Source organism: Kitasatospora sp. NPDC057940 (assembly GCF_042887425.1).
GTDB lineage: Bacteria > Actinomycetota > Actinomycetes > Streptomycetales > Streptomycetaceae > Kitasatospora.
Map to the genome: position 1 here is coordinate 202309 of NZ_JBHVPH010000002.1, position 115343 is coordinate 317651.

A 115343-nucleotide genomic window follows, 5' to 3' on the forward strand; every position below is an offset into this window, starting at 1 on the left:
CTCCGACGCGGTTTGAGATAAACCGCCGTAGCCGCCCCGGGCCTACGGCTGGGGGTGGGGGGCCGGCCTCCGCCCCGCCCCCACCACTGCCATCGCCGCATCGTCCGAGGCACACCCGCGCCGTTCTGCCGCCGGCGAAAAACCGGCCCGGGCGGGCTCGACGCTCACTACAGTCCGGTCCCATGACGACGGTTACCACGCGCACGGTCGAGTACCCGGCCGACGGCCTCACGATGATCGGGCACCTCGCGCTCCCGGCCGGCACCGGCCGCCGACCCGCGGTCCTGGTCGGGCCCGAGGGGCCGGGGCTGAACGACTTCCAGCGCCGCCGGGCCGATGCCCTCGCCGAACTCGGCTACGTGGCAATGGCCTTCGACATCAACGGCGGGCGCTGGTTCACCGACCCGCAGGAGATGCTGGCGCGCATCACTCCCCTGCTCTCCGACCCCGACCGGATGCGGGGCATCGGCCACGCGGCGCTCGACGTGCTGCGCGCCGAACCGCGGACCGACCCCGACCGGATCGCCGCCATCGGCTACGGCACCGGCGGCGCGATCGCACTGGAACTCGGGCGCGACGGCGTCGACCTACGCGCGATCGGAACGGTCAACGCCCTGACCACGGGACGACCGGGCGAGGCCGCGCGCATCCGCTGCCCGGTGTGGGCCGGGGTCGGATCGGAGGACCCGATCATGCCGCCCGCGCAACGGGACGCGTTCGCCGCCGAGATGCAGGCCGCGGGCGTCGACTGGCGCCTCATGGTCTACGGCGGCGCCCTGCACGCCTTCCACCACCCGACGGTCGGCCACGCCGTGCTCCCCGGCGTCGGCCACCACCCCCTGCACGCTCAGCGCGCCTGGCACGACATCGTCGGCCTGCTCACCGAGTGCCTGCCCGTAGCGGAGTGACCCGGTCTACGGACCCGACCTGCCCGGCGAGTCAGGCAAGTCAGGCGAGTCAGGCGAGTCAGGCGTTGGGTTCTGCGATCTGACGCACCATGTGATCGCCCTCGAACCAGCGGCTCAACAGCTGGTGGACCGGGTCCGCGCTCCCCGCCTGGTCTCCACGGCCCCAGCCCCAGCCGGCTCCCTGGGCGGGCGGCGTGCCGCCGGTCATCGCGGCCAAGCGGATCAACGCCGTCTCGGTGGCGCTCGCCTCCTCCTTCCCGAGGGCCCACATGAACACCTGCGGATCCGCGGCGGCCGCCAGGACCGGGGAAAGCCCGCAGCCGGCCGAGTACCACAAGGTGTTTCCACGGCGCCGCGCGTTCCGGAACTGCTCGGTCCACGTCCTCTCGTCTCTCGTTCGCCTGGCCACGTTGCCCGACTTGCCGATGTACAGCACCGGATGACCGACTGACCCCGCGTCCACCCAGGCATAGATGCCCGATCCGGTCACCTCTGCCGGGCTCTCCGGCCCGATCGCCGCACGTATCGTGCCGATGTCCATGTACCCCTCCCAGGTCTCACGAAGGACGCCGACTGTACTGATCGGCCCCGGCACACTGACAGCCGGGGCCGACCGACACCCCCTGGCCGACCTGCCCCGGCCGCGCCGGGAACCTCGGCGGGGCCCCACTGTTGCCGGCACCCACGACCGTGACCCGCACGAACTCGACTCGACTCGACCCGACTCGACCGACTCGACTCGACCGACTCGACCGGCTCGGCGGTTCGAGTCAGCTGGCCCGGAGCAGGGTGCGCAGCTCGGCGGTGTCGATGATGTGCGCCCGCGAGGGAAGGACCTTCTGGAGCAGGACGTCGTGGACTTCGGTGTCCGGGTCGGCGACGCCGTCGGACAGAACGTAGAGGTGGTAGTCGCGGTCGGCCGCGTCGAGGACGGTGGACAGGACGACGCCGCTGGTACTGATACCGGAGACGACCAGCGTGGTGATGCCGCGCTCGCGCAGCTGCTGGTCGAGGTCGGTGGTGGACATGCCGCCGTAGCGGGTCTTGCGCACGGCGAGGTCGCCGTCCCGGGGGGCCAGGCGCTCGTGGACGGCCGTGGCAGGGTCCTCGTGGTGCATGACGCGGTGTCGGGCCAGCGGGGCGAAGGACTTGTTGGTGGCCGGGATCGCGTCCCAGTCGGCCTCGGTGAAGCCGACGCGTACGTAGGCGATGGTGCCGCCGCTGGTGCGGACGTCGGCGATCGCCGCTTCCACGCGGTCGAGCAGGGCATCCCGGCCCCCGTTCTCGGGCAGAACGGCCAGGATCGCGGGCTGGCAGTCCAGGACGAGCAGAGCGGTGTGCGCCGGGTCAAGCGCGGGGGCAGGTGCAGGGGCAGTACTCACGCGAGTGTTCTCCTTGCTTGGCGGCACCCGGTCGGCGTGGGGACACGATTCGGCGCGCCGACGACACACCCCTTCGCACAACCGATCAGCGATCGAAAGCATCAAAGCGCGCCTCATCCTCGGGGATCAAACAACCAGAGGACCGCCAAGCCACAACCACCAGTTGTACCTATAGAGTGCCGCCATGGACCTCGACACCGTTCGGACCTTCGTCGCAGCCGCCGACGCTGGGCAGTTCCAGGAGGCCGCCGCCGAGCTGGCCGTCACCCAGCAGGCCGTCTCCAAGCGCATCGCCGCGCTGGAGCGCAACCTCGGCGTGCGGCTGTTCACCCGCACCGCGCGCGGGGCCGAGCTCACCATCGACGGGCAGGCCTTCCTGCCCCACGCGCGCGAGCTGCTGCGCGCCGCCGAGCGCGCGGTCGAGTCCGTGCGCCCCGGCAGCCGTCCGCTGCGCGTCGACGTGATCAACCTTCGCGGCTCGGCGTCGGGCCTGATGCGCGGCTTCCACCGCGCGCACCCCGAGATCGATCTCGACGTGATGATGCTGTTCGAGATCGAGACGGCCGTCAACGCCATCCGCTCCGGTGCGATCGACGCGTCCTTCCGCGCCGTCGTCGCGCCCGGCCGGCCCCTTCCCGAGGACATCGAGTCCGTCCGGGTGGTCGACGAACCGCTCCAGCTCCTCACCGGTCCCGCCCACGCACTGGCGGGCGCCCGGTCGGTGACCGTCGCCCAGCTCGCCGGGCACCGGATCTGGATGCCCGGCATCGTCCCCGGTACCGAGTGGGGCGCCTACTACGACGACCTCGTCGCCGAGTTCGGCCTCACCATCGAGGCGACCGGCCCCAACTTCGGCTCCGACGCGCTCCTCGACACCATCGCCGACACCCCGGCCCTGGCCACCTTCATGGGCGAGCACACCCGCCTCGTCTGGCCCGCCGACCACGGCCTGCGCCGCATCCCGGTGACCGACCCGACGCCCGTCTACCCCCACTCACTCCTCTGGCACCGCGACAACCCCCACCCGGCCCTGGCCACCCTCCGCGCCCACCTCGCCGCCACCACGACCGGCCACGACGCCTCCGGCACCTGGACACCGGACTGGGTCCTTCCACGCTGAACGCCACCGCGCCGGCGATCACCGTGACCGGATCGACGGGCGGCGGCTCTGGTCCCGGCCCGGTGCCCTGGGAAAGGTCTGCTCACCCCACCAGAGGTCGAACTCCAGCAGACCCAGGCGGCGGCCGCAAACCACGAATCCAGCGCCGAAGTCGGTCCCCACGTGCAACGTCGGGCGGTGCGGTGGCCGCTCGGGAGCGGGCACCGCACCGCCCGACGGCGGGGGCCGTGAACCGTGGGCCGCAGGTCAGCGCACGGTGACGGTGAACACGGGGGAGGCGACGTCTCCGCTGACGATGCGCAGCTCGTTCAGGCCCTTGATGCCGAGCTTCACGCCGAGCGAGTAGGAGCCGTTGTGGTTGGTGGGGACGGAGGCCGGCAGGGAGACCCACTTGCCGTGCTGCTTCTGCTGCAGGGTCACCTTGGTGCCCGCCTTGAGGCCGGTGGTGGTGCCGTTGACCCGGAACAGCTGCCAGGCCTGGACGGACGTGACGGACGGCTTGGCGGTGATGCTGGCCTGCGCGGCGGCCTGCTGCGCCGCGGCCTGCTGCGTGGTGGAGGTGGGGTAGGCGGCCGGGGCGGCCGCCATGGCGGCGGTGCCCGCCAGCCCGAGGGAGAGCACGGCGACGCTGGTCACGGCGGCCAGGCGCAGGGAGTTCCGCTTGGAGACGATCACGGGTGCCCCTTTCAAGGGGAGGTGATTGCTCGGCCCGAAGAGCACGGTCGGTGCGATTCGGGCTCTGTCATCTGTAGGGACGTCGCGCTCCACGCTTCGGTTGTGAGCGGATCGTCACTGCCTTGTAACAGTCGGCGACGTCTCGGAGTTCCCAACACCCAAGCACGCGAGCGGAATTGGCACTTCCTTTTCTACGGACGCGGCAGTCGGACCCGACGGTCTCCCGACGCCCCCCTCGACGGCAGGCGAGGGCACAGCGCCTCCGGACCGGGTGCGTTCGGGGCCTGCGGATGCGTCGGCCGCCGGAGTCGACCGCAGGGCCCACTCCCCCAATCCCGCCCCTACGAGTCCGGACGGCAGCAGCTCCGACGGCGTGTCGGGCACGAGTTCGGGGCCGGCCACCAACGCGGCCTGCCGGGCCGGAGCCACCACCGCGTCGTCGATGCCCGGGTCCGTGGCGAAAGCGCCGGTGCCGTCTCCTGTCCGGCCGCAATTCGGTAGCGGACCGAACGGTGCTTCCGGCAGGCTCGCGTGCATGGTCTCGGTGTTGCAGAACGTGGCGATCGACTGTGCGGATGCCTACGGGCTGGCTCGGTTCTGGAGTGAGGTGCTCGGCCATCCGCTGCACCCGGAGGACGGCCCGGGTGATCCGGAGACTGCGGTGATACTGCCGGAGGGCCAGATGCTGTACTTCCACCAGGTGCCGGAACCGAAGACGATCAAGAACAGGGTCCACCTGTGCCTGCGTCCGGAGACCACCCGCGAGGCAGAGGTCGAGCGGCTGCTGAACCTCGGGGCCACCCTCGTCGACGACCGCCGGGAACCCGATGGTGCCGGCTGGGCCGTCCTCGCGGACCCTGAGGGCAATGAATTCTGTGTTCTCCGCAGCGCGGCCGACCGCGCGGCGATGTCCTCCTGCGACTCCTCCGCGCAACGGCCCGCCGCTCCGCAGTAGCCGGCCACAGCCGTTCGTTGACGGCCGGACGACGCGGTGGTCCCGGCCGTCCTCACGTCCGGTTCAGCGCAGCGTGGCGGCGAACGGTCGGACGGCTTCCAGCACGTGGCGGCGGAGCCACCGGGACGCGGGATCGTCGTCGAGTCGGCGGTGCCAGCGCAGTTCGATGTCGGCCGCGGGCATTTCCAGCGGCACCTTGTGCCACCGGAGGGGCACCTGTCGCTCGACGAGGTGCTCCGCCACCACCCGGGGGCCGAGGCAGATGACGTCTCCCTCCAGCGCCATCAGGGCTGCCACGGCGAAGGACGGCACCACGGCGACGACGCGGCGGGAGCGGCCCAGGCGGTGCAGGGCCTCGTCCAGCGGCCCGTGCGCGAGGCCTCGGCGGGAGGCGGAGATGTGCGGGTGGGCGCACAGGTCGTCCACCGTCAGCCGCGCGGCCTGGCCCAGATCGGAGTGTGCCGCCACCACGGCGACGAAGTGGTCGGAGAACAGCGTTCGCGCGCGCACGTCCGGAGGGGGCGGGTCGGCGACGCCGATGTCGAGGTCGAGCGAGCCGTCGCGCAGCCGATCGGGTTCCTTGGAGTCCTGGGCGACGAACCGCAGGCGGACCTCGGGTGCCTCGGCGGCGATCCGGTGGGTGAGGCGGGGTGCGAGGACGGGGCTGAGTCCGTCGTTGACCCGGATGGCGAAGGTGCGCCGCCACGATCGCGGGTCGCTTCCCGCGGCATCCACCCGGAGTTCGGCCGCGGCCTCCAGCAGCGCCTTGACCCTGGCGGCCGACCGCTGGGCGAACGGGGTGGGTACGAGGCCCCGGCCGGCGCGCACCAGGATCTGGTCGTTCATCGCCCGTCGCAGCCGGCCCAGGGCCCTGCTGGTGGCCGGGATGGACAGGTGAAGGCGCGTCGCGGCCGCGGACACGCTGCCGGTGTCCATCAACGCGTCGAACACGCGCAAGAGGTTGAGGTCCAACTGGTCGGCCACGGACGCCCCCTTCGTTTGCGTCTGACGCAAACTCCCTGTGCAAATCATGCATTAGACATCGCGTCAGGAGAGTTCGAGACTGACGTCGTGGCCACCACACCCTCCGTCCCACCCCCGAGGAGCTGCAGCCATGACGAACGACAGGCACCCTGAGAACCGGACGCCGTCCCCTACCGAAGTCCCCTCATTCACCGAAGCCACCGAGACCGTCGAAATCGCCGTAGTCGGCTGCGGGCCGGTCGGCATGACGCTCGCGGCCCTGCTGGGCAGGGCCGGGCACTCGGTCGTGGCGCTCGAACGCTACCCCGGCCTGTACGGCCTCCCGCGGGCCGCCAGCTTCGACGGCGAGATCATGCGCGCGTTCCAAGGGCTCGGACTCGTCGACGAACTGGCGCCCACCCTGCGGACGCAGGACGCGTACGAGTGGCGCAACGGAGCGGGCGACCTCCTCATCCGACAGGTGTTCCGCAACGTCGGCGCCAGCGGTTGGGCCGACCTCTACAAGTTCCACCAGCCCGACCTGGAGGCGGCGTTGCACTCGTTGTGCACCTCGCTGCCGAACGTCGACCTCCGTTTCGGCACGACGGTCACCGGCCTGTCCCAGGACCGTGACCAGGTCACCCTGAACACGTCGGACGGTGCGACTCTCGCGGCGCGCTACGTGATCGGCTGCGACGGCGGGAACAGCTTCGTGCGGAACGCCCTCGGCGTCGAGCAGGACGACCTCGGCTTCTCCGAACCCTGGCTGGTCTGCGACTTCACCCTTCGCCGCCCCGCGGCCGACCTGAGACTGCCGTCGATGCTGCAGATCGGCGATCCCGAGGGACCGACCACCGTCATCACCACCGGTGACGAACGCCAGCGGTTCTGCTTCCTGCTCGACGATGACGACGACTTCGGGCGGGAGCGTGCGGCGGACGCCGTGTGGTCCCGCGTGGGTCGCTACCTGTCCCGCGACGACGCCGACATCGCCCGTACCGCCACCTACACCTTCCAGTCGCTGGTCGCGAGGCGCTGGCGGGACGGCCGGGTCCTGCTCGCGGGCGACGCCGCACACCAGATGCCGCCGTTCCTGGGGCAAGGGCTCTGCTCGGGGGTACGGGATGCACTCAACATCGCCTTCAAGCTGGATCTCGTGCTGCGCGGAGTCCGGGGCGCCGAGGTGCTCGACACCTACCAGAGCGAGCGGGAGCCGCACGTGCGCGGCGTGACGGCCACGAGCATGGAACTCGGCCGCCAGCACACCCTGCGGGACCCGGTGCTCGCCCGCGAGCGCGACCGCACGCTGATGGCCCACCGACGCGCGCTCCGGGAGCCGGACCGGATCCGGCTGCCCGACCTCGGCCCCGGCCTGTTCGCCTCCGGCGGAGGCCAGCTGTCCGTCCAGGGCCGGGTGAGCGACGGCCGGCGGACGGGCCTGCTCGACGACGTCGTCGGCGGAGGCTTCCGGCTGCTGGTCGCCGAACAGGCCCTCCCCCGGCTGAACCAGGCCCAGCTCAGCGACCTGGGCGTCACGGTCGTCGGCTTCGGCCCCACCGCCACAGGCGCCTCCGCAGGAGCCGCCGGAGCCGTCGTCGCCGACCCGGACGGCACCCACCGTCGCTGGCTGTCCGACCTCGGCGCCACCGCTGCCGCCGTGCGCCCCGACAACTACGTCTACGCGGCCGGGCCGGACGCGGACGCGGTGACGAACCAGCTACTGGCCCTCCTCACCCCCGGCACCTGAGCCCGGAACCGACTCAGCCGACTCAGCCGACTCAGCCGACTCAGCCGACCCCCAACGCCGTGCTCCGCGCCCGGAACCGCGCCCACGCCCACGAACCCGCGCCCACCAGCAGGGCCGCCCCCAGCGCGTACACCGGCAGCCAACGCGTCGTCGTCGCCGCCAGGCAGACGTCGACGGCCTGGCGGCTCTGCTCCCGCTGCACGTACGCCAACGCGTCACCGGCATTCCCGGCCAGGTCCCCCAGCGTGGCCTGCGTCCGCAGGACCTCGTAGCGGCCGGCCTCGACGCACCCGGTCCGCGTCCCCGGCATGGGTAACAGCCAGTCCCAACGCTGAAGGGCCGGAGCCAGCGCCAGCGCCACGCACAGCCCCACGACCAGCGAGTACGCCACCAGGCTCCGCCCGTAGGCCGCCCGCCGACCCGGCGCCGGCAGCGGCGTACGGCCGAAGGACAGGACCACCGCGAGCAGCGTCACCCCGAGATAGGTGGAGAACCACTGCCATGACCCCTGCGCGAGCGAGAACGCCAGCACCACGCCGAGCGCCGTCCCCAGCACACCGGCATCACCGGCCGTCCGTCCCGCGCCCGCGCCCATCGACACGGGGCTGCGGTCACCTCCAGGGCTGCGCCCACTCACAGGCTCTCCTCGTCCGCCAACGGGGCACCAGCCTCCCGCCGGCACCCGGCACCACGGCTTGTCACCACACCGCTGGGCCCTCGGACGCCACCCGCCCGGCCCAGCCCGGGCCTCCGGACGGGTCAGTCACCGCTCCCAGTAGTCGACGTCGGGCAGCCGTATCCAACTGTCGGCGGGGCCGGTGACGGCGCGGGCATCGGTGGGGCGCAGGCCCGCGAAGGCACAGGCCTGGGCGACGGCGTGGTGGTGGTAGAGGTAGCCGGTCAGGACCTCGTCCGGGGTGTGGTTCGGGAGGGGGCCACCACCGGGGTGGAGGTCCCAGGCTTCGACGGTGCCGTCACGGACGATGCTGCCCTGGTTGCCGCTCTTGGGGTTGGCGTACAGGCCGTAGCCGACCGTGCCGGCGGTCAGCCGGGCCATCACGCCCAGGGTGGACGGCGTGTAGCCCCAGGGCTGGGTGACGATGCATCCGCCGGGAACGGTCGTGACACCGGCGATGAGCAGGCCCTCGTCCATGTCGTACTCGTTCGGGTCGTCGAGGAAGTCCTCCATGAACTCCTCGTCCAACGGAGTGGCGTCCAGTCGGCGGACCGCTTCGGCGGCGTCGATGGCGGCGATGCAGGCGAGGCCGGTGCCCTCGTAGGGGAAACGGCCCAGGGCCTGGACGAGTTGCCGTCCGTGCCGGACGGTGGCCTGTTCGGTCGCTGTCAGACCGGCTTGTCCGTCCGGCGCGGGGAACAGGTCGGGGACCGGCCCGGCCAGGGCGATGCGGCCGGGAGACCAGCCGCCGAGCTGGGGCCGCCACGGGTCGGCGCCTGCGGCCGCGAGGGCCCGGGCGTTGTCCGGCCGGTTCTGCATGACGGCCTCCCACAGGGCCGTCGTCCCGTTCTCCAGCGCGTCGACGTCCGACACCCGGCGCGTCAGTTCGGCCACCACCTCGGGCGAGCCGAACCCCGCGGCCTGGTGCAGGGGGCGGAGCCCCCCGCCCCACAGGTCCGGATCGGCTCCCGCGTCGAGCCGCGCGCGGATGTCGTCGTGGTCCCGCCAGCTGTTCCAGGTCACACCGTCCCAGCCCGTCATCGCGGCCCCCGTTCGTTCGTCGTCAGCGCGGCTCTCCGTGAGCGCCACCCGTCCACACACGATTGCATGCCGGTCTGACAGTCGCTGTCCGGTGCCTTCGGTAGCTGCCGGGGCCGCGCCCTCGGTGAACACCACTCGTCACCGCACAGCGCCGCGGGGCTCCCCCGACCGAACGGTCGTCGACCGGGGTCAGCGGTACCAGGTGCGGACGGCGGCCGCCGTCTCGCGGACGTCCGCGTCCCCGGCGCGGATGCGGGCGGCCAGGTCGGCGGCCTGCTTGGGCTCCGCGGTGACGATGACCCCGGAGGCGCTGAGGTAGGAGGCGGCCACGACAGCGGCGAAGTGCTCGTTGGCGAACTCCAGGGCCGGGACGCGGATCAGCTGGTGCATGAGGGCCGCGGCCCGCTGGTGCACCTCGCCGTACACCGGCACGTCCATGACCTCGTCGAGGTGGCGGGCGACCGCGGCGGCGAGGGTGCCGTAGTCGGTGACGTCCGGATCGGCGGGCAGGAACTGGTGGGCGATGTCAAGCAGCCACGCCCGGTCTATCTGGAGGATCACGCGGCGTCCGCCGCGGCGCCGCGGGTGCTCTGCGGGTAGGGCCCGAACTCGGCCTCGAACGCGGGTGCCCAGGTCGGCGCGAAGTGCGCCGCAGCTGTCAGGAACCGTTCGCGCCGCTCGTCGGCCTCTTCGGCCAGCACCTTGCGGGCATAGTCCGTCAGGCTGAGCCCGGCGGCCTCCGCCCGCTGCTCCAGCGCTTCGTGCACGGCGTCGTCCAGTCGCACGTTCAGCTGCTTCATACCGGCGAATCGTAGTTCGCCGTACAGCTCGCTACAAGCCAGAAGACGGCGTGTCGGGCAACACGGACCACCCCGGCGGACTCCGGTACGGCCTGAGCTACGAACTCGGCCGCCGGCCGGCGGAGCGTCGGACCCGTTGCTTGCTCGACCAAGTCGGAGTCTCGGTCGCTTGGGTCGCTTCAGTAGCTGCCCTGCCGAGGCATGTCCTGGGTCGCTGCGGCCCTCCGCCGGCTCAGGCCCCCAGCGACCGAACCGGATCCGGTGCCACGAACAGGCCCTACGTACCGGGACAACAGGGCAACAGCACTGTCCTCGGAGGGCAGGGGCGACCGAAGCGACTCAGCGACTGAGTCCTGGAAGTGTTCAGGCACTGAGCGCTCCTGCGGACATAATCCCAGGTCACAGCATCGAAGCGACTCTCCAGGCCCTGCGGCGGAGCTACTGAAGCGACCCAAGCGACCCAAGTCGGGGACTTCCACGAGAACCTGGTCCGGCGACACGCCGGGGAAGAGTGCCCGAGAGACTCAGTCGCTTTCAGTCGCTGAGGTTCAGTCGCTGGGAAGAATCCCAGGTCAGGGCAGGTTCACCCACCCCGTCAGCGACCGAAGCGACTCAAGGTCAGGTATATGAAGACATTCCCCTGTGCGTGTGCGCGTTATAGACCCGGGCTACAGTCGCTTCAGTCGCTGTTTGCTGTTAAAACTGGCTTTGACCTGCGAAAATGCCGGAAGACCGAAACCAGCGACTGAACAGGGTCGGTCGCTGGCCCGGTTTTCGGTAGCTGAGTTTCGCCGCAGACTCCGGCAGTTCGCGTCCCCACGTCCTCGCTCGGATAGTCTGTGTGAGCTATCTTCTGGACTTCGGTCGCTTCAGTCGCTGATCCGGCGCCCACCAGTGCCCTGACCTGGCTATTTGCCCTCAGCGACTGAACGAGCGACTCAAGTCCGAGCAGCTACCAACCATGGGGAGAGGGACCAGCGTGACGGCGCCTAAGGCCGTGGGGAGCGACCGAGCGTTTCGCCAGCCGGATGCGCTGGCCGTTGCGCGCTGGTGCGCCGTCCAGGGTTGGCCCGTCCACCCGCTCGCACCAGGTCGCAAGACCCCGCCCGCCAACTGCCAGCCCTGCCAGGAGCCGGCCCACAGTCCCGCCGACTGCCCGTGCCCTGCGGCCGGTCGCTGGTGCCACGGCTTCCACGCGGCCACTCTCGACCAGGACGTCCTCACCGCTTGGTGGCGCGTCAATCCGGACTTCGGTACCGGGGTCGCCTGTGGCCCTGCGGGTCTCGTCGTCATCGATGTCGACAGCCACCCCAGCACCGTCCCTGCGCGGGACCGGATCCTCCCCGGGATCCCGATCCACGAGAACGTCAACCTCGACGGCCTGGAGAACGGGTACCACACCCTCGCTCTGCTCGCGGCCCTGCGCCAGGCTCCTGATCCTGCGACGGACACGGAAACCCTGCGCGTGCGCACCCCCTCCGGTGGCCTGCACATCTGGTACCAGGAGGACGCTCCCCGCAGGTTCGCCTGCTCCACGGGCTCCTCCAACGGTCGGGCCCTGGCCTGGCAGGTCGACGTGCGCGCCCACGGCGGCTACATCGTGGCCCCCGGCACCGTGACCACCGCCGGTACCTACACCGCGCTCCCCGGGGCGAGGACCCCCGCGCCCCTGCCCCAGTGGCTCAGCGACGAACTCGTCCGCACCGGCCACCTCAAGGACCAGCCCAGCACCCCGAGCCCCTCCCAGCCGTCCGTCCCCGACCGCGGCCGTGCGGCCGTCGTCGCGGCAGGCGGCGGCAAGCGCGGGGCCGAGCGAGTCCTCGACACCGTCCTCCATGACGTCACCGACTGTGCCACTACCCCCGAGGGCGCCGGTTTCACCGGCAAACTCAACCGCGCCGCCTACACGATGGGAGGCCTGGTCTCCGCCGGTCACCTGACCCACACCGCCGCCGAGCGGCTCCTGCTGGACGCGGCCCACACCGCCCGCCCCAGCCAGGACAGGCAAAGCTCCGCCGTCATCCGCTCCGGCCTCGCCGCCGGCGCCCGACAGCCCCTGCACGTCGGGAAGGCACGCGGATGAACGACAGCACCCGCAAGAGGACGGTCTTCGATCCCGTGGCCACGGCCCAGCAGATCCTGGAGTACCCGCCGGTCCCCGGCCCAGCCTCCCCACCCCCCTGGCACGGCACCCCCGTCCAGGAAAGCCTTCTCGACACCCCGTCCGCCGAACCCGCGCCGGCCCCCGAGCCTGTTCAGGAGACCAAGCAGGCCCCGGCGGGTCCGGAGGCGAGCGCGCATGGTCTCCTGCCCGACTCGCTGTCCGACCGGGGCAACGCCAAGCTCTTCGTCCACCTCTACGGAGGCGACTACCGCCACGTCCCCGGCCTCGGCTGGTACCGCTGGTCGGCGCACCGCTGGCAGCTCGACGAGGACGACACCGTCCTGTGGGCCGCCGGCGAGATGGCCGAGAGCATCGCCACCCACGACTCCCGCGGCGTCTACACCAACACCGATCTGCGTCGGCACCGCCGCCGGGCCCTCTCCACCTCGGGCATGAACGCCATGCTCGCCCAGGCGAAGTCCGCCCCGGGCATGGTCCTCAACGCCGCCCTCCTGGACGCCGACGCCTACGCCCTGTGCACCCCCGGCGGCGTGGTCGACCTGCGCACCGGCGCCATCGTCCCGCCCGACCCGAAGGTCCACCACCACTCCCGCTCCACCACCCTGGCCCCCGCCCGGATGCGGACCCCGCGCTGGGACCGCTTCCTCACCGACACCTTCGGCGACGACAAGGAAGGCCGGCAGACCCGCGACTTCCTGCACCTGCTGCTCGGCTACTCGATCAGCGGCGACGTCGGCGCCCAGGTCATGCCGTTCCTCTACGGCCAGGGCAAGAACGGCAAGAGCGTCCTGCTGGACGTCATGATCCAACTGCTCGGCGACTACGCGGACGCCGCCCCACCCGGCTTCCTGATGGCCAAGACCTTCGACGGGCACCCCACCGACCTCGCCGAACTCCACGGCCGACGCATCATCGTCTGCTCCGAGCTCAAGCCCGGCGACCGCTTCGACGAGGCCCGGGTGAAGCTCCTCACCGGCGGCGACAAGATCAAGGCCCGCCGGATGCGCCAGGACTTCTTCTCCTTCGAACCGACCCACAAGCTCTGGCTGCTCGGCAACCACCGCCCCGAGGTCGGCACCGGCGGCTTCGCCTTCTGGCGCCGCATGCGCCTGATCCCGTTCGAACGGGTCGTCCCCGAGGAACGTAAGATCGACAACCTGGCCCACGTCCTCGTCGCCGAGGAGGGCCCCGGTATCCTCGCCTGGCTCATCGACGGCGCCCGCCGCTACTTCGCCGGCGAGAAGGACCTCGCCGGCCCCCAGCGCGTCCAGGTCGCCACCACCGCCTACGCCGAGACCGAGGACCACGTGGGCCGCTTCCTCAAGGAGGCCTGCATCACAGGCGAGGGCATGCGCGCCGAACAGTCCCAGCTCTTCGGCGCGTACACCCGCTGGTGCGGATTCGAAGGCGCCAATCCCGTATCCGGTCGTGCGTTCGCTGCACGAGTTCGCGAGACACTGGGTATGACCTCCCCCAAGGAGATGGTCCTGTCCAACAGTCGCAAGTACTACCCGGGCATCGGCCTGATCACCGACGACACAGAGGAGCAGAACGCGTGAGCGCGCTGATCGACCCGGCCGAGCTCGCCCACGAAACCGATCTCGTCTGGCTTGAGGACACCACCGACCTCGACTACGTGCGCCAGTCCCTGGACCGCCTCACCACCCGCCGCGGCCGCCCCGCCTACCACCGCGACGGCCGCATGGTCGGCTACGCCATCCTCGGCCCCGACGCCAGGTCCTCCCGGGCCTCCGGCACCTTCCGTCGACGCGTCTTCTGGCTCCTGCCGCACGACCGCGACCAGGACCCCGAGGGCCTCTACTCCACCGGCGCCCCCTCCGAGGCCGTCGACCCGCGCACCGTCGCCCCCGGCGTCAAGGGGTACAAGACCGAGCGCTCCGAGGGCGGACCGGCCTCACCGGCGATGCTCGAACTGGGGATAACGCTTCCGAAGGCGTGACCGTATCGGCGTGGGTGCACTCGCACCCACGCCGTTCTGCTCAGACGACTGCTTTTCGTCCGGCGGTTACGGCTCGGCGTCCGGGCGGCGCTTCTCCTCGAAGAGGGCCGGCTGCCCCGCCAGGAGGCTGTCCAGGAACCGGCCGTGCTGCGGGGGCGTGCGGTCCGGGTGTTCCATGGCCGGGGTGAGAGCCTGTGGAATCTCGGCCTGCGGAACCTCGGTCTTCGGAGCCTCGGTCCGCGGGTCTTCCGCCCGCGGCTTTTCGGCTTGCGGCGTTTGGATCCGTAGGGTTTCGCTCTGGAGGACTCGGGCCCGGAGGACTTGGGTCTGCGGGACCTCGACCTGGCGGACCCGCCCGGCGCCCAGGACGCCGAGCGCCTCGGCGAGGCAGGTCATCGCCTGACCAGTCTCGGCCTCCCGCTCCCCCGGCCTCTCCCCCGCGCCGATCTCGTTCTCCACCTGGGCGCGGCCGCGCGGCGACGTATGTGCCTTCGTGGCTCTCGCTGCCTTCGTACCGCCCCGGCCGGCCATCGCCGCCCCCGTGCGCGACGCGGCGGACTCCTTCCGAAGCCGGTCGACCTCCGTCTCCAGTGCCGCCAGGCGCATCCGCAGGTCGTCGAGCTCGCTCATGCTCCCCCTCGTTCAGGACCGTCCCCGGCCTCCCACGGCCGTTGACGTGCCGCTTCAGCCTAACCGGGCGCTCCCGGGCCGTCGCCCCCGGCTACGGACTTGGCCACGGGCATGCCAGTTCGTTCGACGACCATGCGTTCGCCAAAGGCGACGGCTGGGGATCGGGAGCGGCCGCTGAAACCGCGCGGCCGTTGGGGGCCTCACCGGATTGCGGCTCCGGGCAGTCCGCAGAGGTCGAGCAACTCGTGGAGGTGGTCAGCTGTCAGGTTGGGGTTGGCTGCGGCTCCTTCCGCGTGCTCCGGGTCGTTCAGCAGAGCCGAGAGCAGGTTGAGAGGAAGACGCGGATTGGCTGCCGCGGCTTGACGGACGAGGGGTTCGGGGTCGGCGAGCAGGTGGACGGGCGGCTGGGCCAGGCCGGCGTCGGAGGCGGCCAGGGCGCGGACGTCCGGGTCGTCGTGGTCGAGCAAGTGGTCCAGTCCGGTGCGGGGCAGACGGGGCAGCGTGAGCAGGTAGGGCCGCTGGCGTGGTGCGGCGATGAAGGCGTCGAGAACTCGTGCGGGCGGTGCCAGCGGGTGGTCGAGGATTCGCAGACGCGGCGCACGCTTCGTACCAGGTCGTCCCCGGCTCGACGAACATCTCGCCGACTGCGCCGACGTTCTCGACGGCGTGCCCGTAGACCCGGTCGATGGCGGCGCGCTGCGGCCAGGTCCGCGGCAACGGGTGCAGCAGGGCCCGGGCCCGTACGGCGCTGTCCGGGTCCTGGGCCAGTTCCGCCAGAAGCGGCGGGTCCAGATCAGCTCGGGCAGCCACCTGCTCGCGTACGTTCGGATCGGGGTCGTGGGCGAGGCGGGTGACGATGTCGCCGGGCGTGTGGGGGTTGCGGGCAAGAGACCACAGGTCGCGCCGTTCGGCGAGACACTGCTCGGCCACGGAGTGGGAGACGGCGTAGTTGATGAGCAGAAGGTTGCGAGCATGGCAGTCACGTTCCGGCAGCTTCGCTTCCATCGCCGCTGGGTCCAGGATCCGGCTGTGGTCACGAGCGACCTCCGAGACGGTGGGATCCGGGTCGGCCAGGAGCGCGTCGCGCTGGCCCGGAGTCAGCCACAACCACAGGCTGGTGGCCTGGGCCCGAAGCACGGGGTTCGGGTGGTCGAGCATCCCACGGTGGAACGAGGCAGGGATCTGCCCGGAGAACGCCAGCTCCTGCCGGATCTCGTCCGTGCTGAGCAACTGGTCCCGGCGGTGTTCGTCGCGGGCGGTCAGCAGGATTTCCAGGACGTCGTCGGGCAGCGGCTCGGCCCTGTCCAGACGCGGGCGCGGGCCTGAGGCAAGGCTCGCGCGGACGAAGGCATCGGGGTCGTCGACCAGCTGGCCGCGCTGTTCGGGAGCGGCGTGCCGGTTGCGGGCGAATGCGCGGCGGACCGTCTGCGCGGGGTGTGCGAGCACCGCCTCGACGACCTCGGGGGGAAGAGCGCGTTCCTGACAGAGGGCCGTCCAGGCGGCGCAGCCAGGTTGGCCGCGACGCCTCGCAGCCACGGTTCCGCGAGAAGAGATGAGGACATCGGGACATTGTGGCAGTGGGTACGGCACCGGGTCGACGGGTTCGCCGAACCTGATGGCCAACCGAATCGAAGCCGCCGACCTTGGTCGACCAGTTGCTGTCTCCTGAATTTTCTGCGGAAAATTCGGGGGACAGTGAGCGGGTGGGGCCGACGCGTCATCTGGATCGGGCTGCCGCTCCCCCGCTGGCTCAGCTATCCCCGCTGAATTTTCTGCGGAAAATTCTGCGCGCTAGGACTGGCCGCTGGGGAAGCGGTGGCCCGCTGGCGGACCTTCGGTCGTGCTGCGGCCGCGGTGGATCAGGTCGACTGACACGGCCTGGGGCGGTCGTTCCCGACGTCGGGGGCGAGGCCGGGGCTCGTGGTGAGTCGGGTTCTCTGCGACTCCCCCGCGCTCGTCCCCCGGTTCGGGCCGTGCTGTGCCGTCGCTTGCTACTCGCGCTGGCGGTAAGTCAGCTGAGCAATCGGCGGGCCGTCCCGGTGTCCTTTCTGGGGGCCGTCGAATTTTCTGCGGAAAATTTCGCGGCGTGGTTCAGCACTTCGGCTGTCTGGTCCACGGCGGTCTGAAGGGATCGGCACCCGGCCGGCTGGCCAACGATCCTGCGGGCGGTCCCGGTCACACCGCGCTGGTGCTGGCTCCGGCTGAGGGTTCCAGCATCCGCGTGCGGTTGTGGTGGGGCTCAGCTGTGTGTGGGGGAGCTGTTGGTTTGGCAGGGAGGGAGCGGGATTCTGTCCCGGCCTGGAGGTGGCTGAGCGATTTTCCGCAGAAAATTCTCCATGCCCTGGGCAGCCACGGGGCAGCAGCTTCTGCCGTTTCTTGCGCTGGCGGGGGATGGTCGGCAGGGCAGCTGTGTGCGCTGGCTGGCATCGGACTCATGGATTCGCGCGCTCTGCCGCTGGCGCAGCATGGCGGACACACGCCGTTGGGGGTAGGTCCGGACGGCGTGTGACGTCATCTCGGGGAGCCGGTCAATCCCCCCGAGACGTCCCAGTGCCCCCTCTGAGAGCCCCGAATTTTCTGCGGAAAATTTCGCGACCCGGTTCGAGAACCTAGCTGTCTGGCCCCGGCGATCCGAAGAGAGCGGCACCCGGCCAGCTGGCGAACGACCCTGGGGCGGTCCCGGTCACATCGTGCTGCTGCCTTTCCCGGTGGAGATTCTCAGCATCGGCGTGCGATTGTGGCGGGGCTGAGCTGTCGGAGCTGTCGGTCCGGCGGGGGAGGAAGCGGGATTCTGTCCCGACCTGGACGGGCGCGGTTGAGGATGGATGGGTGTCATCCTGGCAACGCCTGCCGTCGTCGCCTGCCAGAACCAGTGCGATGGACACTTCTATACGCGGTATGGGTCGGCGGGCAATCGCCGCGAAGCGAGCTCGGCGCGGACGATTTTCCGCAGAAAATTCTCCACGCGTAGGGCAGCTGCGGGGCAGCAGCTTCGGCCGCTTTTTGCCCCGGCGGGGGATGGTCGGCAGGGCAGCTGTGTGCGCTGGCTGGCATCGGGCTCATGAATTCGCGCGCGCTCTGCCGCTGGCGCAGCATGCTGGGCGCACGCTGTTGGAGTGGGTCCAGACGGTGTGTGACGTCATCTCGGGGAACCTGTCAGTCCCCCGCGCTGTCCCGCTGTCCTCTCTGAGACCCCCGAATTTTCTGCGGAAAATTTCGTGACGCGGCTCAGCAGTCCAGCCTCCTGGTCCACCGCGATCCGAAGAGAGGGGCACTCGGCCGGCTTGCGAATGACCCTGGGGGTGAGCCCGGGTAGACCGTGTCGGTCCTTTTCGGCGGAGCCGTACCATCGGCCCGCAGTCGTGATGGGGACTCAGTCATGTGTGGGGGAGTCGCTGAGGCGACTGATACAGCCCGAAGTAGATGGCGCGTCTGTGTTGGCAGGCAGGCGATCGTTGCGCAGCGAGCCCCGGACAACGCGTCGCGTCCTCAGGGGAAGCCCAGCCGTTCCCCGGGCTGCCCCAGTGCTCTTCCCGAGATCCGCCGAATTTTCTGCGGAAAATTTCTCAGCGTGGTCCACCGCAGTCCGAAGCGAGTGGCACTCGGCCGGCTGGTGAACGACCCTGCGGCTTGCCCGGCCGGACCGTGTAGGGCGGGCCGGTGGAGCTGCGTCATTGGCCTGCGGTTGCGACGGGAGCTCAGTCGTATGCGGGGGAGTCGCTGAGGCGACTGATCCAGCATGGAGGAAACGGCGCGTCTACCTCGGACTGGATGGGTGTGGCCCACGATGAATGTTCGTCATCGTGGCAGTGTCCATCGGCGTCGCTTACCAGAACCGGTGCCGTATGCGATCCTGCGCTCGGCATGGGCAGCCGGGTAGCCGTCGCGCAGCGAGCTCCCGACAGCACGACTGTGTCCGGAGCCAGGGGATCGCGGATCCGCGATTTTCCGCAGAAAATTCGACGGCGGTCGGGCAGGGGCAAGGCCGCCGTCGGTCTTCGCTTCGGTGGCGGAGAACCGCGTACGCGTCCTGCCACGGCCCGCGCTCTATGGCTCCCGGGCGAACCGCGCCGACCGGTGTAGGTGCGGCATCCGTCGCACCATCCTGGAGGCGATCTACCGGATCCGTAGCCGACAGAAGCTCGGCGCCGGCGACGGTCGTCGCCCAGGTCCGGCGAGGATGACTAGCGCGCTCAAGCAACACCGCGTGCGGCGGCGACGGGGTACGACGAGCTGGCTGTCCGCTACGAGGCAACCGAATTGATCGCAGCCCTGTACGAGTAGCTGCGAAATGCTCCCCGCTGCGATCATGTGGCGGTGAACGATGGACTGCCAGACGGCTGGACGATCGAGCGAGTGCGCTCCGCATCAGGGGATTTTGAAGCCGCCCTGCTCACCCTCGAACGGCTGGTCGTGGTGGAGGAGCATGGTCGCGCGGACTACGTCTCACTCCGACCCGACGTCATCCTGTCCTTCCACGGCCTGTGTCTCGTGCGAGCGGACGACGACTGGTACATGGGCGAGCTCGACTTCGACGGCTCAGTCATCTGCTGGGCCGCGTACGGTCCCGACTTGGGCGAAGCCATCCAGGGGTTGTGACGTATCAGGCGATCAGCTTGATCACTTTCACAACGTGCCTCAGCGGGGGAGAGGACCACCCCCATTCGCCGTGACAGGCGTTCCCCCGCAGGAGGTCGCAGGGGAGTCGAGGTGGCCGGCAGCTCTTGTGTCGCGAGGGTGGGTCGGTCGCTTGCTGGGACCGTGACACAGCGCTCGCGCCGGCCGGAGTCCTGTCTGCCTACCAGTCAGCCGACGGATTTTCCGCAGAAAATTCGAGGGCTTCGATGGGGGAGCAGCATCAGCATCCGGACCAGCCGACTGGCAAGCGCACGCTCACGTGCCACACAGCCACGGCCCGACTCGGGGTTCGGGTTCCGGCTCATTCAAGGGGCCTCCGTAGCACTGACCCATGCCGTCCGGGTTGGCTTGAGCCGAGCTTTTCCGCGACGGCTGGTCAGAGTTCTCGACGGACATCCATCGTGCCCACGGCAACGGCAATGGACGGTGCCAGCAACGGACGGTTCCGGGGACGGCCGATCCGTGGGTTCCGTCGAGGGACGCTGAGTTTTCCGCAGAAAATTCGATGAGCCATCGGCCAAGCGATGCTCTGGACATCCACAGCGGCGTCGAGTGTGCCACCTTCACGATCGAACCAGCAGCTCATATCCGGCCGGACCGATGGCCCGGGAAGTGCTTACCAGGGCAGAACCGCTACCTCCAGATCTCGACCGCACGGTTCGCACCTTGGAGAGGATCCGGCCAGTGGGGCGGTATGCCACAGCTGATGTCGGTCCTCGAACGCATCGGGGTCAAGGGGCCAGGTGCGGTCATCCGCGCACACTCTGTCGCTACCTGAGAAGGCACCAGATTCGAGCACGCCATTCCGGAGGGGCCGGATCAGCGGGCCACCGCCGACAGTGAGGCAGCCGAGGTGGCTGGCCTGCGGGCGTCGACAAGGAGATGTACAAGCGCCGGAACAACGTCGAGCGCGGTCAAATCGACTCGGTGTCCTCGATCCGACTGTGGCCCAGGTGGTGGGCCCGTTCGGTCAGGCTCGTCGTGATGCCGTTCCAATCCGGGCTGTGCAGCCACAGGTTCTGTGCCGTCCTCCCGCATCAGTGCCGGCTCGTCCGGCCGTGACAGAGGTACGGGCCGGTATGCCGCACTCCGTATCTGCACCGGCAGGCAGCCCCGTCAGTCGGCCGCAGGCACAGCGCCCTCAACATGGCGAGGACCGCATCCGCATCGGCGAAGGTCAGCTTCTCGACGAAGTAGTGCTAGTCGTAGTCGCTGAAGCGATGTCTCATGACGGGCTTTCCGACGGCGGCCGCAGCTTCGGCCAGCCTGGGGTTGGCGCCGACGGCCGGTACCTCGCTGCTGCCACGAACCCGGGCCCACCGTGAGGTGGAGGACTGGAGGGGAGGGGGAGCGGGTGAAGGCCCAACTTGCCAAGCTGCCGCAGCGAGCTGCGGTACGCCTGAGATCGAGTTGGCGGCCAGGAGGTGGCGGAGCCGGGAACGAGCTTCCGCCGGAAGGAGGAGCGGGCGAGACGTTCGGCACCCGTCCGGTGTGGGTGTGAGCGTGAGTGGCCTCTTCGAGGCCTCGGGAGCCGGCTCCTCAGCGCTCAGAGGCGATTTGCACGCCGCAGGCCACTTCACGTTCAATGGCCTGAACACAAAAGACATCAGAAGACCTGTTATAAACAAATCTCGGTACGGCCCTGTTTTCGGACGAGGTGGTGGTGGGCATGCCGACCCGCAGCCTTCCGACGGTGGCCGAGCGCGCCGGTATTTAGTTCGTATAAATAAGAGAAGAGGTGGTTCGGACTCGGTGGCCGAGGTGAGCCCCCGTCGACGGTCGAGGCTCGCGATGTGTCGGGTGATCAGCCCGACGAGTCCGGATGTGGGGGAGAGCGCGGGAGGCGGCCCCGGGGAGTGGCGGAGCGCTGGGCGCCTCGGGCGGACGGGAGCCCGGTGCGCGGGGATGACTCTCGCCCGCCGTGATGTCACGGGACTCTGGGATTCGGTGGCCGAGCCCTGGAACCTCATTGACGCCTGGCTGACGAAGAACGCATCAGCCAGCTTGTCCGAGTGTCGCCCGCCCGCATCGCCCGAAGCCGTCGGGCGCACCGAGGAACGGCTCGGGTTCGAGATCCCCGTCGATCTGTGCGAGTCGCTGCTGTGCCATGACGGAGACGACGCCTACCTCGCTGTCTTTCCGTGTGGCTCCCAGCAGCCCACGGAAAGGATCGTCGAGATCCGCACCATGCGGATGAGGATCTGGGACCCCGACGATCCGGACCGGCGAGACGACCCGTGGTGGGGGGGGGCATGGTGGGTCCCGCGCCGGCCGCTACGGCGACGAGCACTGCATCGCCGACCGGGCCCGACCTGTGGCATAACCGCCTGGGGAGGGCTGCCCATGATGACTCGGCCTACTCCGCCGGCTGGCCGAGCCTGGCCACCCGGATCTATGCCGTCGCCCAGGCGATGCTGCACCACGACGACCGCGATCACGTCGAGGCAGCCGAGTCGCCAAGTCGCTTTTTTATCAAGGTAGTTGAGCGATAGATCTCACCGAAGGAGCGGAACTCAGTTGAGCGGCAAGCCCTTTGTGGGAGCCCTACTCGGGCGTCGGGGACGCAGCACCCGAACTGGGCAGGCTGGTCTTCGGTGTTGTCCATTACCTGGTCGAGGAGTCCGGCATGTGGTGTGTCATCGCGACCCGTACGAGGCTTGCCGTGAGGGCCAGTTGCAGCTGTCTGGGCATCGGGCGCGAAATGACCTGGCGACTGCGGTGCCGGGCTGACCGAACTTCGCTGCCTGTGTGGGAAGTTCGGAGCCTGTCGGCTGGAAGTCGCCCACGAAATGGCTCCCGATAGCGGAGGCGGCCTTCGCGAAGCCGTCAACGGCGCAGCGGGTGACGCGAGTGGGGCGCTGCCCGGGGCGGTCACACCTGATGCCGTCGGGGCAGTTCAGCGTGCCGGACCGGGGTGGAGGCCAGAGCGAGGGCCGCGCCCAGACCGGCGACGGCGCCACAGCCGAGGAACACCGGTGCGGCGCCCCAGATGCCGATGGCCGCGCCGACCAGGGGGTAGCACAGGGGCGCGAGACCGACCATGGTGAGCATGACGACGGAGGTGACCCGGCCGAGATAGGCGGGGTCCACCGCGGCCTGGATGAGGGCGCTGTCCAGGGCGCCGGAGACACCCACGCTCAATCCGACAACTGCGGCCAGCACTGCGGCGGTCCACAGGGCCGGGACCAATGCCATGGCGGCCGCCCCCGTGCAGCCCACGAGCAGTGTCGCGGCCAACATCAGGCCCGCGCGCGGCAGCCATCCGACGACGGCGAGCAGCGCGGCGCTGACCGCTGCTCCGGCGCCGAAGGAGCCGACGATCCACCCGTAGCCGGAAGGCCCCCAGCCGCGTTCGGCGTTGAGCAGCACCATGCCGACGTTGAGGGTGCCGGTGAGGCCGAGTTCGCAGACGGCTCCGGCGGCGACGAGCGGGCCGATGAGGCGGTGGCGGCGGATGTAGCGCAGCCCGTCGAGGAGATCGGTGCGCGCGCTGCCGGGTTGTGGAGCGTCCTCGCCGCGTGCTCCGAGGGGACGTATTCGTACCGTCAGCAGGAGCGGCAGGGAGAGGGCGAAGAGCAGTCCGGCGGTGGCGAAGGCGGCGGCCGCACCGCCGAGGCCCATGGCGAGGCCGCCGATCGGCGGGCCCGCGATCTGGCCGAGGCGCATCGACAGGGAGCGCAGGCCGGTGACACGGGCCAGCTGGTCGGGACCGGTGATTCGCGGCGGGAGGGCCCCGACGCCGGGGACGAACAGCGCGTCCACGGCGCCGAAGACGAGCGCCACCGCGACCAGCACCCACAGGGCCGGCGCGGTCAGTGCGATGCCGGCGGCCACCGCGAGGATGAGCAGGCAGCGCAGGGCGTCGCTGCCGAGGATCACCCGGCGGGGGTCGGCCCGGTCGGCCAGCACACCCCCGCCGAGCATGAGTAATGCCCGCGGGAGCGCCCCGGCGGCCATGACGAGGCCAACCTCGGTCGGGCCGCCGGTCTTCTGGGCGGACCAGCCGAGGGCGACGAAGTACACGCTGTCGCCGACGAGCGAGGTGGTGTACGCGGCGAGCCAGCGCAGCACGTTGCCGTCGCGGAAGGCCGGGATGCCGGCGCGTTCGGGCGGGGCTGTCTCGGGCGGGGCTGTCTCGGGTGGTGCTGTCTCCGCAGCGGCCATGACGGGCTCCAGCAGGTCGGGACACATCCGTGTCAGGTGCGGGACGGGAAAGGGCGGGAAGGGACGGGAAGAGGCGGAAGGGGCAGCGACGGGCGTCAGGGGAGGCGGCGTCAGGGGCGGAAGGGGAAGCCGTAGAGGTGCACGGACACGTGCTCGCGGCCCTCGGTGTCGCCGGCTGCCTTGGCGGACTTGCCGCGCTCCCGCCAGCGTCGCCCCAGCGCCTCGAGTTCGCCGTTCAGCTCGGCGAGTTCGGCCGGGGTCAGGTCGAGCATCCACTCGGAGCTGAACGCGGAGTCCGTCCACACCTTGCCCCAGGCGGCGCCCTGGTCCAGGTACGCGCGGTACTGGGAGGCCCGGGTCTCGACGATGCCGCGGGTGACCGCGCCGACTGCGGCGGCCCCCTCGGGCGTGTCCGCGAAGTCCGAGTCCTGAAAGCCCCAGCCCTCCTCGGAGGCCACCTGCCACCACCGCTCGCGGCCGTCCGCACTGCGGCCGCTCGCCTCGGTCACGAAGCCGTGCTCGGCCAGCTTGCGCAGGTGGTAGCTGACCAACGACGGGGCCGCGTCGACCTGTTCGGCGAGCTGGGAGGCGGTCGCGGTGCCTGCGGCGTAGAGCAGCCGGTAGAGCTGCATCCGCAGCGGGTTCGTGAAGGCCTTCAGGCGGGACAGGTCGGTGATCTGGTCGGGTCTGCGCGCGGGTTGCATGCCTCGACCATAGGTCTGAAGGGAAAATTGCGCAATAAAGTTTTCAGATCTCCGGAGGGGTGATGCCGTCAGGGCACAGCTCGCTTCGGGGGCCGTCAGCCGACCATCCAGTCGGCGTGCACAGTTCGGCGATCTCGTAGTGGAAGCGCCGCGCGGGCCGTCGGCTGCGGCACGGGCATGGGGTATCGGCGCAGTTGGGGGAGGGGCCGGGGACGGACCCGGTCAGGCCAGCCAGCGCAGCACGGTCCAGGGGCCGGCGGGCAGGGGGGAGAAGACGAGCGTGGGCACCAGGAGCAGTCCGGCACTCACCCACCAGTAACGGCGGCCCCGTAGGCCGGTCAGCCTGCGGAGCCCGAGGTTGAGCAGCCACCACAGCAGGCCGAAGAACGTCCAGACGACGATGCCGGCCACCACCCACACCATCGGGCCGTCGTTCTCGGTGGGTTCGCGTTGCCCGAGCCCGAGCCAGACCAGTGGGTAGTTGAGGAAGAACACCATCGTGAACATCAGCGGGACCATGGCGGCGAACCCCAGCGCGACGTTGACCAGGACCGGGGCCACCCACGCCGCCCGCCTCGTCCGGGCCTCAGGCGCTGCGCAGGGGTGCATGGTGCTTCTCCAATGCCCGTTAGAGCTCGGTCAGTTCGACGTCGTGCTTGCCGTGCGGTCCGGTCCGTGACCGGGCCGTCGTAGCGTCGGGAAGTCGATGGCGGAGTGGATGGCTGTTGCATTCGTCCTGCGCGCTCGTCAGCCGCGGGTGGGGTTCTCGGGTGCTGCTCGGGTGAGGGTGTCGGCCACCGTGGTGCAGGCGAGCCGGGCTACGGAGCGCAGTTCGGCGTCGGGGGTGCCGGCCCGGCTCAGTACGGCCAGTGACTGGTTGACGGCGACGACGAATACGGCGAGTTCGTCGAGCGTCCGGGGGTCGGCGGAGGAGTCCGCCAGGGCCGTGCGTACCCGTTGGCGCTGTGCGTCGAGCAGGCCGCGCACCTGTGCGTTGTTCGCCTCCTTCAGCGTCGGCGACTGTGCGGCGGACTGGGCGATGAGGCACCCCGAGGGGACCGAAGGGTCGGCGATGCGGTCCAGGACGACGCCGAAGAACGCCTCGACCGCGCGCACCGGATCGCCGGGGTGCGCCGCGAGCGCCTGCTCGTACTGCGTGCCGTAGATCGACGCGTAGCGGTCGAGGCACTGGCCGAACAGGGCGTCCTTGTTGCCGAAGGCGCCGTAGAGGGAGCCGCGGCCCAGGCCGGTGGCCGAACCGAGGGCGTCGAGTGAGGCGTCGGCGTACCCGCGCTGCCAGAACACCTGCATGGCCTGGTCCAGTGCCGCGCTGATGTCGAACTGCTTCCGGCCGGACACGGTGTGCACCTCTTCTGCTTCTCTGCTGTCCCACGTCGTCGCGACGAGCCTACCCGCATCTTGGACCGATCGGTCAGCTCATCTTTGACTGATCAGTCCAAGATGGCTAGCGTGCAGGCAGGCGGTTCCCGGATCCGAAGGCTTGCCGGGGGCCGGCCGCTGGCCGCCGGCCGTCAGGCGCCCAGCCGGACCAGGCGGTTCCCGCCGTCTCGGCGAACCCGTCAACCCTGTGCCTCCGAAGGATGATCATGAATCTGTCGCCGACCCGCCCGCCCACGCCCGAAGGCCGCGGTTCCGTCTCCCAGGTGCCGAACCTCCCGGCCGGCTTCACCGACACGTTCACCAGTCGCTACGTCGACACCGGTGAACTGCGCCTGCACGCCGTCACCGGCGGCGAAGGGCCTGCGCTGCTGCTGGTCTCCGGCTGGCCCCAGACGTGGTACGCCTGGCGCCTCCTGATGCCGGCGCTGGCGCAGGACTTCCGGGTCGTCGCGGTCGACCCGCGCGGCGTCGGACTGTCCGACAAACCCCCGGGCGGGTACGACACCGGCACGCTCGCCCGCGACCTGGTGGCGCTGATGGACGCGCTCGGGCACCGGCGGTTCGCCCTGGTCGGCCACGACGTCGGGATGTGGACCGGTTACGCCCTGGCTGCGGACCACCCTGACCGGCTCGACCGCCTGGCCGTCGCCGAGGCCGCGATCCCGGGGCTGTCGCCCTCACCGCCACTCCTCGGCAGCCGGGAGGCCAACGACCGCCTCTGGCACTTCGCTTTCAACCGCCTCGCCGACGTCAACGAGCAGTTGGTCAGCGGACGCGAACACCTCTACTTCGGCCACCAGTTCGCCACGAAGTCCGCGAAGGCCCTGCCCGACTACGCCGTCCAGCACTACGTCGACACCCTCGCCGCCGACCCGGAAGCCCTGCGGGCCAGCTTCGAGTTCTACCGCGCACTCGACACGACCATCGCTCAGAACCAGGAGCGCAGGACCCGACGGCTGACCCTGCCCGTCCTGGCGATCGGAGGAGCGGAGAACCTGGGCGCCTCGGTCGGCGAGACGATGAAGCTCGCCGCCGACGACGTGCAGGGCCTCGTCCTCCCCGACTGCGGCCACTACCCGGCCGAGGAGGCCCCGCAGGCGGTGCTGGCCGCCCTGACCGCGTTCCTGACCCCGTACCGGGGCGGAGCGGGCGCCTAGGACGCCCTCACGGCCCGCGTCGGCCCCACAAAATCCCGACCTGCGAGGTCGACTCCGGGTACGTGGCCTCCACGATCGGTGCCCAGCTCGTCTCGAACGCCCGTCGGCAGGCGTCGGAAACTGATCGCTGTGACCACTGGGCGTTCTCCCCTGACCGGCCCCCGTGCTTGCGGGGAGGAGCTTCTTTCCGGTCCCGGCGGAGCGGTGCCGCCTTTGCCGTTTCTTGACCAGGGTCCGCGGTGCCGGATAGTGAACTGCGGTGATCTGTTGAACTGTCAGGAAACGGCAGCCCGGTGTTCCAATGCACCGGGGCTGCGTGTGGGCGCACTGCTGTTCGGGGCGGCCGGAGAAGGTGAATGCGTCCCGGCAGCGGCGCCGTCCCGACGCCGCTGTCCGTGCGTCACGCTCTCGTGCGATGGCGGGATTCGGGGCCGCGTCGCCGGGGATATCCGAGGGGTCCTCGGAAATCAGGGCTCGGAGAAACGGACATTGTGCTTCATGACACGCGGGTCGTGTCGGCATCAGGCCTGATCATCTGGAATGCTGTTCCAGTCCGCCGTCACCGGCTTTGATCGGCGGACATCCGCAGTACCGGGCAAGCGGCCCGGGAAGCCCACGGAGAGAACGGAACATCATGAAGCCATCTGTACTTGTCGTGTCCACTGACCCTCAGGGATCGGCCGTCGTCTGGGCGGAGCGGGTGGGAGACAACCTGCCCTTCGATTTCATGGCGGCGCACGACCAGGCCGATCAGCTGCTCCACCTCAAGAAGACCGGTGCCAAGGTCCACGTCATCGCCAACCAGAAGGGCGGCGTCGGCAAGACCACGACCACGGTCAACCTCGCGGCGTGCACCTTCGACGTCCTCGGCGAGAAGGACGAGTACGAGCACATCTTCATCGACACGCCGGGCACCCTGGCCGATGAGGAGATCCTGCGCAGTGCTCTGGAGATAGCGGATGACGTCCTGGTCCCGATGATCACCGAGCCGTTGTGCTTCGACCCGACGGCGCGGACGATCCAGAAGGTCATCGAGCCGATGGACATCCCCTTCCGGGTCGTCATCAACAACTGGGACCCCCGGGACGGCCGCGCCGACCTGGAGGACACCGAGGCGTACATCGCCGCGAAGGGGTGGCCGCGGGCCAAGACGGTCCTGCGGCGTTACAAGATCCACTCCCGGGCGGTGGCCGAGGGAACGGTCGTCACCCAGTACAAGGAGAGCGGCACCGCCTACCGGGCCCGCGAGGACTTCTTCCGGCTGTCCCTCGAGCTCGGATACGGGGGTCGCTGATGGCCGGCCGTCGTGTTTCCTTCGCCTCGATGGCGGCCGACCCGGTCGTCGACGCCCCCGGGGTGGTCAGCAACCAGGAGACTCCGGCCCGGTGGGTCCCCACGGGGCCGGACTCTCCGGCCCGGTGGATTCCCACCGCCAACTGCCTCCCCAACCCGCGCAACCCGCGTGACGACCTCGGCGACCTGTCGGACCTGGCGAGCATCAAGGACCGCCAGCTGCAGAGCTGCCTCGCCGTCACCCCGGACGCCTACCTCCGGCTCTGGCCGGAGGACGAGGGCCTGCTCGGTGCGGGCCCGCAGGACGTGGTGATCGTCAACGGCAACCGGCGCCGGGCCGCTGCCGCGCTGTACGGGCGCGAGCAGCTGCTCGTCGTCGTCGACGACTCGGTGGCGGACTCCAAGGCGACCCTGCTCCGTGCGGCGCTCGACGAGAACATGGCGCGCAAGGACTTCGACCCGATCGAGGAGGCCAACGCGGTCCTGCTCATCGTGGCGCAGTACGCCACCGCCAAGGAGGCCGCCGAGTCGGAGGGCTGGTCCCAGAGCTGGATCTCGCACCGCAAGAACCTGCTGAAGCTCCACCCCGAGCTGCAGCGGCAGGTGCGGGCCAAGGCGCGGGGCGAGGAGGGCATCTCCATCAACGTCGCCCGCCGTCTGGGATCGGTCAAGGGCATCGAGGCGATGGCCCTGGCCGAGCAGACGGAACAGCTGGAGCAGTTGCTCCAGGCCGACGCCGACGCCGTCGCGGCCAAGCGGGCGGCGAAGCTGGGGGCCCGGGCGGCGGCGGTTCAGGCCCCCACTGACGGGGCGACTCCTCAGGCCGCGCCGCAGCGACCCGTCGCGTCGGCGAGTGGGCCTGCGGAGAGTGCGACCGCGACCACGGCTGTGTCCACGGCCGCGTCCGAGGCCACCGTCACGCCGTCGCCGGCGGATCCGTCGACGGTGGAACCGTCGGCCTCGGCTACCCGGTCGAAGCCCGCCGGTTCCGGCGCGGGGGAGAGCACCAAGCCGGCTTCGAGCACGGAATCCGCTTCGAGCACGGAATCCGCTTCGAGTGCGGAGTCCACTCCGAGCGCCGAGCGATTTTCCGCGGAAAATTCCGAGCCTCTTCCGATGCCGGAACAGCGAGCCGAGGCCTCCCCGGCCGAGCAGTCGTCGGCCACTCCGTCCGCGGAGCTGGGCGATGTCGACTGGCACGACGTCGAGGAACTCGCCGACGCCATCTGCCGCACCCTCTCGGCCGACGAGGCCTACCGCCTCGCCGACGCCCTGGCCAACCGTCTGCTGACGACCAACAGCTGACGCGACCTCCGGTGCCCGCCCCGTCGTTCGTACGGGGCGGGCACCGGATCGGTTTCCCTCGCCGGTGCCTGGGGGAGGGAGGCGTGGACTTCCCCGGCCGGCCGAACGGCGTCGCTCACAGTCCGGCTTCGTACGTCCCGGGCGGCACGGGCGTCCGGTCGTACGGGAGGTAGCACCTCATGCGGTACGACAGCAGGTGCTGCACGAGGTCGCTCGCCAGGAACGGCTCCGCCCACTCCCACTGGGCGCCACCGCGGCAGGCGGTGCAGGCGGCGTCCCGGTGGCTGCGGCACACCGCGCCGCGGGCAACGTGCTGGGTGCGCATCTTGAGCCGGCCGGACAGCCAGATCTCCGTATGGGCCCTCGCCTTCTGCGGCTTGCAGCGCATCAGAACGCAAACCTCTTCGACGCTGAGCACCCGCAGGGCCACGCCCAGGCGGGCGTGCTGGCTGACCTGTGAGGTCGCCAGGCCGGGCAGGAGCTGCTCGATCAGGCTCGGCTCAAGCCGCTTGATGAGTTGGTAACTCGCTCTCTTGCTGTCATCTCCCTGGGGGAGATCGTGGATCAGCCAGATGAGCGGGCTGTAGACCACGCTGGTCGCTTTCCGGTTCGCCCGCAGGAGGCGCGCGGCGTCCTGGAAGTCCTGGCAGGACTTCTCGTCCTCAAGGTGCTCCAGGAGGTTGCGACGTGCCTCGGCGTACTTTCCGAACGGCCGGTATCCGTAGTCGACGACCTTGATCTTCGTCTCGGGAGCCGTCACCAGCTTCGCTGCTATCCAGGCCCACTCCGTCAGCATGGGACCGACCATAACCCAGGAGGGTGGTCCCGGAGGAGGCCTCGTCGCGGACCCGGACGGTGGCGGAGATCGGTTTCGGCCGCTCGAAAGTTCGCAGGGGGAAAGCATTTTGACGGTGTGTCGGTGAGTGCGTTCCCGTCGTGGCGTGCGGTCAGGTCTGTTCGTTCCCGGTCCACGCCCGGAGCTTTTCCGGGTTGCGGACGGCCCAGATGCGGCTGACGCGGCCGCCGCTGGTCTCGAACGCGGCCACGGTCACGGTGACGCCGCTGTGCTGGGCGACCAGGCCGGGGCAGCCGTTGACCGTCCGTTCCAGGAGCGTCAGGCCGGGGGCCTTTCCGGCGATGTGGATCAGGTACTGGGCGATGCTCCTGCCGCCTTCGACCGGGCGCAGGACAGCACCGACCAGGCCGCCGCCGTCGGCGGTCATCGTGGCGGCGGGGTCGAGGAGGGCGATGAGGGCCTCGATGTCCTTGGACTCCCAGGCCGCCTTGAAGTGCCGTACCAGAGTGGCTTGCGCGGCTTGCGCGGCTTGCGCGGCTTGCGTGGCCTGCGTGGCCTGTGTGGCCGTCGGAGCCGGTGGTGCTGCCGGAGCTGCCGCAGTCCGTGCGGCGCGGATGCGCCGACGGCCCGAGGACGCCAGCTGTCGGCAGGCCGCGGGCGTCCGGCCGACGATCTCGGCGACCTCGGCGAAGGGGTAGCGGAAGACGTCGTGCAGGACGAACGCGACGCGTTCGGCCGGCGTCATCGACTCCAGGACGACGAGGAAGGCCATGTTCACCGACTCGTCCAAGGTGATCCGGTCGGCGGGGTCGGCCGGCCCGGACCTGCCGGCGCCCACCTGCCCGCCGATCCACTCCGAACGGTCGGGCAGCGGTTCGGGTATCCAGGCGCCGACGTAGCGCTCGCGCCGGGCCCGCGCCGAGCCGAGCACGTCCAGGCAGACGCGGCCGGCCACCGTCGTCAGCCATGCGCCGGGTGACGCGACGGCCGCCTGCTGCTGCCGCGACATCGTGTACCAGCGGGTGTAGGTCTCCTGCACGGCGTCCTCGGCCTCGGACAGCGAACCGAGGAGCCGGTAGGCGAGATTGATGAGCCGGCGCCGCTCGCCGACGATCGTGCTCAGATCCGGCTCGGACCGGTCGTGCACTGACTCGGATGGGGTGCCCATGGTCGCTCCCTGGTTCTTCGTCGTCCGCTTCTGCTCTCACCCCTTCGACGAAACCCGGCACCGGACTGTGAGGTCGGCGCCGCACGTCACATTTCGCGGGCCTGCGTCGTCGGACTGCCGAGACCCTACCGATCCACCGCCGCGAGGCAGACGAGACGGGACGACATCATGGCCGTACAGACGACGACAGCACCGGGCAGGATCACGTTCCTGCGCGTCGCGATCGCCGCGCAGACCTCGGCGATCCTCTTCCAGGCGGTCACCGCCGGACTGCTGCTGTCCTCGTCCCACGGCGAGGTGCTGCACAGCGTCGGAGCGCGCGTGATGTACGGCGCGTCGATGCTGTACGTGCTCGCCGCGATCCTGGCGTGGCGGCCGGGCGGCGGGTCTCCCCGCCCCGTCCTGCACGCGGTGTGCTTCCTCGCACTCGCCTCGGTGCAGGTGGTCCTCGGCGTCGCGCACAAGCCGGCGTTCCACGTCCCCCTGGGCGTCCTGATGTTCAGCCTGAGCGTGCTGGCCTTGCGGCGGGCGCTGCCCGGCGCCTCTGGCACCGACCGGCTGCGACGCACGCTGTGACGCCCACCGAGCGACGATTGGCCGTAGCTGTATGGCTATTGCCTGAGGTGAATGATTGCCGGGGAACAATGATTCACACTGAAATCGGTGGATTGGGTGGCGGCTCGTCACGCTCGGTTTCTTGGGGGATTCTTGACCGGGAAATCGAAGTGCGCGCCTGTCGAGTTGGACAATCCGGAAGAGTCATCAAATTTTCACATTTTGCGCAATCGATGCTTGTGCATTGCGGAGGTGAGGATGACGATGGACCGAGGGGGACTTCGAAAGAAGGTTGGTCATGTCATTCCTCGGACAGTTCCGGTCCTTCGGTCGGTTCCGTGACGACTGGGGCGGCGGTGGTCGCGGTGGCGACTACGGCGGTTTCGGCGGTGACCGTGGCGGCTACGGCGGCTACGGAGGCTACGACGACTTCCGCGATGACTTCGGTGGCGACCGTGGCGGCTACGGCGGCTACGGAGGCGACCGTGGCGGCTACGGAGGCTACGGCGGAGGCTACGGCGGAGGCCGGTGGTAAGGATCGCTTCCCTGTGAGAGCGGGCCGGGCACGTGTGCCCGGCTTTGCCGTGTGGGCCGGGAGTGACCCCGTGCGGGCCCGTGCCGGCCGTGCGTGTGGAGACCTTCCATTTCCGGAGCAGGGCCTCTTTGATCGGGAGTTCCTCTCAATCCGGAAGTGATCTGGGCTCGGGGACGATCGAGAAGACCGTGAGATGACGAGGAAACACAGCCTTCGGCTGGCTCTGCGACGCTTGGTCACGGTCGCCGAGTCATCGGACGTGGTCGCCGCGGCACCGCCGGTCCCGCTCATGGGGATCTTCCGGCGCTTCTGGCCCTACACCAAGGGCGGCCGCCGGTGGCTGGTGGTGCTGCTGGTCCTGGTCGCGGTGGGCCCGGCGATCGAGGCGATGGAGATCTGGCTGTTCAAGATCGTCATCGACGACATGCTCATTCCGCACCGGCTGAACCTGTTCCTGCCGATCGCCCTCGCCTACGCGGGACTGACCCTGGTCTCCGGAGTACTGGGCTTCGCCCAACGGGTGATCTCCACCTGGGTCAGCGAACGCTTCCTGCTCATCCTGCGGTCGGACGTGTTCCGGCACATCCAGGGCCTGTCACTGGGCTTCTTCGAGCGACGGCGGCTCGGCGACGTGCTGTCCCGGGTGACCGGAGACGTGGACGCGGTCGAGACCTTCCTGCTCTCCGGCATCGTCAACGCGCTCGGCCAGTTGGCGCGGCTCGGCATCTACGTCGGCCTGCTGCTGGTGCTGCGCTGGGACCTGACCCTGGTCGCGCTGGTCGCCGCGCCGCTGTTCTTCCTCACCGCCCGCCGCTTCGCGAAGCTGATCCGGGCGGCCTCGCGCGAACGCCGCCGGCGCAGCGGCTCGATCAGCGCGGTCACCGAGGAGACGCTCGGCAACATCGCGCTCGTCCAGGCCTACAACAGGCAGGACTGGGAGCACGCCCGGTTCCAGCGCGAGAGCATCGGCCGGTACCACGCGGCGATGGCCTCGACCAGGATCGGGGCGCTGTACGGGCCGACGGTCGACTTCGTCGAACTGCTCGGCGGCCTGGTGGTGATGGGCCTCGGGGCCTGGGAACTCGTGCACGGCCGGCTCACCTTCGGTGGCCTCATCGTCTTCCTCACCCTGCTGAGCAGGCTCTACGGTCCGATCCAGAGCATGTCCGGCCTCGGCAACACCTTCTACGCGGCCTCCGCCGCCGCCGAGCGGATCATCGAACTGCTCGACCAGCGTCCACAGGTGACCGATCCCGCCACTCCGCGGCCGCTCGGCCGGGCCCGGGGCGGGATCGAGTTCGACGACGTCACCTTCCGTTACCCGGACGTGGAGGCGTCCGCGCTGTCGGAGGTGTCCTTCGCGGTGGCGCCGGGGGAGACGCTGGCCCTGGTCGGCGCCAGCGGCGCGGGCAAGTCCACCGTCGCCAAGCTGCTGTTGCGCTTCTACGACCCGGACGACGGCGCGGTGCGGCTCGACGGCCTCGACCTGCGCGACCTCGCCCTCACCGACCTGCGCGAGAACGTCGCGGTGGTGCTCCAGGAGACCCTGGTCTTCCACGGCACCGTCCGGGAGAACATCGCCTACGGGCGCCCCGAGGCGAGTGAGGCCGAGATCCTGGAGGCGGCCCGGGCGGCGGACGCGCACGAGTTCATCACCCGGTTCCCGGACGGCTACGACACCCTGGTCGGCCAGCGCGGCAGGCTGCTCTCCGGCGGCCAGCGCCAGCGCATCGCGATCGCCCGCGCGATGGTCCGGGACGCCCCCGTCCTCATCCTCGACGAGCCCACCACGGCCCTGGACGCGGAGTCGAGCCAACGGATCATGGGCCCGTTGCACCTGCTCATGGCCGATCGCACGACGATCATCATTTCGCACAACCTGCTGACCGTCCGCGACGCCGACCAGATCGTCCTGCTCGACCAGGGCCGGATCGTCGCCCACGGCACTCACGCCGAGCTCCTCCTCAGCAGCCCCGTCTACGCGGGCCTGCACCGGTTGCACCAGCCGCCGGGCGAGTCCGTGAAGGTCGTCCCCTGAGACGTGCCCGGGTGCACCGATCTCGGCCACGGCCCTGCGGGCCCGTTGGTAGATTCCTCGCGTGAGCGAGCAACTGCCCGGCGGTGGGATCGAGCTGTCGGCCGACGAGATCGCGGCCCTCGACGACAGGTGGTCGTCGTGCTGGACGCCGGACGAGGTCGCGCGGCGGTTGGCGGGGATCGGCACGCCGTGGTGTGTGGCCGCGGGGTGGGCGCTGGACCTCTTCCGGGGCGGGCAGGCGCGTGCGCACGGGGACATCGAGATCGCGGTTCCGGCCGCGGGCTTCCCCGAGGTCCGCAGTCGCTTCCCCGGGTACGTCTTCGACGCGGCGGGCAGCGGCCGGATCTGGGAGGACGCCGCACCGGGGGTACTGGCCGCCACCCATCAGACCTGGCTGCGCGATCCGGCGACCGGCGACTACCTGCTCGACGTGTTCCGCGAACCGCACGACGGCGACGTCTGGATCTGCCGGCGCGATGAGACGATCCGGTTTCCCTACGGCGACATCATCCGCCACACGGCAGGTGGCATCCCGTACCTGGCGCCCGAGCTGGTCCTGCTGTTCAAGGCCAAGCACCTCCGCCGGAAGGACCAGGCGGACTTCGACACGACCGTCCCGCTGATGACCCCGGCCCAGCGCGGGACCCTGGCCGAACTGCTCGCCTGCGTACACCCGGGGCATCCCTGGCTCGCGGACCTGTAGCCCCCGCGCAGTCGTTGGCGCGGGGGCCCTTCCGGGTCTGCGGGGAGCGTCAGCGGACGACGTCGAAGACCTGCTTCTGCAGACCGTTGGGGTAGACCTCGTGCTCGACGAGCGTCAGCTTCTGGGTGTCCTTGTCCGTGGTGCTGAACAGGCGCTTGCCCGCGCCGAGCAGGAGCGGGAAGACGAGCAGGTGGTAGCGGTCGACCAGACCGGCGTCGGAGAGGGCCTGGTTCAGGGTCGCGCTGCCGTGCACGATGATCGGGCCGCCCTCGGTCCGCTTCAGCGCGGCCACCTCGTCGAGCGAGCGCAGGATCGTGGTCTCGCCCCAGTTCGACACCAGGTCGTCCTCGGTGAGGGTGGTGGAGACGACGTACTTCGGCATCACCTTGTAGTCGGCGAACTCCGCCATGTCGGGCCACACCGAGCTGAACGCCTCGTAGCTGACCCGGCCCAGCAGCATCGCGGTGGCCTCCTGCTGCTCCCGCCCCTTGATCTCGAAGGCCTCGGGAAGGAACTCGATGTCCTTGAAGGTCCAGCCGGAGTTCCGGTAGCCGGGCTCCCCGCCCGGGCCTTCCACAACGCCGTCGAGCGAGATGAAGGCGGTGCTGATCAGGGTGCGCATCTCTGGTTCCTCGGTGTCTCGGGTCTGGTTTCTTCCGGGCCTGCCGACCTGGTCGGCACCGGACGCCCTGCGGCCGGCCGCCGATGTGATCAAGGTAGCCGGGCCGGCCGAACGAGGCCATCAGCCGGGGCCGGAGTGCGTTGCCGTCAACCCCTGGGGAACCCGCCGTCGTCCACGACGGGATTGCTCCCCGCCTGGTCGCCTACCTGCGGCCTCGACGTCCTCGGTGATCACTCGCGCGGTAATGGCTGATGTTTCGTCATGTTTGGTGCATGGGTTGAGAGTTGGGGAATCGTGAGGCGGAGGGCGCAGCGGTGATGCGTTCGTCAACTTTTACTTTCCCCCGCCCGCCCCCGCATAGTGACGGCCCGAACCCGAGAGGAGGCCCGTCGTGCCGTACAGCGATGACCGTGCCGAGTGCCAGGTGCAGGCGGAGAACGCGCAGGTGGGGGCCGTGTGCGCCGAGTACGACCGGCGCCTGGAGCAGACGCGCGCCGAACTGGCCCGTACCCTCGCCGCGCCCGCCGACGGCGCCGGGGCCGTGTACGAGCGGGACCTGGCGGCCGCGCGGTGGGCCGGGGAGGTGCGCCGCCTGGAAGGCGCCGGCCACGGGCTGGTGTTCGGCCGCCTCGATGCCGCCGACGGCACCACGCTGCGGATCGGGCGCCTGGGCCTGCACACCGAGGCGGACGAACTGCCGCTGCTGGTGGACTGGCGGGCCGAGGCCGCCAGGCCCTTCTACGAGGCCACGCCCGTCCACCCGATGGGCCTGCGGCGCCGGCGCCACCTGCGTCTGGACGGCCGCACCGTCGCCGCCGTCAGCGACGAACTGCTGGACGGCTCCGACCCCACCCGTGAGGACGTGATCGGAGACGGCCCGCTGCTGGAGGCCCTGTCGGCCCGGCGCACCGGACGCATGGGCGCCGCGGTCGCCACCCTCCAGGCCGAGCAGGACGCGATCGTCCGCTCCCGCCACCGGGGGGTGACGGTCGTGCAGGGCGGCCCCGGCACCGGAAAGACGGTGGTGGCCCTGCACCGCGCCGCCTACGTGCTGTACGCCTTCCCGCGCGCCGCCGAACGCGGCGTCCTGGTGCTGGGCCCCAACGCCCGCTTCCTGGACTACATCTGTCAGGTGCTGCCCTCGCTCGGCGAGAACGACGTCGCCCTGGCGACCTGCGCCGACCTCGCCCCCGCCATTCCCGGCCCGGTGGCGCCCGAGGAGCCGCGGGCCGCCCGCCTCAAGGGCGACGCCGCCCTCGCCGACGCCCTGGCCGCCGTGGTCCGCGCCCACCAGGCCCCGGCGGCGGACGGCCTGGCCATCCGGGTCGGCCAGGAGGAGGTGCACCTGCCGCAGTCCGACCTCGCCGCCGCCGCCCGCGCCGCCACCGCCGACGGCCTCGCCCACAACCGTGCCCGCGACCTGTTCAAGGACCTGCTGGCCGACGCCCTCACCCGCGCCCTCGAACGCGACACGGCCGACACCCTCGACCAGCTCGACGCCGAGGTCGCCCAGCTCACCGGCCTCAACCTCGACCGCGTCGCCGCCGGCGACCTGCGCCGGCTCGGTCTCGACGGCTCACGTGGCCACGGCGCCGCCGGTACCGACGACGCCCCGGGTATCGACGGCCCTGTGGGTACCGGCGGCACCGCCGGTACCGACGGCACCTTCGACGCCGAGGCCGTCCGCGCGGCCCTGCTGGACGACCCGCACCTCGACCGCGTCCTCGACACCCACTGGCCCGTCCTCACCCCGCACGACGCCGTCCGCGCCCTGCTCACCGACCCCGCCGCCCTCGCCGCCCACCTGCCCCACCTCTCCGACGACCAGCGCGCCCGCCTGCTGCGCGCCCCCGACGCCCCGTGGACCGACGCCGACCTGCCGCTGCTGGACGAGGCCGCCGCCCTGCTCGACGGCCCCCCGCAGCGCAGTTGGGGCCACGTCGTCGTCGACGAGGCCCAGGAACTCACCGCGATGCAGTGGCGCGCCGTGCTGCGCCGCTGCCCCACCCGCTCGATGACCGTCGTCGGCGACTTCGCCCAGGCCGGCCCCGCCGCCCAGGCCCGCGACTGGCACGAGGCCCTCCACCCGCACACCGGAAGCCGCTTCGACCTGCACACCCTGACCGTCAGCTACCGCACCACGCAGGAGATCCTCGCCGCCACCACCGACCTGCTCGCCCGCATCGCCCCCGACCAGACCCGCGCCCGCGCCATCCGCCACGGCGAACCCCCGCGCACCCTCACCGCCCCGGCCCACGGCCTCGCCGCCGCCGTCCTGGCCGAACTGCGCGCCCAGACGGCCGCCCACCACGGCGACCTCCTCGCCGTGGTCTGCGCGGACGCCCGCCTGCCGGAACTGGAGGCCGCCGGGCTGCCCGGACACGTCCGCCTCGTCCCCGCCTCCGAGGCGCGCGGCCTGGAGTTCGACGCCGTCCTCGTCGTCGACCCCGACCAGATCACCGCCGCCCGCCCGGCCGGCGAACGCGACCTGTACGTCGCCCTCACCCGTGCCACCCGCCGCCTGTGCGTGATCAGGACCTCGGGGTAGGCGGGGCGGGAGCGGGTCCGGGTCCGGCCCGGTGGACGGCGAGGTGCCGGCCGGGGGCGCTGGGTACCCGGGCAGCGTCGCCTACCCCGCTCCGGCGCATGCCTCAGCCTCCGCCAGGTACCGTGCCACCGGTCCCAGCGTCAGCATTCCACTGGCGGCGCCGGCGTGTTCCGCACGGGCACCGCGCAGGGCAGCCCCGGCGCGTGCGGCGATTCCGGGCTCGCCGAGGCGTACGGCGGCGCGGGCGGTCAGGCACCACATGGCCTCCTGCATGTGGTCGCGCGCCGGCTCGGGCGCCGCGGCGAGTGCGGTACGGGCCTCCTCGACCCGGTCCTGGGCCAGCAGCACGAGGGGGCGCGCCCAAGGCCGGTACGGGCCCCAGTCGAGGTGCGGGTCGGTGGGCGCGGGCCGGTCGTGCAGCAGGCGCAGCCCGAGGAGGGCGAGCGCGAACAGGCCGCGGTGCAGCCCCGGCATTCCGGCCCGCTGGAGGGCGTTCTCGGCGGCCCGGTAGTGCGCTGCGGCCGTGGCGGCGGTCGGCCCACCGGGTTCGGTGCTGCGGGCGGCCGTGGCCCGGGCCCGGAACCACCCGGTGAGGACGGGGACGAGGGGCGCCTCGGTGGCGGCGGCGACTCGTTCGGCAGCCTCGGCGTGCGAGGCCGCGGCGTCGAGGTCGCCGAGGGCCGAGGCGGACTGGAGGCGGACGAGTCGGCCGAGCACGGCGAAGTTCGGCAGCTCGTGCCGGGCGGCCACGTCGAGGATCTCGGCGCCGATCCCGTCCCGTACCGCCGCGAGCCCGGGGCGGGTGAAGGACTGCAGGAACACCCCGTTGAGGGCGAAGACCAGCAGGGCGGGATCGGCCAGGCCCCGCGCCAGCGCCTCCGCCTGTCGTGCCGCCTGCTGGGCGCGGCCCAGCTCGGCCGCGGACAGCTCGGCTGCGGACAGGTCGGCGCTGCGGCTCTCGACGGCGACCGTGGCCAGGAGGCGGGCCGACAGGTCGGCGGGGCCGTCGGGGCCGAGCGCGGCGAGCGTGCGTTCGGCAGCCGCGACGACCGCGCGGGACTGCTCGGGGTCGTCGGCCCGGCTCCAGATGGCGGGCACGTCGTAGGCGCCGATGATCCGGGCGGTCAGGAGGAGGTCTCCCGTGCGTTCCGCGGCCTGAATGGCGGCGAGGCGGTCGCGCCGCGAGTGGACCAGGGCGTCGCCACCCGCCAGGGCGAGGGTGCGGGCCAGGTCCACGGTGGTGCGCGGGCCTAGCCGGACGCCGGGGCCGCTCCACCCGGTACGGGGGCCTTCGAGGGTCGCGGCCCCGTTGAGGATGTCCGTCTCCAGACGCCGGAGCCCGGCCCCGGGGTCGAGCCCGAGTTGATCGACGAGCATCGCGCGGGCGCGGCGGAGGGTGGCCAGCGCGTCGGCCTGGCGGCCCGCGCGGTACAGCGCTCGGGCCAATAGCCCCCAGGCCGGCTCGCGCCACGGCTGTTCGGCGACGTGGGCGCCCAGTTCGGCGACGAGACCGGCCCCTGCGCCGAAGTCACCGAAGTCACCGGATTCACCGGATTCACCGGAGCCGAGGAGGAGACGGGCGCGCAGTTCCACCGCCTCCAGCCGCAGTTCCTCCAGCCGGGTCCGCTCGCGTTGCGCCCATGCGGCGCCGGTCACATCGGCGTAGGCGGGGCCGCGCCAGTCCTTGAGTGCCGCGCCGAGGTCGGCCACCGCGTCGGGGGCGGGCACCGTGTCGGGGCTGGTCAGGGTGTCATGGCCGGGCACTGTGCCGGGGCGGCGTCGGGCGCGGGCCAGGGTGTCCTGGAACCGGTGGACGTCCACGTCCTCGCGCGGCAGGCGCAACGCGTAGCCGGGCCCTTCGGTGACGATGACGCGCGGCGGATCGCGGGGCGGCCGGTCGGGTTCGAGGGCGCGGCGCAGCGCGGCGACGAACGTGCGCAGAGCGCCCACGGCGCGGACCGGTGGATCGGTCCACAGGTCGTCGACGAGGGTGTCGGTGGTGACCATCCGCCCCTCGGCGGCGACGAGCCGGGAGAGCACCTCACGATGGCGGGGGCCGCCCAGGTCGATCGGGCTGCCGTCGTCGCGGAGGGCTCGCACGGCACCGAGCACGTCGATTCGCATGCCCCCATCCTCCGTGCCGGGGGTCGGCTGCGCTTGACCGTACTGATCCGTTGCTGATCGCCGTGGCCCAGGCTGGTCCGGTCAGCCCCCGACCGACAAGGATGGCTCTTCATGACGCTCACCATTCCCGGCTTCGATCACGTCCGCCTGCCCGGTGCGGACGGGGTGGAGCTGGCCGCCGCCGTCGGCGGCAGCGGGAGCCCGGTCGTGCTGTTGCACGGTTTCCCCCAGACCCACCTGATGTGGCGACACGTTGCCGAGCGGCTCGCCGACGAACACACGGTGATCTGCCCCGACCTGCGGGGCTACGGCGCCAGCGACAAGCCGGCGGCCACCGACCCCGAGGTGTACGCCAAGCGCGCCATGGCCGCCGACGTCGTGAACGTGGCGGCCGCCCTCGGCCACGAGCGCTTCGCCCTCGTCGGCCACGACCGGGGCGCCCTGGTCGCCTTCCGGGCGGGGCTGGACCACCCTGAGACCGTCACGCACCTGGGCATCCTCGACATCGTGCCGACCCTCGACATGTGGAACGTCCTGCACGGCGTCCCGGCGGCGGTCGGCTACCACCTCTTCCTGATGGCGCAGCCGCCGGGCCTGCCGGAGGTGATGATCGCCAACAGTGCGGACGCGTTCTTCGGCTCGTTCCTCGACTCCTGGGCCAACGACGCGACCGCCGTTCCCGAGGACGTCCGTGCCGAATACCTGCGGGCGAGCGCGGCGGCGGTGACGTCGATCGTCGCGGACTATCGGGCCTCGGCGGGCATCGACGTCACGCACGACCGAGCGGACCTGGACGCGGGGTCGCAGCTGGCCATGCCCGTGACGGTCGTCCAGCAGGACTGGGGCGCGCAGCTGGGCTACGACGCGGCCGCGGTGTGGAAGGCGTGGGCGCCGGACCTCGACCACCGGCTGACCCGCGCGGGGCACTTCATGGCGGAGGAGGCGCCCGACGAGATCGCGGGGGCGATCCGGGAGCTGCTGGCCCGCTGAGCCGTCCGTTCCCGGGTCGCCGACCAGCCGGGCCATGGTCGGTCGGCGAGCCCTGGGATTTCGGGGGTCGGGCTTCTCTTCCTGTGCCGGGTGCCCGCCCGGGCCGGTGTCAGCTGTGGGTGCCGTCCGTCGGGTGGTCGGTGGCGAGCTCGGTGGCGTAGCGGGCGGCGGCCTCCGTCAGCTTGCGGGTCTTCCGGTCCGGATTGTCTCCGAGGTGGGCGGCGACGGCGCGGCGGGCGTCTTCGAGGTTGCCCCCGAGGCCGCCGCCGAGCAGTTCGCGGGTGATCACCAGGGAGTTGTCCGGGGCCATGTACCGCTGGGACATCCGTTGCTGGACCTCGTCCATGCCCTCGCGCGCCAGCACCTCCCGCAGTTCCTCGATCAGCGGGGCCAGCCACTGGGCGCGCAGTGCGTACTCGCCGTGGTCGGCGAAGGTCGTGTGGAGCGCGGCGAGCAGTTGCGCCGGGTACTCCTCCACGGAGTCGGCGAACTGCGGGTAGTCCTTGGCGAATTCGTCCCAGTCGACGTAGAGTCCGGCGATCTGTTCCGGGAGGAGCGGGCAGCGCGACCAGGTCTCGTCGGACTGGGTGAAGACCTGCCGCAGCAGGTCGTAGGGCACCTCGTCGGTGCGCGAGAGCAGGATCGCGTCGTAGAGGTCCTTGCCCTGGGGGTGGTCGTCCGAGGCCAGCCAGAGGATCTTCCACGCGAGGGAGAGCTGTGGCGTGGCGGCGAACAACCGGCCCGTGACGCCGGGGAGCTGGTAGGACTCCGGTGGGACGGGCAGGTGTTCGGTGAAGACGAAGTCCAACTGGACGGTCCCGCCCGGGATGCCGGGTGCCGACCACGGCAGGACGAGCCGGCGCCCGGGAATCCGGCTGTACGTCCAGATCTCGTCGCTGACCGCCTGGTCCGCGTGCAGCCGCACCGCGCCCGAGAGCCGTTCGGCGTCGGCGGCGAGCTCCTCGAACATGCGGTCCGTGCGCTCGTCCTCCAACTGCCAGTCCGTCGGGCGGACCACGAAGTCCAGGTCCCCCGGCTCCCGCGCCTGCTCGCCGTACCAGGCCCGCAGCAGGACGCTTCCGCGCAGGACCAGGTGCTCGGCCCACGGCGAGCCGGCGACGGCGGACAGCACGGTGTTCAGCGCCTCGCGTCGCGCGGCGAGCCACGGTTGGGCGAGCTGCGGGTCGGTGAAGGCGGGCTCACTGGGCCGCAGGGCCCGGGCGTACCCGGCGAGGGCGGGGTCGAAGACCGGCTGCTGGCTCACCGCCTCGTCGTCGATCGGCCGGATGCTCCTGGGCAGGCCCCGGTCCTCGCGGACGTCCTCCGACGGCGGCTGCCGGGGAAGCAGGACGCCCTGCCACGGCCCGTATTGCAGTTCCTCCCACGCCACTGGCGACTGGGGCTGGTCCTCGGTCATCGCGGGTCTCCCTCTTGCTCTTGCTCGTGCTTCTGTTCGCGTTCGTGGTTCTGTTCGTGCTCGTGCTCGCTGATCCAGCCCTCGTCCAGGGCCTCGTCGCTGTCCACGGCGACGAACTCGCGCTCCACCGACACCACCTCGCGACCGTCGGCGGCAAGGCCCTGGAGCAGCGCCTCCAGGCGGTGGCCCGCGGTGTTCAGGCCGACCAGGCGGCACCGCTGGGTCACGAACCACTCGCGCCGGCCGTCGTCGCGTATTCGGCGCGGGTTGTGCGACAGGTGCGCACCGTGGCGGACGGCCAACTCGGCGAGGTCCGCGAGGCGGGCGGGGTCGGCGGGGTCGGCGAGGTCGGCCGTGGGAAGCGGGCCCGGAAGCAGCAGCTTGACGTGGTGTTCGAAGTACCGGTGCGCCCCGTGCGGCACGGCGTCCTCGTCCGAGACCGGAACGCCCTCGGCCCACGGCGTGGCCTCGATCTTCGCCCGTAGGACCGTGAACCCGGCTTGAGTCAGCCGGCCCGTGGTGCGGGACGTCGCCGCGGCGACCTCGTCCAACGAGCCGTCGGCGCGCAGGGTGAGCATCGGCTGCGAGGGCGCCGCACCGCGCGCCAGCAGGATGTGGGTGAACTTCAGGCCGTGACCGTCGGCCCACCCGGCCAACGCCTCGGCGGCGCCGGGCTCCACGGTCAGGTGCACCTCGAAGTCCCCCCGGAGGTCGGGAGGACCGGACCGGTCGTCACGGTGTTGGTCAGGACGGATGGCGAGCATGGGAGCATCCTGCCAAGCCCCTACGACAACACCTCGCCCGCCCGGGTTCGCAGCGAGCTTTCGCCGGACCGGTCGCGGTCCTGTCGTCATACCGGTCGGCGGCGCGTCGCGAGTTCTCGGGCGAGATCAGCCCCCGAGGCCGTCCACCAGATCAAGGAGATCGGACAGTTGCAGGACCCGTCCGCCGGAACCCGGCAGCGGGATGTGCAGCGGCTCGGTCCACCGGGAGGGGATCGCGTCCAGTCCGTAACGGGCACCCGCAAGCCCGCCGGTGACCGCGGCGACGGTGTCCGTGTCGCCGCCCAGGTCGATGGCCGCGCGCAGCGCGCCCTCGAAGGTCGTCGTGGTGCGCAGAGCCCAGACCGCTGACCCCAGGCAGGGCCAGACGGCTCCGTTGAACTCGGTTGCCTGGTCCGGATGCCAGTCGGGATCGAGGACCGTCGCGTATCGCGAGCGGTGATCGGGATCGATGAGCGTCAGAACGTCAGGGAGCGCGTGGAAGGCGTCGTCGCCTTCCAACGTGACGCGTATGAGTTCGTGGAAGATCGCGGTGCCTTCCCAGGCGGCGCGGTCGCCGTGGGTGAGGGCGGCGATGCGTCGAGCGGCATCCATGGTGGCGGCCTGTCCCGCACGTGCGAAGTGGACCGCGGATGTCGATGCCCGCATCAACGAGCCGTTACCTGCTGCCCGCAAGTTGACCTGGAAGTGGATCGCGGCAGCCAGGTCCCAGGGCATGCCGTTGGTGAGGACGTCCTCGGTCTGCAAGCCGATGTCCTTGGGTTCGGATGCCGCCCACCGCTGGAAGCGGCCGAAGACGTCCGGCAGGTCCAGCCCGCCCCGCTGGACCAGTGACTCCGCCACCAGTACGGCCATCTGCGTGTCATCCGTGGCCTCGCCAGGATCCCAGCCGCCACCTCCGCACATCTCAGCACCGGCGCCGGGGACGGGGAACCGCGCAGAGAACGCTCCTGGGGGGCCGAACTCGAAAGGGGCTCCGAGCGCGTCACCCACAGCCGAGCCGACGACCACGCCAGCGGTCCGCTGAATCCGCTTCATCTGTGCAGGCTATCGGTGCGGTCGGTGGCAGGCGTCGGGCAGACGGTCGGTGACGTTCTGTCGCTCGGGCGGCTGTCGATCCCGGTGAGCCCGCGACCTGCTGTCTTGCTGGCGAGCGCCGTCGGCCGGCGGAATCGACCTTTGGTGCCGGCCGCTGAGGCCGGGGCCGTCGCTGTGTCGGTGGGTCAGTTGGTGGGGGGCGAGTTGGTGGTGCTGCGGTCGTCGAGGACGATGCGCGGCTGGTGCAGGCGGTCGTTGCCGGTCTGCTCGTCGGCGGGGCGGGTGCTGTTGATGACGGCGGCGATGCGCTCGTAGCTGGTGACGGCGAGGGCCCACGTTCCGATGCTGGTGCAGTTGCCGCTGCCGCTGCCGACTCCGCTGTAGGCGGTTTCCCGGAGGGCGTTGAGGAGGGCGATGGTGCTGGGGCCGGACAGGATCGTGTCCTCGTTGCCGTCGTTGACCGGCTTCGAGAAGTGGTCGGCGCCCTCGGCCTGGGCGGCCAGGAAGTCCCAGGTCTCGGGGTGGCAGGAGATCGCGACGGTCTTCACGGCTGCGGCCTTGAGGAGGGTGTTGACGTGGTTCTCCCAGACGAAGGGCTCCGGGATGAGAGCGGACACGTCGTCGGCGCGACTGCTCGGGAGGCCGTCGATGACGGCTTGGTCCGGTGCGACTGCTTCCGTGCCCTCCGGATCGACCTTCTTGTCGTGCTCCGTGGGGCCGGAGGGACGGAACCGGTCTGCGAGTTGGGCGGCGACCTCGGTCGCGATCTGGCTGAGCTGGTCCTCGGTGAGGACGTGCGGGGAGGTCGGCGTGTCGTCGGGACGGGTGGTTTCGGACACGGTTGTCTCCTCGCTGTCGGTTTCCGCGGTCTCGCCGACCACGGAGGGGGAGGCCTGCTGCGCGGCCTGCTGCGCGGCCTGCTCGGATACCGGGGGTTCGGCTTCGGGGAGCTCGTTGGTACCGGGGGAGTTGGTGCTGACATCGCCGCTGGTCGGGTGAACGGCTTCCGTCGCCTGGCCCACGGCCTCGGGGGAGTCGACGGCGGGCCGAGGCGCTTCGGCGGGGCCGCCGTCCGGGGAGACGCGGCCACTGTTCTGCCGAGTGCTGAGTTCGTTGCGAAGGTTGCCCAACTGGTGGTGGAGCCTGCGGTTGGCCTCCTGCCGTTCTTTGGCGATCGCTTCGAGGAATTCGTCGTGGTGTTCGCTCAGGCCGGCCGCCAGCGTCGCGGTGAATTCGGCCCGGAGGCTGTCGGTGTGGTTGCGGATCTCCTCCAGGCCGGCCTGAAGGGCCGTCCCGACTTCTGCGCGTAGCAGTTCGACCTGGTGGGCGGTGCCCCTCGCCATGTCCCCTCCTGATCTCGCACACCCGGAGGGGTGGCGGTGGGTACAGCGTGGCGGCAAGGGCCCGTGCGCGATGAGTGGATCGGGGGGACTGTCGAGAACGTGTCGATCACCGTCTGGAATCGGATCATCACGCAGATGTGTCACATTGTCGGTTGATAGACCGAATGGAGCGTCATGCTGGTGTTCGTCACGGTGCGGACTCCTTGTCGGAGTTCCGGAGGATGTCGGTGGTCCAGGCCGGCCTGATTGCGTGCCAGCTGTACCGGTAGCCGTTGGTGCCGTGGTGGGGCGTGGTGAGGATGTGGTGGAACTCGCTCCATGCGGCGAACTCGCGCCAGGAGCACCCGGGAAGACCGCGCTGCTCGGGATGGCGGTTGTAGGCGGCTACGGCCTTGCGGATGGTGTCCTCGGGCAGGGGGCCGGCGGTCATGGAGATGGTGACGATGATCTTGGCGAGGTCGTAGCCGAAGGGGGCGAGGGTGAGGGAGTCGAAGTCGACGACGGCGACGGTGGTGTCGGTGATGAGGAAGTTGCGCGGGTTGGAGTCCTTGTAGAAGGCGGCGGGCATGGTGGCGGCCCGCTCCAGCCAGTCGTCGATCGCGTCGGGGGTCAGGAGCGGGGACGGTACGGTGCCGGTGGCCAGAAGCCGGTGGAGGCGCGAGCGGCGGCTGTCGGCGAAGTCGTCGATCGTGACGGCGGCGGTCGTGACGGCGCCACTGGTGTGAGGTGCGTTCATGCGGGCGGCGTGCAGGTCGTGGGTGTGGGCGGTGGTGTGCTGGTGGCCGAGGAGGTCGGCCAGGGCCAGCAGGTCGTCGGGGGTGCCGTGGTGGCCGTCGAGGTGTTCGTAGTCGATCGCGCTGGGGTGGACGTGGACGACGTGGGGGACGCGTACGTCGGGGTTGGCGCGGGCGATCCAGCGGTGGTGGGCCAGCGAACGCTGCTGGGTGTGGGGGTCCGTGAACGTCTTGGTGAAGGTCCTCGTCATGTGTGTGGTGCTCCTCAAGCGCGGCTGCTCTCCCGAGATCGCGGCCACACCGGCCCCGCAGGACCGCGCTGTCACAGGGACGGTACCGGCGTGCGGCGGACGTTCACAGGTGGCGTATAGGGACGCCCCCTGCCCCGGCAAGCGAGGGGCCCGCCTGGGGGCGGGGCGACTGTGTCTCATCAACTGTCCGATTCGGCATGGGCGTTGATGCCGGGCTTTCACAGGAGGATGGTCAGTCCCGTAACCCGTCCCGTCCCGGCTCGGTGAAAGAGGACCTCCGTTGAGAACGAACACTCGTGGTATCGCTCTGGCCAGTCTGCTGGTCTGCCTGGTGGTCGCCCTGCTGGCGGCGGTGACGCCCCCGGCCCGGGCCGACGCCGCGTCCGAGCCGGCCGACGACGCGTGTGCCGCGCAGGGCACTCCGATATCGGAGGCCGCCGGCCGGGCCATCGCCGCCGCCTGCAGCCAGGTCGCCGCCGGTACGTGGTACACCTGGGGCGGCGGCCACGGCACCACCCCCGGCGCGACGTACGGCCAGGTCGACCCCAGCGACCCCGAGCGCTCCGGGAACGACCCCTTCCGCGTCGGTTTCGACTGCTCCGGTTTCGTTCGCTGGGCCTGGTCCCAGGCCGTCGGCAGCGACGTCGTCGGGCAGCAGGACGCCGCCGGGATCTCCCGCCTGCCCGGACAGCAACTCGGCCGCGACCAGGGTGTGCTGCGCCCCGGCGACCTGGTCTTCTGGGGCCTGTCCCACGTCCACCACGTGGCGATCTACCTCGGCGGCGGAAAGATCGTCGAGGCCCGGGAATCGGACACCCACCTCATGGTGTCCGACTTCTCCAGCCACACGGCCGCCGACTACGCCGGCGCCCTGCGCTACACGCCGGACGTCCCCGCGGGCGCCGACCGCCGGACCTGGAGCAGCGGGGTGAACATCCGCCCCACCCCGTCGACCGCCAACCCGCCCGTCGCCGTCCTGCCCGGCCCCACGACGGTCCGCATCCAGTGCCAGCAGCACGCCGAGAAGGTCGAGGCCGAGGGCTACGTCAACGACGCCTGGTCCTACCTGCCGGACTACCGTGGCTGGATCAGCAACATCTACGTCCAGGGACCGGCCTGGCTCGACAACATCCCCTCCTGCACCACCTGACCCCGTCACACGTAGGCAGGACGGCGCAGGCGTGCGACGAGGCCGCCCGAGCCCCCACGACGGTGCGGGCTCGGGCGGTCAGGCCCAGGGGGGGTGCCGGTTCCCTCGGCCCACAGGGCCGGGGCCCGCCGGTCGATGGCGTGGATGCCGACGTTCGCGCAGAACGCGGCGGCGGCCTTGGTGAACGAGCTGGTCGTCACCACGGTGACCGCGACCAGAGCCGCGATGCCCGGCGTCAGCGCGTACGGCGTCGGGGTGTGCCCGGCGCGTAGGACTGCCCTGGGGCTACCGGTGGGCTCTCACGCGCTGGGCTGGATGCCGAGGTCGGTGAGCAGGCCGCGGATCCGGGTCTCGATCCGGTCGCGGATCGGGCGTACGGCGTCGACGCCCTGCCCGGCCGGGTCGTCGAGCGTCCAGTCGAGGTAGCGCTTGCCGGGGAAGTACGGGCAGGCGTCGCCGCAGCCCATGGTGATCACCACGTCGGAGGCCTGTACGGCCTCGGTGGTGAGGATCTTCGGAACCTCGGCAGAGAGGTCGACGCCGACCTCGGCCATGGCCTCGACCACGGCGGGGTTGACGGTGTCGGCGGGGGCGGAGCCGGCGGAGCGGACCTCGACCCGGCTGCCCCCGAGGTGGCTGAGGAAGGCGGCGGCCATCTGGGAGCGTCCGGCGTTGTGGACGCAGACGAAGAGCACGGACGGCTTGGGCTCAGGCACGGACGGAACCTCCGGGGGCGGCGGGCTGGGGGAAGAGGCGGCGGGCGGCGAGGGCGACGTGGACCAGGCCGATGAGGACGGGCACCTCGATGAGGGGGCCGACGACTCCGGCGAGGGCCTGGCCGCTGGTGGCGCCGAAGGTGGCGATGGCGACGGCGATGGCCAGTTCGAAGTTGTTGCCGGCGGCGGTGAACGCGAGTGTGGTGGCCCGCGGGTGGTCCAGGCCCACCGCGCGGCCGAGGAACAGGGAGCCGGTCCACATGAGCGCGAAGTAGACCAGCAGGGGCAGCGCGATCCGGGCGACGTCCCACGGCCGGGAGGTGACGGCCTCGCCCTGGAGGGCGAAGAGGATGACGACCGTGAACAGCAGCCCGTACAGGGCGAAGGGGCCGATGCGCGGGAGCAGCGTGCCCTCGTACCAGGTGCGGCCCTTGGCCTGCTCGCCCAGGCGTCGGGTGAGGTAGCCGGCGGCGAGGGGGATGCCGAGGAAGATCAGCACGCTGCGGGCGATCTCCCACACCGACACGTTCAGGGCGGTCTGTTCCAGGCCGAGCCAGCCGGGCAGGACGGACAGGTAGAACCAGCCCAGCGCACCGAAGGTGACGACCTGGAAGACGGAGTTGAGGGCGACGAGGACGGCGGCGGCCTCCCGGTCGCCGCAGGCCAGGTCGTTCCAGATGATCACCATGGCGATGCAGCGGGCGAGGCCGACGATGATCAGCCCGGTGCGGTACTCCGGCAGGTCGGGCAGGAGGAGCCAGGCGAGGGCGAACATCAGCGCCGGGCCGACGACCCAGTTCAGCAGCAGGGAGGGGACGAGGAGGCGGCGGTCGCGGGTGACGGTGTCGAGGCGGTCGTAGCGGACCTTGGCGAGCACCGGGTACATCATCACCAGCAGGCCGAGCGCGATCGGCAGCGAGACGCCGGAGACGGTCACCCCCGCCAGTGCGCTCCCGAGGCCGGGCACCAGGCGGCCCAGTCCGATGCCGAGGCCCATCGCGGCCAGGATCCACAGGGCGAGGTAGCGGTCCGTGAACGACAGTCGGGCCGCCACCGGGGCGTTCGGTCTGGTCGGTGCGGCTGGTGCGGCTGGTGCGGTCGGTGACTTCGGCGTGTTCGGCGTGTTCGGCGTGTTCGGCGCGTTTTCGGTGCTCACGAGGCGGACCCGGTGGGTGCGGGCAGGGGCTCGGCCGCCGGGCGGGCCAGGATGCCGGCGAGGCGGTCGGTCATCTCGGGGACCAGCCGGTAGTACACCCAGGTGCCCCGGCGCTCGCAGTCGATCAGTCCGGCCTGCCGCAACAGCTTCAGGTGGTGGGAGATCGTCGGCTGGGAGAGGTCGAAGGCCGGGGTCAGGTCACACACGCACACCTCGCCCCCGGCCCGGGAGGCGATCATCGACAGCAGCCGCAGCCGTACCGGATCGCCCAGCGCCTTGAACACCCGCGCCAGTTCCACGGCCTGGTCCTCGTCCAGCGGGGCGGTCAGCAGCCCGGGGCAGCATCCGTCCGCGTCGTCGTCCTGGCCGAGCACTCGAAGTTCCTGATTCGACATACGTCTATGTTGACGAACTTCGATCCAGGGCGCAAGGTTGCATCGACAGACATCGATCCAGCCTGTTGGGGAGAACCGCCATGTCCCGCGTCCAGCTCGCCCTGCGCGTCGCCGACCTCGAAGGCTCCATCGCCTTCTACTCCAAGCTCTTCAACGCCGAACCCGCCAAGCGCCGCCCCGGCTACGCCAACTTCGCCATCGCCGAGCCCCCGCTCAAGCTCGTCCTCATCGAAGGCGAGGCCGGTGAGGACACCCGCATCGACCATCTCGGCGTCGAAGTCGCCACCACCGACCAGGTCACCGCGGCCGCCGCCCGCCTCACGGACGCCGGCCTCGCCACCTTCGAGGAGAACGACACCTCCTGCTGCTACGCCCTCCAGGACAAGGTCTGGGTCACCGGCCCCGGCAAGGAGCCCTGGGAGGTCTACGTCGTCAAGGCCGACGCCGACACCCTGGGCAAGAGCGCCGACGCCGCACCTCAAGGCAAGGGGGCAATCGACGCCGCACCGCAGGGCTGCTGCGCCGGTACCGAGGAGACGGCTGCCGCAGGCTGGGCCTGCGGCAGCTGACGACGCATCCGGAGGCCCGTAGTCCGGCGGACCTGCGTGCGCAACCAGCAGTACTCCCGCCACCACGGTCTCGGGGATTGCCGCAGCAGAGCCGACCGGATGGCCGGACCGTTCAGCCGGTCGGGTGGTCGGTCGGGCGGCCGGTGCGGCGGCCGGTGGGGCGGGGGAAGCCGTGGTGGTGGGCGGCGACGGTGACGGTCAGGGCGGCGGCGAGCAGGACCAGGGCGGACCAGGGCAACGTGCTCGGGCCGCCGTGGTCGAGGAGGACACCGCCGGTGAGCGCGGCGCCGGCGATGCCGAGGTTCCAGCAGGTGACGAGCAGGGACTGGGCGATGTCCCCGGCCGGGCCGGCCGCGTCGGCCACCGCCGTCTGCAGGAGGGTGGCGGCGCCGCCGAAGGCGAGGCCCCAGACCGCGGCGCTGCCGTAGACGGGCCAGGAGGTGCCGGTGAGCAGGGCGGCGGCGACGGACAGGGCCGCGGCGGAGAGCAGGGCACAGGCGGCGATCGTCAGGGTGCGCAGGTGGCGGTCGATCAGCGCCCCGGTACCGAGGATGCTCACCAGGGAGGACAGTCCGAGGACGAGCAGGACGGTGTCGGTCCGGCCGCCGAGCCCCAGCGGCGCGAGCAGCGCCGCGACGTACGTGTAGAGCAGGTTGTGGGCGAGGACGAAGGCCGCCGTGACGGTGAGGACGGCCGTCACCCCGGGGACCCGCAGCACCTGCCGGACGGGGGTGCGGGCATGGCCGGGCCGCCCCGGGACGGCCGGGAGCGCGACGAGCATCCAGGCGGTGAGTGCCACGGCGACGGCGCTCATCAGTCCGAAGGTGGTGCGCCAGCCCACCAGCGCGGCGACCAGGGTGCCGGCGGGCACGCCCACCGACAGGGCGACCGTCGAGCCGCCCATGGCGACGGCCATCGCCCTGCCGCGCTGCTCCGGCGCGACGATGCTGCGGGCGTACCCGGCCAGCAGGGCCCAGAGCAGGCCTGCGACCAGGCCGGCGGCGAAGCGCGCTGCCATGGTGAGGGGGTAGTTCGTCGAGACCGCGGTGACGGCGTTGGCCGCGGCGAAGCCGCCGACGGACAGCAGCAGCAGGCGCTTGCGCGGCCAGCCGGCGGTGGCGGCGGTCAGCGGTATGGCGGCCGCGATGGAGCCGGCCGCGTAGAGCGTGACGGACTGCCCGGCGCCGGACTGGCTGACGCCGAGGTCCGCACTCATCGCGGGCAGCACGCCGGCGGGCAGGGCCTCGGTCATGATGGTGACGAATCCGGCGGTGCTCAGGGCCAGCAGGCTGGGCCAGGGCAGCCGGGTGGCGGGCCGGTTCGGGGGCTGGGGAAGCCGGGTGGCGGGCGGGTTCGAGGGGCTGGGGGAGTGGAGTTCGGGCATGGGCCCGATCGTCTATCCTTGACATCCGTGTCAAGGTCCAGTCCGGAACGGCACCGGTCGGACGTGAGGGTGGTCACATGCGTATCGGCGAACTCGCCCGGTTGACGGACACTCCTCCGCGCCTGCTGCGCTACTACGAGCAGCAGGGCCTGATCACCGCGCACCGCGAGGCGAACGGCTACCGCTCCTACGACGACTACCTCGTCGACCGGGTCCTGCAGATCCGCGGACTCCTGGACGCCGGACTGCCCACGCGGATCATCAGGCAGATCCTGCCCTGTCTGGACAGCCCGCGGACGATCCACTTCGCCGACGCCACACCGGAGATGATCGGCACCCTGGAGTCCGAGACGGAGCGGATGACCCGTCGGATCCAGTGCCTGACCCGTAACCGTGATGCCATCCGGGAGTACCTCACCGAGGTCAGGAGCCGAGCCTGAGGCGTGAGCCCGAGGTGGGTGTCTGATGGTGTGGCTTGACCTTGCCATTGGTGTGATGGTTGGACCCTTCCGTCATGACCGACTCCGCCATCCGGCACCTCGAATTCGGCGACGGCACACCGCTCGTCATGATCCACGGCTACACCGTCGACCACCGGGTCCTGCTCCCCGTCGAACCCGCCTTCGCCGACCGCCCCGGGTGGCGGCGGCTCTACCTCGACCTCCCCGGCCACGGCACCAGCCCCCGGCTGCCGGGGACGACGTCGGCGGCCGCCCTGGCCGACTCCGTCTTCGACTGGATCCACGCCGAACTGGGCGAGCAGCCCTTCGCCGTGCTCGGGCAGTCGTTCGGCGGGCAGCTGGCCCGGGCGGTGACGGCGAGGTTCGGGGCGCAGGTCCTGGGATCGGCGCTGCTCGTACCGGTCGTGCACTGGGGCCCCGACCGGACCCTGCCCGGCGCGACCGTGGCCGAGCGTGACGACGAACTCCTCGACCGGCTCCCGCCCGCCGACCGCGAACTCTTCGGCCTCGTCATGGCCCGTCACACCGCGCGCAACTGGAAGCTCTTCGAACAGTACGTCCGGCCGGGATGGCGCGCGCACGACCAGGCGGCCGCCGCCGAACTCGAAGCCGACTTCCTGCTGCCGCACTGGCCCGAACACCGCGTGCCGGCCCACCAGGGCCGGCACCTGCTGGTCACCACCCGGCAGGACGCCCTGGTGGGCTGGCGCGACCAACTCGCCCTGCTCGACCACTACCCCCGGATGGCGGCGACGGTGCTCGACGGCGTCGGCCACAACCCGCAGGTCGAGTGCGCCGAGACCGTCCAGGGCCTCATCGGCGCCTGGCTCGACGACCTGCCCCGCCCCGCCCGCCAGTGAACGGGGCGGTCGTCAGCGCCTTCCACGACCGATCCACGGCCGGGGACCGTCGCGTCCGGGCGCAGGCCGCGACCAGTCCCTCGCCCGGCCACCTCCGCAGCGCCGGATTCGGCGCCTACTCCGCCAGCGTGTACGTCGTGCCGGTGGACCGGGCGGGAGGCCGGACGGACCGGCCCTCCCGCGTCGATCAGTTGCAGGTCATGTTGACGGGTGCGTGGTCCGGGTCGTTCCGGTAGCACAGGTGCTGCGGGGCCTTCAGGTCCGTGATGGACCCCTGCCACACGGCGCCCTGCCACAGGGCCTGCGGGGAACCGGAGTTCTCCAGCAGACGTGGGTAGCGCAGGACCTCCCAGGACGGGTACCTGTCCTTGTTCGTGTCGACGTCGAAGCCGGTGAAGTTCTTGTTCTTGTCGTCGTAGCGGTGCGGGTAGATGTGGAACGTCGCGTTGATCCGGCCGAGGTCCGCGTACTGCGAGCCCGGAACGTCCACGAACGAGTTCACCGCCGACACGTCCACCCGGATGCCACCGTCACCGTAGGGCTCCGCCCAGTACTCGTTCTGCGGGGTCCGGTCGTCCTGGACCACCTTGGCGTGCTCGGTGCGCACCAGCGGCTTGGCATTGCGGCATGTCAGATCCCCGACGCAGGACTGGTCGACGTAGATCCCGACCTGGCCCGTGGCGGTGTCCCAGGCGATGGCCACCTTGGAGCTGGCTTCGGGTTCGGTGCTCCACAGGCGGTGGTTGCCCAGGGCGTGGTTGATCGGGTTGCCGTCGTCGCCGATGTAGCCGCGCACCACGACGACGCCCCGGTCGGGGCCCTTGGGCAGCAGCGTGGCACTCTCCTTCAGGTCGCCCGGGGCCGGGCTGCCCTGGAAGAACTGGGCGTTCGCGCGGGGGATCAGCGGGTTCGCGGTCTCGTTCGGCGACCACCGGATGGGGCCGTGCTCGAACATCTGGGTGACGCCCTCCTGCTGGAGTTCGTCGGTGACGGGGTAGCCGTACACCCCGCCTTCCCAGCCCGTCTGTCCCCAGCGCTGGCCGATGAGGCCCCAGACGGGGTGGACGCCGTTGGAGCGTGTGGGATGCCAGTAGAGCGAGCCGCCCTGGAACACCTGACGCTTCCCGGCGCCGTCGGGGAGGGAGAGTTCGTCGCTGGTGGGGTAGCCGAGGGAGCCCTTCTCCCAGCCCAGGGCGGCCCACTTGTCGCGGACGAGGCCCCAGATGGCGTGGGCGTCGGTGGAGGGGCTCCAGTAGATCGACCCGCCGTCGAAGACACTGAACCGGCCCACCCCGTCGGGAGCGGTCTGCTCGTTGTCCTTGGGGCAGCCGAGCGTGGTCCGGTACTCCCGGTACTTCTCCAGGATGCGGCCCTGGACCGTCTTGCCGCAGATCTGTTCCGGGTCCTGCCCGGCGGCGGAGGCCGTCGTCGGGCAGAGTGTGGAGCCGGCGAGAAGGGCGGTGAGCAGGAGTGAGATCTTCGCTCCCCGTCGGCGGGTTCGTCCGCGGGGCGTTGAGTGTTCGCTGATGATGTCCACCGAATGATTCTCGCGTACATGCCAACAAGAGGAACAGTATCCGAAGCGTCAAGAATGGGCAGGCCTGCGACAGAAGCGCACAGGTAGGCGGGGGAGGCGACTGCAGGATCTGGCTGACGGCCATGACCAACGAGAAGGACCTGTGGCTGCTGGCGAGCAAGGGGTTCGTCATGGAGAAGGGCTGAGATGCCGTGGTGACTTCGAGTACGACGGCGTGGAGCGAGGGGGAGCTGTGGCTGGTCGATGGAAGTACCTGAAGTCCAGGGAGGGCGCTGTCCTGCTGGCGGGTGTCCTGCTGATCGCCGGTCTGACGGGCTATCTGAAGGCTCGGTCGGGAGGGCCGGATCCGAGGGACTACGTGGGGCGTTGGGCGTCGCGGGACGAGGTGATCGAACTGCGGGAGGGCGGACGGCTCGGTGAGGTGCGGCTCGACGGGTACTTCTGCGCGAAGGATCCCGTCGGGCAGGGGGTGTCATTGGGGGAGTACCAGGGGAGTTGGCGGGCGGGGAGTGTGGACGACGCGGGGTCGGGGGTCTTCGTGGTGCTGCGGGACTACTACTCCGGGGGTGACTGCGAGATCTATCTGCAGGAGGAGAGGAAGGGTGCAGTGGCCGGCCTGGGCGGTCAGCCGCGGGGGAGCGCGCAGCGGGTCTTCTCCAGGGCGTAGGGGGCTCGGAGAGTTGCAGGTGATCGCCAACTCTTGGCCAAATAAGGGTTGTTGAGAGTGGCGCTCCGCCCCACACTGGCGTGACCGGTGGCGAAGGGGGCGCGATGGGGCCGTTCGTGGGGTTCTTCCTCGTGTCGGGCGTCGCCCTTCTCGTGGCCGGGCTCGGCTACCGTGCGGCGCTGCGGGAACTGCACCGTGCGGAGCGGGCGGCGGGCGGAGCGGAGGGCGTTGAGCGGCTGTACGAACTGGCCTGCCTCGCCCGGCACGTGGGCGAGACCGCGCTCGTGCTGATGCACGAACGCGGCGACCTCGTCGCCTCCCGCTCGGGTGAGGTGACCGCCACGCGCCGGGCCCGGAAGAACGACTTCGAGGCCGCCGTGGTGGCCTCCGTCGGGCAGAGCCGCACCCGTGACCTGCTGAGCGTGGTCGCGGAGGTGGACGCAGGCCCGGCGGTCGCGGCCCTGCGGCAGCGGCTCGCCGACCGAGGCCTGGTGCAGGACGAGGGACTGTACCGGCGCGCCGTGAAGGCTCGAACCCGGCTGCGGGTGGTGCTGGGGCTGGCGATGACGGCCGGCGTGGCCGCCGGGTGCTGGTTGGTCGCGGACGGTGGGAACGGGCTGTTGGCGGCGTTGGCCTTCGAGGTTCTGTGCTGCGCCGTTCTGCTGCTCGTCCGCCGGAACAGGCTCGTCCGCCGCCACACCACGGTGCTCGGTGACCGGGTGCTGGCGCAGGCCGGTGCCCAGGCCCGCTGGCGGCACAGAGGGGGAAGCGTCGCGCTCGGCGGGCTGGACGTCCTCCCGCCGAAGCACGACCTCCGGCTGGCGCTCGCCGGGTCGCAGGCACACGCGCGGGCCGTGGGGGGGGGGGGGGGCGCCCCCGCCCCGCCCCCGCGACGATGACATCAGTGGCGGTGGCGCGGGCCGGGTTCGGTCCGCGCCGTGCCGGTGTGCGGCCCGCAGGTGCCGGTCAGGTGCCGGTCAGGCGGAGAGGTCGGCGGCGAGGGCCTTGGCCTTGGCGGTGGCCTGCTCGTGGGCCTGGGCGCGGGAGGCGTCCGACAGGTCGACCAGGTCGGCCATCGCGGGGACGGTGCGGGCCAGGGTCAGTTCGGGCGTGATGACGTCGACCTTGAGGCCGAGCAGGCCGGTCAGCGCCTTCTCCAGGTACTTGGCCGCGAACTCGAAGTCCTCGCGCGGCGTGCCGGGCGCGTAGGAGCCGCCGCGGCTGGCGACGACGGTGACGGGCTTGCCCGCCACGGAGGAGTTCTCACCGCCGGTGCGGCCCATGATGATCACGTGGTCCAGCCATGCCTTGAGGCTGGAGGGGATCGTGAAGTTGTACATGGGGGCGCCGATGAGCACCGCGTCCGCGTTCTCCAGCTCCGCGGCCAGCTCGGTGCGCAGGGCGAAAGCGGCCTTCTGCTCGTCCGTGTGGTCGGCCGGGTCGGCGAAGGCGGCCGTGATGCCGGCAGCGGTGAGGTGCGGCAGCGGCTCGGCCGCGAGGTCGCGGTAGACGACCGTGCCCTCGGGGTGCTGCTCCTCCCATGCCTTGCGGAAGGTGGCCGTGACCTCGCGGGAGGCGGAGCCGTGGGGCAGGGCGGAGGAGTCGAGGTGCAGCAGGGTGGCCATGGAGGGCTCCGGAGCTAGAGGGGGGAAGTTTCTTGCGTAGCTAGTAATAACATAGCTACTTACTTTTCTAAAGTCACATACGGTGCGGGCTACCCTGGTGGCATGGCGAATCACGGCGAGCAGGCATGCAGGAAGGCCGACGGGGGCATCACGCGTGTCTTCCAGCTCTTCGGCAAGCGGTGGACGGGCCTGATCGTCGCCACCCTGATGCCGGGGCCCGTGTACTTCGCCGATCTTCGGCGGGCCATCCCGGGCATCAGCGAACGCATGCTCTCGGAGCGGCTCACCGAACTCGGCGAGGCCGGCCTGATCCTGCGGGAGGTGGACGCCGGCCCTCCGCTGCGGGTCTCCTACCGGCTGACCGAAGCGGGCAACGCGTTGGAGCCCGCGTTGGCCGAGCTGGGGCGGTGGGCGGCCACGTACCTGAGCGACGGTGCGCCCTGCTCCGGTGGGCCGGACCGGCTCCCGCTCGACGCGGCCGACGCGGCCGGCGGCGCGTCGGCGGGGTGACCGCAGGGCCGGTCGAGCGGCTGGCGGCGGAGCGGCGCCACGGCGTACCGCGCTGAGGACTGCGAGTCCCGGGGCGGCGTGCACGCCGGGCGGCTCCACCGGCGCTTTCCGTCCGGCTTGTGCGAGGCCGGAAGGCTGAGCCCACCTGGGCCGGGGTGGTGCCCGACCCGCGTTTCACGGCGCGGGTGTGGTGGGTGCGCGTGCGGGGTGGCGCCTGCGGTCACGCCCGACCGGTCTGCGGGGCGGTGTAGAGGATGCCGCGCGGCTGCACGGTCAGGTGCTGGAGCGTGGCGCCCAGGTCGTGTGCGGCGGCGATCCGGAAGCGGACGCTCGTGTCGCCGTCGGCGAGGACGCGGCCGGTGAGCGGGATGCGGGTGTAGAGGGTGCCGGTCTGCGAGCCCAGGTCCACGGGCTCCCACTGCCGGGTCGCGGTGTCGAACCGTTCCAGGCGGACGTCGCCGGTCTGGAGGTAGGGGCTGTGCTCGGGGGAGACGACGAGGATCTGCAGGGCCTGCGGGAGTCGGGTGCCGTCGGTATAGCGGACGGTGAACTCCTGCGGGCGCTGGTCCGCGTCGACGCGGTGCGCGGGCAGCGACACGATGCTCAGATCGCCGCCCTGTATCGCCGCGTCGGACGACGAGGAGTGCACGGCGGCCGGTGCCGGCCCGGAGGTCGCGGCCAGGGCCTGGCCGCCGGTGCCGAGGGCGGCGGCGCCGGCGAGGAAGAGGGAGGCCGTCGCGATGGTGGCCCGTCGGATGCTGGTGCGGTTCATGGTTTTCCTTCGTCCTGGTCCCTGGGATTCCTGGTTCGGACCGGTGAGGGTGGGGAGCCTTCCGCTGGCCGGAGGGCTCATCGTTGAATCTTCAACCAACATAGGAGGGCCTGCTTGAAGAGTCAAGCAATCATTTGAAAATTCAATCTCTTGCATGGTTATTGGTGCGAACGATCATGGTTCGATCGGTGCGAGGGCGCTCACACGGCTCTCGTACTCGCGGCGGGCCTTGCGCTGGGCCGGAACCGCTGGGAGGCCCTGGCTGCCGTCGAGCGGCCGGCAGCGAGCGAGGAGCTGGAGGTGTTCGGTGGGGGCGGCGCTGACGCGCAGGGTGTAGCCCCTGCCCGCGCCGGACGGTCGCGCCCTGGTCGAGCACAGCGCGTTCGGCGGGCTCCAGCTCGGCGGCGCGGAGGAAGCCGGCGACCTTGTCCGGCATATCGAGGGTGACCTGTACCTCCACGGTCACATGATCATCCGAGGGGTAGTGCGTTGATCACTTGAGCTCGCCATCGTTTGCCGGCAGGGCTGGAGGCTGCGGGCGGGGTGTCGGAGGATGCTGACCGCCGGGTGTGAGGCGGCCGTCCTGGTTCACGTCGCGCCCCCGGTCCGAGCGGGATCCTCGCGGCCGTCCTCGGATCGGTCCGTTCGCTCCCGCAGGGAGAGCACGGCGCGGAGTGCCGAGGCGCTGTCGAGGAGGGCTGCGGATCGCGCGGTGATACTGGCGTCCCTGGCGGCCAGCGCCGACTCGACATCCCGCGATCGGCGGGCGTTGCGGAGTTGCGGCACGAGGGCCCGGAGCGGCGTGATGCGGTATCCGGCCTTGCGCAGCTGGTGCACGATCCGTGCGTCGCGCACCTGGGCCGGTGTGTAGCGTCGGGTTCCGCGCACGGGATCGCGGTCGGGGACGACGAGGCCCTCCGCATGCCAGTGCCGCAACGTCGAGGGGCGTACATCGAGGGCGGTGGCGAGCTCGGAGATGCTCATCGCGTCCGAGGCGCGTACGTCGTCGATCGGCTCGCGGTAGATCGCGCGGGCGGCGTCCTTGGCCTGCCCCAGTTCGGCGCGCTCCTTGTGGAGTCGGGCGTGCGCCGCGTCGAGCAGGGCCAGGGCCTGTGAGGCTGGGCACTGGTGGAAGGCCCGGACGATGCTCTTGGCCTCGATCGGCCCCGCCGCCGCGGCGAGGGCCCGGTAGGCCAGGGCGCACTGCAGATGGACCTCGCCGTAGGTCCGGTATCCCGTGGCCGTGCGCGCCGCGGGTGGGAGCACCCCGTCGCGTTCGAGGTTGCGGATCTGCTGGACGGAATACCCGACGCTGCGCGCGACATCAGCAGTGCGCATACCTGCTGATTTGAGACTTGTCATGTGGAAAACCGTATGCCAGAGATGGTCTGGGTCCGGAAGTCTCCACAAGCACTTCAATGAAACGCTGGAGCACATGACGAGTGAAGAGATCATCAGCTTCGTGGACGCCCTTGACGGCGTCCTGACCCTCAAGCCCGCACCCGGCGACGGCGCGCCGGAGCTCAGCTGGGGCGACACCTTCTTCTACTACGCCCCCGACGGCGTCACGACGACGACGTCCCAGCCCTTCGCGACCGTCGTGACCAAGAACTACCCCGGTGACGAGTCGTCCCGCCTGGACCGGCCGGACGCCTTCCGCGTGAACATCGCCGCCGGCAAGGACGCGTTCATCCGGTGGACCGGGCACGCGCCGCGCGAACCGGCCTCCGCCGAGGTCGACCCCAGCGCCGCCGACACCGTGATCGCGCACCCCGTGTACGGCAGCCTGGGCTGGCTGGCCGTGGTGAACCCGGGCAAGCGCACGCAGGCCGCAACACGCGAACTGCTGCGAGCCGCCCACCACCTTGCACGCTCACGCCACGAGCGACGCACTGAACCGACAGCATGACGGAGGAGCTACGGTCTGCGGCGGGAGCGGACCGAAAGCCCCTGGCACTCACTCCAGTTGCGGTGCTTGAGCGGGGAGAGGCGACCCCAGGACGTCTCGTGGCAGCCGGTGTGCCAGGGCTCGATGCGGCGTCGGAATTCTCCCTCCGGACGGCTTTGAGGGCATGCAGGGGCCGTCTCGGCCGATAGGGTCGATCACGTTCGTGAGATCACCGACGCCCTGGCTCGGGGTACTGAGGAGCAGTCGATGCGCCACCCGGACCCGTACCATGCCGCGCGCCTCGCCACTTACGGGACCGTCGCCACACGCCTGTCCCTTCTGAGCGACCACCGGCTCGGCGAGGTCGTGGCCGCCGTCGCGCCGCTCGGGTCCGGCATCGGCGGCAGGTCGGCGGAGCTGGACATCGATGGGACGCGGGTCTTCGTCAAGCGGGTGCCCTTGACGGACATCGAGTTGCGGCCGGAGAACGTGCGGTCGACGGCGAATCTCTTCGGACTGCCGACGTTCTACCAGTACGGAGTGGGGTCGGCCGGGTTCGGAGCCTGGCGCGAGCTGGCCGTGCACACCATGACCACCAATTGGGTCCTCGGAAACGAGTACGAGGGCTTTCCGCTGATGTACCACTGGCGGGTCCTGCCCGACTCCCCTCCCGAGGGGTTCGCCGACGAGTTCGGGGGCATCGACGGAGCGGTCGCGCACTGGGAGGACTCACCGGCCGTGCGCGAGCGGCTGGAGGCCATCGGCCGGTCCTCCTCCAGCCTGGTTCTCTTCCTGGAACACGTGCCACAGACGCTCGCCACGTGGCTGGCCGACCAGCGGGAAGCCGGCCCGCAGAGCGGGGACGGCTCGCCCTACCCATGGTTGGAAGAAGCCCTGATGCGCGGAACCGCCTTCATGAGCTCTCACGGGCTCGTCCACTTCGACGCCCACTTCCGCAACATCCTGACCGATGGACGACTGCTCTACTTCGCGGACTTCGGACTCGCCCTGAGCTCCAGCTTCCAACTCACAGCAACTGAGGTCGAGTTCCTCTCCCGGCATCTCGCCTACGACCGCTGCTACACCCCGAGCCACCTGCTCCGCCACCACTTGCCCGACGGTATACGCGTCGACACGGACCACGAGGCGTTCCTCCACGAATGGATCGCGGGCCGAAAGCCCGATGGCGTCACGCCAGAGGTCGCCGCGATCATCGAACGACACGCTCGGACTGCCGTCGTCCTGGACGCGTTTCACAGCCGTCTTCTCACGGAGAGCAAGCGGACGCCGTTTCCGGCCTCCGAGATCGAGCGGGCCCTGAGCACTGCGGTTCCGGCGCCCCGCTGAGGCCGGACCCCCTATGAGATCGGGCATCAGGCGGTCTCGGGACCTGCAGTCGGCCGGGCGCCGAGACCGCATCGCAGTTCAAGGTTCTCGCTCTGTGCGGTTCCGAGGGCTTGCCCCAGGGCGCACCGGCGGGCCGGACGCCGGGGGAGGCGTTCCACGGGACCTGCGACGCCACCAGCAACATGGCCGAGCCGGTCAAGGCCGGCAAGGGACAGGACCGGACGTTCGGCGGGTGCCCTGATGGAGCGAAGGGGCGAGTGGGTCCGGTCCTGGATGAACTCGCTCGTGTTCCTACGTGGCGGCTTCCCGGCCTTCGACGAGGGAAGTCAGGCCGTCGAGGAGCGTCTTGAGGCCGAATTCGAAGAGCGCGTCGAGACGCAGGTCGTAGCCGTCCTCGAAGGCTCCGACCACCTTGGTGAAGGCCGGGAAGCGACCGGATTCCACCAGTTCCTGGAGGGCGGGGGTGCGGCTGTCCATCCACTGGTCTTCCGACTGACCCGTGGTGGCTTCAGCGTGTGCCTCCATCTCCAGGTGCACCGCGAGGCCCTGGACGTGGCTGTAGAGCAGGACGTGGATGTCGAACAGCGCCGTGGGGTCGAGTCCGTGGCCGTCGAGGGCGCTCAGCACCCACTCGCCGTGGACCATCAGATTGGGCACGATCAGAGGGCGTGTGAGGGAGCCGAGTTGGGCCAGCCACGGGTGCCGCCGGTACAGGCTCCACAGGGTCCGGGCGCCCAGCTCGATGCGGGTACGCCAATCCTCGGGGGCTTCCGCGGGGTAGGACTTCTCGCCGAACGCGGCGTCGGCCATGCGCAGGACGAGGTCTTCCTTGCTCGGGACGTACCGGTAGGTCGACATCGCCGCGACGCCGAGGCGGGCCGCGACGCCGCGCATGGAGAGCGCCGAGAGCCCTTCGGTGTCGGCGATCTCGATGGCGGTACGGACGATCCGGTCGAGGCTGAGCTCCTGCTCCTGCTCCTGCGCCTGCGCCTGCGCGGCGTCCGGGGCGGGTGACGGGCGCCTGCGGGCCGGCGCGGCGGGCGCGGCGGGGGCGGCGGGGGTGGTTCCGGCGACGACCGTGCCGATCCGGGGCCGGGCCTCGACAAGTCCCTCCAGGCGCAGGGTGGTCAGGGCCTTGGTGGCGGTGGCGAGCGCGACGCCCCATTCCGCCGCGATCTGCCGGGTCGAGGGAACCCGGTCCCCGGGGGCGAGTTCACCGTGCGCGATGCGTCGCCGGATCGCGGCGACGATACGCAGATAGGGCGGATCACCAGCCGTCCCTGTGGTCTTCGTCACGACCGGCCGCCTTCCTGTTGTGTACTAGTACAGAAGGTAGCAGCGGCAACGCCGAATGGACGGGATTCTGATCTAGTACACGGCCACAGACGGCTAGTTGAAGGGTCTGCGCGTACGACGTACGTTCAGGGCGCGTACACCGTACAGAGCACTGGAGGAGCTCCTCATGCAGACCGTACTCATCTCCGGCGGCGGAATCGCCGGGCCCGTCCTCGCCTACTGGCTGCGCCGCCACGGATTCGCGCCCACCGTCGTCGAACGCGCTCCAGGCCGGCGCCCCGGCGGCCAGGCCGTGGACATCCGCGGTGTCGCACTGGAAGTCGTGGAGCGGATGGGCCTGCTGGAGCAGGCAAGTAGCGCACGGACCCGGATGCGCGGCATGTCGGTCCTCGACCCCGACGGCCGCGAGGTCGGCCGCTCCACCGAGGCGACCTTCAGCAGCGGACGGCTCGACAGCGAAGACATCGAGGTGCTGCGCGAGGACCTGGTCAGGATGGTGCACGAGCACACACATGCGGGCGTCGAGTACCTCTTCGGCGACAGCATCACCGCGCTCGACGAGGACGAGACCGGCGTGCGCGTCGACTTCGCGCACGGACCGTCCCGCAGCTTCGACCTCGTGGTCGGGGCTGACGGCCTGCACTCCACCGTACGGCGCCTGGCCTTCGGCCCGGAGGAGCGCTTCGCCCACCATCTGGGCAGCTGCCTCTCGGTGTTCGGTGCGGACAACTTCCTGGGCCTGGACGACTGGCAGGTGTGGCTGCGGGACGGCGACGCGGGCTTCGGCATCATGCCCGTACGCGACAACACCGAACTCAGGATCGCCTTCGGCTTCGAGTCCGCCCCCCTCGACCAGGACCTCCGCGGCGGCGACGCCCTCCGGCAGCTCGTCGTGGACAGGCTCGCGTCGATGCGATGGGAAGGGGCCCGCTTGGCCGAGGCCGCGCGGAAGGCCCCCGACTTCTACTGCGACGCCATGGCCCAGATCCGCATGGACCAGTGGTCACGGGGCCGGGTGACCCTGCTCGGGGACGCCGGCTACTGCCCTTCCCCCCTCTCGGGGCAGGGCACCAGCCTGGCCCTCGTGGGCGCCCACGTGCTGGCCGACTGCCTTGCCCGGGCCGACGGTGACCACCGCGCCGCGTACGCCCGCTACGAGCGGCGGATGCGCCCGTTCGTCACCCTCAACCAGGCCCTGGCCACCGAGAACCCCGGCGGACCCGCCTCGGAGGAATCCGTCGCGCACGCCAAGAACGCACTCTCACTGGACGGCTGAGCCCTGCCCCGAGCGGACACCGCAGCCGGCAGGGGGGCTTGAAGCGGCGGCGAGGCCTGCCCGGGGCAGGCGTCGGCCCCCTCTACCAGGAGGGGGCCTCTACTGCTCCTGCGACTTACACTCTCGTTCTTGACGCCTGCAATGCTTTCGTTGGTGCCGTCCGTGCTCACTGGCCGGACGGAGCGTCGCGTACGACGCGGCTAGATGCTGTTCCGAGAGCGACCCCCCGCTGGGGGCCTCCGTCCGTGCGCAGTCGGACCGGACGGTTTGTTTCGTTTCACCCGGGTGCGCTCGGGACGGGGCCGCTCCTCCGGATAGGCGGTGACGCTCCCGAGCTCCCTGCTTTCCGTGGGGCTCTCGCCCTACACGACTTCCAGGGGACACCTCCAGCCTGCGCCTTGCCGGCCTCGGAGGCAACCCCGGCAGGGCCTTCACCGAAGGTGACGGCGGAGGGGCGCGGTGTCGCCGGGCCGCGCGTAGGCGGGCAGTCGACCGGGCGCGTGCTTTCAGCCGGTGGGGGTGCCGACCTGGTCGCGTTCGAGCGCGGAGCGCAGCCGGCGGAGGGCCAGGGCGGCGGCTGCCGTCGTGGACTGGTCGAGGGTGCCTTCGACCAGCTCGCTCAGGCCTGCGGTGAAGGTCGCCTCGGCGGCGTCGAGGAGTTGTGAACCGTCGTCGGTCAGGGCCAGCAGCGAGGAGCGGCGGTCCGCCGGGTTGGCCTGGCGGGCGACCCAGCCCTGCTTCTCCAGGCGGTCGACGCCCTTGCTGGTCGCACCGGCTCCGATGGCGAACTCCGCGGCGAGGTCGGCCACCCGGGCGCCCGGGTGCTCGCGCAGGAACCGCAGGAACTCGAACTGCGAGGTCACGATCCCGTGCCGCTCGCGCAGGCGGTCGTTCAGCGCGTTGTACAGGCGCGTCTCGCAGCGGACGAGATCCGCGAAGAATCCCTGGAGGTCGGCGAGGCGGTCCGATGTATATTCCACGGCATATAGTGTAGAGGAAGCTATTCCACGGGAGGAACGCAGATGAGCAAGGAACAGCTCGCCACGATCGACGCGATGCTCCGCCGGCCCCGGCCGGAGGGCAAGCGCTCCGTCGAGGAGCTGCGCGCCGGGTTCAGGGCGCTGATGGACACGATGATCGTGCCGGACGACGTCCGCACCACTCGGGCCGCGCTCGGCGGCCGGCCCGCCCTGCACGTCACACCTGAGAACGGCGCGCGCCCGGGCACGCTCCTGTACTTCCACGGTGGCGGCTTCGTCTTCGGCTCTCCCGAGACCGCGCTGTCGCTGACCGCGCAGCTCGTCTCGAAGACCGGGCTCGACGCGTACTCGGTGGACTACCGGCTGGCCCCCGAGCACCCGTTCCCGGCCGGCCTGGAAGACAACCTGAGCGCCTACCGCGCCCTCCTCGACAGCGGCCTGGACGCGTCCGCCATCGCGTTCGCCGGGGACTCCGCCGGCGGCGGTTACGCGGTCACCACCGCCCTCGCCGCCCGCGACGCGGGCCTGCCGCTGCCCGCCGCGATCGTGGCCTTCTCCCCGGGCCTGGACGCCACCCGCACCGGGGAGAGCATGACGACCAAGGAAGACATCGACCCGATCTTCACCCGCGAGGACGTGGTGCACACCGGTGCCATGTACCTCGCCGGCCAGGACCCCGAGCAGCCCCTCCTCAGCCCGGCCCTCTTCGCGGACCTGACCGGCTTCCCCCCGCTCCTCCTCCAGGTGGGCGCCAACGAGATCCTCCTCGACGACTCCACCCGCCTCGCCGCCCGCGCACGCGACGCCGGAGTCGACGTCATCCTCGACATCACCGCCGACGCCCCCCACGTCTTCCAGGCCTTCGCCGGCGGCGCCCTCGACGAAGCCGACCAGGCACTCGACCGCGCCGCCCTCTTCCTCACCCAGCGCATTCCGGCCCCCTGACGTCCCGACCGCACAGGTGTGACGGAGCATCACCCGGAGACCGCGGCTGTGCGGACCTGCGGCCGGATAGTGTTCGGATGCAAAGGATCAAGCGATTCCGCCGGGCCGCGCCACGGCTCGTGGACATGGGGAGGTCAACGTGATCGTGGGTACCGGCCGCAGGCTCGTCCTGATCCGTCATGCGCAGGCCGAACGGGAGACGGCGGTCGACGAGGAACGGCGCCTCGACGAGCGGGGGCAGGAGGAGGCCTCCCGGGCCGGACGATGGCTCGCGGGTTCCGGCATCACGCCCGATCTCGCGCGGGTGTCCGGCGCCCGCCGGACCAGGGAGACCTGGGAGCGCGTGGGTGCCGCGTTGCCGCGGCTCCCCGAGACGGTCCACGAGCAGGGGCTCTACGACCTCAGTGTGGAGATCCATCGGGGGGAGGCGGGGATCGGCGAGCTGGTCGCGATGGTGCGGGGGAGTTCGGACGACGTGGGCGACCTGGTCGTCGTCGGACACAATCCGAGCCTGCCCGAGCTGGTCCGGCTCCTCGTCGGAACGGCCGACGGCGACCTCTCGCGGCAGGTGGAGGAGTCCGGGTTCCCGACCGCCTCCGTGGCCGTCCTCGAGTTCGAGGGTTCCTGGCAGGGGATCGGGCCCGGAGCCGCGAGGATCACCGCGTTCTGGACGCCGTCGCAGGGTTGAGACGGTGCGCCTCGGGGCGTCGGTGCGTCCGGCGTCCCGTGAGGTGTTCAGCCGCCGCCGTCACAGGCTCAGCAGCAGGTCCCGGACCGCCGCCGGCTGGGACAGGAACGGGTGGTGGCCGGCGTCGAGCTCGACGACGCTGCCGGCCCGGCGGGCGAACTCACGCTGCAACTGCGGCGGGGTGCCCCGGTCCTGAGCACAGACGAGGTAGGTCGAGGGCACCTGCCGCCATGCGGCCGCCCGGACCGGCTGCCCGGTCACCCGCACGCTCTGCCGGGCGAGGTGGCCCGCCGCCTGCGCGTGGACCTCGGGGTCGCAGTCCTGGAGGAACGTGTCCACGAGCAGCTCGGGGCGGACCCCGAACGTGCCGGCGTCGGGGTCGACGTCGAGGAACGGGGCGGGGCGGCCGTCCCCGAAGTCCGACAGGCTCTGCCCGACCTCGGGCAGGTAGCTGGAGACCAGCAGCAGGTGGCGCATCGACCCGACTCCGGCGGCGGCCTCCGCGGTGACGACACCGCCGTAACTGTGGGCGACCACGACGGTCGGCTCGTCGCCGGCCTGCAGCACCCGCCGCACCGCGGCGACGTCTTCGGGCAGCCCCGGACCGTCGACGCCGCCGGGCGGGCCCGCCTCGCCGCAGCTCGGCAGCGCCGGGGCGACGCTCGGAACCCCTCGCTCCTGAAGCAGGTCGGCGGCGCGGTGCCACCACCACGAACCGTCCCGCACGCACGCCCCGTGCACGAACACGACCCTCATCGCCACCTCCGCGTCGACCTCGACCATGCCGTCGGTGGTCGCTGTGATTCGTGGCCGCGTGCGGGCTGCGCGAGATCCCGGACGCTGGATCCCGTCAGGCCCGCCCCGACGCGCTGATCCTGGCCCTCTGGGGCGCCCGCCACAGCGACCTCGACGCCCTGCTGCACCTCACCGTCCACGATGACACGGCCGCCTCCGGGCTGTTCTCGGAAGCGGTGCGGAGGGCGAGCCTGCGGCCTGCGGAAGTCGCAGCGGAAAGGGCCCTTCCGGTGGCGACCGACGGGGCCCTTCTCGTAGCTGGGCAACGCTCCGTTCCAGTACGGGCGAAGATCAGCCCGGACCGAAGTGCGGACGTGTCACTCGGTGTCGGTGGCTACCGGAACCTCGTCCTCCCGAATGATGATGTGATCCTCACCCTCGATCTTGATCTCAGTGCCTGCGTACTTGCCAGACGGAGTCTTGCCCTCGGCGGACGCCGTCGCCTTGCTGTCCTCGGTCATGTCTCCTCCTTCCGGCCGACTCGGTGTCGACCCGTGCTGATCCTGTCATGACCAACCGTCACCGGGCTATCACTCTCGACAGATCGGAGGATCCATTTCGGCTGCCAACTTGGCGCGACCATCGGCTACCTGACGTGGCATGAGAAAGTCGAGAAGTCCAAGGTGTGATCGGCCTGACAGGCGCCTGGGGGCGGCCGGTCGACCGGCAGGACGGCGCCCCTGAGGATCCGCCGTGTTCTCTGAGAATGGGTGAGACGGTGGCCGAGCCGGGGTGGGCGTCCGAGGCCCTGAGGGTGTTCAACTTGACACGCCTCGCAGAAGTCCGACCGTTCCCAGCGGAGTTGACCGGCGTCTCGGTGGAGTCGGGTCGAAATGCGCATGCGCTTCCGCAGGGCGTCTGCCATCCTCGGGCGCATGCCAGCCCGTAACCGGCGTCTGCCGCGCGACCTGTCGTGGCCGCTCACCCCGACGGACATCCGCACCGTCCTCGGCGCGCAGGAGGCGGATGCCGTCGACCTGGATTTCGGCGACCGGCTCTGGGGGGACGGGACCGCGTTGCACGCCGAGTGGGTGCCACCCATCTCCGCCAACTACGGCGGCGGCATCCATCCCGGATGGTGGTGCACCGTGCGGGTTCGTGTTGCTCCGCTCCCGGCCGCCGAACGGGCGGCGGCTCGACACGTCCTGCGGAAGATCGCCCTTCCCGAACTCGCGGCCTGGATCAGTGCCGCTCGAAACGCGCCGGAAGGCTGGACCCTGTCCCGGCACAGTCGTTCCTGGCGGCCTGAAGGCAGCACCACCGCTTACCGCGACGACCTGCGGCCGTACCTGTGAACCCTCGATCGGCGGCCACGAACCGCCGTGCGGTCAAGCCTCGGTGAGGTCGGTCAAGGTCGGTTGAGGCGGGTCACCGCCGCGTGGCCCACATCCGTCCCCGGACTTGGCCTGTCCCACCGGAGGGATGCGGGATCGGCCAACCGGTCGCCCACGGTGGACGGTTCGACGTGTGGCGGATCGGATGGCACATCGGACATGACCGGTACTCCATGCGCCCGTCGGCGCCGGTGAAGGTCTTCCCGTCACCGACGCCGCCGCCGACGCTCCTGCCGGCGGCGCCGGTCCGGCCGAGCGCGTTGTTCAGCGCCCGGCCAGCGCGCCGCCGTTGACGTGCAGGGTCTGGCCGGTGATGTGCCCTGCGGCCGGTGAGGCGAGGAACAGCACGGTGCCCGCGATGTCCGCCGGGGTGCCGGCCCGGCCGTTGGCCGTCTGGGCGAGCAGGTCGGCACGGCGCTCGGGGGTCATCCCGCCCTGGAAGAAGTCGGTGGACTCGATGTAGCCCGGGGCGATGACGTTGGCCGTGATCCGGTCCTTGCCGAGGTCCTGGGCGATCGTGAGGTTCCAGGCCTCGACGGCGGCCTTGGCGGAGCCGTAGGAGCCGGACCCGCCGCGGTGGGCCGCGATGGAGCTGACGCTGACCACGGTGCCGCCGGCCGTCAGGCGCGGTCGCAGAGCGGTGGTGACCAGGACCGCGGACAGTACGTTCGCGTCGAGATTCGCGCGCCAGGCCGCTGCCACGCCGACCAGGCCGGACGGTGACTCGGCGTCGATGTCGGTGTTGCTCCCGGCATTGTTGACCAGCACGTCCACGTGCGCGGGCAGGACGTCGAGTGCCGCCAGGACCTGCGCGGGGTCGCTCGCGTCGAAGGCGACGGCGCGCACGTTCCCACCCAACTGTGCGGCGGTCTCCTCCAGCAAGTCCTTGCGACGCCCGGTGATCACCACCTGGTCGCCCTGGGTGGCGAAGGCCTCGGCGACCGCACGGCCGATCCCGGTGCCGCCACCGGTAACCACGATCTGAACCGGTTACTGACTTCGGCTCGTCAGGGTGAACCGTCCCGATCTGCCTGACGGGCTCGTCGCGGCGGCTGTATCCGATAACCTGTGAGATCTGCGAATGGGGGCAGGCCGACCTCCACTGGACGGCTGCGCCGGGAGGCGCTGCGAATGCGGGCGGACGAGCTGTTCGAGCAGGAGGTCAAGTCGGCGGGGGCGGCTCCGAACGCCTGATGTCGCGGCGGTGAAGCAGCCGGGAGCGGGCAGCGCGTCAGGTCGCGGGGCTGCCTGGCGCTGCCCGTGGTAGCGCCAGGCTCGTCCTCAGGTCATCACCAGATCCCGCTCTAGCCGTTGAGGATCTCCACGCTGTACACGGTCTCAGGGTTGTTGAAGTTGATCGAGCTAGTCCGCGTACCCGTCGGCCCGATGCTGATGGGGCCGACGGTGGTTACGAAGGTCCCGTGGTTCCAGTCGGCCGAGATCCTGTAGACGCCGGTCAGGTTGAGATTAGGTATTTTGCCGGGGGTGCCCGCGTAGCAGAAGTTGCCGGAAAAGGTCCACACCTCCAGGCCGTGGCTCGCGGGGCCGTTACCGTTCTGGGTGGGGCACGCGGTGCCGCCGATGGCGCTGGCTGGCGTGGCGATCGCCACGCCGCTGACCAGGATGCCGCCAGCGAGGGCTATGGCCGAGAGTTTCCTGCGAACTGTCAAGATCATCTCCTGTGTCTTGCGGTGGCCGCGATCCCATGCCGGTGATCGCGGTGGGCCGAGTCGTGCCATCCCTGCCCCGGCCCGTCCCTGCCCCCATTCCTGGGCAGATTTGGCGCCGAACATGTCAATGTTAGCCATCGGCCCCAGGCCTGGCCAGGCCTCCCATCGACTCCACCCCCGCGCTGCAACTGGCGCCACTGGTAGGCGACTTCAGACTCGCCCGCAGACGCCGGGCCACCCCCGCTGGCTTGACGTCCTGCTCGAACGGCTCGGTCGCCCACATCCGCACCGTCTCCCGGCACAGCCGTACGGTGGCGGTGAGCCCGTCCCCAACCGCATATCTCACAGGTCATCGGATTCAGCCGCCGCGACGAGCCCGCCGGGCAGATCGGGACGGTTCACCCTGACGAGCCGAAGTCAGTATCGAGCTCCGGCCCACTTCGTATCGTCGCGTCCCGTGCGTCGGCGGCAGTGTGTTCGCGGCATCAGGGGAGCTACGCCGTGGGGCGCCGCCGTCGAACCGTGTGTCTAACCGTGTGTCGGATCGCCGTCGGTGCCAGCCCCACCCCCACGCTCAGGACGACCGCCGCTGCGGCCAGCAGGGTGGACCGCCAGGGCCAGGACGCGCCGGTCAGCTCAAGGTGGGCCGAGGGGTACTCGGAGAACTTCGCGGTGGCCAGCGCCGTGCGACGGTCGCTGCTCTCGGCGAGGTCCCGTAGCACCGGATCGAAGCCGAACTCCCCGGACCGCCTTCCTCCGCCGGGCAGTTCGGGGGCGAGCCCGTTGCGGCGGGCCCAGCCGTCCAGTGCACCGCCGAGGTCGGAGGTGTTCGTGACGCCGGGCACCACGAAGCGATCCGCCCCGTGGGCGCCCCCCTTCGCCGGCCGGGTGACGAGGACCAGGCCGTGGCGGGTGGTGACGGTGTCACCGGCGCCGATCACCAGCGTCCGGGTGGCGAAGGAGACTCCGCCGTACCCCTCGAAGGCGGCGGCCGCGTCGATCTCCTCGACTCCGTCGACCAGTCCGATGGCCGTGGTGGGGCGCAGCCACGGGAATGCGGCGTTGAAGGCGTACGGGAGGTCGCCGAGGGCGAGACGGTTGGCCGGTATCGCGGTCGGTCCGTCCGGAGTCCAGCCGGGGTAGGACAGGCCGGTGCCGATACGGGTCGCCTCCGCTGGGCCGGCCAGTTCCTCGACCAACCGCAGCGCGCCCATGGTGCCGGAGGTGACGCCCGCGGTGGTGGTCACCCGCCCGTCCTCGACGTAGCGCAGCCCTCGCTTCCACACGACCTTCGGGTAACTGCGTTCCAGGGAAGTGATGTTGGACCAGAACGACGTGGCGTCGCGGCCGTCGAGCAGGCCGGAGGCGGCCAGCAGTTCGGAGCCCGCGCACACCCCGAGGATCCGGGCGCCCTTGTGGTGGCGTTCGACGATCCACCGGCGCAGGCGCTCCTCGCCCGCGCCGGTGGGGTCGGTCACGGCGGGCACGACCACCACATCGGGTTCCGGCAGGGAACCGTCCGCCACCTCGGCCAGCGTGTGGTCGGGCAGCAGGTGGGCGCCGCCGGACAGCGGCGAGACGCGGCGTTCGGCCGCCACCGTGTAGACGAACATGTCGGGCGACTCGGCGAACACCTGGTAGGGCGCGAGTACATCGGTGGCCACGGAGCCCTCGTTGCCGACCGCGACCGCCACCGTGATCCTGCCCTCCGGTACCGGCCGGGCGGCAGGCCACACCCCGGCATCGGATCCGGGAGGGGCGGCGGCGAAGCTGTCGGCCATCGACGCGCTCACCCCCGCGAAGGCGATCCCCGCGAAGGACGCGGTCGCCAGAGCTGTGCCCAGCAGTACCCAGCCGGTGCGGCGCAGCGCCCGGTGTCCCTTGCGCGCCTCGGAATTCGTCTTGAGCAAGACATACCTCAACAATCCGGGCACGTTTTTGGCAGCACGATGCCGTCGGCCCTCGTGGAAGTGGGAAAAGGGAAACAGGAAACAGGAAACGGGAGAGAGGAAGGGAAGGAAGCGGGGGCGGCCGGGAAGGAGGCCCCTTCGCCGAGGAGGCCAGTCCGTCAGGCAGTCGGCCGCGTTGGTGCGCGCAGCAGCGAGGGCGGCGCTCCGAAGGCTTCAGCGACCACCCGGCGCAGCTGCCGGGCGTCGCGGAATCCGCACCGGAGCGCGACCGCCTCCACCGTCAGGTCGGTACCGGACAGCAGGGCGCGGGCCCGCTCCAGCCGCAGTTGCCGCTGGTAGGCGAACGGGGTGATGCCGGCAGCCGTGGTGAAGGCCCGCGTCAGACCGCGCGGGGACAGCCCGGCGATGTCTGCGAGTTCACGCAGGGTGAAGGCGACGTCCAGATGCTGCGCCAGATGGTCCTGCACCCGGTGCACCGCGGGCTGGACGTGGTCGCGGTGCCGCAGGAACGGACTGATCTGTGCCGCGTCCCCGTCCCGCCGCAGGTACAGCACCAGTTCACGCGCGACTCCCGCGGCCAGTTCGGGGCCGCGCTCCCGCTCGACCAGGGACAACGCGAGATCGATCCCCGACGAGATGCCCGCGCTGGTGCTGATCCGCCCGTCGTGCACGTAGAGCGCGGCCTCACGCACCCGGGCCCGCGGGTACCGGTCGCGCATCGCCGAGGTGAGCGACCAGTGGGTCGTGCACGCCCTGCCGTCCAGCAGCCCCGCCTCCCCCAGGACGACTGCACCGCTGCACACGGACGCCACCCGGGCACCCGCGTCGTGGGCCTCGCGCACCCAGCGCACCGCGGCGGGTGTCACCGGCCGGTCCGATCCGGTCAGCCGGGGGCCCGGCACGAGCACCAGGTCGCCGGCTGCCGCCCGGCTCGTCGACAGCGGTGCCAGCCCCGCCAGCCGCAGGCCTTGCGCGGACCGCAGACCGTCCGTCTCGGCGACGAACTCCAGCCGGTAGCCGCCGCCGAGATGCGCCGCGGCGTCGAACACCTGCACGGGACCGCCGAGGTCCAGCAGATTCACCTCGGGCAGCACCAGGACCAGCACCCGCCCGGTACGCCTGTTCGTCTCCTCGCTCACCCCGCCACGGTAGGCCGCCACGAACCGTCCGCACGAGGTCTCCCGGGGACGGGCGGCGGACAGATCTGGCACTGCCGTCCGAGCTGCGGACCGCGCCTACGCCGACAGCTGCGGTCCGGGTGCTGCTCGCCGCCCGGGGGACCAGTTCAGCAGCCGGGCCGGGTTCACGGTGAGGGCGGCGCGCAGGACCGACGGGTCGACGTGCTCGGCCGGCCAGGCGAGGCACTCGGCGAACGTCCTGCCGCGTTCGTGGCGCGTCCAGGGCCAGTCGCTGCCCCACAGCAGGCGCTGGTGGCCCGCTTCCTCCAGTACGCGCCGCAGCATGAGGCCGGGCACGCCGGGGGCGCAGCGGTAGGGCGCGGAGGCCTTGATCCACACGTGGTCGCGCGTGACCAGGTCCAGTACCGCGCGGTCGGCGCCCTCGGACGCGCCCGGCAGACCGAGGTGGTCGATCACCACGGGAGACGGCCAGGCATGCAGGGCGGGGGCGATCGCCGCCCACTGTCCGCCCGCCGCGTGCACCTCCAGGTGCTGCCCGCGCTCGGCCAGCCGTGCGGCCACCTGCCGCCAGTGCGGACCGGCCAGGTCGGGTACCCGGCGGCCGATCAGGTTGAGGCGGATGCCCGCGACGCCGTCGAGGGCGAGTGGGGCGAGCGCGTCCGGCCGGCAGGGCCGGTCGTGGTCCAGGTCGTGGTCCAGCACGATGACGGCGCGGAACCTGGCGGGGTGCCGGGCCAGGCAGTCGAGCAGGAAGTCGTTGCGCGGTCCCAGGAAGCTCGGCTGGACGAGGACGGCGCCGCCGATGCCGTGCCGGTCGAGCAGCGCCAGGTACGTTGCCGGGAGGGCGTCGTAGTCCGGCACGTAGCGGGGGCGGTCGGCCCTGGGCAGGCCGCGGTGGAACACGTGGGCGTGGGTGTCCACCGGTTCCACCGACGCGGTCAGCTCGGCGGACGCGGCCGATTCGCAGATCACCCGCCGATGGTAGGCCCGGGGGGTCCAGGACCGGGGGCCTCTGGACCTTCACCTGACTGACTGTCATATTGGCCTGCATGTTCGACGACATACTGACGTGCCCATGCTCGGTGCGGTCGGTGTCGCGGAGGCGTTCCCGCTGCGCCGTGCCGGCCGTTGGTTCCTTCCGACACCGCACCGGCTGCTACCGCACCGACTGCTACCGCATCGACCTCAGGTAAGGAGCGCGCATGCGCCAGTGGTACCGCTCGGCAACGCCCGCGGGTCGACGGGCGTTCTGGGCCACCTTCGGCGGCTGGGCGCTGGAAGGGGCCGACGCGCAGATCTACGGCCTGGTGCTGCCGACCCTCACCGCGTTGTGGCATCTCACCAGTGGCCAGGGCGGGTTGGCCTCCTCGGTCACCCTGGTCTGCACCGCGCTCGGCGGCTGGCTGGCCGGGGTCGCCTCCGACCGGTGGGACCGAGTGGCCGTCCTGCGCTTCGCCATCGCCTGGTACGCGGTGGCGACCGCGCTCGTCGGCTTCGCCAACGGCTTCGAGTCCCTGCTGGCCTTCCGCTGCCTGCAGGGCATCGGCTTCGGCGGCGAGTGGGCCGCGGGCGCGGTGCTGATCAGCGAGTACGTGACCACGCGCTACCGGGGCAGGGCCCTTGGGGCGGTGCAGAGCGGGTGGGCCGTCGGCTGGGCCTTCACCCTCGCCGCCTACTCGGTGCTGGTCGCCGTCCTGCCGCAGGCCTGGGCGTGGCGGGCGATGTTCTGGCTCGGGGTGCTGCCCGCCCTGCTGGTGCTCGCCCTCCGCCGTGGGATCGCCGACCCCACGGCCGACCAGCGGCGGCGGGAGAAGGCGTCGCCGATGGAGATCTTCCGCCCCGGGCTGCTGAGGGTCACCGTGTTCGGCGCGCTGCTCGGGCTCGGCAGCCACGGCGGCTACTACGCCCTCACCACCTTCCTGCCCACCTACCTCCACACCACCCGGCACCTGTCGGTGATGGGCAGCAGCGGGCACCTCGCGGTCTTCATCGCCGGCTCGTTCCTCGGCTACCTCGCCTCCGGGTGGCTCTCCGACCGGATCGGCCGCCGCCGCAACGTCGTCCTCTTCGCCCTGTGCTGCCTCGTGACCCTGGTTCCCTACCTGCTGCTGCCACTCGGCGATCTCGGCACCCTCCTCGCGGGCGCGCCGCTCGGGTTCTTCTCGGCCGGCATCCCCGGCGGACTGGGAGCCCTGTTCGCGGAGTTGTACCCCACCCGCGTCCGGGGCACCGGGCAGGGCTTCTGCTACAACCTGGGCCGCATCGTCAGCGCCGTGTTCCCCGCCCTCGTCGGCTACCTCTCCGGACGCCTCGGCCTCGCGGCGAGCATCGCCCTCTTCGCGGGGCTCGCCTACGTCCTGGCCGCCATCGCGGCCACCTGCCTCCCCGAGACCCGGAACCACGAACTGCTCGGCGACCCGGCCCCCGTGGCTTGCCCGGAGCGCACCGCGATCTGACAACGCCCGTTCGGCCTGGGCGCGTTGCTCCTTCCCGGACACCAGGAAGCCGGTACCGGCTTCGCGTTCGAAGGCGACTCGCGGCCGGCCGCGTGGGCCCGCTGCGAGGGCGGCACCCATATGTGTCGCGTACTAAAATGTTTGTGGCACGTACTAATGTCGACTACGCTGGTCGGCATGGCAGCAGCCACCCCTTCGCGGCCCAGGGCCGCCCGGCGCGCGTCCGACCTCGGCATCACGGACGGACTCGTCCAGCTGTCGTTCCTCGTGCAGGGCGTCCTCGACCACGCCGCCGACGCCCACGGCCTGCCGGTCCTGCAAGCCCGCCTGGTGGGCGTCCTGCGCGACCGGGAGCCGAGCATGGCCCAGCTGGCGAACCTGCTGGACCTGGACAAGTCCAGCACGACGGGCCTGGCCACCCGGGCCGAGCGCCGCGGCCTCGTGGAGCGCGTGCCGGTCCCCGAGGACCGGCGTGCGGTGCGCGTCCGCCTGACCGGGCACGGCCGGCGGCTCGCCGAGGCGTTCGCCGCCGAGGTCGGGCAGCGACTGGAGCAGGCCGTCAGCGGCCTCACCGAGACCAACCGCAAGCGCCTGTCCCAGCTGGCCAGCCAGGTCGTCCAGCACGACGCCGCCGCCCACGGCACCGACCTGACCCCCGGCGCCCCTGGCTCCCGGGCCTGAGCCCGCCACCCGGCAACGGCCAGCGGCCGGCGGTCGGCAGGGCTGTGCGGCGGCACCCGAACAGCACACGGCAGGAGACCGACATGGACCACACCCAGAATCCGGACACCCGGACCGCACCGCAGCCCGGTGACCGGATCGCCGTCGTGGTCGGCAGCACCCGCCCGACCCGGATCTGCCCCGGCATCGCCGAATGGATCCGCACCGAGCTCCAGCAGGACAGCCCCCTGACCTACGAGCTGCTCGACCTCGCCGACATCGACCTCCCCCTTCTCGACGAGCCGCTGAAGGCCGCACTCCAGCAGTACGAACACGAGCACACCCGCCAGTGGAGCCGCACCGTCAGCTCCTACAGCGGCTTCGTGTTCGTCTTCCCGCAGTACAACTGGGGCTACCCCGCCGTCCTGAAGAACGCCCTCGACTTCCTCTACCGCGAGTGGCACGACAAGCCGGCCGCCGTCGCCAGTTACGGCACCCGCGGCGGGAACAAGGGAGTCGCCCAACTCCTCGGCGTCCTCCAGGGCCTGCACATGCGCGCCCTGGACAGCCACCTGGAACTGGTGATCACCGACGCCGACGTGGACGAGGACTGGCAGCTCAAGAACATCGAGGCCACCCTCCACCCCTACCGCGACCAGACCAGGGCCATCAACGAGCAGATGCTTGAAGCCCTCCAGGACGACCAGCAGTAGAACCGGCACCCCGCACGGCGCACACGGACCAGCCAGACGGCCCGGTGGCAGGACATGATGCGCCGGTTCGGGCGAGCGCGGCGGTTCGGGTGGTGTCGGCGGGACAGGGGCCGTCACCGGGGCCGCGCCTCCGGCGCCCACTGTCACCCCGCCCGCCGGTACCGGTGTCGGAAGCAGCGGTGCCGGCGACACGGGAGGCACGGGAGGGGGCGGCGGCTCCACAGGGGGTCCCTCCAGCCCGAGTTGACAGCCTGGTGGCAGCGGGACCGGCGGCCAAACCGGCCGGACGGGTAGCCGAGGTGGCCCCGGCTACGTCCTGATCACCTGGTAGGAAATACCCGTGGCTGGGCCTTCGCCGGGCATCAACCGCCGTGCGCTACGTCACCGCGCCCACCCGGAGCGAATCGCCAAGCTTCCCAGGTCGGGGGCGGGCTGCGCGGACGCTCGGGAGCGTCCGCGCAGCCCAGGGGCGGGACAGCGTGAGCCTGCGGATTCTGACCGGCTCTGCCGTCGTGCCCCTTCCGGGGTGAACGCCTCGCGACGTTCAACCGGCCGAGGTCGCGCCGGTACCGGCCTGGTGGACAGGTGTGGTCACAGCGTCAGGAGGCGTCCTCGATGGTGCCGGAGAGCCGGTGGGCGTTGGAGGTGTCGACGCCGAGGGCAGCGAGCAGGTCGAGGACGGCGGTGAGGGGTGGGGCTCCGGCCATGCGAGCGGCTGCAAGGTGGGTGGGGAGTCGGCCGGTGGCGATCAGGGCTGTCCACTGGGTGGCGGAGAGGGCGAGGTAGCGCAGGCCGGGGAGATCGGCCAGCAACGCCAAGTCCGCGGTGGGGCAACGGGACAGGTCGAGGGAAAGCAGTTCGGGGAGGGTGCGCAGCGGGGCGAGGTCGATCAGGGTCTCGGAGCCGACGGCGAGTGAGGCGAGGTGCGGGTGGCCGGTGAGCGGTATGAGGTCGGCCTCGGGGGCGAGGTCGATGGACAGGTCCTCGATGGGGAGTGCTGTTGCGGGGGACAGGTCGGTGGTGGCGCAGCGGTTGAGGTGCAGGCGCCGCAGGTGCGGGGTGGCGGAGAGCGGGGCGAGGTCGACGGGTGACGGGGCGTCGTTGAGGTGGATCGCCTGGACGCCCGGCGCGAGCCGTTCGTCCAGGGCCGAGACCACCAGCTGGCGCGAGTCGTTCCCGGACTGCTGCGGGGCGTGCGGATCGGGCTGGCCCAGGATCTGGCCGAGCCAGGCGGTGACGGAGGAGGCGACGTAGCGCGGGCCGCCGTTGAAGTCCCGGCCGACTTCGATCACCTGGCCGGGGCGGCCGTCCGCGGCCGGTGCGAGGTCCACGGCGAAGAAGTTCCCGTCGCACCAGGTGGCGAAGGGAAGCCAGCCCGGATGGCCCGAGCAGCGGCGCACGGTGTTCGGCGGGTCGGCGTCGAAGATCACCTTCTTCCAGTCGAGTTCCCAGCCGAACCAGGTCGGGACGCCGATGTAGTCGTCGCGCCGGGCCAGGGCTCTGTCGAGCGGCAGCCAGTAGTAGCCGGCCAGAGCCTCGTTGTCGCCGTCCCCGTCGGCCTCCAGGTAGAGGGCCCGCAGGTCTGCGGGCAGCGGCCGGTCGAGGTGGCGCTCGGCGGCGGCGAGCTGCTCCTCGGTGACGGGCGCGGGCATCTTCGGTTCCGCGCCGGAGCGTTCGGCGTGCTGCCGGAGTACGGCCCGCAGTCGCTCGACCGCCTGCGCAGGGTCCCCGGCCTGGCGCAGCTCGGACGGTTCTGCGTCGTCGGCCGTGCCTGGTTCGGACGGTTCGAAGTCGGGGTCGAGAGTCAGTGTCCAGCCGTCCTCGGGGCCGCCCCCGGGCCGTATCGCGTCCCGGAACACCAGCAGCTCGAAGGCGCCCGACGGGTGGCAGGTCAACTCCAGGGCGATGCCCTCCCAGCCATGGCTGTCCCGGAACCGGGACACCAGCGAGGCGAGGCCCTGGTGCGGGAACGGCGTCCGGAAGAAGGAGCCCGGACGGCTCGGCACCACGTACCCGCCGCCGGACAGACCGACGCCCCCTCGGCTCCCGTGCCCGCGCAGCACGCACTTCGTCCAGCCCTCCGGCGCCTGTGCGACGACCTCCGCCGTGATCTGCCGCGCCGCCTGTTCCACCGTCAGGTCCATGCCCACTCTTTCGTCCGCGCTGTTCGGACGATCATGTCAGCAGGGTGCGACAGAGCGACCGGTAGCCAGCGTCGACGAGCGAACAGATGCTGCGGAAGGACTGCCGCTGCCGACGCACCACCGGGCCGTCCCGGAAGGGCGCGCCGCCGGCGCCGGAGGGGGTCGGCCTGATTCGTCCTCAGCCCGTGAGGGCTTGCCCGAGCCGGCCGTGGGCCACCCCCGGCAGCGACTGTTGGAGGGCCTCGGCGCGGGTGCGGACCAGGCCGTCGCGGTAGGCGTCCGGCAGGTTCTCCCACACGCTGATGGCCTTGTCCGCCGCTGCGGTGGGGTCGCCGTCGGCGCTCATGCACGCTGCGGCGTCCATCTCCAGCAGGGCCCGGGTCATCACCGACGGCGACCGCGTCAGGGCGAGGGCGGCTTCCTGCTCACCGTAGGCGTCACGGGTGCGGCCCATGATCGTGAACGCCTGGCTGAGGTGGACGTGGTGCTTCTGCATCGGGTAGTCGAACCAGGTGTCGGCGGCCTGGGCGCCGTCGAGGTGTTCGGCGATGTCGCGCGCGTCGGCGACTGCCAGGAGCGCACCTTCCTGGTTTCCGGCGGCGGCCAGGGCTCGGGCGGTGACGGCGGCGGCCAAGGCGGCCGCGGCGGTCGGCGTCTGCCCGCTCTCGAAGCGGGCGCGCATGGCGAGGCCGGCGGCGGCGTTCGGGGCACCGTAGTTGAGGTGGACCATCGCGTGACGGCCGAGGACCCAGGCGAGCATCTGCCGGTCGCCGCACTCGCGGGCGGCCTGCTCGGCGGTGGTGAACCAGCCGTGCGCGTCCCGATGGTCGCCGCGGTCGTGCTGGATGATCGCGACCAGCCCGGTGATCCCGGCGGCCGTGCGGGCGAGGCCGGCACGTTCGGTGGCCGGGTGCGGGCGGCCGAGGACGTCGCGCAGGAGGCCGAGGTCGTCCTTCATCCGGCTCAGGACGGTGGTCGGGGGCCGCCCGCGGTAGCCGCCGCGGTGGCGCTCGAACGCTCCGTCGAGGTAGGCGAGGTCACCGGCATCCGAGCCGGAGAGTCCCGCGTCGATGCCCTCGCGCGCCTCGGCGATGCCGGGCAGGGCCACAGCCCCCGTCGCCAGCGCCGCCACTCCGAGGAAGTTTCTGCGCTTCACCGTTGTGCCCTCCTCCCGATCGACGCCGTCCGCGCGGCGCGCGCTCCTGCGCCAGTGTCTGGACTCTGCCACGGCTCGGACGATCTCCTGCACCGCCAGCCCGTATCCGTCCGCGAGCAGGGGATGCCACCGGGGAGTCGGCAGGCGTTTCTCCGTCTCCCATCGTTTCAGGTTCTCCGGGTCGAACCGCTCCCCGTCCTGGAACTGCTCCAGGAACAGGGCCTGTTCATCCCGGGAACGGCCGGTGGCTTCCCTGCGTTCGCGCAGCAGCACCCCGATGCCGTCTGGTGCCATCATGCCCGCCCCCTAAGCATCTGAGCCTCCAGTTTCCCGGAGCTGGCCCCCTAAAGTGGCCCCTGGCGCAAGAATCGGCCCCTTCCTGGCACCAGTAGGACTGGTACCGACTGGAGTTGACTGACAATCATTTACTGGATCGATCAGGTGAAGCCCGTTCCTTCCCTGCCTCTGGCGAGTTGGAGTCTCCCCGTCACAACCCTGACCCCCGAAAGGTCGGTCAGGGTGGGTGTCGGCGTCGATGACGAGGACGGCGTCGCCGATTCCCGCGTGGTGCCAGCCGGTGCTGAATCAGAACCTCTCCGGGCCCGGCGCGAACCCCTGGGCCGTCATGTAGCGATACCCGGTCGCGATCCGGGCGGCGGGACCACCCCTTGGGAGTGGATGAGGTGTGGCTCACCCCGGATACCGGCCCCGCTGCGGCGGGGACGGTGTCCGGGGTGATGTGGGCCGGCGGTGTGGGGCGATGTGGCCGGGCGGTGTTCCGCCGTGGGTCACGCGGTGACCTTGGCGACGAAGGCGGCGACGTTGGCCATGGTGCGCCGGATCTTCTCCTCGACGGTGAGTGACTCGTGGAGCCGGGTGCCGGTCTCGCGCTTGCCGCGAACGTAGAGCGAGCAGGCGAGGTCGCTGCACATGTAGGCGCCGACGGAGTTGCCCTGCTTGCCGGCTTTCCCGGCCAGGGGCGCGACCAGCAGCGAGACGCCGCCGGTGTGGGTGGTCACGCAGAGCGAACAGATGCTGCGCCGGGCCTGCCAGGACGCGGCGCCGGAGGAGCGCAGCGCGACCGCCACCGCGCGGCCGTCCAACTCGGCCGCGAGGTAGGCGCGGTCGGGCGCCTGCGGGTCGCGCCACCCGAGGAAGTCCAGGTCGTCCCAGGGCTGTTCGGCCAGGTCGCGGGGGATGTGCAGGCGCTTCGCCTCGCCCTTGGTGCAGTTCACGAAGGCGGCACGGATCTCTTGGTCGGTCAACGGCTTCATAGGAGCCAACGTAAATTACCTAGGACTATTAGGCAAATGTATAATGGCCTCAGTCGATCGGAGGGAAGGCCATGGCACGCGTAGGACTGAACGCGGAACGACTCACCCGGGCGGGAGCGGAACTGGCCGACGAGGTCGGCTTCGACAAGGTCACGGTCTCGGCGCTGGCACGACACTTCGGCGTCAAGGACGCGAGCCTGTACTCGCACGTCAAGAACTCCCAGGACCTCAAGACCAGGATCGCCCTGCTCGCACTCGAGGAACTCGCCGACCGGGTCGCCGCCGCCCTGGCCGGACGCGCCGGCAAGGACGCCCTGGCCGCCTTCGCCAACGCCTACCGCGACTACGCTCGCGAACACCCCGGCCGCTACGCTGCCGCGCAGCTCGAACTCGACCCCGAGACCGCGCGCGCCAGCGCCGGCGTCCGGCACTCCCAGATGACCCGCGCGATCCTGCGCGGCTACGACCTCGCGGAACCCGACGAGACCGACGCCGTCCGGCTGCTCGGCAGCACCTTCCACGGCTACGTGGCCCTGGAGCGGGCCGGGAGCTTCCAGCACACTCCGCGCGGCACGGAGGACACCTGGGCGCGCATCCTCGACGCCCTGGACGCACTGCTGCGCAACTGGCCGACGGCCTGACCGCCGGTCGTCACCGCGACGTGGGTGAGCCCGAGCCCGAGCCCGAGCCCGCCCCAGGCCCGGCGGCAGGTGACCGGCGGTCGGTGTCGGCGTCGGCGGCGTGGAGGACTTCGCGGACCAACAGGTCGAGGTCGTCGGTGGTGGTGCGGTAGTTGCACAGACAGGCGCGCAGGACGGTGCGGCCCCGCACGGCGACGGTGGCGAGGTAGGCGCGTCCGCCGTCCTGGACGCGGCGGGCGACGCGGGTGTGCAGGGCGTCCGGGTCGCCGACGTCCGGCTCGGCGATGCGGAAGCAGGCGACCGGCCACGGGCCGCCCGCCAGCAGCTCCAGCCGCGGTTCGGCGGAGATCCGGTCGCGCAACTGATCGGCGAGGCCCAGGTAGTGCTCGATCAAGCCGGTGACGCCGTCGCGGCCCAGGTGCTGCAACGTGGCCCACAGGGCCATTGCCCGGGTGCCGGGCCGGGTCAGCTCGATCGTGGCGTGGGAGAGCCACGGCAGCGCGTCCGGTTCGGCGGCGGCGAGGTAGGAGGCCTGGTGCGCGAAGGCGGTGTGCAGGTGCTCGGGGTCCGGGAGCAGCAGTGCTCCGCAGCCGACCGGCACGCTGAGCGTCTTGTGCGGGTCCACGGTCATCGAATCGAGGTCACCGACGCCCCGGTAGAGGGGCGCCAGGGCCGGCACGGCAGCGCCCAGCCCGCCCCAGGCCCCGTCCGCGTGATGCCACATGCCGACCTTCCGGCACAGCTGCGTGACCGGTTCGAGCGGGTCGACGGCTCCGGTCGCGGTGGTGCCCAGCGTGCTGACGGTGCAGAACGGCAGCAGTCCCGCATCCAGGTCGGCGGCGACCGCGGCGCGCAGCGCGGCGGGGTCCAGGCGGTCGTGCGCGTCGGCGGCGATGGGGCGCAGCCGATGGGTGGGCAGGCCGATGCAGGAGGCCGCCTTGGCGACGGACATGTGTGCCCGGGCGCTGTAGTAGAGGGTGAGCCGGGCATGGTCGCGGTCGTAGGCGGGGCCGTCGCCGGAGCCCCGGAGGGTGAGGAACCAGGTGCGGGCGGTGGCGAGGGCCAGCAGGTTGGCCATGGAGCCGCCGCTGGTCAGCACCCCGCCGGTGCCGTCGGGCAGTCCGGCCAGGCCTGCGAGCATGCGTACGGTGCCGCGTTCCAGGTCCATGAGGGCGTTCTCGCCCATGCCGCAGGTCGCGTTGACGGTGCCGGCCAGCAGTTCGGCGATGACTCCGGCCGGTGCGGGCGGCGAGTTCACCCAGGCGAAGAACGCGGGGTGCCCGTTCCCGGTCGGGAACGGGGCGATCTCGTCCCGTACGAAGTCCAGCACCCGGCCCAGGTCCCCGGCTTGTCGGTCGAGCCGCCCCTCGCGCAGCCGCGCCCGCTGCTTCGCGGGCATCGGACGGGCCACCGGGCCGGCCGGCAGCTCGTTCAGGTAGTCGGCCACCCACTGGGCCGCGGCGGCGAGTTCGTCCCGCAGCACCTTGGGGTGGACCGCGGGCGGCGGTTGGTCCGAAGGCAGGAGGTTTCGCCAAACCGGGCCGGGTTCAGCTCGCGCAAGGGGCGGGTCATGGTGGGGCGGGCCTTTCGTCGTCTCGTCGTCGCAGGGCCCCCTGGTCCGCTCAGCGAGGCCGTGATCGTAACGAGCGGCCCCTGCGGGCCGACACGCCGACCGGCGCAACTCGGTTGTGCGGCCTGCGGTTGTCGCCTGGAATCGAACAGGGCGGGTGGGGCAGGAAGTTCCGCCCCACGCGCACGGCCGGTCACCAGGAGTGCCGGTCGACGGATCGGTCCGGGTGGCCTGGCGAACCCGTGTGCGAAGCCGGGGCGGCGTCCGATAGCGTGCACGAAGGAGTGCCGGGAAGCCTGGTCGGCAACAAGGGACAGTTGTGTCCGCAGGTCGGTCCGGGGGCGGTGTGCGTGGCGCTCGACGCGAGGTCCGCCGGCACGCCGTCGGCCCGGCTCCGGCTGCGGACCCGCCGCCCCTCGCGTCGGCCCCGGCCCCTTCAGGCGTTACACACCGTCCACAGGGCTTCCGTGGACTTCGGGCAGATTCCGAGAACTGAGACACCGTCCGGCGTTCCGGCCGCCCGGTGCCGTCCGACCCCGGAAGGGGCGGGGCGGCACGCCCCGGCGACGGCAGCCCGGGTGCTCGGGCCACGCACCGGACCGGGGGGAGAACCGTCATGACCCACCGTCCCTCACCATGGACCCGCACCGGCGGCGCGCTGCTCGCTGCGGCGGCACTCGTCCCGGCAGCGGCCGCCTGGTACGTGTTCGCCGTCCGGATGCCGGACGACACCGAGCGGTCCCGCTCGTACGCGGCCGCCGCGACCTGCCCGGCCGAAAGCCCGGGCACGGCGGTCGAGGAATGCGTGCGCACCGTGCCGTTCACCGTCAGCGGCACGGTCCTCCGGCACAAGGACCACCTGGCGACGCTGGACGGCGCGCCGTCCTGGAGCGGCACGGTGCGGTTCGGCAACCCCGGGCCGCTGCTGGAGGACCTGAAGCCCGGCGACCGGGTGGACGGCGCGGTGTGGCGCGGCCAGGTGATGCGCCTGGAGCGGGCCGGCGTCGCGCAGGCCTCCGTCGACGAGCCCCGCGAAGAGGCGCAGCTCATCGCCGGGCTGGGCACTGCCGTCGCGCTGCTGGCGGTGCTCGCCGCCGCCCTGGGCGCGCTGCTGTTCACCGGCCGTCCCACCACGTTTGCCCTCGCCCGGGCGCTCGTCTTCTGGACGCTGTTCTCCTGCGTCATGCCCGCGGTGCTCGCGTTCTGGGCCGGCCTGCCGTGGTGGTCGGTGCCGGTGGCGGCCGTCCCGGCCGCGCTGTTCGCGGCGGAGGCGGTGCGGCGCCGGAACGCACGGAAGGTCCCGGGGGAACCGCAGGGGTTCGTGGACGGCCATCTGCCTGCTTGACCCTCCGGCAGCCGGTGCGGTTGCCGCCGTCTCCCCGCCTCGGCCTCCCAGGCTCCGGCGCGTTCGCCCGGTCCGGCGTGGCGCTTCAGCGGTTCGGTGACCCCGCCCGGTTTCATGGTCCCGACCGGTTGTCTGGGAGAGGGTTGTCGTGGTGAGCGGAGTTCCGGCGCGAGGCGCCATGGATGGCCGGCTGAACCCGTCGCGTCGGCGGCTGCTGACCGTGGCGGCGGTGGCGCCGGTGCTGGCCGGCACCGCTCCGGGGACGGCTGCGGCGGGGTCGGCACGGCGGCGGAGGGTACTGCCGGTGCCGACGGCGGAAACGGACTGGACCAGGGTGGCCGACGTCCTGGGCCGGAGCGGGACGGTGGAGGACGGTGGCGTCTACCGTGTGCGCTTCGCCCGGCAGGACCTGCCGGTGACCACCTACGGCGTCACGCTGTTCCTGGGCTCCTACGCGGCATTCACCCGCTACGACGACGGCCACACCCTGGTGATGGGCAGTCTGGCGGTCACCGAGCCCGAACTGCAGCCCGCCATCGATGCGTTGAACACCGGCGGCCTCGAACTGAGCGCGGTCCACAAGCACCTGCTCGCCCACGAGCCGGCCATGTGGTGGACCCATTTCCACGGACACGCCGAGGACCCCGCGGCCCTGGCCCGCAGCGTGAAAGCCGCTCTGGCCGCCACGACCACGCCCTCCACCCCGCCGGCCGCCTCACAGCCGCGGACCGACCTGGACACCGCCGCCATCGAGGGCGAGCTGAACGCGAGGGGCGTCAACGACAGCGGGATCCACCGGTTCACCTTCAACCGCCGGGAGACGATCACCGACCACGGACGCGTCCTGCCCCCGGCCACGGGTATGACCACACTCATCAGCTTCTATCCGGTCGGCGCCCGCCGGGCCGCGGTCAACGGCGACTTCGCGATGACCGCCGGCGAGGTACAGAACGTGCTGGCAGCCCTGCGCCGCGGCGGGATCAACGTCGTCGAGCTCCACAACCACGGCCTCACGGAAGAACCCCGCCTGTTCTTCGCTCATTTCTGGGCGATCGACGACGGCGTGGTCCTGGCCCGCGCGCTGCGCGCGGCGCTGGACGCCACCAACACCACACCGGCCGTCTGACGGGGTGTCTGTCCCCCAAGCACCCCGAAGAACTCAAGGGCGGGCGCACCGGGCTCCGCGTGCAGTGGCGGGAGGAAGGTGGTCCGTGAACGTCGTGCTGAGCGAGGTGGTGCCGCTGGCCCTGGCCATCGCGTTGTCGCCGTTGCCGATCGTGCCGGCGCTCCTCTTGCTGTTCACCCCCCGGCCCAGGGCCACGGCCGGGGCCTTCCTGGCCGGGTGGGCGGCCGGAATCCTCGTGGCGGCGTCCGCGTTCACGGCGCTCGCGACCGTCATCGAGACCCGGGAGGAGACCCCGACCTGGGCGTCCTGGACCAAGGTCGTCCTCGGCGCGGTCCTGGTCCTGCTCGCCGGGCGGCAGTGGCGTTCCGGCGGCAAGAAGGGGACCCCGGCCTGGATGCGGAGCCTCACGGACGCCACGCCGGCCAAGGCCCTGCGGCTGGGCCTCCTGCTGTCGGGGGCCAACCCGAAGACCGTCCTGCTGTCCGCGGCGGCAGGGCTGACCATCGGCTCCGCCGAACTGGGTCCACCCCGTACGGTCACCGCCGTGGCGGTGTTCACCGCGCTCGCGGTCTCCACCGTCGTGCTTCCGCTGCTGCTCCACATCGCGCGGGGGGAGCAGGTGCTCACTCCGCTGGGCAGAGCCAGGACCTGGTTGGAGACCCACAACAGCACCGTCACCGCTGTGGTCCTCGCCGTGATCGGGGTGCTCCTGGTCATCGACGGTGCCGGCGGGCTGTGACCGGCGTGAGGGCCGCCTCGACGGTGGTCCCGCTCACCTGGAGGGACGGCCCCCGCAGTGGTCAGGTGTCCGGGATGACGGCGACCGGGCAGTGGACGTGGTGGATCGCGGCGTGCGCCACCGGGCCGAGGTGGGCGCCGAGAGGCAGCCGCCGGACGTGGCGGCCGAGGACGACCAGCCGGGCCGTCTCCGACGCTTCCACCAGGATGATGGCGGCGTTGCCCCGGACGAGTTCGGACGTCACGGTCACCTGGGGGTAGCGGGCCAGCCAGAGGGCCAGGACGTCGGCGAACTGCTTCCGCTCGGAGGCGGACAGCTCCTTCTCCAGCCCTCCGATGGCGTCGAACGCCATGTACTCGCTGCCGGCCGGCGGCGACCAGACATGGACGATCCGCAGGGGTGCCGAGCGGCGGGCGGCCGCCTCGAAGGCGAACGCGAGGACGTCGTCCGGCGGATGCGCGAGGTCGACGCCCACCAGGACGGGGTCGGTGGGAGCGCCCCGCTCGCCCTCACCGGCCCGGACCAGCACCACCGGGCAGGCGGCCCGGCGCAGCACCTCCTGGCTGACCGAGCCGACCAGGAAGCCGCGTACGGGCCCCAGCCCGCGGGAGCCGAGCACGAGCACGGAGGCGGTCCGGGCGGCGGTCTCCAACGCCTTGGCCGGGTCGTCGGAGACCTGGCGGGAGGAGACCTGGAGGCCGGCGTTCGTGGCGCGCAGCTCCGCCTCGCGGGCGGCCAGGGCGTCCCGGCTGCGGTTGTACACCTCGTCGGTGCCGACCGAGTCCCGCTTGGGCCAGGGCCAGGCCTGGAGGAGTTCGAGGGCGAGCCCGCGGCGCAGCGCCTCCCGGGCGGCCCACTCGGTGGCGGCGAGGCTCTCCGGCGAACCGTCGAAGCCCGCGACGACGGGACCGTGGTCCATGCTTCCTCCCGCAGGTCGTACGTGGCCGGGCACCCCGGCCAGTATCGGCGGGGGCCGCCGCCGGCGCCTCCCGGCGCCTCCCGGCGCTTCGCGGCGCAGGCCGGCTCCGCGTTCGGGGTCGGCCCGGCCGGATCGTTCACCGAGGCGGGGCGCCGGACCCGCCCCGGCTCAGTCGGTCGCCGCGAGCGGCCGGGTCCGCAGCAGGGCCCGGGCCGGCAGGGCCGTCGCCGCGAGGCAGAGCACCACGGCCGCGGCGGCCAGCGGCAGGGCGGTGCCCGGCGGGACGTACGGCGCGGTGCCCGCGAGGCCCCGGGCGATCGGCACCAGGGTGATCCAGGCGATCGCGCTGCCCAGCAGCAGCCCGGCCGCGGCCACCAGCAGCGCCTCCCAGCGCATCATGCCGCGGACCTGGCGGCGGGTGGCGCCCGCGAGGCGCAGCAGGGAGACCTCGCCGCGCCGGTCCAGGACCGTCATCACCAGCGTGTTGGCGGCGGTGATCGCCGCGAAGCCGCCGAGCACGCCCGCCATCACGGAGTTCGCCCAGTCGCCGGCCTCGCGCCGGCGGTCGGTCTGGGCGACGTACCCGGCCCGGTCGGCCACCGCGAGCCCGTAGGCCGCGCTCGTGGCGGCCGTTCCGCCGGCGGAGGCCTCGGCGGGCAGCTTCGCCAGTCGGGCGGAGACGCCGGCGCGGTCGGCGCCGGGCGCGTCCGCGACCAGGACCTGGCTGTCGTAGGCCACGCCCGCGTGCGCGGCGACGGCCTCCCGGGGCAGGACCAGCTGGCCGAAGGCGAGGCCGCGCTCGTAGGTGGCGACCACCGTCAGGTGGGCCTGGGTGCCGTCGCCGAGCCAGAAGGCGGCGCGGTCACCGGTCTTGAGGCCGAGCTTGTCGGCGAGCGCCACATCGAGGGCGACGGTGTCGGAGCCCCGGGCCAGGTCGGCGATCGAACCGGTCCGCACCCCCAGGTCGATGACCCGGGGCAGCTCGGCCGGGTCGCCGGAGACGCCGAGGGCGCCCACGGAGCGGAGCTTGCCGGCCGAGCGGTAGACGGCGCCGGTGCGCAGCACGCCCACGGCGGCGTCGACGCCCGGCACCCGGGCGGCCTGTTCGACGGTGGTGGCGGGCAGGCCGGGGCCGGGGGAGCCGAGCACGTGGTCGGCGACGATCCCGTCGCGCACCTGTTCGCCGGTGGCGTGCTGGACGCTGCTCTGGATGAACAGCATGGTGCCGCAGAAGGCGGTGACCATCGCGATGGGGGTGAGCACGGACGTCAGCCGGCGGGCGTTGGCGCGGGCGTTGTCGGCGGCCAGCGAGCCGGCGGCGCCGCCCGCGCCCGCCCGCAGCGGCAGCCCGAGCACCCCGGCGGTGATCCGGGCCACCCAGGGGCCGAGCAGGGCGATGGCCAGCAGGAAGCACATGACCACCCCGAGCGCGGTGCTGGCGGCGTTCTCGCCGTCCAGGCTCGCCGCGACCACGGTCAGCACCACGCCGCCGGCGATGGCCACCACACCGAGGACGGTCCGCACCACGCCCATGCGCGCCGGCGGCACCGACGCCTCGCCGAGGGCCTGGCTGGGCCGCAGGCCGGAGGGCCGGCGGGCGGCCAGGTGGCCGGCGGCCAGCGCGGCGAGCAGGCAGGTGGCGACGGCGACGAGCGCGGGCAGCGGGCCGACGTCCAGTCCGACGCCCTGGGGGACGGCGCCGCGCGAGGCGAGGCCGTCGAACCACCAACGGGCCAGCAGCACGCCCGGGACCAGGCCGAGCAGGCCGGCCAGGGGGGCCACCAGCACCGCCTCCGTGGCGATGGTGCGGCGGATCTGGCGGGGTGTCGCGCCGACGGCGCGCAGCAGGGCGAACTCGCGGGCCCGCTGGCCGGTGGCCAGGGCGATGGTGGACACCACGACGAAGACGGCCACCATGGTCGCGCTGCCGCCGAAGGAACCGCCGATCGCGATGAGCAGGGTCTGGCCGTCCCCGAGCGCGGGCTGCTCGACGGAGCCGCGGGTGTCGCCGGTGACCACCCTGAGCCCGGTGGGGGAGGCCCCGGCGGCGTCCCGGCCGGCGGTGTCGCGCAGCGCGTCGCGCAGTTGCCGGGCGAGGCCCTCGGCGCTGACGCCCTCGCGCGGCTGAACGGCGATGGCGTCGACGCGGCCGGGGTGGCCGGAGAGCCGGCCGGCGGTGTCGTCGGCGAACCAGGCGGTGGGGCCGGCGCTCTGCGGCGCGGCGAGGCCGGAGATCCGGTAGGTGCCGCTGCCGCCGGGTGCGGTCAGGCTCAGGCTCGTGCCCGGGGCGAGGTGGGCGTCGCGGGCGGTGGCGGCGTCGAGGACGACTTCGCCGTCGGCCGGGGCGTGGCCCTCGACCAGGGTGTCCGCGCCGCCGGCGATGCCGAGCGCCGCGTACCCGCGCCCGGTCAGGCCCGGCGTCACGGGGCCCGGCTGGACCGGGAAGGCGGAGTCCGCGCGGGCCGCCGCCACACCGGGCTGAGCGGCGACGCGCCGGGCCAGGGCGGCGTCCACCCGGGCCCGGCCGGGGACGGGCCGGTCGTAGGTCTTCTCCTTCTTGCCCGTCCTGCGGACGATCTCGACGTCCGGATCGGCCGCGACGACGACCGGCGCGTTCGCGTAGCGGACGGCAGGCACGGTGGCGGTGATGCCGGTCTGCAGCATGGTGCCGCAGGCCATGATGACCGCCGCGGCGAAGAGCAGGGCGATGAAGGTGCCCGCGAAGGAGGCGGGCCGAAAGCGCACCGAGGCGCGCGCGAGTCCGTTGCTCACGCCGCCGCCCCCAGCCGTGCGGTGGCGAGGGTGACCATCCGGTCGGCGACGGCCTTCGGATCCGGGTGGGCCAGCTCGCCCGCCAGGGCGCCGTCGGCCAGGAAGACCGCGCGGTCGGCGAACGAGGCCGCCACCGGGTCGTGCGTCACCATGACGACCGTCGCACCCATCGTGTCCACCGCGTCCCGCAGCAGGGTCAGCACCTCGTGCGCGGTGCCGGTGTCCAGCGCGCCTGTCGGCTCGTCCGCGAACACCACGTCCGGGCGGGTGATCAGCGCACGCGCGATCGCCACCCGCTGCTGCTGCCCGCCGGACAGCTGGCCCGGCCGGCGCGAGGCGTGCTCACCCAGACCGACCTGCGCGAGCAACTCCCGTGCGCTGCCGCGGTCCTGACGCTCACCGGCCAGACGCAGCGGGAGCAGCACGTTCTGCAGCACGCTCAGCGAGGGCAGCAGGTTGAACGACTGGAACACGAACCCGATCCGGCGGCGCCGCAGTTCGGTCAGCCGGTTCTCGCTCAGGCCGGTGATCTCCTCGCCGCCGAGGAACACCTCGCCCGAGGTCGGCTTGTCCAGGCCCGCGGCGCACTGGAGGAAGGTGCTCTTGCCGGAGCCGGAGGGGCCCATGACGGCGGTGAAGGTGCCGTGTCCCAGTGCCAGGTCGATGCCGCGCAGCGCGTGCACGGTCTCGTCGCCTCGCCCGTAGCCGCGCCACACCGCCCGTAACTCGATGGTGGGGCGGGTGTGGCCGACGGGTTCGGTCGGCCCGTGTGCGGAACGGTCGTGGCGGCGTGCCATGGAGTTGCCTTCCCTCGCGGATCGTCGCTGGTCGATCGACCCGACCCAGGCTAGGAACGGCGGCCACGGCGAGCCATGGAGGCTGCTGGCGGAAGGGGGGTGGGGTTAACCCCCGGGCGGTTTCCAGGGGGAGGGCCGGGCCGGCGGGCAGCGGTCCACCGCCGCGATCAGCTCCCTGATGTCGTCGGTGCGGGCGGACCCGAGCCGGCGTACGGCCTCCTCCGCGAAGCCGCCCTGCGGGCCGTCCGGGGTCGTGGCCGCGGTCACGCCCCCGGACGGGAAGCGACGATCAGGCCCGCGGCGTACATCTCCACGGCCCTGACCAGGCCCTACGGGCGTGTCTTCAAACCCCCGTCGTCCGCCCGGAGGGCGGGCGTGGCGGCGTCGGGGTGCGTGCATCGCAAGGCGGAGGAGGGAGTCCATGCGGAGCATCGGCGACTGACGACAACGCGGCGAGGTGCGTGCCCCGACGTCGGCGCGCAGGCGGGGGTTTGACGACACGCCCTAGGCGCCGGCGGCGGGGTGCAGGACGGCGAACAGGCCCTGTGCGGGCGTGCCGTCGGGCAGCTGCCAGGCGCCGCCGAGGTGGCCGGCGGTCTCCGGGGCCGGGAGGGTCGCGTCGTCGGCGGCGGGGAGCAGCACCCGGTGCAGGCGCAGGGTCGTGCCCTGGGGGGCCGTCAGCGCGGTGCCCTCCTGGTCGTCGGTGGTGTCGGTGGTGAGGTGCAGGGGGGCGTCACCGCGGTAGGAGCGGGTGACGTCCAGGTCGGGGGCGTCGCTGGTGTTCTGGGCCTGGGCTTGGGCCCGGCCCTCGATCAGGGCCGACAACTGGGCGACCAGGACCGGGTCGTGGCAGCCGTCGTAGGCCCAGCGCCGCCCCAGTTCGCCGTGCTCCATGGTGCCGACGAGGGCGTGCTCCGCGCCGTCGAGCGGGGCACCGCGGTAGGTGAGCGGGACGAAGTAGGTGGTGGGGGCGGTGCCCGAGGTGTCGGTGACCACCATGAACTCCATCCCGACCTCGCCCTGCGGGTCGTCCAGTCGGAAGCCGCCGGCCTTGGCCAGGTCCGGGGCGCCCGCGCCGGCGCGGTACCAGGGACGGGAGGGGAGCCAGGAGGTGAGCAGCTCCAGCTTGCTCGGCTGGAGGGTGGTGTTGTGGATGACGGCCATGCCGGGGGTTCTCCTCCGTTGTACGAGTGCGATGGTCATACCCTGCCACCCGTGCGGGGCTGACGGGTGGCCAGGTTCCCTCCGGCGGGCACCCGGTCCTTCGTCGCGGCCGCGCAGGAGCGGTACGGGCGCGTTGACGTGTTGGTCAACCGCGCCGGGGCGATGCCGTGAGGCCGTCCGCTACGCCGTCGCCCGGCCCGCCGGGGTGGACGTCAATGAGCTCGTCGTCCGGCCGACGGTTCAGGGGTGGGTGTCCGCACGTGGGTCCGCAAGCCGCGGGCCCTGGTGCCGTCGGACGGAAAGGATGCGTAGGGGATCTCCTACGTTTGACTGGTAGGGAAAATCCTACCTATCTTGGGGGGCATGAACATCACCCACGCCTCCTTCATCACCCTCCCCGTCGCCGACCAGGACCGGGCGCTCGCCTTCTACACCGACGTGCTCGGATTCGAGGTGCGGGTCGACCGGCAGGTCGGGCCCGCGCGCTGGTTGCAGGTCGCCCCCGTGGGCGCCCAGACCGTCTTCACGCTCTCCGGCCCGGGGACGGGCGATTTCGTGCCCGGCTCCGCGCGGGGGATCATGTTGGTCACGGCCGATGTCGACGCCGACTGCGCGAAGCTCGCCGCGGTCGGTGTGGAGGTGAGCGGCCCGGACGACGCCCCCTGGGGGCGGATGGCCGGCTTCCGGGACCTCGACGGCAACGCCCTGATGCTGCTGACGGAGAAGGAAGGCTTCTAGACGCCATGGTCACGACGGGTGCCGACGAGGACCGCGTGTTCGCCGCGCTCGCCAACGGCACCCGCCGCGAAGTGCTGCGGCTGCTGCGCGAGCGCGGCCCGCAGCCCGTCCAGGCACTCGCCGACCACTTCGACATGCGCCGCCCCAGCCTCTCGGAGCACCTGAAGGTGCTTCGGGAGGCCGGGCTGGTCTCGGAGGCGCGGTCCGGCCGACAGCGGATCTACCAGCTGGAGGCCGCCCCCTTGGCCGAGGTGCAGGACTGGCTCCATCCGTACGAGCGGTTCTGGCGCGACAGGCTCAAGGGTCTGAGCGAACTGCTCGACCGCATCCCGGACGATGAGGCATGACCTCCGCAGTCGACAGCCCCGAAGACCCGGACGACCTCACGACCGTCCGGGTCGACCAGTTCCTCGCCCACCCGCCGGCCAAGGTCTGGCGCGCCCTCACCGAGCCCGAGCTGATCGCCCAGTGGCTGATGCCCGGCGACTTCCGCCTCGAAGTCGGCCACCGCTACACGATGGCCGCCCTTCCCCGCCCCAACACCGAGTTCTCCGGCACCGTGGAGGCCGAGGTCCTCGCGTTCGAGGCCGGGCGGATGCTCAGCGTCCGGTGGGCGGACGCCTCCAGCGCCGACGCGGTCGATACCGCCGACGCCGCCAACACTGCCAACGCCACCGACTGGACGATCACCTGGACCCTGGAGCCGGAAGGACGGGGAACACGCCTGTTCCTCGTCCACGAAGGGTTCGACCCGGACGACCCGGCCCAGATGATGGCCCGCAAGATCATGGGCGCCGGCTGGCGTACGCGCGTGATGGACGCCCTCCGGGGCGTGCTCGACCGGCTGTAACCCCCAGACCGCGCCGCGTGCCGCACTCCGTGCCGCGTCGCGGGCCCTCGCCGAAGCGGCGGGGAGGGCCCGGCGGCCGCGCGGATAGGGCGTACCGGCACCAAATCGCCAGTCTGGCCGGAAAGATGGCTCGTGGTCGGCCGAATTTGCGATCTTTTGGACAAGTGAGCGATCAAGGCCTTGATCTACTACGGGGACCACCCCTAGATTGCGGTGCAATGTCACACTGAACCGACCGACACGGCGTGCCTGGGGGACCGGTGCCGGACACTGCACAGCAAGTACCGCACCAGACCATCGACAAGCTGCCCCGGGTGTTCTACCGGCTGGCACTGGGCGACGCCCTGTCCACGTACGGGAGCCAGCTCGACCTGGTGGCGCTCAGCCTGTTCGCCTACGAGGCGGCCGGGAACGCGCTCGGCACGGCCGGGTACCTGATCATCCGACTGGCCGGCGGCCTCGTCGGCGGGCTGGTCTCCGGGCGCCTGGTGGCCCGGACCGACCGGCGGCGGCTGATGACGGGCTGCGCGCTGGCCCAGGCGCTGGCCCTGGTCGTGGTGGCCTTCGCGCCGGTCCCGGCACGCATCCCGGTGCTCTACTCGCTCGCGCTGGTCTTCGGCGGCGCGGCCGCGGTGTGCGCCGTCGCGCTGCGGACCAGCATCCCGGAGATGGTCGGCTCCGAGCGCAGGGCCCGTGCCAACAGCCTGATGGCCAGCTGCCGTTCGGCCGCCATGGTGCTCGGCTTCGCCTCCGCCGGCGTGGTGGTGGCCTGGGCCGGGTTCCGCGCGGCGCTGCTCATCGACGCGTCCAGCTTCCTGGTGTTCGCGGTGGTGGTGTTCCGGCTGCCGCTGCGCACCCGGGCCGAGCCCGTCGAGCAGCCTGCCGCGGAGCCGGCTGATCCCGCTGACGCCGCAGGGGCGAAGCGGCTCGGTAGCCGGTGGCAGGCGCTGATCGTCCTGCGGGCCGCCCCGGTGGTCGGCGCGATGGCGGCGATCCGGCTGCTGGACGCCTTCGGCTCGGCCGCGCACAACATCAGCCTGCCGGTCTTCGCCAACCAGCACTCTCCCGGCAACCCGGCCGCGCTGCTGGGCATGTTCTGGGCCACCTGGGCGGTCGGCAACCTCGGCGCCCAGCAGTTGGTCTCCCGGCTCCTGCTGCGCCGGGGCATCGAACCGGGCGAGCGCGCCTTCGCCCTGGGCACCTGTCTGATGTCCGGCTGCTTCATCCTGGTCTTCACCGGGCTGCCGACTCCGCTGTTCCTGCTGGCGGCGATCGGCGCCGGGCTCGGCGACGGCTTCACCGAGATCTCGTACACCACCCGGATCCAGGCCCTCGCCGACGAACGGCGCGGCCAGGCCTTCGGGCTGCTGACCTCCGCCGAGAACGTCGGCATGGGCACCGGAATGCTGCTGAGCGGATCGCTGCTGGCGCTGCTCAGCCCGCTGACCGTGGTCGGCGTCTCGCACGCCGTCCCGATCGTGCTGGCGCTCGGCTTCCTGGTCGTGGTCGCCCGGTCCCGCAAACGCTGAACCCGCCGCCCCGCCGCAGTCACCCCAAAGCACCCCGACGCTCCCCATCGCGCCCCACCACAAGCACCGCGCCACCGGATCCGCCGGCGCCACCGCGCCGCAGGCACCAGCCCGATCCGCTCACCCTCCGTACCCCGGGGCGGTCCGTACCCGCGCGCCCCGGCACCGATCCGAAAGGTGCCGTACCTGATGAGCTCCACCGGTCCCGACCGCGCCCGGCTGCGTGCCCTGGAGGCCCGGCTGCTGCTGCGTCCCGAGGTCGCCGACTGTGCGCTGCTGCCGGTCGAGCGCGCCGACGGCCGCCGCGGGCTGCTGGCCTACCTGGTGCCCGCCGCCGACACCGACACCGCCGCGCTGCGCCGCCGGGCCGCCGCGGCCCTGCTGGACGCCGACCCGAGCGCCGACGTGCACCTCCTGGACGGCATCGTCCGCACCCCGGAAGGCGAGCCCGACCGCGCCGCACTGGCGGCCGCCGCCGCCCGGCCGCCGGCCGAGCCCGGGCCCGCCCTGCGCCACCTGCGCGAACTCACCGCGCACTGGCGGCCGTTCGGCGACACCGGGACGGCGGCGGGCCCCGCCCCGGACGGTCCGACGGCCGCCCCCGAGGGCACCGGGACCGAGGCGGTCGGCGCCCCGCTGCCCGACCCGGCGCCGGACGCGCCCCGGACACTGCCCGAGGCGCTGCTGCGCGCCGCCGAGCGGCACCCCGGACGCGGCCTGCACCTGGTCCGGGCCGACGGCGGGGCGACCCGGCTGACCTACCGCCGACTGCTGGAGCAGGCCCGGGAGACCCTCGCCCTGCTCACCGCCGCCGGGCTGCGGGCGGGCGACCGGGTGATCCTCCAGGTCCCCGACCCCGAGCGCTACTTCCCCACCCTGTGGGCCTGCCTGCTGGGCGGGGTGCAGCCGGTCACGGTGGCCCGTCCGCCGGCCTACGACGAGCGCAACCCCGTCCTGGAGAAGCTCTGGCACGCCTGGCAGACCCTGGAGGAGCCGCCGGTGCTCGCCTGCGGCCCGGCTGTGGCGGGCCTGGCGCGGCTCGGGGAGCTCTACCCGGCGCCCGGCCTGCGGGTCATCGCGGTCGACCGGCCCGCCGACACCGGCGCCGCGCCGGACAGCACCGGCGCGCCCGGCGTCGAGCACGCCCCCGACCCCGGCGACGTCGCGATCCTCCAGCTGTCCTCCGGCAGCACCGGCCGGTCCAAGGCGGTGCAGATCACCCACCGCGGCATCCTGGAGTACGTGGCCGGCGCCACCTCCCAGGGCAGCTCGCCCGAGGACGTCACCGTCAACTGGCTGCCGCTGGACCACGTCGCCGGACTGCTGATGTTCCACCTGCGGGACGTGGCGCTGGCCGCCGACCAGGTGCAGGTGCCCACCGAACTGGTGCTCGCCGACCCGCTGGTCTGGCTGGACGCGCTGGAGCGCTACCGGGGCGCGCACTCCTGGTCGCCCAACTTCGGCTTCCGGCTGGTCGCCGAGGCGGTCCGGGCCGCCGGCCCCGGCCGGCACTGGGACCTCTCCGCGCTCAAGTCGCTGATCAACGCCGGCGAGCAGTGCACCGAGGCGGTGCTGGACGAATTCCTCGCCGCCACCGGGCCGTTCGGCGTCCGCGCGGACCACGTCCTGCTCGGCTGGGGCATGGCCGAGACCTGCACCGTGATCACCTACAAGCGCTACCACGAGGACGGCGCCCGCCGCCTGGTGCGCACCGACTCGCTGACCGGCCGCCTGGAGCCCGCCGACCCCGCCTCGCACGAGCGCGGCACCGGCTTCCTCAGCATGGGGCGTCCCGCGCCCGGCACCCGGATGCGGGTGGCGGGCGAGGACGGCCGGGCCCTGCCCGAGCACTGGGTCGGCCGGCTCCAGGTCAACTCCGGCCGGGTGACCCCCGGTTACCTGAACAACCCGGCCGCCGACCGGGAGTCCTTCGTCGGCGACGGCTGGTTCGACACCGGAGACCTGGCCTTCCTGGCCGACGGGGAGGTGGTGCTCACCGGCCGTCGCAAGGAGATCATCATCGTCAACGGGGTGCACTACTTCTGCCACGAGCTGGAGGACGTGGTCGCCTCGGTGGAGGGGGTGCGCTCCGGGCACGTCGCCGCCTTCGGGGTCCCGGACGACCGCACCGGCACCGAGCAACTGGTGGTCGCCTACGTGCCGAACGACCAGGACGCCCCCGCACCGCCCGTGGCCGCCGAGGTCCGGCGGCTGCTGGCCGCCCGCCGGCAGCCCGCCCCCGCCCTGGTGCTGCCCGTACCGCCGTCGGAGTTCCCGCGCACCACCAGCGGCAAGATCCAGCGCACCGCGCTGCGCCGACGGCTGCTCGACGGCGAACTCGACGAGCACATCGTGGCCCTGGACCTGGCGGAGGCCAACTCCCGGACCCTGCCGGACTGCGTGCGCCGACTCGCCTGGGAACCCCGCCCGGTGCCGCAGGCCCGTACGGCTCCGGTCGACGGGGCTCCGCAGGGGCCGACCCTGCTGCTCGGCCCGGCCGGCCCCGGCACCCTCGCCGAGGCGCTGAGCGCCGCCCTGCCGCAGGCCGTGGTGGTGGACCGGCCGCCGATCACCGACCCGGGGGAGTGGCTGCGGGCGCTCGGCGAGGAGCGCCCCGCGCGGGTGGTGCACCTGTGGGGCGCTGGGCCCGAGGACGCACCGCGGCCCTCGGACGCCGCGGCGCGGGACGAAGCGCTGCTCGCCCTGCTGCGGGCGTTGGCCGACCGGCCGCCGACCGGCGAGCTGGTCACCGTCAGCGCCGGGCTGCACGCCGTGCTGCCCGGTGAACTCCCCGACCCTAGTGCGGAGTTGACGGCGGCGCTGACCGCCGGAGCCCGGGCCGAGCAACTGGTGCCGGCCGCCCGGCACATCGACCTGCCGGCGGACGCACCGGCCGCCGAGCAGGCCGCCGCGCTGCTCGCCCTGCTGGCCGAGCCCCGGCCGGAGCCGGAGTGCGCCTGGCGCGAGGGCCGCCCGTGGGTGCCCCGGCTGGGACCGGCCGGGTCCGTGAGCGGGCCCGGCGTGGGGAGCGCCGCTGCCCCCGACTCCGAGGCCGGAAGCGCAACCGAGGGCTGCTCGCTGCTCACCCCCGGCGCCCGCTACCTGGTCACCGGCGGCCTCGGCGGGATCGCCGCCGAGCTGCTGCCCGGCCTGCTCCGCGACCACGGCTCCCGGCTGCTCGTGATCGGCCGCACCGACCTGGACGCGCCGACCGCCGAGGCGGCCGAGCGCCGCGCCGCGCTGCACCGGCTCTCCTCCTACGGCGGCCGGGTCGACTACCGCCGCGCCGACGTGACGGACCCCGAGCAGCTGGCGGCGGTGGTCGCCGAGGCCGAACGGGACTGGCAGGCACCGCTGGACGGCGTGCTCCACCTGGCCGGCAGCTACCGGCTCGCGCTGCTCTCCGACACCGGCCCCGACGACTGGCGCGAGGCGGTGCGCGCCAAGACGGCCGGCACGGACCACCTCGTCGAGCTGGTCCGGAAGCGGCCCGGCGCCCAGTTCGTCGGCTTCTCCTCGATGGTCGGCTTCCAGGAGGCCGTCGGCTCCACGGCGTACGCCGCCGCCAACCGCTACCTGGAGAGCGCCGTCGACCGGCTGCACCGGGAGACCGGGGCCCCGGCCTGGACGATCTCCTGGGGCCTGTGGAGCGGGGTCGGCATGAACCGCGCCACCGACCACGAGCAGGCCGCCGCCGACCGGGGCATCGCCGTGCTGAGCGCCGCGCACGGCCGCCGACTGGCCTCGCTGCTGCTGGCCGCCGCCCCGGGCCGCTGGTACGCCGGGCCCGAGCCGAGCGCCCCCGCCGCGCGCCGCCGCCTGCTGGCCACCGCACCGCGACCGGTCCGCGAAGCGCCCGCCGGACGGCCCGTCGGCCGGCCGGCCGACGAGCGGGCCGCCGTACCGGCCGCAGCCGTACCGTCCGCCGCCACCGGGCCCGCCACCCCTGCCGCCGCCGAGCTGCGCCGGGCCGTCCTGGACGCCTTCGAGGCCGTCCTCGACACCCCGCTCGACCCCGGCCGCCCGCTCGCCGAACTCGGCATCGGATCACTGCAGTTGATGCGGGTGCACGGCGCGCTCGGCGCCGTCCTGCCGACGCCCCCGGCGCCCACCGAGTTGTTCCGGCACCCCACCGTGGACGCCCTGATCGCGCACCTGGCCGAAGCACCCACCGCCTCCACGGCCGCCACCACCGCGCCCGGCGCCCGGGACGGCGGCCCCGACGGCGGCGACCGCCGGGTGGCCATCGTCGGCCTGGCCCTGCGCTTCCCCGGCGCCGACACCCCCGAGCAGTACTGGCGCAACATCGTCGACGGCGTCCGCAGCACCACCCGCTTCACCGAGGACGAGTTGGCGGCGGCCGGCCTGCGCCCGGCGGAGTACCGCCACCCCGACTTCGTCCCGGTGACCGGCGCGCTCCCCGACACCGACCGCTTCGACGCCGAGGCCTTCGGCATCAGCGGCACCGAGGCGGCGCTGATGGACCCCCAGCAGCGCCTGCTGCTGGAGATCTGCCGCCAGGCCCTGGAGGACGGCGGCTACGACGCCCCCGACCCCCACCGCCGGGTCGGGGTCTTCGCCGGCACCGGGATGACCCTCTACGCGCTGCGCAACTACTACCAGCACACCCTGGCCGCCACCGCCGACCCGGCCGAGCCGGTGGCCGCGCTCCAGACCGCGATCGGCAACCAGGCCGACTTCGCCGCCACCAGGGTCGCCTACCGGCTGGGCCTGACCGGGCCGGCGATCGGCGTGCAGACCGCCTGCTCGACCTCGCTGGTCGCGGTGCACCTGGCGGCGCAGTCGCTGCTGGCGGGCGACTGCGACCTGGCCCTGGCCGGGGCCGCCGCCCTGCACACCCCGCAGGCCGCCGGATACCGCTACGAGGAGGGGTCGATCCTCTCCCCGGACGGCGCCTGCCGGGCCTTCGACGCGGCGGCCGGCGGCACGGTCGGCGGCAACGGCGTCGCCGCCGTCCTGCTCAAGCGCCTGGACCGGGCGCTGGCGGACGGCGACACCGTGCACGGCGTGATCCTCGCCTCGGCCGTCAACAACGACGGCGGGCTCAAGGTCGGCTACACCGCGCCCAGCGTCGACGGGCAGGCCGCCGTGGTCGGCCGGGCCCTGGACCTGGCCGGGGTGCCGGCCGAGAGCGTCGGCTACATCGAGGCGCACGGCACCGGCACCCCGCTCGGCGACCCGATCGAGTTCCGGGCGCTGGCCCAGGCGTTCCGCGCCCGCACCGAGGCCGCCGACTTCTGCTCGCTCGGCTCGGTCAAGCCCAACATCGGCCACCTGGACACCTGCGCGGGAATGGCGGGGCTGATCAAGGCCCTGCTGGTGCTGCGGCACGGCACGATCCCGCCGCTGGTCAACTTCAGCCGCCCCAACCCCGCGCTGGAACTGGACGGAAGCCCGTTCCGGCTCTCCGCCGAGCGCCGGGAGTGGCCGGCCGGCCCCACCCCGCGCCGGGCCGGGGTCAGCGCGCTGGGCGTCGGCGGCACCAACGCCCACCTGGTGCTGGAGGAGGCGCCGGCGGCCGCAGCCGGCATCGCCGACCCGCGCCCCGCCCCGACCGTGCTGCCGCTGTCCGCCCGCACCGAGCAGGGCCTGACCGCCCTGGCCGGCCTGCTCCGCGACCGGCTGGCCACCGGGCCCGCCCCCGCCCCCGGCGACCTGCCGCTCACCCTCGGCGGCGGCCGCCGCGCGCTGCGCCACCGCCTCGCCGTCACGGGCGCCGACCCCGACGAGCTGCGCCGGGGCCTGGAGGCCCACCTCGCGGGCCGCGCCTCCGGCGCCGTACCTGTCACGGGCCGCGCCTCCGGCGCCGTACCCGTCCACCGCGAGGCCCGGCGCGGCGACGTTCAGCCGGTGCTGCTCTTCACCGGCCAGGGAGCCCAGTACCGGGGCATGGCCGCCGAACTCCACCGCGCCTTCCCGGTCTTCCGGGCCGTACTGGACGAGTGCGACCGGCTGCACCGCGACGCCTGGGGCGAGCCGCTGCTGCCGCTGCTGCTGGACGCCGTGCCCGAGGGCGCCGACGACGCCTGGACCACCGAGGCGGCGCAGCCCGCGCTGTTCGCCCTGCAAGCGGCCTACCTGCGGCTCTGGCAGGAGCTCGGGCTCCGCCCGGCCGCGGTCGCCGGGCACAGCGCCGGCGAGTACGCGGCCTTCCATGCGGCGGGCGCGCTCGACCTCGCCGACGGGATGTTCCTCACCGCGGTGCGCGGGCGGCTGATGCACCGGGCGACCGAGCCCGGCGCCATGACGGCGGTGATGACCGGCCCGCAGCGGCTGGCCGCACTCGGCGACTGGCTGCCCGGGGTGGAGCTGGCCGTGGTCAACGGCGCCGGCCAGTGCGTGCTGGCCGGAGCGCCGCGCGAGATCGCGGCAGCCGAGGCCGTGCTGGCCGCCGACGGCGTGACCACCGAACGGCTCGCCACCGACCGGGCCTTCCACTCCCGTCTGCTCGACCCGGTGCTCGACCCGTTCCGCGAGCAGCTCGCCCGGCTGCGCCTGCGGCCGCTGACCGTACCGCTGGTGAGCAACCTGGGCGGCGAGGTGCTGGCTCCCGGCACCGTGCCCACGCCCGACTACTTCGTCCGGCAGACCCGGGAGACCGCGCGCTTCGACCTGGTCCTGGCCGCCCTGGACGGGCAGGGCCACGAGCTCTTCCTCGAGCTCGGCCCGCACCCGACGCTCACCGGCATGGGCCGCCGGGAACTGCCGCACCGCCACTTCGTGGCCGGCGCCCGGCGCGGCGCACCGCCGGAGCGGCAGTTCGGTGCCGCGGCCGCCGCGCTGTGGTCCCACGGCGTCCCGCTCGACTGGGCACGCTTCGCCGCCGCCCGCGACTGGCCGGACGGCCCGGCCCGCCGTGTCCCCCTGCCGACCACCGTCTTCCAGCGCCGCCGCCACTGGTTCACCGCCCCCGACCGGCCGACCACCGAGGACTCCGCCATGCACCAGGCACCGCCGCCCCAGCAGCCCGTTCCGCCGTCGGCCGTACCCGAGGCCGTATCGACGCCGGGCCCGGCGCCCGCCGTAGTGGCGTCCGTATCGGCGCCCGCCGCAGTGGCACCCGCAGCGAGCCCCGAGCAGCTGGCGGAGGAAGCCGTGCTGCGCCAGGTGCTGGAGCAGACGGCCCGCCAGCTCGGCCACGACGAGGGGTCGGTCGGAGCCGACGAGCCCTTCTTCGATCTCGGCGCCGACTCGCTCTCGATGATCAACATGATCCGGGACCTGGAGCGGACCTTCCGGGTACGGGTCTCGATGCGCGAACTGTTCGAGGCGGCGGACACCCCGGCCCGGCTGGCCGGGCTGATCGCCGGCCGGCTGGAGCCCGCGGTCCGGGAGGCGCTGCTACCGGCCGCCGAGCCCGAGCCGGCAGCGGCTCCGGTAGTGACCCGTGCTGCTGCCCCTGCCTCCGCCCCGGAGGCGGCACCGATACCGGCTCCGGCGCCCCCGCCCCAGGCGGTCGCGGCAGCCGCCGTCCCTGCTCCGCCCGTCCACCTCGCGCCGCCCGTCCCGCCCGTCCCGTCCGTGCCCGCGCCGCCGCCCGCGCTCGCCCCGGTGGCCGACGGCACCGGCCTGATCGAGCGCCAGCTCGCGCTGCTCGGCCAGTTCTCCGACCTGATGCGCGACCAGCTCGGCCTGCTGGCCGGGACCGGGGTGGCGCCGCCCGCGCTCCCCGGGGCTGCCGCCCCCGTCGCCCTGCCGCCGGCCGTCACCCCCGCCGTCACCCCGGCCGCCGCCACACCCGCTGCTGCCCCCGCCCTCACACCGGCCGCCGCACCCGTACCCGCGCCGGCCGCCCCGCCCACCCCGCAGGTACACGGCCCCCGGGTGACCGTCTCCCGGGAGTCCGGCATGGCCTCCGGCGGCCTGACCGACCAGCAGCGCGCCCACGTGGACGAGCTGGTCGCCCGCTTCACCGCCCGGACCGCCGCCTCCAAGGCGGTCACCCGCCGCCACCGGCGCACCCTCGCGGACAGCCGCGCCGTGGTCGGCTTCCGCTCCGCGACCAAGGAGATGCTCTACCCGCTCGCCGCCCGCCGGGCCCGGGGCTCCCGCCTGGAGGACCTCGACGGCAACACGTACGTCGACATCACCATGGGCTTCGGCGTCCTGCTGTTCGGTCACGACCCGGAGTTCGTCACCGACGCCGTCCGCGAGCACCTGGCCGGCGGACTGCGGCTGGGCCCGCGCGGCCCGGAGACCGGCGAGGCCGCCGAACTGCTGGCGGAGCTGACCGGCACCGAGCGGGTCGCGTTCGCCAACTCCGGCACCGAGGCGAACGCCGGGGCGATCCGGCTGGCCCGCGCGTACACCGGCCGGGACAAGATCGTCATGTTCGAGGGCTCCTACCACGGCCACTTCGACCACACCCTGGGCCGGACCGTGGGCCGCGGCGCCGACCGGGAGACCGTCCCGGTGTCGATCGGCATCCCCGGCAGCGCGGTCGCCGACCTCGTGGTGCTGCGGTACGGCGACCCGGAGAGCCTCCAGGTGATCGAGGAGCTCGGAGACCGGATCGCCGCGGTCCTGGTCGAGCCGGTCCAGAGCCGCCACCCGGGGCGCCAGCCGGTCGAGTTCGTCCGCGCGCTGCGCGAACTGACCACCCGCCGCGGCATCGTGCTCATCTTCGACCAGATGCTCACCGGCTTCCGGCCGCACCTGCGGGGCGCCGAGGGCTTCTGGGGCGTGACCCCGGACGTCTCCACCTACGGCAAGGTGCTCGGCGGCGGCTACCCGATCGGCGCGATCGCCGGACGCGCCGACATCCTGGACGGGATCGACGGCGGCCACTGGGACTACGGGGACGACAGCTACCCGCCCAAGGACACCACCTTCTTCGGCGGCACCTACATCCAGCACCCGCTGGCGATGACCGCCGCGGGCGCCGTGCTGCGCCACCTCAAGGAATCCGGCCCCGGCTTGCAGGAGCGGCTGAACGCCCGCACCGACGAGCTGGCCGCGACCCTCAACGGGTTCTTCGAGGAGGAGGAGTTCCCGCTGCGGCTGGCCCACTTCGGCTCGCTGTTCCGGTTCGAGCCGCGGGCGGACATGGAACTGCTCTTCCCGCAGCTGCTGACCCGCGGGGTCTACGTGTGGGAGTGGCGCAACTTCTTCCTCTCCACCGCCCACACCGACGGCGACCTGGAGTTCGTGGCCGACGCGGTCCGCGACTCGCTGCGCGACCTGCGGCGCGGCGGCTTCTTCCCGGCCTCGCCCGGGGTCCGGCTCCCGGCCCCGCGCCCGGCGGCCGCACTCCCGGCGCCCGCGGCGGACGACCGTACGAGCACCGGCACCGCTGGCACCACCAGCATCACCGGCGCCGGCCGCACCGAGCCCGCCGGGACGCCGTACCACCCGGTCAGCGACCCGCAGCGCCCGGTCGACTTCAGCCTCTACTTCTTCGGCGACTACCCCCTGGACTCCCCGGAGGACGAGAAGTACCGCATCGTCCTGGAGAGCGCCCGCTTCGCCGACCGGCACGACTTCCACGCCGTCTGGCTGCCCGAGCGCCACTTCCACTCCTTCGGCGGGATCTTCCCCAACCCCTCCGTCCTGGCCGCCGCACTGGCCCGGGAGACCACCCGGATCCGGCTCAACGCGGGCTGCGCGGTCCTGCCGCTGCACCACCCCGTCCGGGTGGCCGAGGAGTGGTCGGTGGTCGACAACCTGTCCGGCGGCCGGGTCGGCCTGGGCTGCGCCAGCGGCTGGCACCCCAACGACTTCCTGTTCTTCCCCGAGAACTACGGCGGCCACAAGGAGCTGATGCACCAGCAGATCGACACCGTCCGGGCGCTGTGGCGCGGCGAGCCCTACCGGGGCCGCAACGGCAAGGGGGAGCCGATCGAGGTGACCCTGCACCCGCGCCCGCTGCAGGAACAGCCGCCCATGTTCACCGCGATCGTCGGCAACCCGGACAGCTTCCGCGAGGCCGCCCGGCACGACCTGGGCATCATCACCAACCTGATGACCCAGGACGTCGCCCAGCTCGCCGAGAACGTCGCGCTCTACCGGCGCACCCGGGCCGAGCACGGCCTCGACCCGGAGACCGGCCGGGTGGTCGTGCTCGTCCACACCTACCTGGGCGCCGACCTCGCCACCGCCCGCGAGCAGGCGTACCGCCCGTTCTGCCACTACCTGCGCTCCTCGCTCTCGCTGTTCGGGCAGATGGCCAACAGCCTCGGCCTGACCCTGGACTTCGAGAACACCCGCGAGGAGGACCTGGAGTTCGTGCTGGAGCGCGCCTACGAGCGGTACTGCGCCTCCCGCGCGCTGATCGGCACCCCGGAGAGCGTGCAGTCGGTGCTGGCCGAGCTGCGGGCGGCCGGCGCGGACGAGATCGCCTGCTTCGTCGACTTCGGACTCGCCCCCGACCTGGTGGCCTCCGGCATGCCGCAGATCGACACCCTGCGCCGCTCCGCCCAGCGCGGCGCCCCGCTGTCCTACGCGCAGCAGCGGATGTGGCTCCTGCACCGGATGCTGCCCGACACCGGGCAGTACAACGAGGTCAAGGCCATCGAACTGGACGGCCCGCTCGACCCGGCCGCACTCGACACCGCGCTGCGCGCGCTGGTCGAACGCCACGTCGGGCTGCGCACCGCCTTCCGCGAGCAGGACGGCGAACCGTTCCAGCAGGTGCTCCCGGTGCCCGAGGGCCCGCTGCTGGAGCGGGCCGCGGCCGACGGGCCCGAGCACGAGGCGGTGGCCGCGCTGGTCGCCGCCGAGGGCAGCCGCCGCTTCGACCTGACCGAGGGCCCGCTGTTCCGGGCCCGGCTGCTGGAGACGGGGCCCGACCGGCAGGTCCTGGTGCTGTCGATGCACCACATCGTGATCGACACCCTGTCCACCGTGGTGATCACCCGGGAACTGGGCGAGCTGTACCGGGCCGCCAGGGAGCAGCGCCCCGCCCGGCTGCCGGTGCTCACCACCACCCCGGCCGCCGAAGCCGTCCGGGAGCGGGCCGCGGTGGCCGCCGGGGCGTACGACGAGAGCCTCGCGTACTGGCGCAAGGTGCTCGGCGGCGACCTGCCGGTGCTGGCCCTGCCGACCGACCGGCCGCGCCCGGCGGTGCCGGACGGCCGGGGCCGCTCCCACGTCCGTCAACTGCCCGCCGAACTCTCCGACGGCCTAAGGGACTTGGCCCGCAGCCGCCGCTCGACCCTGTTCATGGTGCTGCTCACCGCCTTCGCCGGGGTGCTGCAGCGCTACAGCGGCCAGGACGAAGTGGTGCTGGGCACCCCGGTGGCCAACCGGACCGAGGGCACCGAGGACCTGGTCGGCTTCTTCGTCAACACATTGGCCCTGCGGCTGGACCTGTCCGGGGAACCGGACTTCACCGAGGCGCTGGACCGGGTCCGCTCCAGCGCGCTGGACGCCTACGAGCACCAGCAGCTGCCCTTCGAGGTCCTGGTCCAGGAGCTCAACCCACAGCGGGACACCAGCCGCAACCCGCTCTTCCAGGTCCTCGTCGAGTTCGAGAACCACGCCGTCTTCGAACTCGACCTGCCCGGGGTGACGGCCCGCCCGCTCGACCACGTGGTGAACCGCTCCGCCTTCGACCTGTCGCTCTTCCTCACCAACCTGCCGGACGGCATCCGCTGCCACGTCGAGTACGCCGAGACCCTGTTCGACCGGGCCACGGTGGACCGGCTGTTCGACGCCTTCGAGCGGCTGCTCGCCGCCGCCGTCGCCGACCCGGCCCGCCCGCTCGCCGCACTGACGGCCGCCCCGGCCGACCCCGCCCTGGAGTGCGGGCCCGAGGCGCAGCCGGCGCCCGCGCACCCGCTGGCGGCGGTGGCCGCCGCCGCGGCCGCCCGTCCGGACGCCCTCGCGGTGGTCGCCGCCGACGGCACCGGGACCGACTACCGGACGCTGCACGCCCGGGCCGGCGAGCTGGCCGGCCGGCTGCTGGCCGCCGGGGTGCGGGAGGGCAGCCGGGTGGGCGTGCTGCTGCCGCGCTCGGTGGACCAGGTGGCCGCGATGCTGGCCGTGCTGCGCCTCGGCGCCGTCCACGTGCCGATCGACCCGCTGCAGGGCCCGGAGCGCTGCCGGCTGATCGCCGCGGACAGCGCGCCGGCCGTGCTGCTCACCGCCTCGGACACGGACCTGATGGGCCTGTCGCTGCCGACGGTCCTGACGGACGCCGATGCCGAGTCCGCCGCGGCCGAACTGCCGCCGCTGCCCGCCCCCTCCGCGCAGGCCCCCGCCTACCTGCTGTACACCTCCGGCTCCACCGGCCGCCCCAAGGGCGTGCTGATGCACACCCTCGGCCTGTCCGTGCTGCTCGCCTGGAACGTCGCCGAGCACCCGGCCGCCCGTACTCTGCAGTACGCCTCCTGCGGGTTCGACGTCAGCGTCCAGGAGGTGCTGACCACGCTGGCCGGCGGCGGCACCCTGCTGCTGATCGAGGAGGAGACCCGCTACGACGTGACGGCGCTGGCCGCCGTGGTCCGCGCGACCCGCGCCGAGCGGCTGCACCTGCCGTACACCCCGCTGGCCGCGCTGGTCGACGCCCTCGGCGACGAACCGGTGCCCCACCTGCGCGAACTGATCACGGGCGGCGAGCAGTTGCTGCTCACCCCCGGGCTGCGGGCCTTCCTCGCCCGCAACCCCGGCTGCCGGCTGATCAACCACTACGGCCCCACCGAGACCCACGCCGTCACGGCCGGCGAGATCGCCCCGGACGGACCGGACCACGCGGCGATCGGCCGCCCGGTGCCGGGCACCCGCATCCTGCTGCTGGACGCCGCCGGGCGCCCCGTCCCGCCCGGCGCGGTCGGCGAGATCCACGCGGTCGGCGTCCAGGTCGGGCTCGGCTACCCCGGCCGCGAGCAGGAGAGCGCCGCCGTCTTCACCGACACCCCGGAAGGCCGCCGCTACCGCACCGGCGACCTCGGCCGCTGGCGGCCCGACGGCACCCTGGAGTACCTCGGCCGCGCCGACCGCCAGGTCAAGGTGCGCGGCTACCGGATCGAGCCGGGCGAGGTCGAGACCGTGCTGCGCTCCGTCCCGGGCGTGCGCGGCGCGGCCGTGACGGGCCGCCGCACCGAGACGGGCACCGCACTGGCCGGGTACGTGCAGTGCGCCGCCGCCGAACTGCCCAGGGTCCGCGACCACTTGGCCGACCTGCTGCCCGAGCACATGGTGCCGGGGCTGTGGGCCGCGGTCGCGGCACTGCCCTTCACCGCGCACGGCAAGCTCGACGTGGCTGCTCTGCCGGAGCCGCTGCCGCTGGGCGCGGGCCGGGCCGCCGTCGCCCCGGCCACCGAACTGGAACGCACCGTGCAGCGGCTGTGGGAGGAGGAACTCGGCCGCCCCGCAGGCGTGGAGACCTCCTTCTTCGACCTCGGCGGGCACTCGCTGGCCGCCACCCGGCTGCTGAACCGGGTCCGCGAGGCCACCGGGATCCGGACCGGCGTCCTGGACTTCTTCCGCCGTCCGACCATCCGCGCCATGGCCGCCCAGCAGCCGCAGACCGAGGACCGTCAGGCCCCGGCCTACGAGGAGGGCACGCTGTGACCCCCGTCGACGACGGCTGGCAGCGGCTCGTCCGGCTGCTCGACGAACGCGAGATCGTCCTGCGCACCACCGGCGACCGGCTCGGCTACCTCGCCCCGCCCGGCGCGCTCGACGAGGAGGCCACCGGGCTCGTCCGGGCCCACCGGGAACGGCTGCTGGCCACCCTGACCGACTCCGGCACGGCTCTGGCCGCCGCGCCCGCCGGGGTGGCGCAGCGCCGGATGCACCGGGCGCACGACCGGGCGGCGGACCCGGCGGTGTGGAACATCACCCAGCGGATCGCCCTGCGCGGGCCGCTGGAGCCCGAGCGGCTGGCCGCCGCGCTGACGGCGCTGACCGGGCGCCACGAGAGCCTGCGCACCAGCTACCGGGACACCGACCTGGGCCTGCTCCAACAGGTGCGGCCGAACGCCCCGGTGCAGTTCCCGGTCGCCGACCTGCGCGCGCTCACGCCCGGGGCGCGGGACGCGGCGCTCGCCGAGGCCGCCCGGGCCGAGAGCGACCGCCCCTTCGACCTGGCCGCGGCCCCGCTGCTGCGCGCCCGGCTGCTGCGGCCCGCCGACGACGCGTGGGTGCTGTTGCTGACGCTCCATCACATCGCGGTCGACGGCTGGTCGTTGGCGACCCTGCTGGCCGACCTGGGTGAGCTGTACCGCGCGGACGGGCGGCTGCCGGGGGACCCGGGCCGGATGACCGACCACGCCTGCTGGGAGCGGACCGTGGTCACCCGCGCCGCCGTCGCCGAGGCCGCCGACCACTGGGCCAAGACCCTGGACGGCGTCGCGCCGGCGGCGGAGCTGCCCACCGCGCGCCCCCGCCCCGCACAGCGCTCCGGGCGGGGCGCCACGGCCGCCTTCCGCCTCCCCGCGGCTCTGGCCGAGGCGGTGGGCCGCTACGCCGCCGCCCGCTCCACCACCGCCTCGGCCGTCCTGCTCGCCGCCTTCGCGCGGCTGCTGGGCGAGCTGAGCGGGGCGGCGGAGACCCTGGTGGTGCTCTCCCACGCCAACCGCACCCGGCCGGCCGACGAAGGGGTCGTCGGCCTGCTCACCTTCGGCCTCCCGATCCGACTGCCCACCCGCTCCCCGGGCGGGTTCGGGGCGTCGGTCGACACGGCCGCGACGGCGATCGCCACCGCCCTCGACCACGCCGCCGTCCCCTTCGGCCTGCTGGTCGAACCGCTGCGCGAACGCGGCGTCCGGCTGCCGGACGCCTACCCGCAGGTCCTGCTCACCGTGCAGAGCACCCCGCCCGCCGTCCTCGACCTCCCCGGACTGACCGCCGAGGTCGAGGACGTGCCGGGCCCCTCGGCCCGCTCCGACCTCCTGCTGGTCCTCACCCCGGACGCGGACGGCTACGCGGGCCTGGCCGAGTACGACGCCGACCTGTTCGACCCGGACACCGTGCGCTCCTGGCTCGACACCCTGGTGAACGACCTGGCCCGGCACCTGACGGACCGGCCGGGCTGACGGACCGCCCCCGGGCGGGGCCGCCGGTGACCAGAATTTTCCGTGGAAAATTCTCCCCGCACGAGAGCACGCGGGGGAGAGCCACCGGCGCCCCGTCCGGACGCCCCGCTCACGGACGGCTGTCCTCCCTGGTCCAGGCGCCGACGCCGAGCCGTCCCGTGGTACCCAGGTCGATCTCCGGGACGACCATCACCGGGGCCGCGTCAGGGGTGGCCCGGACCCGCACGTACGGGGCGTTCACCGGGCTGCCCGCCTCCACGGTGTTGCGCCACACCAGCGTGGAACGGGCGCCCTCCCCGGGGCGCAGCACGATCTCCTGCGGCGGGTCGTCCGCGCCGGTGCCGCCGGCGATCGCGGCGCCGCCGGACAGGAAGCGCACCCCGGCGACCGGCCGGTGCTCCACGTCGAGCAGCTGCAGCTTCGGGTAGCCGTTGACGGACACCGCGGACGTCCCGCAGTTGCGCAGGTGCAGACCGACCGCGCGCAGGCCCATCGCGGCGTCGCCGTCGTCCGCGTACAGCCGCAGGCCCGAGGCGGGGCAGGGCCCGCCCGGCCGCGAGGCCTCGGCGCTGGGCACACTGCGGACCTGGACGATCTTCACCAGCGGTCCGGCGCCCGGCCGTGCCTGCCCGTGCCCGTCCAGCTCGATCCGCCCCTTCGAGGTGGCCCCCGGCGCGAGCGAGGTGACGACCTGCGTCACGTTGTCCAGCGCACCTCCGGCCGCCGAGAGCCGGCTGAACACCGCTGTGACATCAGAGGTCTCGTCCCCCGGATTGGTCACCTCGTACTCGGCGCAGGCCGCACCGGCGGCCGTGATCCGCACCCCGCCCTGCGCGAGCCCGGGCGACGCCTGCCCGTTGCGGGACGCCGACGGCAACGGCTCCCCGCACGGACCGGCACCGCCGGAGGCCGCCGAAATCCCCGTCGCCCCGTCTGCGCAGCCCACGAGCAGGGCCGCACAGGCCGCGACCACCGCGACTGCGGCAGCCGGCCGGCGGGCCGTCAGGTGATTCCCGGCGTTCTCGAACTGATGCATCAGCCGATGCGATCACGAACCACCCGCAACGCCTATGAGCTGCGCCACTGCCCGCGCAACAGGACCGCAACGATCCGCCCGGCACCCGCCTCACCTCCGCCGCCACCGCCGCCAGCGGTGACCGGGCCCCGCTGCCCGATGGTCCGAACCGGTCGCCTTCCGGTGCGGGGCGTGGTCTGCCGCGCGCGGTGGGGGATGTTCCGCGCCGGATGCCACCCACAGAAAGGATTCTTCATGGTGGAGCACGTGTTCGCGCGCGTGGTACGGACGGTGACCGTCTCGGCCCTCGCCCTGGCGACGAGCGTCGGTGCGGGCGGTACGGCCGGCGCCGCCTCGCCGGAGGACCACCCCGTCGAGGTGAGCATCGGAGCCTCCGGCCTGCAGGCACCGGACACCGCGAAGGGCGGCCTGGTCAGTTTCCGGGTCAAGACGGACGACCCGAACGGCCGGCAGCTGCAGCTGCTGCGTCCGCACGAGGGAGTGACCATCGACCAGGTCCTCCGGGACCTCGCCGACGCGGTCAGCCCGTCGCCGGCCACCGCGCGCACCGGGATCCGGGCGGTGAACGGTGAGGCGGACCTGCTGGGCGGGGCGCTGGTCACCTCGCAGGTGCACGAGCAGTTCACCGAGGAGGTCGGCCCCGGGCCGGTCTACCTGCTGGACCTCACCGCGTTCCGGGCCGACCCGGCCCACCCGGTCTCCAGGAAACTGAACCTGGTCGGTACGAACGGTCAGAGCGACAACCAGGTCCGCTTCGACGACGGCATCGTGATCGAGAAGGACACGGCCGAGGGCCCGCGTTTCCAGACCGAGGACGTCGACCACGCGCACCTGGCCTACCTGGTGCACGACGGGTCCGAGCAGATCCACGAGATGCAGCTGCGGCCGATCGGTGCGGACACCACCGACGAGCAGATCGGGCAGTACCTGCGGGACGTCGCGCTGGGCGACCTGCCGGTCCGGTCCCCGTTCACCGGGCCGGCCACCGGCCTCGGCGCCATGTCCGGCGACCGCACCGCCTCCGTGCAGGCCCACGGCCTGCAGCCCGGACGGTACGTCCTGCTCTGCATGATTCCCGACGAGCGGACGGGCGTCCCGAACGCCGACCTGGGCATGCGCAAGATCGTCACCCTGAAGTGACCGGCCGGGCCCTGGCACGCCGGCGGCAGCGGGCTGTCAGGGCCGACCGCCCCGGTCGGCGCACCGTCGCGGTGTCGGACCTTCGCGTGGCGGGCCGGGTCAGGCGCCGAGTACGTCGTCGGCGCTGCGGGGCTCCGAGCGCGGCTGCCGGTTGAGCTGGTGGCGCGCGATGGAGGACCGCCGGTAGACCTCCTTGCGGGCCCGCATGATGTTGCCCAGGGGCGCGTGCTCGGCGGTGACCCGCCAGGGCGTGAAGGACAGCGAGTCCATCCTCTCCAGGTTCTCCGGGCCGGAGATGTCCTGCTGCGGCAGCCGCAGCCTCGCCACGGTGACGGACGGCGAGAGCCGCTCGGACCACTCCACGGTGGTGTCCTCCACCGGCATGCGCTCCAGGTCGGTGCAGAGCTGGACCTGGATGTCGAAGGCGTAGGGCCGCTCCTGGAGCTCGGCCTGCAGGGCCGGCCGGAAGAACTCCGCCCCCGAGGCCGGGTCGACGGTGCGCCGGACCACCGCCGCGGCGGAGGCCGGGTCGGGGGTGATGCGCACCTTGGCGATGTAGTCCCCGTGCCGGACCGCGCCCATCGTCCAGTAGCTGGACAGCAGCAGGTTCGCCGGAGGCGTCTTCGACAGGCGCAGGAAGGCCAGGAACTCGTCCCAGGCCCAGTCCTCCTGGTCCAGCGTTCCCTTTCCGGTCACGAACTCGGTGAAGAACCGGTGCGCGCCGGGTCGGCCCTGGGAGAAGTACGCCGGCGCGTTCAGGAACAGTTCCTGGATGAACAGGTAGTGCGCGACCGTGTTGCAGAAGAAGACCGGTCCGTTGATGTTGGCGTAGTCGAACGTGCCCGTGTCCGGTTCGTCCTCCAGCAGGGTCGGGCCGGGGATGTCGAACATCTTCAGCGCCAGTCCGGTGGCTGCGCCCAGACGTGCGTCGGCCCCGGCGTGCGGCGAGCCGTTGGAGAAGCGGATCAGCGCGTCGTGGGTCCCCGCGGTCGCGTAGATCCCCTGGGCGTACTCGGGGGGCAGCCCGTCCAGGATCTCCACCTCCCCCCGGACCAGCCCGTAGCCCTTGGCGTGGGCGTCGCGCAGCGCCCGCCCGGTGCCACCGGCCTCGACCGACTCGGCGATGTAGCTCTCGGTCTTCTCGATCACCGTCTGCACGTCGCGGTCGAAGTGCGGGTCGTCGACTTCGACGTCGGGCGTGTAGCGGACGAACTGTG

95 protein-coding genes and 1 pseudogene (1 of these 96 running past the window's edge) are annotated in these 115343 nt (G+C 72.3%); 44 read left to right on the forward strand and 52 right to left on the reverse strand.

The window, feature by feature from the left end; translation table 11 throughout:
* The first annotated feature begins 182 nt into the window (after positions 1–182).
* Positions 183–908, forward strand: coding sequence for a dienelactone hydrolase family protein (locus tag ACFVTF_RS04455; protein WP_387808844.1), 726 nt, complete (start codon positions 183–185; stop codon positions 906–908).
* Positions 909–966: 58 nt separating this feature from the next.
* Here ACFVTF_RS04455 and ACFVTF_RS04460 read toward each other — a convergent pair whose 3' ends face one another.
* Complete coding sequence (locus ACFVTF_RS04460; protein WP_387808846.1) at positions 967–1449, reverse strand: hypothetical protein; 483 nt, start codon at positions 1447–1449, stop codon at positions 967–969.
* A gap of 229 nt (positions 1450–1678) precedes the next feature.
* Entirely contained in the window at positions 1679–2290 is a 612-nt protein-coding gene (locus tag ACFVTF_RS04465) for a cysteine hydrolase (RefSeq protein ID WP_387808849.1), read from the reverse strand.
* A 184-nt stretch (positions 2291–2474) separates the two neighbouring features.
* On the opposite strand from ACFVTF_RS04465, the gene ACFVTF_RS04470 reads away from it, so the two are divergent.
* Positions 2475–3410: a LysR family transcriptional regulator gene (locus ACFVTF_RS04470; RefSeq protein WP_387808852.1), complete on the forward strand. Its 936-nt coding sequence runs from the start codon at positions 2475–2477 to the stop codon at positions 3408–3410.
* 246 nt (positions 3411–3656) lie between these two features.
* On the opposite strand, the gene ACFVTF_RS04475 is transcribed toward ACFVTF_RS04470, so the two are convergent.
* A complete protein-coding gene (locus ACFVTF_RS04475; protein WP_387808855.1) occupies positions 3657–4085 on the reverse strand; it encodes a hypothetical protein in 429 nt (142 codons plus the stop codon).
* 535 nt (positions 4086–4620) lie between these two features.
* On the opposite strand from ACFVTF_RS04475, the gene ACFVTF_RS04480 reads away from it, so the two are divergent.
* On the forward strand, positions 4621–5040 hold the full coding sequence (locus ACFVTF_RS04480; RefSeq protein WP_387808858.1) for a VOC family protein: 420 nt from the start codon (positions 4621–4623) through the stop codon (positions 5038–5040).
* Positions 5041–5103: 63 nt separating this feature from the next.
* On the opposite strand, the gene ACFVTF_RS04485 is transcribed toward ACFVTF_RS04480, so the two are convergent.
* On the reverse strand, positions 5104–6024 hold the full coding sequence (locus tag ACFVTF_RS04485; RefSeq protein ID WP_387808861.1) for a LysR family transcriptional regulator: 921 nt from the start codon (positions 6022–6024) through the stop codon (positions 5104–5106).
* Positions 6025–6154: 130 nt separating this feature from the next.
* On the opposite strand from ACFVTF_RS04485, the gene ACFVTF_RS04490 reads away from it, so the two are divergent.
* Positions 6155–7750: a bifunctional 3-(3-hydroxy-phenyl)propionate/3-hydroxycinnamic acid hydroxylase gene (locus ACFVTF_RS04490; RefSeq protein ID WP_387808864.1), complete on the forward strand. Its 1596-nt coding sequence runs from the start codon at positions 6155–6157 to the stop codon at positions 7748–7750.
* Positions 7751–7790: 40 nt separating this feature from the next.
* Here ACFVTF_RS04490 and ACFVTF_RS04495 read toward each other — a convergent pair whose 3' ends face one another.
* The 4 genes from ACFVTF_RS04495 to ACFVTF_RS04510 all read right to left on the reverse strand — a co-directional run bounded on the left by ACFVTF_RS04495 (position 7791) and on the right by ACFVTF_RS04510 (position 10267).
* Positions 7791–8387 (reverse strand): hypothetical protein, encoded by a 597-nt coding sequence (locus tag ACFVTF_RS04495; protein WP_387808867.1) that lies wholly within the window; start codon positions 8385–8387, stop codon positions 7791–7793.
* Positions 8388–8513: 126 nt separating this feature from the next.
* Complete coding sequence (locus ACFVTF_RS04500; RefSeq protein WP_387808869.1) at positions 8514–9467, reverse strand: ankyrin repeat domain-containing protein; 954 nt, start codon at positions 9465–9467, stop codon at positions 8514–8516.
* A gap of 189 nt (positions 9468–9656) precedes the next feature.
* The gene (locus tag ACFVTF_RS04505; protein ID WP_387808872.1) at positions 9657–10028 is read right to left on the reverse strand and encodes a fic family toxin-antitoxin system, toxin component; all 372 of its coding nucleotides are present in this window, start codon (positions 10026–10028) and stop codon (positions 9657–9659) included.
* Complete coding sequence (locus ACFVTF_RS04510) at positions 10025–10267, reverse strand: plasmid mobilization protein (RefSeq protein WP_063352545.1); 243 nt, start codon at positions 10265–10267, stop codon at positions 10025–10027. Before ACFVTF_RS04510 ends, ACFVTF_RS04505 begins: the two co-directional genes overlap by 4 nt.
* A gap of 997 nt (positions 10268–11264) precedes the next feature.
* Between ACFVTF_RS04510 and ACFVTF_RS04515 the strand changes: the two genes are divergently transcribed.
* From ACFVTF_RS04515 to ACFVTF_RS04525, 3 genes are read left to right on the forward strand one after another with little or no spacing between them, the layout of a single operon-like run.
* Positions 11265–12350, forward strand: coding sequence for a bifunctional DNA primase/polymerase (locus ACFVTF_RS04515; RefSeq protein WP_387808875.1), 1086 nt, complete (start codon positions 11265–11267; stop codon positions 12348–12350).
* Positions 12347–13951 carry a phage/plasmid primase, P4 family gene (locus ACFVTF_RS04520; RefSeq protein WP_331745002.1) on the forward strand — a complete coding sequence of 535 codons (1605 nt, stop codon included), beginning with the start codon at positions 12347–12349 and terminating at the stop codon, positions 13949–13951. The genes ACFVTF_RS04515 and ACFVTF_RS04520 overlap by 4 nt, the downstream gene beginning before the upstream one ends.
* Complete coding sequence (locus tag ACFVTF_RS04525) at positions 13948–14352, forward strand: DUF6009 family protein (protein WP_063352543.1); 405 nt, start codon at positions 13948–13950, stop codon at positions 14350–14352. Before ACFVTF_RS04520 ends, ACFVTF_RS04525 begins: the two co-directional genes overlap by 4 nt.
* A gap of 66 nt (positions 14353–14418) precedes the next feature.
* On the opposite strand, the gene ACFVTF_RS04530 is transcribed toward ACFVTF_RS04525, so the two are convergent.
* From ACFVTF_RS04530 to ACFVTF_RS04540, 3 genes and pseudogenes are all read right to left on the reverse strand, one after another.
* Entirely contained in the window at positions 14419–14982 is a 564-nt protein-coding gene (locus tag ACFVTF_RS04530) for a hypothetical protein (protein WP_387808878.1), read from the reverse strand.
* A 200-nt stretch (positions 14983–15182) separates the two neighbouring features.
* A complete protein-coding gene (locus ACFVTF_RS04535) occupies positions 15183–15449 on the reverse strand; it encodes a hypothetical protein (protein ID WP_387809612.1) in 267 nt (88 codons plus the stop codon).
* 319 nt (positions 15450–15768) lie between these two features.
* A pseudogene (locus tag ACFVTF_RS04540) lies at positions 15769–16140 on the reverse strand (hypothetical protein); the annotation flags it as partial.
* Between the two features lie 3159 nt (positions 16141–19299).
* On the opposite strand from ACFVTF_RS04540, the gene ACFVTF_RS04545 reads away from it, so the two are divergent.
* Positions 19300–19581: a hypothetical protein gene (locus tag ACFVTF_RS04545; RefSeq protein WP_387808881.1), complete on the forward strand. Its 282-nt coding sequence runs from the start codon at positions 19300–19302 to the stop codon at positions 19579–19581.
* A gap of 2910 nt (positions 19582–22491) precedes the next feature.
* Here the strand turns inward: ACFVTF_RS04545 and ACFVTF_RS04550 are convergent.
* The 4 genes from ACFVTF_RS04550 to ACFVTF_RS04565 form a co-directional block, all read right to left on the reverse strand.
* Complete coding sequence (locus tag ACFVTF_RS04550) at positions 22492–23784, reverse strand: MFS transporter (RefSeq protein ID WP_387808884.1); 1293 nt, start codon at positions 23782–23784, stop codon at positions 22492–22494.
* Between the two features lie 110 nt (positions 23785–23894).
* Complete coding sequence (locus ACFVTF_RS04555; RefSeq protein ID WP_387808887.1) at positions 23895–24488, reverse strand: ArsR/SmtB family transcription factor; 594 nt, start codon at positions 24486–24488, stop codon at positions 23895–23897.
* A gap of 222 nt (positions 24489–24710) precedes the next feature.
* Positions 24711–25049, reverse strand: a complete 339-nt coding sequence (locus tag ACFVTF_RS04560) for a hypothetical protein (RefSeq protein ID WP_387808890.1) — start codon at positions 25047–25049, stop codon at positions 24711–24713.
* A gap of 186 nt (positions 25050–25235) precedes the next feature.
* The gene (locus ACFVTF_RS04565) at positions 25236–25847 is read right to left on the reverse strand and encodes a TetR/AcrR family transcriptional regulator (RefSeq protein ID WP_387808892.1); all 612 of its coding nucleotides are present in this window, start codon (positions 25845–25847) and stop codon (positions 25236–25238) included.
* A gap of 248 nt (positions 25848–26095) precedes the next feature.
* On the opposite strand from ACFVTF_RS04565, the gene ACFVTF_RS04570 reads away from it, so the two are divergent.
* The 3 genes from ACFVTF_RS04570 to ACFVTF_RS04580 all read left to right on the forward strand — a co-directional run bounded on the left by ACFVTF_RS04570 (position 26096) and on the right by ACFVTF_RS04580 (position 29644).
* Positions 26096–27046, forward strand: a complete 951-nt coding sequence (locus ACFVTF_RS04570; RefSeq protein WP_387808895.1) for an alpha/beta fold hydrolase — start codon at positions 26096–26098, stop codon at positions 27044–27046.
* 655 nt (positions 27047–27701) lie between these two features.
* A complete protein-coding gene (locus tag ACFVTF_RS04575) occupies positions 27702–28340 on the forward strand; it encodes a ParA family protein (protein ID WP_331744983.1) in 639 nt (212 codons plus the stop codon).
* Positions 28340–29644, forward strand: a complete 1305-nt coding sequence (locus tag ACFVTF_RS04580) for a ParB/RepB/Spo0J family partition protein (RefSeq protein ID WP_387808898.1) — start codon at positions 28340–28342, stop codon at positions 29642–29644. The genes ACFVTF_RS04575 and ACFVTF_RS04580 overlap by 1 nt, the downstream gene beginning before the upstream one ends.
* 115 nt (positions 29645–29759) lie before the next feature.
* Here ACFVTF_RS04580 and ACFVTF_RS04585 read toward each other — a convergent pair whose 3' ends face one another.
* Together ACFVTF_RS04585 and sigJ are read right to left on the reverse strand one after the other, a co-directional pair.
* Positions 29760–30440 carry a hypothetical protein gene (locus ACFVTF_RS04585; protein WP_387808901.1) on the reverse strand — a complete coding sequence of 227 codons (681 nt, stop codon included), beginning with the start codon at positions 30438–30440 and terminating at the stop codon, positions 29760–29762.
* Positions 30441–30591: 151 nt separating this feature from the next.
* Positions 30592–31608 carry an RNA polymerase sigma factor SigJ gene (gene sigJ, locus ACFVTF_RS04590; protein ID WP_387808904.1) on the reverse strand — a complete coding sequence of 339 codons (1017 nt, stop codon included), beginning with the start codon at positions 31606–31608 and terminating at the stop codon, positions 30592–30594.
* Between the two features lie 168 nt (positions 31609–31776).
* Between sigJ and ACFVTF_RS04595 the strand changes: the two genes are divergently transcribed.
* From ACFVTF_RS04595 to ACFVTF_RS04610, 4 genes are all read left to right on the forward strand, one after another.
* Positions 31777–32184, forward strand: coding sequence for a hypothetical protein (locus ACFVTF_RS04595; RefSeq protein ID WP_387808906.1), 408 nt, complete (start codon positions 31777–31779; stop codon positions 32182–32184).
* A 277-nt stretch (positions 32185–32461) separates the two neighbouring features.
* Positions 32462–32698: a hypothetical protein gene (locus tag ACFVTF_RS04600; RefSeq protein WP_387808908.1), complete on the forward strand. Its 237-nt coding sequence runs from the start codon at positions 32462–32464 to the stop codon at positions 32696–32698.
* Between the two features lie 289 nt (positions 32699–32987).
* Positions 32988–34736: an ABC transporter ATP-binding protein gene (locus tag ACFVTF_RS04605; RefSeq protein ID WP_387808911.1), complete on the forward strand. Its 1749-nt coding sequence runs from the start codon at positions 32988–32990 to the stop codon at positions 34734–34736.
* 61 nt (positions 34737–34797) lie between these two features.
* Positions 34798–35439 (forward strand): nucleotidyltransferase domain-containing protein, encoded by a 642-nt coding sequence (locus ACFVTF_RS04610; RefSeq protein WP_387808914.1) that lies wholly within the window; start codon positions 34798–34800, stop codon positions 35437–35439.
* Between the two features lie 49 nt (positions 35440–35488).
* Here the strand turns inward: ACFVTF_RS04610 and ACFVTF_RS04615 are convergent, their stop codons facing one another.
* Entirely contained in the window at positions 35489–36061 is a 573-nt protein-coding gene (locus tag ACFVTF_RS04615) for a dihydrofolate reductase family protein (protein ID WP_387808917.1), read from the reverse strand.
* 391 nt (positions 36062–36452) lie between these two features.
* On the opposite strand from ACFVTF_RS04615, the gene ACFVTF_RS04620 reads away from it, so the two are divergent.
* Positions 36453–38609 (forward strand): HelD family protein, encoded by a 2157-nt coding sequence (locus tag ACFVTF_RS04620; RefSeq protein ID WP_387808920.1) that lies wholly within the window; start codon positions 36453–36455, stop codon positions 38607–38609.
* 81 nt (positions 38610–38690) lie between these two features.
* On the opposite strand, the gene ACFVTF_RS04625 is transcribed toward ACFVTF_RS04620, so the two are convergent.
* Positions 38691–40733, reverse strand: a complete 2043-nt coding sequence (locus ACFVTF_RS04625) for a BTAD domain-containing putative transcriptional regulator (protein WP_387808922.1) — start codon at positions 40731–40733, stop codon at positions 38691–38693.
* 111 nt (positions 40734–40844) lie between these two features.
* Here ACFVTF_RS04625 and ACFVTF_RS04630 point away from each other — a divergent pair, with 111 nt between their 5' ends.
* Complete coding sequence (locus ACFVTF_RS04630; protein ID WP_387808925.1) at positions 40845–41723, forward strand: alpha/beta fold hydrolase; 879 nt, start codon at positions 40845–40847, stop codon at positions 41721–41723.
* Between the two features lie 109 nt (positions 41724–41832).
* Here ACFVTF_RS04630 and ACFVTF_RS04635 read toward each other — a convergent pair whose 3' ends face one another.
* The 5 genes from ACFVTF_RS04635 to ACFVTF_RS04655 form a co-directional block, all read right to left on the reverse strand.
* On the reverse strand, positions 41833–43140 hold the full coding sequence (locus ACFVTF_RS04635; RefSeq protein ID WP_387808928.1) for a nucleotidyl transferase AbiEii/AbiGii toxin family protein: 1308 nt from the start codon (positions 43138–43140) through the stop codon (positions 41833–41835).
* Complete coding sequence (locus ACFVTF_RS04640) at positions 43137–43832, reverse strand: hypothetical protein (protein ID WP_387808931.1); 696 nt, start codon at positions 43830–43832, stop codon at positions 43137–43139. Before ACFVTF_RS04640 ends, ACFVTF_RS04635 begins: the two co-directional genes overlap by 4 nt.
* 198 nt (positions 43833–44030) lie before the next feature.
* Positions 44031–44960: an ADP-ribosylglycohydrolase family protein gene (locus ACFVTF_RS04645; RefSeq protein ID WP_387808934.1), complete on the reverse strand. Its 930-nt coding sequence runs from the start codon at positions 44958–44960 to the stop codon at positions 44031–44033.
* A gap of 185 nt (positions 44961–45145) precedes the next feature.
* The gene (locus ACFVTF_RS04650) at positions 45146–46303 is read right to left on the reverse strand and encodes a hypothetical protein (protein ID WP_387808936.1); all 1158 of its coding nucleotides are present in this window, start codon (positions 46301–46303) and stop codon (positions 45146–45148) included.
* Positions 46304–46490: 187 nt separating this feature from the next.
* Positions 46491–47468: a phosphotransferase gene (locus tag ACFVTF_RS04655; RefSeq protein ID WP_387808939.1), complete on the reverse strand. Its 978-nt coding sequence runs from the start codon at positions 47466–47468 to the stop codon at positions 46491–46493.
* A gap of 100 nt (positions 47469–47568) precedes the next feature.
* Here ACFVTF_RS04655 and ACFVTF_RS04660 point away from each other — a divergent pair, with 100 nt between their 5' ends.
* Positions 47569–48438 carry a C40 family peptidase gene (locus tag ACFVTF_RS04660; RefSeq protein WP_387808941.1) on the forward strand — a complete coding sequence of 290 codons (870 nt, stop codon included), beginning with the start codon at positions 47569–47571 and terminating at the stop codon, positions 48436–48438.
* 299 nt (positions 48439–48737) lie between these two features.
* On the opposite strand, the gene ACFVTF_RS04665 is transcribed toward ACFVTF_RS04660, so the two are convergent.
* From ACFVTF_RS04665 to ACFVTF_RS04675, 3 genes are all read right to left on the reverse strand, one after another.
* Positions 48738–49154, reverse strand: a complete 417-nt coding sequence (locus tag ACFVTF_RS04665; protein WP_387808944.1) for an arsenate reductase ArsC — start codon at positions 49152–49154, stop codon at positions 48738–48740.
* Positions 49147–50208, reverse strand: a complete 1062-nt coding sequence (gene arsB, locus ACFVTF_RS04670; RefSeq protein WP_387808947.1) for an ACR3 family arsenite efflux transporter — start codon at positions 50206–50208, stop codon at positions 49147–49149. Before arsB ends, ACFVTF_RS04665 begins: the two co-directional genes overlap by 8 nt.
* A gap of 98 nt (positions 50209–50306) precedes the next feature.
* Complete coding sequence (locus tag ACFVTF_RS04675) at positions 50307–50705, reverse strand: ArsR/SmtB family transcription factor (RefSeq protein ID WP_387808950.1); 399 nt, start codon at positions 50703–50705, stop codon at positions 50307–50309.
* A gap of 80 nt (positions 50706–50785) precedes the next feature.
* Between ACFVTF_RS04675 and ACFVTF_RS04680 the strand changes: the two genes are divergently transcribed.
* Positions 50786–51274 (forward strand): ArsI/CadI family heavy metal resistance metalloenzyme, encoded by a 489-nt coding sequence (locus ACFVTF_RS04680; protein ID WP_387808953.1) that lies wholly within the window; start codon positions 50786–50788, stop codon positions 51272–51274.
* A 112-nt stretch (positions 51275–51386) separates the two neighbouring features.
* Here ACFVTF_RS04680 and ACFVTF_RS04685 read toward each other — a convergent pair whose 3' ends face one another.
* On the reverse strand, positions 51387–52658 hold the full coding sequence (locus ACFVTF_RS04685) for an MFS transporter (RefSeq protein ID WP_387808956.1): 1272 nt from the start codon (positions 52656–52658) through the stop codon (positions 51387–51389).
* 77 nt (positions 52659–52735) lie between these two features.
* Between ACFVTF_RS04685 and ACFVTF_RS04690 the strand changes: the two genes are divergently transcribed.
* Together ACFVTF_RS04690 and ACFVTF_RS04695 are read left to right on the forward strand one after the other, a co-directional pair.
* Positions 52736–53098, forward strand: coding sequence for a MerR family transcriptional regulator (locus tag ACFVTF_RS04690; RefSeq protein WP_331744938.1), 363 nt, complete (start codon positions 52736–52738; stop codon positions 53096–53098).
* Between the two features lie 74 nt (positions 53099–53172).
* Positions 53173–53979, forward strand: a complete 807-nt coding sequence (locus tag ACFVTF_RS04695) for an alpha/beta fold hydrolase (protein ID WP_387808959.1) — start codon at positions 53173–53175, stop codon at positions 53977–53979.
* Between the two features lie 187 nt (positions 53980–54166).
* On the opposite strand, the gene ACFVTF_RS04700 is transcribed toward ACFVTF_RS04695, so the two are convergent.
* Positions 54167–55516, reverse strand: coding sequence for an LGFP repeat-containing protein (locus ACFVTF_RS04700; RefSeq protein WP_387808961.1), 1350 nt, complete (start codon positions 55514–55516; stop codon positions 54167–54169).
* A gap of 142 nt (positions 55517–55658) precedes the next feature.
* Here ACFVTF_RS04700 and ACFVTF_RS04705 point away from each other — a divergent pair, with 142 nt between their 5' ends.
* Together ACFVTF_RS04705 and ACFVTF_RS04710 are read left to right on the forward strand one after the other, a co-directional pair.
* Positions 55659–56183 carry a hypothetical protein gene (locus ACFVTF_RS04705; protein WP_387808963.1) on the forward strand — a complete coding sequence of 175 codons (525 nt, stop codon included), beginning with the start codon at positions 55659–55661 and terminating at the stop codon, positions 56181–56183.
* A gap of 104 nt (positions 56184–56287) precedes the next feature.
* On the forward strand, positions 56288–57082 hold the full coding sequence (locus ACFVTF_RS04710) for a TIGR04222 domain-containing membrane protein (protein ID WP_387808966.1): 795 nt from the start codon (positions 56288–56290) through the stop codon (positions 57080–57082).
* Positions 57083–57160: 78 nt separating this feature from the next.
* Here the strand turns inward: ACFVTF_RS04710 and ACFVTF_RS04715 are convergent, their stop codons facing one another.
* A complete protein-coding gene (locus tag ACFVTF_RS04715) occupies positions 57161–57808 on the reverse strand; it encodes an FMN-dependent NADH-azoreductase (protein ID WP_387808968.1) in 648 nt (215 codons plus the stop codon).
* Positions 57809–57910: 102 nt separating this feature from the next.
* Between ACFVTF_RS04715 and ACFVTF_RS04720 the strand changes: the two genes are divergently transcribed.
* A complete protein-coding gene (locus tag ACFVTF_RS04720; RefSeq protein WP_387808971.1) occupies positions 57911–58318 on the forward strand; it encodes a winged helix-turn-helix transcriptional regulator in 408 nt (135 codons plus the stop codon).
* Positions 58319–58538: 220 nt separating this feature from the next.
* Here the strand turns inward: ACFVTF_RS04720 and ACFVTF_RS04725 are convergent, their stop codons facing one another.
* Both ACFVTF_RS04725 and ACFVTF_RS04730 read right to left on the reverse strand, forming a co-directional pair.
* Positions 58539–59090 (reverse strand): hypothetical protein, encoded by a 552-nt coding sequence (locus ACFVTF_RS04725; protein WP_387808974.1) that lies wholly within the window; start codon positions 59088–59090, stop codon positions 58539–58541.
* A 588-nt stretch (positions 59091–59678) separates the two neighbouring features.
* On the reverse strand, positions 59679–60428 hold the full coding sequence (locus tag ACFVTF_RS04730) for a MerR family transcriptional regulator (protein ID WP_387808976.1): 750 nt from the start codon (positions 60426–60428) through the stop codon (positions 59679–59681).
* Between the two features lie 97 nt (positions 60429–60525).
* Here ACFVTF_RS04730 and ACFVTF_RS04735 point away from each other — a divergent pair, with 97 nt between their 5' ends.
* Entirely contained in the window at positions 60526–60999 is a 474-nt protein-coding gene (locus ACFVTF_RS04735) for a DUF6194 family protein (protein ID WP_387808978.1), read from the forward strand.
* 246 nt (positions 61000–61245) lie between these two features.
* Positions 61246–62325: a protein kinase family protein gene (locus ACFVTF_RS04740; protein ID WP_387808980.1), complete on the forward strand. Its 1080-nt coding sequence runs from the start codon at positions 61246–61248 to the stop codon at positions 62323–62325.
* 291 nt (positions 62326–62616) lie between these two features.
* On the opposite strand, the gene ACFVTF_RS04745 is transcribed toward ACFVTF_RS04740, so the two are convergent.
* The gene (locus ACFVTF_RS04745) at positions 62617–63621 is read right to left on the reverse strand and encodes a TetR/AcrR family transcriptional regulator C-terminal domain-containing protein (protein WP_387808983.1); all 1005 of its coding nucleotides are present in this window, start codon (positions 63619–63621) and stop codon (positions 62617–62619) included.
* A gap of 166 nt (positions 63622–63787) precedes the next feature.
* Between ACFVTF_RS04745 and ACFVTF_RS04750 the strand changes: the two genes are divergently transcribed.
* Complete coding sequence (locus ACFVTF_RS04750; RefSeq protein WP_387808986.1) at positions 63788–64897, forward strand: FAD-dependent monooxygenase; 1110 nt, start codon at positions 63788–63790, stop codon at positions 64895–64897.
* Between the two features lie 506 nt (positions 64898–65403).
* Here ACFVTF_RS04750 and ACFVTF_RS04755 read toward each other — a convergent pair.
* Entirely contained in the window at positions 65404–65877 is a 474-nt protein-coding gene (locus ACFVTF_RS04755; RefSeq protein WP_387808989.1) for a MarR family winged helix-turn-helix transcriptional regulator, read from the reverse strand.
* A gap of 42 nt (positions 65878–65919) precedes the next feature.
* Between ACFVTF_RS04755 and ACFVTF_RS04760 the strand changes: the two genes are divergently transcribed.
* Positions 65920–66822, forward strand: coding sequence for an alpha/beta hydrolase (locus ACFVTF_RS04760; protein ID WP_387808991.1), 903 nt, complete (start codon positions 65920–65922; stop codon positions 66820–66822).
* Between the two features lie 139 nt (positions 66823–66961).
* Positions 66962–67510: a SixA phosphatase family protein gene (locus tag ACFVTF_RS04765; protein ID WP_387808994.1), complete on the forward strand. Its 549-nt coding sequence runs from the start codon at positions 66962–66964 to the stop codon at positions 67508–67510.
* A gap of 60 nt (positions 67511–67570) precedes the next feature.
* Here ACFVTF_RS04765 and ACFVTF_RS04770 read toward each other — a convergent pair whose 3' ends face one another.
* Together ACFVTF_RS04770 and ACFVTF_RS04775 are read right to left on the reverse strand one after the other, a co-directional pair.
* Positions 67571–68266, reverse strand: a complete 696-nt coding sequence (locus ACFVTF_RS04770) for an alpha/beta hydrolase (RefSeq protein WP_387809587.1) — start codon at positions 68264–68266, stop codon at positions 67571–67573.
* 356 nt (positions 68267–68622) lie between these two features.
* Positions 68623–68766, reverse strand: coding sequence for a hypothetical protein (locus ACFVTF_RS04775; RefSeq protein WP_387808997.1), 144 nt, complete (start codon positions 68764–68766; stop codon positions 68623–68625).
* Positions 68767–69138: 372 nt separating this feature from the next.
* Between ACFVTF_RS04775 and ACFVTF_RS04780 the strand changes: the two genes are divergently transcribed.
* On the forward strand, positions 69139–69600 hold the full coding sequence (locus ACFVTF_RS04780; RefSeq protein WP_387809000.1) for a hypothetical protein: 462 nt from the start codon (positions 69139–69141) through the stop codon (positions 69598–69600).
* Between the two features lie 303 nt (positions 69601–69903).
* Here ACFVTF_RS04780 and ACFVTF_RS04785 read toward each other — a convergent pair whose 3' ends face one another.
* From ACFVTF_RS04785 to ACFVTF_RS04805, 5 genes are all read right to left on the reverse strand, one after another.
* Positions 69904–70617: an SDR family NAD(P)-dependent oxidoreductase gene (locus tag ACFVTF_RS04785; RefSeq protein WP_387809003.1), complete on the reverse strand. Its 714-nt coding sequence runs from the start codon at positions 70615–70617 to the stop codon at positions 69904–69906.
* A gap of 326 nt (positions 70618–70943) precedes the next feature.
* Positions 70944–71309: a hypothetical protein gene (locus tag ACFVTF_RS04790; protein WP_387809006.1), complete on the reverse strand. Its 366-nt coding sequence runs from the start codon at positions 71307–71309 to the stop codon at positions 70944–70946.
* Positions 71310–71803: 494 nt separating this feature from the next.
* Positions 71804–73219, reverse strand: coding sequence for a DJ-1/PfpI family protein (locus tag ACFVTF_RS04795; RefSeq protein WP_387809009.1), 1416 nt, complete (start codon positions 73217–73219; stop codon positions 71804–71806).
* Between the two features lie 158 nt (positions 73220–73377).
* Positions 73378–74358, reverse strand: coding sequence for a GlxA family transcriptional regulator (locus tag ACFVTF_RS04800; protein ID WP_387809012.1), 981 nt, complete (start codon positions 74356–74358; stop codon positions 73378–73380).
* 96 nt (positions 74359–74454) lie between these two features.
* Positions 74455–75330: an amidohydrolase family protein gene (locus ACFVTF_RS04805; protein WP_387809014.1), complete on the reverse strand. Its 876-nt coding sequence runs from the start codon at positions 75328–75330 to the stop codon at positions 74455–74457.
* Positions 75331–75560: 230 nt separating this feature from the next.
* Between ACFVTF_RS04805 and ACFVTF_RS04810 the strand changes: the two genes are divergently transcribed.
* From ACFVTF_RS04810 to ACFVTF_RS04820, 3 genes are all read left to right on the forward strand, one after another.
* On the forward strand, positions 75561–76814 hold the full coding sequence (locus tag ACFVTF_RS04810; RefSeq protein WP_387809017.1) for an MFS transporter: 1254 nt from the start codon (positions 75561–75563) through the stop codon (positions 76812–76814).
* Positions 76815–76991: 177 nt separating this feature from the next.
* On the forward strand, positions 76992–77495 hold the full coding sequence (locus ACFVTF_RS04815; RefSeq protein WP_387809020.1) for a MarR family winged helix-turn-helix transcriptional regulator: 504 nt from the start codon (positions 76992–76994) through the stop codon (positions 77493–77495).
* Positions 77496–77578: 83 nt separating this feature from the next.
* A complete protein-coding gene (locus tag ACFVTF_RS04820; protein WP_387809023.1) occupies positions 77579–78187 on the forward strand; it encodes an NADPH-dependent FMN reductase in 609 nt (202 codons plus the stop codon).
* A gap of 599 nt (positions 78188–78786) precedes the next feature.
* Here ACFVTF_RS04820 and ACFVTF_RS04825 read toward each other — a convergent pair.
* From ACFVTF_RS04825 to ACFVTF_RS04835, 3 genes are all read right to left on the reverse strand, one after another.
* The gene (locus ACFVTF_RS04825; protein WP_387809025.1) at positions 78787–80331 is read right to left on the reverse strand and encodes an SMI1/KNR4 family protein; all 1545 of its coding nucleotides are present in this window, start codon (positions 80329–80331) and stop codon (positions 78787–78789) included.
* Between the two features lie 178 nt (positions 80332–80509).
* Complete coding sequence (locus tag ACFVTF_RS04830; protein ID WP_387809028.1) at positions 80510–81784, reverse strand: transcriptional regulator; 1275 nt, start codon at positions 81782–81784, stop codon at positions 80510–80512.
* Positions 81785–82275: 491 nt separating this feature from the next.
* On the reverse strand, positions 82276–82761 hold the full coding sequence (locus ACFVTF_RS04835) for an FBP domain-containing protein (RefSeq protein WP_387809031.1): 486 nt from the start codon (positions 82759–82761) through the stop codon (positions 82276–82278).
* A gap of 71 nt (positions 82762–82832) precedes the next feature.
* On the opposite strand from ACFVTF_RS04835, the gene ACFVTF_RS04840 reads away from it, so the two are divergent.
* On the forward strand, positions 82833–83402 hold the full coding sequence (locus tag ACFVTF_RS04840; protein ID WP_387809032.1) for a TetR/AcrR family transcriptional regulator: 570 nt from the start codon (positions 82833–82835) through the stop codon (positions 83400–83402).
* 10 nt (positions 83403–83412) lie between these two features.
* Here ACFVTF_RS04840 and ACFVTF_RS04845 read toward each other — a convergent pair whose 3' ends face one another.
* Positions 83413–84885: a pyridoxal phosphate-dependent decarboxylase family protein gene (locus tag ACFVTF_RS04845; RefSeq protein ID WP_387809035.1), complete on the reverse strand. Its 1473-nt coding sequence runs from the start codon at positions 84883–84885 to the stop codon at positions 83413–83415.
* A gap of 703 nt (positions 84886–85588) precedes the next feature.
* Here ACFVTF_RS04845 and ACFVTF_RS04850 point away from each other — a divergent pair.
* From ACFVTF_RS04850 to ACFVTF_RS04860, 3 genes are all read left to right on the forward strand, one after another.
* On the forward strand, positions 85589–86317 hold the full coding sequence (locus tag ACFVTF_RS04850; protein WP_387809038.1) for a hypothetical protein: 729 nt from the start codon (positions 85589–85591) through the stop codon (positions 86315–86317).
* A 178-nt stretch (positions 86318–86495) separates the two neighbouring features.
* Positions 86496–87443 carry a DUF1259 domain-containing protein gene (locus ACFVTF_RS04855; RefSeq protein WP_387809041.1) on the forward strand — a complete coding sequence of 316 codons (948 nt, stop codon included), beginning with the start codon at positions 86496–86498 and terminating at the stop codon, positions 87441–87443.
* Between the two features lie 85 nt (positions 87444–87528).
* Positions 87529–88182 carry a GAP family protein gene (locus ACFVTF_RS04860; RefSeq protein ID WP_387809044.1) on the forward strand — a complete coding sequence of 218 codons (654 nt, stop codon included), beginning with the start codon at positions 87529–87531 and terminating at the stop codon, positions 88180–88182.
* Positions 88183–88243: 61 nt separating this feature from the next.
* On the opposite strand, the gene ACFVTF_RS04865 is transcribed toward ACFVTF_RS04860, so the two are convergent.
* The 5 genes from ACFVTF_RS04865 to ACFVTF_RS04885 form a co-directional block, all read right to left on the reverse strand.
* Positions 88244–89101 carry a universal stress protein gene (locus ACFVTF_RS04865; RefSeq protein ID WP_387809047.1) on the reverse strand — a complete coding sequence of 286 codons (858 nt, stop codon included), beginning with the start codon at positions 89099–89101 and terminating at the stop codon, positions 88244–88246.
* A gap of 168 nt (positions 89102–89269) precedes the next feature.
* Positions 89270–91873 carry an ABC transporter permease gene (locus ACFVTF_RS04870; RefSeq protein WP_387809049.1) on the reverse strand — a complete coding sequence of 868 codons (2604 nt, stop codon included), beginning with the start codon at positions 91871–91873 and terminating at the stop codon, positions 89270–89272.
* Complete coding sequence (locus ACFVTF_RS04875) at positions 91870–92670, reverse strand: ABC transporter ATP-binding protein (RefSeq protein WP_387809052.1); 801 nt, start codon at positions 92668–92670, stop codon at positions 91870–91872. Before ACFVTF_RS04875 ends, ACFVTF_RS04870 begins: the two co-directional genes overlap by 4 nt.
* Positions 92671–92775: 105 nt before the next feature.
* Positions 92776–92937: a hypothetical protein gene (locus ACFVTF_RS04880; RefSeq protein ID WP_387809054.1), complete on the reverse strand. Its 162-nt coding sequence runs from the start codon at positions 92935–92937 to the stop codon at positions 92776–92778.
* A 237-nt stretch (positions 92938–93174) separates the two neighbouring features.
* Positions 93175–93834 carry a 1,4-alpha-glucan branching protein gene (locus ACFVTF_RS04885; RefSeq protein ID WP_387809056.1) on the reverse strand — a complete coding sequence of 220 codons (660 nt, stop codon included), beginning with the start codon at positions 93832–93834 and terminating at the stop codon, positions 93175–93177.
* A gap of 363 nt (positions 93835–94197) precedes the next feature.
* Here ACFVTF_RS04885 and ACFVTF_RS04890 point away from each other — a divergent pair, with 363 nt between their 5' ends.
* From ACFVTF_RS04890 to ACFVTF_RS04915, 6 genes are all read left to right on the forward strand, one after another.
* Positions 94198–94572 (forward strand): VOC family protein, encoded by a 375-nt coding sequence (locus ACFVTF_RS04890; protein ID WP_387809058.1) that lies wholly within the window; start codon positions 94198–94200, stop codon positions 94570–94572.
* 5 nt (positions 94573–94577) lie between these two features.
* Positions 94578–94919: an ArsR/SmtB family transcription factor gene (locus tag ACFVTF_RS04895; RefSeq protein ID WP_387809060.1), complete on the forward strand. Its 342-nt coding sequence runs from the start codon at positions 94578–94580 to the stop codon at positions 94917–94919.
* On the forward strand, positions 94916–95422 hold the full coding sequence (locus ACFVTF_RS04900; RefSeq protein WP_387809062.1) for an SRPBCC domain-containing protein: 507 nt from the start codon (positions 94916–94918) through the stop codon (positions 95420–95422). The genes ACFVTF_RS04895 and ACFVTF_RS04900 overlap by 4 nt, the downstream gene beginning before the upstream one ends.
* A gap of 260 nt (positions 95423–95682) precedes the next feature.
* Positions 95683–96951 carry an MFS transporter gene (locus tag ACFVTF_RS04905; RefSeq protein WP_387809064.1) on the forward strand — a complete coding sequence of 423 codons (1269 nt, stop codon included), beginning with the start codon at positions 95683–95685 and terminating at the stop codon, positions 96949–96951.
* Between the two features lie 189 nt (positions 96952–97140).
* Positions 97141–110484 (forward strand): MupA/Atu3671 family FMN-dependent luciferase-like monooxygenase, encoded by a 13344-nt coding sequence (locus ACFVTF_RS04910; protein WP_387809065.1) that lies wholly within the window; start codon positions 97141–97143, stop codon positions 110482–110484.
* Entirely contained in the window at positions 110481–111950 is a 1470-nt protein-coding gene (locus tag ACFVTF_RS04915) for a condensation domain-containing protein (protein ID WP_387809067.1), read from the forward strand. Before ACFVTF_RS04910 ends, ACFVTF_RS04915 begins: the two co-directional genes overlap by 4 nt.
* A 109-nt stretch (positions 111951–112059) precedes the next feature.
* On the opposite strand, the gene ACFVTF_RS04920 is transcribed toward ACFVTF_RS04915, so the two are convergent.
* Positions 112060–112827, reverse strand: coding sequence for a DUF4232 domain-containing protein (locus ACFVTF_RS04920; RefSeq protein ID WP_387809068.1), 768 nt, complete (start codon positions 112825–112827; stop codon positions 112060–112062).
* Positions 112828–113220: 393 nt separating this feature from the next.
* Between ACFVTF_RS04920 and ACFVTF_RS04925 the strand changes: the two genes are divergently transcribed.
* Positions 113221–114126, forward strand: coding sequence for a hypothetical protein (locus tag ACFVTF_RS04925; protein WP_387809070.1), 906 nt, complete (start codon positions 113221–113223; stop codon positions 114124–114126).
* Between the two features lie 99 nt (positions 114127–114225).
* Here ACFVTF_RS04925 and ACFVTF_RS04930 read toward each other — a convergent pair whose 3' ends face one another.
* On the reverse strand, positions 114226–115343 hold the 3' portion of the coding sequence (locus ACFVTF_RS04930; protein WP_387809072.1) for a catalase family protein. Its footprint extends 7 nt past the window's final position; 1118 of the gene's 1125 nt are visible here — the last part of the coding sequence; its start codon lies off the right edge, out of view — the gene reads right to left on this strand; the stop codon is at positions 114226–114228.

Excerpts from the sequence above, each read along its gene's own strand:
- ACFVTF_RS04455 (WP_387808844.1), top strand. The coding sequence starts at position 183 with ATGACGACGGTTACCACGCGCACGGTCGAGTACCCGGCCGACGGCCTC.
- ACFVTF_RS04460 (WP_387808846.1), bottom strand. The coding sequence starts at position 1,449 with ATGGACATCGGCACGATACGTGCGGCGATCGGGCCGGAGAGCCCGGCA.
- ACFVTF_RS04470 (WP_387808852.1), top strand. The coding sequence starts at position 2,475 with ATGGACCTCGACACCGTTCGGACCTTCGTCGCAGCCGCCGACGCTGGG.
- ACFVTF_RS04480 (WP_387808858.1), top strand. The coding sequence starts at position 4,621 with ATGGTCTCGGTGTTGCAGAACGTGGCGATCGACTGTGCGGATGCCTAC.
- ACFVTF_RS04490 (WP_387808864.1), top strand. The coding sequence starts at position 6,155 with ATGACGAACGACAGGCACCCTGAGAACCGGACGCCGTCCCCTACCGAA.
- ACFVTF_RS04500 (WP_387808869.1), bottom strand. The coding sequence starts at position 9,467 with ATGACGGGCTGGGACGGTGTGACCTGGAACAGCTGGCGGGACCACGAC.
- ACFVTF_RS04510 (WP_063352545.1), bottom strand. The coding sequence starts at position 10,267 with ATGAAGCAGCTGAACGTGCGACTGGACGACGCCGTGCACGAAGCGCTG.
- ACFVTF_RS04520 (WP_331745002.1), top strand. The coding sequence starts at position 12,347 with ATGAACGACAGCACCCGCAAGAGGACGGTCTTCGATCCCGTGGCCACG.
- ACFVTF_RS04530 (WP_387808878.1), bottom strand. The coding sequence starts at position 14,982 with ATGAGCGAGCTCGACGACCTGCGGATGCGCCTGGCGGCACTGGAGACG.
- ACFVTF_RS04550 (WP_387808884.1), bottom strand. The coding sequence starts at position 23,784 with ATGGCCGCTGCGGAGACAGCACCACCCGAGACAGCCCCGCCCGAGACA.
- ACFVTF_RS04555 (WP_387808887.1), bottom strand. The coding sequence starts at position 24,488 with ATGCAACCCGCGCGCAGACCCGACCAGATCACCGACCTGTCCCGCCTG.
- ACFVTF_RS04570 (WP_387808895.1), top strand. The coding sequence starts at position 26,096 with ATGAATCTGTCGCCGACCCGCCCGCCCACGCCCGAAGGCCGCGGTTCC.
- ACFVTF_RS04580 (WP_387808898.1), top strand. The coding sequence starts at position 28,340 with ATGGCCGGCCGTCGTGTTTCCTTCGCCTCGATGGCGGCCGACCCGGTC.
- ACFVTF_RS04585 (WP_387808901.1), bottom strand. The coding sequence starts at position 30,440 with ATGCTGACGGAGTGGGCCTGGATAGCAGCGAAGCTGGTGACGGCTCCC.
- sigJ (WP_387808904.1), bottom strand. The coding sequence starts at position 31,608 with ATGGGCACCCCATCCGAGTCAGTGCACGACCGGTCCGAGCCGGATCTG.
- ACFVTF_RS04595 (WP_387808906.1), top strand. The coding sequence starts at position 31,777 with ATGGCCGTACAGACGACGACAGCACCGGGCAGGATCACGTTCCTGCGC.
- ACFVTF_RS04600 (WP_387808908.1), top strand. The coding sequence starts at position 32,462 with ATGTCATTCCTCGGACAGTTCCGGTCCTTCGGTCGGTTCCGTGACGAC.
- ACFVTF_RS04605 (WP_387808911.1), top strand. The coding sequence starts at position 32,988 with ATGGGGATCTTCCGGCGCTTCTGGCCCTACACCAAGGGCGGCCGCCGG.
- ACFVTF_RS04615 (WP_387808917.1), bottom strand. The coding sequence starts at position 36,061 with ATGCGCACCCTGATCAGCACCGCCTTCATCTCGCTCGACGGCGTTGTG.
- ACFVTF_RS04625 (WP_387808922.1), bottom strand. The coding sequence starts at position 40,733 with ATGCGAATCGACGTGCTCGGTGCCGTGCGAGCCCTCCGCGACGACGGC.
- ACFVTF_RS04630 (WP_387808925.1), top strand. The coding sequence starts at position 40,845 with ATGACGCTCACCATTCCCGGCTTCGATCACGTCCGCCTGCCCGGTGCG.
- ACFVTF_RS04635 (WP_387808928.1), bottom strand. The coding sequence starts at position 43,140 with ATGACCGAGGACCAGCCCCAGTCGCCAGTGGCGTGGGAGGAACTGCAA.
- ACFVTF_RS04645 (WP_387808934.1), bottom strand. The coding sequence starts at position 44,960 with ATGAAGCGGATTCAGCGGACCGCTGGCGTGGTCGTCGGCTCGGCTGTG.
- ACFVTF_RS04650 (WP_387808936.1), bottom strand. The coding sequence starts at position 46,303 with ATGGCGAGGGGCACCGCCCACCAGGTCGAACTGCTACGCGCAGAAGTC.
- ACFVTF_RS04655 (WP_387808939.1), bottom strand. The coding sequence starts at position 47,468 with ATGAGACACAGTCGCCCCGCCCCCAGGCGGGCCCCTCGCTTGCCGGGG.
- ACFVTF_RS04675 (WP_387808950.1), bottom strand. The coding sequence starts at position 50,705 with ATGTCGAATCAGGAACTTCGAGTGCTCGGCCAGGACGACGACGCGGAC.
- ACFVTF_RS04680 (WP_387808953.1), top strand. The coding sequence starts at position 50,786 with ATGTCCCGCGTCCAGCTCGCCCTGCGCGTCGCCGACCTCGAAGGCTCC.
- ACFVTF_RS04685 (WP_387808956.1), bottom strand. The coding sequence starts at position 52,658 with ATGCCCGAACTCCACTCCCCCAGCCCCTCGAACCCGCCCGCCACCCGG.
- ACFVTF_RS04690 (WP_331744938.1), top strand. The coding sequence starts at position 52,736 with ATGCGTATCGGCGAACTCGCCCGGTTGACGGACACTCCTCCGCGCCTG.
- ACFVTF_RS04695 (WP_387808959.1), top strand. The coding sequence starts at position 53,173 with ATGACCGACTCCGCCATCCGGCACCTCGAATTCGGCGACGGCACACCG.
- ACFVTF_RS04710 (WP_387808966.1), top strand. The coding sequence starts at position 56,288 with ATGGGGCCGTTCGTGGGGTTCTTCCTCGTGTCGGGCGTCGCCCTTCTC.
- ACFVTF_RS04715 (WP_387808968.1), bottom strand. The coding sequence starts at position 57,808 with ATGGCCACCCTGCTGCACCTCGACTCCTCCGCCCTGCCCCACGGCTCC.
- ACFVTF_RS04720 (WP_387808971.1), top strand. The coding sequence starts at position 57,911 with ATGGCGAATCACGGCGAGCAGGCATGCAGGAAGGCCGACGGGGGCATC.
- ACFVTF_RS04725 (WP_387808974.1), bottom strand. The coding sequence starts at position 59,090 with ATGAACCGCACCAGCATCCGACGGGCCACCATCGCGACGGCCTCCCTC.
- ACFVTF_RS04730 (WP_387808976.1), bottom strand. The coding sequence starts at position 60,428 with ATGCGCACTGCTGATGTCGCGCGCAGCGTCGGGTATTCCGTCCAGCAG.
- ACFVTF_RS04735 (WP_387808978.1), top strand. The coding sequence starts at position 60,526 with ATGACGAGTGAAGAGATCATCAGCTTCGTGGACGCCCTTGACGGCGTC.
- ACFVTF_RS04740 (WP_387808980.1), top strand. The coding sequence starts at position 61,246 with ATGCGCCACCCGGACCCGTACCATGCCGCGCGCCTCGCCACTTACGGG.
- ACFVTF_RS04750 (WP_387808986.1), top strand. The coding sequence starts at position 63,788 with ATGCAGACCGTACTCATCTCCGGCGGCGGAATCGCCGGGCCCGTCCTC.
- ACFVTF_RS04760 (WP_387808991.1), top strand. The coding sequence starts at position 65,920 with ATGAGCAAGGAACAGCTCGCCACGATCGACGCGATGCTCCGCCGGCCC.
- ACFVTF_RS04770 (WP_387809587.1), bottom strand. The coding sequence starts at position 68,266 with ATGAGGGTCGTGTTCGTGCACGGGGCGTGCGTGCGGGACGGTTCGTGG.
- ACFVTF_RS04775 (WP_387808997.1), bottom strand. The coding sequence starts at position 68,766 with ATGACCGAGGACAGCAAGGCGACGGCGTCCGCCGAGGGCAAGACTCCG.
- ACFVTF_RS04780 (WP_387809000.1), top strand. The coding sequence starts at position 69,139 with ATGCGCATGCGCTTCCGCAGGGCGTCTGCCATCCTCGGGCGCATGCCA.
- ACFVTF_RS04810 (WP_387809017.1), top strand. The coding sequence starts at position 75,561 with ATGCGCCAGTGGTACCGCTCGGCAACGCCCGCGGGTCGACGGGCGTTC.
- ACFVTF_RS04815 (WP_387809020.1), top strand. The coding sequence starts at position 76,992 with ATGGCAGCAGCCACCCCTTCGCGGCCCAGGGCCGCCCGGCGCGCGTCC.
- ACFVTF_RS04820 (WP_387809023.1), top strand. The coding sequence starts at position 77,579 with ATGGACCACACCCAGAATCCGGACACCCGGACCGCACCGCAGCCCGGT.
- ACFVTF_RS04825 (WP_387809025.1), bottom strand. The coding sequence starts at position 80,331 with ATGGACCTGACGGTGGAACAGGCGGCGCGGCAGATCACGGCGGAGGTC.
- ACFVTF_RS04830 (WP_387809028.1), bottom strand. The coding sequence starts at position 81,784 with ATGATGGCACCAGACGGCATCGGGGTGCTGCTGCGCGAACGCAGGGAA.
- ACFVTF_RS04835 (WP_387809031.1), bottom strand. The coding sequence starts at position 82,761 with ATGAAGCCGTTGACCGACCAAGAGATCCGTGCCGCCTTCGTGAACTGC.
- ACFVTF_RS04840 (WP_387809032.1), top strand. The coding sequence starts at position 82,833 with ATGGCACGCGTAGGACTGAACGCGGAACGACTCACCCGGGCGGGAGCG.
- ACFVTF_RS04850 (WP_387809038.1), top strand. The coding sequence starts at position 85,589 with ATGACCCACCGTCCCTCACCATGGACCCGCACCGGCGGCGCGCTGCTC.
- ACFVTF_RS04855 (WP_387809041.1), top strand. The coding sequence starts at position 86,496 with ATGGATGGCCGGCTGAACCCGTCGCGTCGGCGGCTGCTGACCGTGGCG.
- ACFVTF_RS04865 (WP_387809047.1), bottom strand. The coding sequence starts at position 89,101 with ATGGACCACGGTCCCGTCGTCGCGGGCTTCGACGGTTCGCCGGAGAGC.
- ACFVTF_RS04875 (WP_387809052.1), bottom strand. The coding sequence starts at position 92,670 with ATGGCACGCCGCCACGACCGTTCCGCACACGGGCCGACCGAACCCGTC.
- ACFVTF_RS04885 (WP_387809056.1), bottom strand. The coding sequence starts at position 93,834 with ATGGCCGTCATCCACAACACCACCCTCCAGCCGAGCAAGCTGGAGCTG.
- ACFVTF_RS04890 (WP_387809058.1), top strand. The coding sequence starts at position 94,198 with ATGAACATCACCCACGCCTCCTTCATCACCCTCCCCGTCGCCGACCAG.
- ACFVTF_RS04895 (WP_387809060.1), top strand. The coding sequence starts at position 94,578 with ATGGTCACGACGGGTGCCGACGAGGACCGCGTGTTCGCCGCGCTCGCC.
- ACFVTF_RS04900 (WP_387809062.1), top strand. The coding sequence starts at position 94,916 with ATGACCTCCGCAGTCGACAGCCCCGAAGACCCGGACGACCTCACGACC.
- ACFVTF_RS04910 (WP_387809065.1), top strand. The coding sequence starts at position 97,141 with ATGAGCTCCACCGGTCCCGACCGCGCCCGGCTGCGTGCCCTGGAGGCC.
- ACFVTF_RS04925 (WP_387809070.1), top strand. The coding sequence starts at position 113,221 with ATGGTGGAGCACGTGTTCGCGCGCGTGGTACGGACGGTGACCGTCTCG.